This window comes from Candidatus Methylomirabilota bacterium (genome assembly GCA_003104975.1).
Taxonomy (GTDB): domain Bacteria; phylum Methylomirabilota; class Methylomirabilia; order Methylomirabilales; family Methylomirabilaceae; genus Methylomirabilis.
This window is the reverse complement of record PQAM01000008.1, coordinates 461,372-559,416: the sequence shown is the minus strand read 5'-3', so window position 1 is coordinate 559,416 and position 98,045 is coordinate 461,372. Positions and strand designations below refer to the sequence as shown.

At 60.5% G+C, this 98,045-nt stretch carries 100 protein-coding genes and 3 pseudogenes (1 of these 103 cut by a window edge); 30 read left to right on the top strand and 73 right to left on the bottom strand.

Annotation, left to right across the window (positions count from 1 at the left end; genetic code table 11):
* Positions 1 to 927 (top strand): hypothetical protein (locus C3F12_06345; GenBank protein ID PWB47577.1); only part of this gene is annotated, 927 nt, incomplete at its 5' end.
* Here C3F12_06345 and C3F12_06340 read toward each other — a convergent pair.
* Positions 886 to 2,328 carry an RNA helicase gene (locus C3F12_06340; GenBank protein PWB47576.1) on the bottom strand — a complete coding sequence of 481 codons (1,443 nt, stop codon included), beginning with the start codon at positions 2,326 to 2,328 and terminating at the stop codon, positions 886 to 888. The genes C3F12_06345 and C3F12_06340 overlap by 42 nt on opposite strands.
* 256 nt (positions 2,329 to 2,584) lie before the next feature.
* Between C3F12_06340 and C3F12_06335 the strand changes: the two genes are divergently transcribed.
* Positions 2,585 to 3,034 (top strand): D-tyrosyl-tRNA(Tyr) deacylase, encoded by a 450-nt coding sequence (locus tag C3F12_06335; GenBank protein PWB47575.1) that lies wholly within the window; start codon positions 2,585 to 2,587, stop codon positions 3,032 to 3,034.
* Positions 3,035 to 3,050: 16 nt separating this feature from the next.
* Here the strand turns inward: C3F12_06335 and C3F12_06330 are convergent, their stop codons facing one another.
* Positions 3,051 to 3,479, bottom strand: a complete 429-nt coding sequence (locus tag C3F12_06330) for a hypothetical protein (protein ID PWB47574.1) — start codon at positions 3,477 to 3,479, stop codon at positions 3,051 to 3,053.
* A gap of 45 nt (positions 3,480 to 3,524) precedes the next feature.
* Here C3F12_06330 and C3F12_06325 point away from each other — a divergent pair, with 45 nt between their 5' ends.
* Complete coding sequence (locus C3F12_06325) at positions 3,525 to 4,457, top strand: aminopeptidase (GenBank protein ID PWB47573.1); 933 nt, start codon at positions 3,525 to 3,527, stop codon at positions 4,455 to 4,457.
* Positions 4,458 to 4,469: 12 nt separating this feature from the next.
* Here C3F12_06325 and C3F12_06320 read toward each other — a convergent pair whose 3' ends face one another.
* The 9 genes from C3F12_06320 to C3F12_06280 all read right to left on the bottom strand — a co-directional run bounded on the left by C3F12_06320 (position 4,470) and on the right by C3F12_06280 (position 15,883).
* Entirely contained in the window at positions 4,470 to 5,186 is a 717-nt protein-coding gene (locus C3F12_06320) for a DNA-binding response regulator (GenBank protein ID PWB47572.1), read from the bottom strand.
* 16 nt (positions 5,187 to 5,202) lie between these two features.
* Entirely contained in the window at positions 5,203 to 7,896 is a 2,694-nt protein-coding gene (locus C3F12_06315; GenBank protein PWB47571.1) for a two-component system sensor histidine kinase KdbD, read from the bottom strand.
* Between the two features lie 31 nt (positions 7,897 to 7,927).
* Positions 7,928 to 8,497, bottom strand: a complete 570-nt coding sequence (locus C3F12_06310; protein PWB47570.1) for a potassium-transporting ATPase subunit C — start codon at positions 8,495 to 8,497, stop codon at positions 7,928 to 7,930.
* A gap of 19 nt (positions 8,498 to 8,516) precedes the next feature.
* Complete coding sequence (kdpB, locus tag C3F12_06305) at positions 8,517 to 10,592, bottom strand: K(+)-transporting ATPase subunit B (protein ID PWB47569.1); 2,076 nt, start codon at positions 10,590 to 10,592, stop codon at positions 8,517 to 8,519.
* 17 nt (positions 10,593 to 10,609) lie between these two features.
* Positions 10,610 to 12,412 carry a potassium-transporting ATPase subunit KdpA gene (locus C3F12_06300; protein PWB47568.1) on the bottom strand — a complete coding sequence of 601 codons (1,803 nt, stop codon included), beginning with the start codon at positions 12,410 to 12,412 and terminating at the stop codon, positions 10,610 to 10,612.
* A complete protein-coding gene (gene kdpF, locus C3F12_06295; GenBank protein ID PWB47567.1) occupies positions 12,409 to 12,501 on the bottom strand; it encodes a K(+)-transporting ATPase subunit F in 93 nt (30 codons plus the stop codon). The genes C3F12_06300 and kdpF overlap by 4 nt, the downstream gene beginning before the upstream one ends.
* Before the next feature lie 119 nt (positions 12,502 to 12,620).
* Positions 12,621 to 14,564, bottom strand: a complete 1,944-nt coding sequence (locus C3F12_06290) for a permease (protein ID PWB47566.1) — start codon at positions 14,562 to 14,564, stop codon at positions 12,621 to 12,623.
* Positions 14,565 to 15,212: 648 nt separating this feature from the next.
* Positions 15,213 to 15,395 carry a hypothetical protein gene (locus C3F12_06285; protein ID PWB47565.1) on the bottom strand — a complete coding sequence of 61 codons (183 nt, stop codon included), beginning with the start codon at positions 15,393 to 15,395 and terminating at the stop codon, positions 15,213 to 15,215.
* Positions 15,392 to 15,883 (bottom strand): DNA-binding protein, encoded by a 492-nt coding sequence (locus tag C3F12_06280; GenBank protein ID PWB47564.1) that lies wholly within the window; start codon positions 15,881 to 15,883, stop codon positions 15,392 to 15,394. Before C3F12_06280 ends, C3F12_06285 begins: the two co-directional genes overlap by 4 nt.
* A 135-nt stretch (positions 15,884 to 16,018) precedes the next feature.
* Between C3F12_06280 and C3F12_06275 the strand changes: the two genes are divergently transcribed.
* Positions 16,019 to 17,284, top strand: coding sequence for a selenium-binding protein (locus tag C3F12_06275; protein ID PWB47563.1), 1,266 nt, complete (start codon positions 16,019 to 16,021; stop codon positions 17,282 to 17,284).
* A gap of 2 nt (positions 17,285 to 17,286) precedes the next feature.
* The gene (locus C3F12_06270; GenBank protein ID PWB47562.1) at positions 17,287 to 18,159 is read left to right on the top strand and encodes a hypothetical protein; all 873 of its coding nucleotides are present in this window, start codon (positions 17,287 to 17,289) and stop codon (positions 18,157 to 18,159) included.
* A gap of 14 nt (positions 18,160 to 18,173) precedes the next feature.
* Here C3F12_06270 and C3F12_06265 read toward each other — a convergent pair whose 3' ends face one another.
* Positions 18,174 to 18,767, bottom strand: a complete 594-nt coding sequence (locus C3F12_06265; GenBank protein ID PWB47561.1) for an iron-sulfur cluster assembly accessory protein — start codon at positions 18,765 to 18,767, stop codon at positions 18,174 to 18,176.
* A gap of 319 nt (positions 18,768 to 19,086) precedes the next feature.
* Here C3F12_06265 and C3F12_06260 point away from each other — a divergent pair, with 319 nt between their 5' ends.
* The 12 genes from C3F12_06260 to C3F12_06205 all read left to right on the top strand — a co-directional run bounded on the left by C3F12_06260 (position 19,087) and on the right by C3F12_06205 (position 27,167).
* Positions 19,087 to 19,689, top strand: a complete 603-nt coding sequence (locus tag C3F12_06260; protein ID PWB47560.1) for a superoxide dismutase — start codon at positions 19,087 to 19,089, stop codon at positions 19,687 to 19,689.
* Positions 19,690 to 19,704: 15 nt separating this feature from the next.
* Positions 19,705 to 19,908, top strand: a complete 204-nt coding sequence (gene iscX, locus C3F12_06255; GenBank protein PWB47559.1) for a Fe-S assembly protein IscX — start codon at positions 19,705 to 19,707, stop codon at positions 19,906 to 19,908.
* 25 nt (positions 19,909 to 19,933) lie between these two features.
* Positions 19,934 to 22,168 carry an ATP-dependent RecD-like DNA helicase gene (locus C3F12_06250; GenBank protein ID PWB47558.1) on the top strand — a complete coding sequence of 745 codons (2,235 nt, stop codon included), beginning with the start codon at positions 19,934 to 19,936 and terminating at the stop codon, positions 22,166 to 22,168.
* The gene (locus C3F12_06245; GenBank protein PWB47557.1) at positions 22,165 to 22,557 is read left to right on the top strand and encodes a hypothetical protein; all 393 of its coding nucleotides are present in this window, start codon (positions 22,165 to 22,167) and stop codon (positions 22,555 to 22,557) included. Before C3F12_06250 ends, C3F12_06245 begins: the two co-directional genes overlap by 4 nt.
* A 16-nt stretch (positions 22,558 to 22,573) precedes the next feature.
* Positions 22,574 to 22,984, top strand: a complete 411-nt coding sequence (locus tag C3F12_06240) for a hypothetical protein (protein ID PWB47556.1) — start codon at positions 22,574 to 22,576, stop codon at positions 22,982 to 22,984.
* A gap of 244 nt (positions 22,985 to 23,228) precedes the next feature.
* On the top strand, positions 23,229 to 23,312 hold the full coding sequence (locus C3F12_06235) for a hypothetical protein (GenBank protein ID PWB47620.1): 84 nt from the start codon (positions 23,229 to 23,231) through the stop codon (positions 23,310 to 23,312).
* 354 nt (positions 23,313 to 23,666) lie between these two features.
* Positions 23,667 to 24,323: a hypothetical protein gene (locus C3F12_06230; GenBank protein ID PWB47555.1), complete on the top strand. Its 657-nt coding sequence runs from the start codon at positions 23,667 to 23,669 to the stop codon at positions 24,321 to 24,323.
* 78 nt (positions 24,324 to 24,401) lie between these two features.
* Entirely contained in the window at positions 24,402 to 24,686 is a 285-nt protein-coding gene (locus C3F12_06225; protein PWB47554.1) for a hypothetical protein, read from the top strand.
* Positions 24,687 to 25,059: 373 nt separating this feature from the next.
* Complete coding sequence (locus C3F12_06220; protein PWB47553.1) at positions 25,060 to 26,349, top strand: hypothetical protein; 1,290 nt, start codon at positions 25,060 to 25,062, stop codon at positions 26,347 to 26,349.
* 178 nt (positions 26,350 to 26,527) lie between these two features.
* Positions 26,528 to 26,782 carry a hypothetical protein gene (locus C3F12_06215; protein ID PWB47619.1) on the top strand — a complete coding sequence of 85 codons (255 nt, stop codon included), beginning with the start codon at positions 26,528 to 26,530 and terminating at the stop codon, positions 26,780 to 26,782.
* A 4-nt stretch (positions 26,783 to 26,786) separates the two neighbouring features.
* Positions 26,787 to 27,053, top strand: coding sequence for a hypothetical protein (locus tag C3F12_06210; protein PWB47552.1), 267 nt, complete (start codon positions 26,787 to 26,789; stop codon positions 27,051 to 27,053).
* A 3-nt stretch (positions 27,054 to 27,056) separates the two neighbouring features.
* Positions 27,057 to 27,167, top strand: a complete 111-nt coding sequence (locus C3F12_06205) for a hypothetical protein (protein ID PWB47618.1) — start codon at positions 27,057 to 27,059, stop codon at positions 27,165 to 27,167.
* A 77-nt stretch (positions 27,168 to 27,244) separates the two neighbouring features.
* Here C3F12_06205 and C3F12_06200 read toward each other — a convergent pair whose 3' ends face one another.
* Together C3F12_06200 and C3F12_06195 are read right to left on the bottom strand one after the other, a co-directional pair.
* Positions 27,245 to 28,273, bottom strand: coding sequence for a hypothetical protein (locus tag C3F12_06200; GenBank protein PWB47551.1), 1,029 nt, complete (start codon positions 28,271 to 28,273; stop codon positions 27,245 to 27,247).
* Complete coding sequence (locus C3F12_06195) at positions 28,257 to 30,455, bottom strand: DNA methylase (GenBank protein ID PWB47617.1); 2,199 nt, start codon at positions 30,453 to 30,455, stop codon at positions 28,257 to 28,259. The genes C3F12_06200 and C3F12_06195 overlap by 17 nt, the downstream gene beginning before the upstream one ends.
* 380 nt (positions 30,456 to 30,835) lie before the next feature.
* Between C3F12_06195 and C3F12_06190 the strand changes: the two genes are divergently transcribed.
* The 3 genes from C3F12_06190 to C3F12_06180 are packed head-to-tail and all read left to right on the top strand — an operon-like array spanning position 30,836 to position 31,475.
* Positions 30,836 to 31,090: a hypothetical protein gene (locus tag C3F12_06190; GenBank protein PWB47550.1), complete on the top strand. Its 255-nt coding sequence runs from the start codon at positions 30,836 to 30,838 to the stop codon at positions 31,088 to 31,090.
* A 4-nt stretch (positions 31,091 to 31,094) separates the two neighbouring features.
* Positions 31,095 to 31,361, top strand: coding sequence for a hypothetical protein (locus tag C3F12_06185; protein ID PWB47549.1), 267 nt, complete (start codon positions 31,095 to 31,097; stop codon positions 31,359 to 31,361).
* Positions 31,362 to 31,391: 30 nt separating this feature from the next.
* Entirely contained in the window at positions 31,392 to 31,475 is an 84-nt protein-coding gene (locus tag C3F12_06180) for a hypothetical protein (protein ID PWB47616.1), read from the top strand.
* Between the two features lie 44 nt (positions 31,476 to 31,519).
* Here the strand turns inward: C3F12_06180 and C3F12_06175 are convergent, their stop codons facing one another.
* From C3F12_06175 to C3F12_06165, 3 genes are all read right to left on the bottom strand, one after another.
* Positions 31,520 to 31,915, bottom strand: coding sequence for a putative toxin-antitoxin system toxin component, PIN family (locus C3F12_06175; protein PWB47548.1), 396 nt, complete (start codon positions 31,913 to 31,915; stop codon positions 31,520 to 31,522).
* A gap of 7 nt (positions 31,916 to 31,922) precedes the next feature.
* Entirely contained in the window at positions 31,923 to 32,111 is a 189-nt protein-coding gene (locus tag C3F12_06170; GenBank protein PWB47547.1) for a hypothetical protein, read from the bottom strand.
* A gap of 465 nt (positions 32,112 to 32,576) precedes the next feature.
* Positions 32,577 to 32,807, bottom strand: a complete 231-nt coding sequence (locus C3F12_06165) for an AbrB family transcriptional regulator (GenBank protein ID PWB47546.1) — start codon at positions 32,805 to 32,807, stop codon at positions 32,577 to 32,579.
* 135 nt (positions 32,808 to 32,942) lie between these two features.
* Here C3F12_06165 and C3F12_06160 point away from each other — a divergent pair, with 135 nt between their 5' ends.
* The 4 genes from C3F12_06160 to C3F12_06145 all read left to right on the top strand — a co-directional run bounded on the left by C3F12_06160 (position 32,943) and on the right by C3F12_06145 (position 36,211).
* Entirely contained in the window at positions 32,943 to 34,871 is a 1,929-nt protein-coding gene (locus C3F12_06160) for an aconitate hydratase (protein ID PWB47545.1), read from the top strand.
* A gap of 287 nt (positions 34,872 to 35,158) precedes the next feature.
* Positions 35,159 to 35,365 (top strand): hypothetical protein, encoded by a 207-nt coding sequence (locus C3F12_06155; GenBank protein PWB47544.1) that lies wholly within the window; start codon positions 35,159 to 35,161, stop codon positions 35,363 to 35,365.
* A gap of 34 nt (positions 35,366 to 35,399) precedes the next feature.
* Complete coding sequence (locus C3F12_06150) at positions 35,400 to 35,669, top strand: hypothetical protein (GenBank protein PWB47543.1); 270 nt, start codon at positions 35,400 to 35,402, stop codon at positions 35,667 to 35,669.
* A gap of 224 nt (positions 35,670 to 35,893) precedes the next feature.
* Positions 35,894 to 36,211 carry a hypothetical protein gene (locus C3F12_06145; GenBank protein ID PWB47542.1) on the top strand — a complete coding sequence of 106 codons (318 nt, stop codon included), beginning with the start codon at positions 35,894 to 35,896 and terminating at the stop codon, positions 36,209 to 36,211.
* 4 nt (positions 36,212 to 36,215) lie between these two features.
* On the opposite strand, the gene C3F12_06140 is transcribed toward C3F12_06145, so the two are convergent.
* From C3F12_06140 to C3F12_06115, 6 genes are all read right to left on the bottom strand, one after another.
* The gene (locus tag C3F12_06140; protein PWB47541.1) at positions 36,216 to 37,124 is read right to left on the bottom strand and encodes a hypothetical protein; all 909 of its coding nucleotides are present in this window, start codon (positions 37,122 to 37,124) and stop codon (positions 36,216 to 36,218) included.
* 42 nt (positions 37,125 to 37,166) lie between these two features.
* A complete protein-coding gene (locus C3F12_06135; protein ID PWB47540.1) occupies positions 37,167 to 38,048 on the bottom strand; it encodes a peroxidase in 882 nt (293 codons plus the stop codon).
* Positions 38,049 to 38,096: 48 nt separating this feature from the next.
* Entirely contained in the window at positions 38,097 to 38,549 is a 453-nt protein-coding gene (locus tag C3F12_06130) for an osmotically inducible protein OsmC (protein ID PWB47539.1), read from the bottom strand.
* A 12-nt stretch (positions 38,550 to 38,561) separates the two neighbouring features.
* Positions 38,562 to 39,734, bottom strand: a complete 1,173-nt coding sequence (gene higA / locus C3F12_06125; GenBank protein ID PWB47538.1) for an addiction module antidote protein, HigA family — start codon at positions 39,732 to 39,734, stop codon at positions 38,562 to 38,564.
* Between the two features lie 12 nt (positions 39,735 to 39,746).
* Complete coding sequence (locus tag C3F12_06120; GenBank protein ID PWB47537.1) at positions 39,747 to 40,043, bottom strand: plasmid maintenance system killer protein; 297 nt, start codon at positions 40,041 to 40,043, stop codon at positions 39,747 to 39,749.
* A gap of 232 nt (positions 40,044 to 40,275) precedes the next feature.
* Positions 40,276 to 40,515, bottom strand: coding sequence for a MarR family transcriptional regulator (locus C3F12_06115; protein ID PWB47536.1), 240 nt, complete (start codon positions 40,513 to 40,515; stop codon positions 40,276 to 40,278).
* 496 nt (positions 40,516 to 41,011) lie between these two features.
* Here C3F12_06115 and C3F12_06110 point away from each other — a divergent pair, with 496 nt between their 5' ends.
* Positions 41,012 to 41,176 (top strand): zinc ribbon domain-containing protein, encoded by a 165-nt coding sequence (locus C3F12_06110; protein PWB47535.1) that lies wholly within the window; start codon positions 41,012 to 41,014, stop codon positions 41,174 to 41,176.
* A gap of 61 nt (positions 41,177 to 41,237) precedes the next feature.
* On the opposite strand, the gene C3F12_06105 is transcribed toward C3F12_06110, so the two are convergent.
* From C3F12_06105 to xseA, 27 genes and pseudogenes are all read right to left on the bottom strand, one after another.
* Complete coding sequence (locus C3F12_06105) at positions 41,238 to 41,966, bottom strand: hypothetical protein (GenBank protein ID PWB47534.1); 729 nt, start codon at positions 41,964 to 41,966, stop codon at positions 41,238 to 41,240.
* Entirely contained in the window at positions 41,966 to 42,826 is an 861-nt protein-coding gene (locus tag C3F12_06100) for a hypothetical protein (GenBank protein PWB47533.1), read from the bottom strand. Before C3F12_06100 ends, C3F12_06105 begins: the two co-directional genes overlap by 1 nt.
* Positions 42,823 to 43,461 carry a hypothetical protein gene (locus tag C3F12_06095; protein PWB47532.1) on the bottom strand — a complete coding sequence of 213 codons (639 nt, stop codon included), beginning with the start codon at positions 43,459 to 43,461 and terminating at the stop codon, positions 42,823 to 42,825. Before C3F12_06095 ends, C3F12_06100 begins: the two co-directional genes overlap by 4 nt.
* A gap of 115 nt (positions 43,462 to 43,576) precedes the next feature.
* Positions 43,577 to 44,716: pseudogene (locus tag C3F12_06090) on the bottom strand (hypothetical protein).
* A gap of 234 nt (positions 44,717 to 44,950) precedes the next feature.
* The gene (locus tag C3F12_06085; GenBank protein ID PWB47531.1) at positions 44,951 to 46,090 is read right to left on the bottom strand and encodes a hypothetical protein; all 1,140 of its coding nucleotides are present in this window, start codon (positions 46,088 to 46,090) and stop codon (positions 44,951 to 44,953) included.
* 92 nt (positions 46,091 to 46,182) lie between these two features.
* Positions 46,183 to 47,976 carry a methylaspartate mutase gene (locus C3F12_06080; GenBank protein ID PWB47530.1) on the bottom strand — a complete coding sequence of 598 codons (1,794 nt, stop codon included), beginning with the start codon at positions 47,974 to 47,976 and terminating at the stop codon, positions 46,183 to 46,185.
* Positions 47,966 to 48,298 (bottom strand): hypothetical protein, encoded by a 333-nt coding sequence (locus tag C3F12_06075; protein PWB47529.1) that lies wholly within the window; start codon positions 48,296 to 48,298, stop codon positions 47,966 to 47,968. Before C3F12_06075 ends, C3F12_06080 begins: the two co-directional genes overlap by 11 nt.
* 90 nt (positions 48,299 to 48,388) lie before the next feature.
* Positions 48,389 to 48,715 (bottom strand): annotated as a pseudogene (locus tag C3F12_06070) (preprotein translocase subunit SecG).
* 91 nt (positions 48,716 to 48,806) lie between these two features.
* Positions 48,807 to 49,565: a triose-phosphate isomerase gene (locus C3F12_06065; GenBank protein ID PWB47528.1), complete on the bottom strand. Its 759-nt coding sequence runs from the start codon at positions 49,563 to 49,565 to the stop codon at positions 48,807 to 48,809.
* Between the two features lie 67 nt (positions 49,566 to 49,632).
* Positions 49,633 to 50,850, bottom strand: a complete 1,218-nt coding sequence (gene pgk, locus C3F12_06060; protein PWB47615.1) for a phosphoglycerate kinase — start codon at positions 50,848 to 50,850, stop codon at positions 49,633 to 49,635.
* 343 nt (positions 50,851 to 51,193) lie between these two features.
* The gene (gene gap / locus C3F12_06055) at positions 51,194 to 52,195 is read right to left on the bottom strand and encodes a type I glyceraldehyde-3-phosphate dehydrogenase (GenBank protein PWB47527.1); all 1,002 of its coding nucleotides are present in this window, start codon (positions 52,193 to 52,195) and stop codon (positions 51,194 to 51,196) included.
* A gap of 245 nt (positions 52,196 to 52,440) precedes the next feature.
* A complete protein-coding gene (locus tag C3F12_06050) occupies positions 52,441 to 52,722 on the bottom strand; it encodes a hypothetical protein (GenBank protein ID PWB47526.1) in 282 nt (93 codons plus the stop codon).
* Positions 52,723 to 52,960: 238 nt separating this feature from the next.
* A complete protein-coding gene (locus C3F12_06045) occupies positions 52,961 to 53,458 on the bottom strand; it encodes a hypothetical protein (protein PWB47525.1) in 498 nt (165 codons plus the stop codon).
* Between the two features lie 236 nt (positions 53,459 to 53,694).
* Positions 53,695 to 54,216, bottom strand: a complete 522-nt coding sequence (locus tag C3F12_06040; protein ID PWB47524.1) for a hypothetical protein — start codon at positions 54,214 to 54,216, stop codon at positions 53,695 to 53,697.
* Between the two features lie 67 nt (positions 54,217 to 54,283).
* The gene (gene rsfS, locus C3F12_06035; GenBank protein PWB47523.1) at positions 54,284 to 54,673 is read right to left on the bottom strand and encodes a ribosome silencing factor; all 390 of its coding nucleotides are present in this window, start codon (positions 54,671 to 54,673) and stop codon (positions 54,284 to 54,286) included.
* Between the two features lie 19 nt (positions 54,674 to 54,692).
* Positions 54,693 to 55,397 (bottom strand): nicotinic acid mononucleotide adenylyltransferase, encoded by a 705-nt coding sequence (locus tag C3F12_06030; GenBank protein PWB47522.1) that lies wholly within the window; start codon positions 55,395 to 55,397, stop codon positions 54,693 to 54,695.
* Positions 55,398 to 55,446: 49 nt separating this feature from the next.
* A complete protein-coding gene (locus C3F12_06025; GenBank protein PWB47521.1) occupies positions 55,447 to 56,697 on the bottom strand; it encodes a glutamate-5-semialdehyde dehydrogenase in 1,251 nt (416 codons plus the stop codon).
* A 143-nt stretch (positions 56,698 to 56,840) separates the two neighbouring features.
* Positions 56,841 to 57,992, bottom strand: coding sequence for a glutamate 5-kinase (gene proB, locus C3F12_06020; GenBank protein ID PWB47520.1), 1,152 nt, complete (start codon positions 57,990 to 57,992; stop codon positions 56,841 to 56,843).
* Positions 57,989 to 59,080, bottom strand: coding sequence for a GTPase ObgE (locus C3F12_06015; protein PWB47519.1), 1,092 nt, complete (start codon positions 59,078 to 59,080; stop codon positions 57,989 to 57,991). The genes proB and C3F12_06015 overlap by 4 nt, the downstream gene beginning before the upstream one ends.
* 89 nt (positions 59,081 to 59,169) lie before the next feature.
* The gene (locus C3F12_06010; GenBank protein PWB47518.1) at positions 59,170 to 59,424 is read right to left on the bottom strand and encodes a 50S ribosomal protein L27; all 255 of its coding nucleotides are present in this window, start codon (positions 59,422 to 59,424) and stop codon (positions 59,170 to 59,172) included.
* An 80-nt stretch (positions 59,425 to 59,504) separates the two neighbouring features.
* On the bottom strand, positions 59,505 to 59,816 hold the full coding sequence (rplU, locus tag C3F12_06005; GenBank protein ID PWB47517.1) for a 50S ribosomal protein L21: 312 nt from the start codon (positions 59,814 to 59,816) through the stop codon (positions 59,505 to 59,507).
* Between the two features lie 114 nt (positions 59,817 to 59,930).
* Positions 59,931 to 61,646: a DNA repair protein RecN gene (gene recN / locus C3F12_06000; GenBank protein ID PWB47516.1), complete on the bottom strand. Its 1,716-nt coding sequence runs from the start codon at positions 61,644 to 61,646 to the stop codon at positions 59,931 to 59,933.
* Between the two features lie 3 nt (positions 61,647 to 61,649).
* Positions 61,650 to 62,504 carry an NAD(+) kinase gene (locus tag C3F12_05995; protein PWB47515.1) on the bottom strand — a complete coding sequence of 285 codons (855 nt, stop codon included), beginning with the start codon at positions 62,502 to 62,504 and terminating at the stop codon, positions 61,650 to 61,652.
* Positions 62,505 to 62,776: 272 nt separating this feature from the next.
* Positions 62,777 to 63,556: pseudogene (locus C3F12_05990) on the bottom strand (TlyA family rRNA (cytidine-2'-O)-methyltransferase).
* A 6-nt stretch (positions 63,557 to 63,562) separates the two neighbouring features.
* Complete coding sequence (locus C3F12_05985; protein ID PWB47514.1) at positions 63,563 to 64,576, bottom strand: polyprenyl synthetase; 1,014 nt, start codon at positions 64,574 to 64,576, stop codon at positions 63,563 to 63,565.
* 10 nt (positions 64,577 to 64,586) lie between these two features.
* On the bottom strand, positions 64,587 to 64,862 hold the full coding sequence (locus tag C3F12_05980) for an exodeoxyribonuclease VII small subunit (GenBank protein PWB47513.1): 276 nt from the start codon (positions 64,860 to 64,862) through the stop codon (positions 64,587 to 64,589).
* An 18-nt stretch (positions 64,863 to 64,880) separates the two neighbouring features.
* Positions 64,881 to 66,116 (bottom strand): exodeoxyribonuclease VII large subunit, encoded by a 1,236-nt coding sequence (gene xseA, locus C3F12_05975; GenBank protein PWB47512.1) that lies wholly within the window; start codon positions 66,114 to 66,116, stop codon positions 64,881 to 64,883.
* Between the two features lie 296 nt (positions 66,117 to 66,412).
* Between xseA and C3F12_05970 the strand changes: the two genes are divergently transcribed.
* Both C3F12_05970 and C3F12_05965 read left to right on the top strand, forming a co-directional pair.
* The gene (locus C3F12_05970) at positions 66,413 to 66,646 is read left to right on the top strand and encodes a hypothetical protein (protein ID PWB47511.1); all 234 of its coding nucleotides are present in this window, start codon (positions 66,413 to 66,415) and stop codon (positions 66,644 to 66,646) included.
* Positions 66,643 to 66,990, top strand: a complete 348-nt coding sequence (locus tag C3F12_05965) for a PemK family transcriptional regulator (protein PWB47510.1) — start codon at positions 66,643 to 66,645, stop codon at positions 66,988 to 66,990. The genes C3F12_05970 and C3F12_05965 overlap by 4 nt, the downstream gene beginning before the upstream one ends.
* Here the strand turns inward: C3F12_05965 and C3F12_05960 are convergent.
* Both C3F12_05960 and C3F12_05955 read right to left on the bottom strand, forming a co-directional pair.
* Positions 66,971 to 69,394 carry a DNA internalization-related competence protein ComEC/Rec2 gene (locus tag C3F12_05960; GenBank protein ID PWB47509.1) on the bottom strand — a complete coding sequence of 808 codons (2,424 nt, stop codon included), beginning with the start codon at positions 69,392 to 69,394 and terminating at the stop codon, positions 66,971 to 66,973. The two genes, C3F12_05965 and C3F12_05960, sit on opposite strands and share 20 nt — an antisense overlap.
* A 142-nt stretch (positions 69,395 to 69,536) precedes the next feature.
* A complete protein-coding gene (locus C3F12_05955) occupies positions 69,537 to 70,502 on the bottom strand; it encodes a CPBP family intramembrane metalloprotease domain-containing protein (protein PWB47508.1) in 966 nt (321 codons plus the stop codon).
* Between the two features lie 116 nt (positions 70,503 to 70,618).
* Between C3F12_05955 and C3F12_05950 the strand changes: the two genes are divergently transcribed.
* Complete coding sequence (locus C3F12_05950; protein ID PWB47507.1) at positions 70,619 to 71,893, top strand: hypothetical protein; 1,275 nt, start codon at positions 70,619 to 70,621, stop codon at positions 71,891 to 71,893.
* Positions 71,894 to 71,931: 38 nt separating this feature from the next.
* Positions 71,932 to 73,005, top strand: a complete 1,074-nt coding sequence (lptG, locus tag C3F12_05945) for an LPS export ABC transporter permease LptG (GenBank protein ID PWB47506.1) — start codon at positions 71,932 to 71,934, stop codon at positions 73,003 to 73,005.
* A 636-nt stretch (positions 73,006 to 73,641) separates the two neighbouring features.
* Here lptG and C3F12_05940 read toward each other — a convergent pair.
* Together C3F12_05940 and C3F12_05935 are read right to left on the bottom strand one after the other, a co-directional pair.
* Entirely contained in the window at positions 73,642 to 74,406 is a 765-nt protein-coding gene (locus tag C3F12_05940) for a hypothetical protein (GenBank protein ID PWB47505.1), read from the bottom strand.
* Between the two features lie 538 nt (positions 74,407 to 74,944).
* Complete coding sequence (locus C3F12_05935) at positions 74,945 to 75,169, bottom strand: hypothetical protein (protein PWB47504.1); 225 nt, start codon at positions 75,167 to 75,169, stop codon at positions 74,945 to 74,947.
* On the opposite strand from C3F12_05935, the gene C3F12_05930 reads away from it, so the two are divergent.
* Positions 75,169 to 75,570 (top strand): type II toxin-antitoxin system PemK/MazF family toxin, encoded by a 402-nt coding sequence (locus C3F12_05930; GenBank protein ID PWB47503.1) that lies wholly within the window; start codon positions 75,169 to 75,171, stop codon positions 75,568 to 75,570. The genes C3F12_05935 and C3F12_05930 overlap by 1 nt on opposite strands.
* Before the next feature lie 156 nt (positions 75,571 to 75,726).
* Here the strand turns inward: C3F12_05930 and C3F12_05925 are convergent, their stop codons facing one another.
* The 19 genes from C3F12_05925 to rfbD form a co-directional block, all read right to left on the bottom strand.
* Positions 75,727 to 76,983 (bottom strand): adenosylhomocysteinase, encoded by a 1,257-nt coding sequence (locus C3F12_05925; GenBank protein ID PWB47502.1) that lies wholly within the window; start codon positions 76,981 to 76,983, stop codon positions 75,727 to 75,729.
* Between the two features lie 123 nt (positions 76,984 to 77,106).
* Positions 77,107 to 78,264, bottom strand: coding sequence for a methionine adenosyltransferase (locus tag C3F12_05920; GenBank protein ID PWB47501.1), 1,158 nt, complete (start codon positions 78,262 to 78,264; stop codon positions 77,107 to 77,109).
* 82 nt (positions 78,265 to 78,346) lie between these two features.
* Positions 78,347 to 78,943, bottom strand: a complete 597-nt coding sequence (locus C3F12_05915) for a phenylphosphate carboxylase subunit delta (protein PWB47500.1) — start codon at positions 78,941 to 78,943, stop codon at positions 78,347 to 78,349.
* A 14-nt stretch (positions 78,944 to 78,957) separates the two neighbouring features.
* Positions 78,958 to 80,610 (bottom strand): hypothetical protein, encoded by a 1,653-nt coding sequence (locus C3F12_05910; GenBank protein PWB47499.1) that lies wholly within the window; start codon positions 80,608 to 80,610, stop codon positions 78,958 to 78,960.
* A 177-nt stretch (positions 80,611 to 80,787) separates the two neighbouring features.
* Complete coding sequence (locus C3F12_05905; GenBank protein ID PWB47498.1) at positions 80,788 to 81,747, bottom strand: D-arabinose 5-phosphate isomerase; 960 nt, start codon at positions 81,745 to 81,747, stop codon at positions 80,788 to 80,790.
* Complete coding sequence (locus C3F12_05900) at positions 81,744 to 82,826, bottom strand: hypothetical protein (protein PWB47497.1); 1,083 nt, start codon at positions 82,824 to 82,826, stop codon at positions 81,744 to 81,746. The genes C3F12_05905 and C3F12_05900 overlap by 4 nt, the downstream gene beginning before the upstream one ends.
* Before the next feature lie 22 nt (positions 82,827 to 82,848).
* Positions 82,849 to 84,063, bottom strand: coding sequence for a hypothetical protein (locus C3F12_05895; protein ID PWB47496.1), 1,215 nt, complete (start codon positions 84,061 to 84,063; stop codon positions 82,849 to 82,851).
* Positions 84,060 to 85,208 carry a hypothetical protein gene (locus tag C3F12_05890; protein ID PWB47495.1) on the bottom strand — a complete coding sequence of 383 codons (1,149 nt, stop codon included), beginning with the start codon at positions 85,206 to 85,208 and terminating at the stop codon, positions 84,060 to 84,062. The genes C3F12_05895 and C3F12_05890 overlap by 4 nt, the downstream gene beginning before the upstream one ends.
* Before the next feature lie 64 nt (positions 85,209 to 85,272).
* Positions 85,273 to 86,310: a hypothetical protein gene (locus C3F12_05885; GenBank protein PWB47494.1), complete on the bottom strand. Its 1,038-nt coding sequence runs from the start codon at positions 86,308 to 86,310 to the stop codon at positions 85,273 to 85,275.
* Positions 86,311 to 86,317: 7 nt separating this feature from the next.
* The gene (locus C3F12_05880) at positions 86,318 to 88,144 is read right to left on the bottom strand and encodes a hypothetical protein (GenBank protein ID PWB47493.1); all 1,827 of its coding nucleotides are present in this window, start codon (positions 88,142 to 88,144) and stop codon (positions 86,318 to 86,320) included.
* Positions 88,145 to 88,269: 125 nt separating this feature from the next.
* Positions 88,270 to 89,118, bottom strand: coding sequence for a 3-deoxy-8-phosphooctulonate synthase (locus C3F12_05875; protein PWB47492.1), 849 nt, complete (start codon positions 89,116 to 89,118; stop codon positions 88,270 to 88,272).
* A complete protein-coding gene (locus C3F12_05870) occupies positions 89,115 to 89,513 on the bottom strand; it encodes a four helix bundle protein (protein PWB47614.1) in 399 nt (132 codons plus the stop codon). The genes C3F12_05875 and C3F12_05870 overlap by 4 nt, the downstream gene beginning before the upstream one ends.
* 38 nt (positions 89,514 to 89,551) lie before the next feature.
* Positions 89,552 to 91,159 (bottom strand): CTP synthetase, encoded by a 1,608-nt coding sequence (pyrG, locus tag C3F12_05865; protein PWB47491.1) that lies wholly within the window; start codon positions 91,157 to 91,159, stop codon positions 89,552 to 89,554.
* A gap of 80 nt (positions 91,160 to 91,239) precedes the next feature.
* Positions 91,240 to 92,151, bottom strand: coding sequence for a D-glycero-beta-D-manno-heptose-7-phosphate kinase (rfaE1, locus tag C3F12_05860; GenBank protein ID PWB47613.1), 912 nt, complete (start codon positions 92,149 to 92,151; stop codon positions 91,240 to 91,242).
* A 214-nt stretch (positions 92,152 to 92,365) separates the two neighbouring features.
* Complete coding sequence (locus tag C3F12_05855; GenBank protein PWB47490.1) at positions 92,366 to 93,319, bottom strand: UDP-glucose 4-epimerase; 954 nt, start codon at positions 93,317 to 93,319, stop codon at positions 92,366 to 92,368.
* A gap of 137 nt (positions 93,320 to 93,456) precedes the next feature.
* The gene (locus C3F12_05850; GenBank protein PWB47489.1) at positions 93,457 to 94,860 is read right to left on the bottom strand and encodes an undecaprenyl-phosphate glucose phosphotransferase; all 1,404 of its coding nucleotides are present in this window, start codon (positions 94,858 to 94,860) and stop codon (positions 93,457 to 93,459) included.
* A complete protein-coding gene (locus tag C3F12_05845) occupies positions 94,854 to 95,969 on the bottom strand; it encodes a glycosyltransferase family 4 protein (GenBank protein ID PWB47612.1) in 1,116 nt (371 codons plus the stop codon). Before C3F12_05845 ends, C3F12_05850 begins: the two co-directional genes overlap by 7 nt.
* A gap of 55 nt (positions 95,970 to 96,024) precedes the next feature.
* Positions 96,025 to 97,020: a hypothetical protein gene (locus C3F12_05840; GenBank protein PWB47488.1), complete on the bottom strand. Its 996-nt coding sequence runs from the start codon at positions 97,018 to 97,020 to the stop codon at positions 96,025 to 96,027.
* A 155-nt stretch (positions 97,021 to 97,175) separates the two neighbouring features.
* Positions 97,176 to 98,045: the 3' portion of a dTDP-4-dehydrorhamnose reductase gene (gene rfbD / locus C3F12_05835; GenBank protein ID PWB47487.1), read on the bottom strand. Its footprint extends 18 nt past the window's final position; only the last 870 of its 888 coding nucleotides appear in the window; its start codon lies beyond the right edge, outside the window — the gene reads right to left on this strand; it ends in the stop codon at positions 97,176 to 97,178.

Genomic DNA, 98,045 nt, shown 5'->3' with positions numbered 1-98,045 from the left:
CCGGACAACCCCTTCGTCGGCGCGATCCCTGGGCGGGATGAGATCTATGCGCTGGGCCTGCGCAACCCGTGGCGGTTTGCCTTCGACCGGGCGACGGGCGAGCTCTATGTGGGGGATGTGGGGCAGGGCGCGTTCGAAGAGGTCGATCTGGTGACGCTTGGTGGCAACTACGGCTGGCGGGTGTTTGAGGGGACCCACTGCACGACTAACGATCCGGCCCGCTGCGGTGAGGGCGGCTTCGTGCCGCCGATCGCCGAGTATGCGCACGTCGGCGCGCGCTGCTCGATCACCGGCGGCTACGTCTACCGGGGGCATGCCTCGACGCTGCCGGTGGGGAGCTATCTGTTCGGCGACTTCTGCAGCGGGGAGCTGCTGCTGCTCAGCGGGGGGGTGCAGACCGTCCTGCTCGATACCCCCCTGCTGATCTCATCCTTCGGCGAGGACGAAGCCGGCGAGTTGTATGTGGTGGATCTGACGGGGACCGTGTACCGCATGGTCAATCCGGCGGCGCCGGTGCTGACCATCGACCTGAATCAGGAGACCTTCCACGCGGGAGAAACGTTGGTGATGTCGGTGCGGCTGCAGAACGGTGGACCGGCGTTCTCGACGGACGCCTATGTCGGCGCGGTGCTGCCCGACGGCACGACGGTGTTTTTCCTGACGAATTTGGACCCACCGGTGGGCGTCATCTCTTCACTCTCAGGCGACGCCAGTACGTTCCCGCCGCTTCTAGCGAGCGTGCTCGTTCCCACCGGTCTCCTCTTTGAAGACGACCGTTTTGTTGCATTCCCGTTCTCGGGAACCGAGGCCCCGGGCCAGTACACGGCATTCGCCGCGTTAGCCAGGCTCGGCGCCCTCGCTGACGGTCGCCTCGACCCAGGGGACTTATGGGTTCTGGTCAGTCACCCTTTTTCCGTATCCCCCTGACCGACGGACATAGTCGGTCTTCCCGTTCGAGCGCGCTGCAGCCGGTCGGCGGAAGGATTGCCCCGCAACCGGTTTTCCGGCCCAGCGGCTTGGGTGAACTGGACGGTTGGGTGTGGGATGCTGTCGTACGGTCCCGTTTCCTGCAAGACCCGCGAGGGTCCCTTGTGCCGCGCGGCGCGCGGCGTTCGCCTTCGCCCGAACCCGCTCCTCCGCTTTGCGCGTGCGGATGGCGGCAATACGCTCAACGATGGGGATCTCAAAGCGCTCAGCGGGTGCGGTTGCGTAATTAAAACCCTGAACCTTCTGACGCGGCAGACGTGTACCGATGCTGCGCTCGATGGCGCGGAGATCGGCCTCTTCGTTCGGCGAGACCAAGGTGTAGGCATCGCCCGTGGCTTCCTTGCGTCCGGTACGTCCGACTCGGTGGATATAGTCTTCCGGCAGAGACGGGACGTCGAAATTTACGACAAGTCCCAGCGCCTCGACATCGATGCCGCGCGCGGCGATATCGGTCGCCACCAGGACACGACACCGTCCCCTCTTGAAGCCGGACAGGGCCTCAGTCCGCTGCGCCTGACTGCGGTTCCCATGAATCCTGGCGCAGGTGACGCCGTGCTTTTCCAGAAATCCGGCAAGCCGATCGGCCCGGTGCTTGGTGCGGGTAAAGGCCAGGACATGCTTGGATGCGCTGGTCTTCACCAGTTCCAGAAAGAGGGTAGACTTCAGTTCCTGTGGGACGGGGTAGGCCACATGGGTGATTCCCGACGCCGGCGCCGCCTTCCGCTCGATATTCAGACAGACCGGATTGTGCAACATGTCGCCCGCAAGTTCCAGAATGGGCGGCGGCAACGTCGCCGAAAAGAGCAGCGTTTGCCGTTGCTTGGGGACGCGCTGCAGGATGCGACGGATGTCGGGCAGGAAGCCCATGTCGAGCATACGATCCGCCTCATCAAGCACGAGGTGCTCGATACCGCTCAGACGCGCATACGGGTATTGAAGGTGATCGAGCAGCCGGCCGGGGGTAGCGATCAGAACGTCCACACCTCTGCGGAATGCGCCCTCCTGGGGCGTCATAGATACGCCTCCGTACACTGCGGCGCCCTTCAGGGGGGTGTGCGCGGCAAGATCGTGGAGGTGGTCCGAGATCTGCGCCGCGAGCTCCCGCGTGGGCGCCAGAACGAGCGCCCTTGTGGTTCCCTTGGGCTTCTCTATGAGGCGGTGGAGGATGGGCAGCAGGAACGCAGCGGTTTTACCGCTCCCGGTCACGGCGGTAGCCATGACGTCCCGGCCATCCAGAAGGGGCGGAATAGCGAGACGCTGGATCGGTGTCGGGTGTTCAAACCCCATATTGTGAGTGGCCTTCAGCAGGTTCGCGTTGAGCTTTAATGACGAAAACGACATAATTCTCCTTGTGCTGTGTACTGTCTTTGGGTGCGCCTGTTCCGTAATGGACAACGCGCCCTGGTGCTGTGTGTCCGGTCGGCATACGTAAGGTGACGGTGGGATCGCCGGAAGAGAAGTCGCCGTGCGGAAGTGAGGGTTCCAGCTCGACAATACATCGGGGCCGCGTCGAGGCCTCGATCAATCTCGTGACTGCAATATTTATGCACTATAACATGCTTCGTGTAACGCGACAAGGAGAAAGCGCGGAGGTACTGTGCGGGCGGTCGTACAACGGGTGAGCGAGGCGACAGTCGCCGTGGCGGGGCAGACGATCGCGGCCATCGGCCACGGGCTGCTGGTGCTGGTCGGGGTCGGTAAGGACGACATGGAGGCCGACGCGAACTATATTGTCGCCAAGATCGCGGAACTCCGGATCTTTGAAGATGAGGCTGGAAAGATGAACCGCTCGGTGAGAGACGCGGGCGGCTCGGTACTGGCGGTAAGTCAGTTCACGCTATACGGCGACGGCCGGAAAGGCCGACGGCCTTCCTTTGACCAGGCGATGCAGCCGGAGGCCGCTCGACGGCTGATCGAATATCTGTGCGAAAGCCTGCGAACGCGCGGACTATCGGTCAAGACGGGCGAATTCGGCGCCCTGATGGAGGTCTCCGCAACCAACCATGGCCCGGTCACGATTCTGCTGGACAGCCACAAGCTTTTCTAATGCAGCCGTACCCTCTTTACCGCCGGGCACCAGAGGGGTTACCTACAAAGTAGACCGGCTCCTCGCCTGCGACGATCGCCGGCGTAATCGTCCAGGTCCCTCGACAGGCGGTATCGGCCACCCTTCCGGCCTGTTCGGACCCTGCAACCGCCAAGGTTACGCCGCTTGCCAGCCCGCCCAGAATACAGAAGGCCGCCTTGAACGGGAAATACACCATTGTTCCTACGGCGCTCCCGACCCCTGTACCAACCTGCCTGAGTGTACTGTGTGATCTGCTCGATTCTGATGCGGCCCAGCTTGGGATGCTGTATCCGATCAGAAGCAGTGCAATAGCCAATACCGCGATCTGTCTCATCTCGGTCCTCCCATCGACAGTTGTCTCGACATCTTCTTCCGTATGAAATAAGATATCAATAGGGAACAGTAACGATGCGCCCAGCTCCATCAGAAACAAGACCGGAGCGATCTGACTTCACCAAACAATACTACCATGTCGCATACACCAAAGCCAGCCCTTGGGACCGTCAGTATTGCCCAACAGGTCTCACCTGAGCGCCTCCGGGCCCACGTCGAGCACCTCGCCGGTGACATCGGCGAGCGTAATGTCTTTCATCCGGGGGCGCTGCGTGCCGCCGCCGAGTACATCCAGGAGGAGTGGCACAGCCAAGGCTATCAGGTTATCCCATACCGGTACACCGTATCCGGCGGCGAGTGCGCCAACCTGGAGGTCAACCGACCGGGCTGCGTGCGGCCCTACGAGATCCTGCTGATCGGCGCCCACTACGACTCGGTACGGGGGAGTCCGGGCGCCGACGATAACGGCAGCGGGGTCGCTGCTATGTTGGAGTTGTCCAGACTGTTCGCCGAGTTGACGCCGGCGATCACCGTGCGCTTCGTCGCCTTCGTCAATGAGGAGCCGCCGTTCTTCCTGACACGGCGGCAAGGAAGCGTCGTCTATGCCAAGGCGGTACGGGCGCGCGGCGATGCAATTCGGGCGATGGTCTCGGTGGAGGCCATCGGGTACTACCGGAATGAGCGCGGCAGCCAGCACTACCCGCCCCTGTTCCAGTTCTTCTATCCCCGCCAGGGCAACTTTATCACCTTCGTCTCCGACTTTCGCTCGCGCGCCCTGATGCGCCGCGCGGTGCAGGCGTTCCGTCACGCCTCCGACTTTCCGCTCGAACACATTGCAACGACCCGCTTTGTCCCTGGGGTTGCCTGGAGTGATCACTGGGCTTTCTGGCGGCGGGGCTACCGTGCCATCATGGTCACCGACACGGCCCTGTACCGCAATCCCTACTACCATACCCGCCACGATACCCCAGACACGCTGACGTATCCGGCGTTTACCCGCGTAACGGAGGGGCTCGCAGAGACTTTTGCAACGCTGGCTGTTGGCGGTCTGGATAACGACCAGACGTAGCCGCCTTTTCGGCTAGTCCGATGCGAACCGATAGCCCACACCGGGCTCGGTCAGCAGATAGCGCGGTCGCGCGGGGTCGGCCTCGAGCTTGCGCCGAAGCTGGGCAACGTAGACCCGCAGGTAGTGCGGTTGCTCGGTCTGATGCGGACCCCAGACCTCCTTCAGCAACTGCTGTTGGGTGACCACCTTCCCCGCATAGCGAATAAGCGTCGTCAGCAGTCGATACTCGATCGGGGTCAGGTGGATCTCCCGCCCCTCGACCGTCACCCGTCTCAGCCCAAGGTCCACCTGCAGCTTTCCTGCGGCGAAGTGGGACTCGGCCGCCTCATTCGGATTGCGCGCCGCGTGTCGCAGGACCACCCGGATGCGGGCCAGCAGTTCGCCGACCCCGAACGGCTTGCTCACATAGTCGTCGGCGCCCGCATCCAAGGCCGCGATCTTGTCGCGTTCCTGCCCCCGCGCCGAGAGCACAACAATCGGCACGGCACTCCACTCCCGCAGCCGTCGGATGACCTCGAGGCCGTCGATGTCGGGCAGGCCAAGGTCGAGGATGACAACGTCAGGCTGACGCACGGCCACCTGCGCCAGGCCCTCCTCGCCGGTGGTCGCCTCAAACAGCCGATACCCCTGGCTTTCCAGGCTGGCACGGAGGAAGCGTCGAATCGGCCGTTCGTCCTCGATGAGGACAACAGCTGGGCCGCCCTCATCGGGCGTCTCTACCGCCGACATCGCACCTTCCGGCAGATCAGTCATCAAAATCTCCCAACTTCGGAGGCGTGCCAGTCTGGGGGATGGTGAAGCGGAACGCCACGCCGCCCTCCGGACGATTCTCGGCCCAGATGCGGCCGCCGTGCGCCTCCACGATCCCCCGGCAGATAGCCAGTCCGAGCCCGGCCCCGCGCGAAGCGAGCCCCGGCCCACGATAGAATTTGTCGAACACCCGCTCTTCGTCTCCAGGCGGAAGCCCCGGACCGCGGTCCGTCACCTCGACGGTGACCGCTTCCGGCTCGGCCCATGCCGCGATCTCCAGGCGACCGTCATCGGGCGTGTGCTTGATGGCGTTGTCCAGTAGATTGATCAGGACCTGTTCCACCAGGATATCGTCGATCGGGACGAGGGGGAGGTCGGGCGGCAGTCGCGTAAACACCGGCCTGTCGCCCAACGACTTCGCCAGGCGGCCCAGTGCGACCCCGACGATGTCTTCCAGCGAATGCCACTCTTTTTTGGCCTGCAACGTTCCGGAATCGAGCCGCGTCATATCGAGCAGGTTGCTCACCAGGCGGTTCAGGCGCTCGGCCTCCTCAGAGAGCGTCTCCAGTAGCTCGTTCCGGGTCGCCGCATCGAGCCTCGTCTCACCTTCCAGCAGGCTGCTGGCCGCCCCGGTGATGGAGGCCAGCGGCGTCCTGAGATCGTGGGAGACCGAGCTTAGGAGCGAGCTGCGCAGCCGCTCTGCCTCCGCCCGTATCTGGGCCTCCTGCGCAGCCTCGGCCAGCCGGGTACGCTCCAGCGCCAAGGCGGTCTGATTGGTGAAGGTCTCAAGCTGGTGCAACTGCTCGGGCGCCTGCAGCGAATCGGGCTCCGACGGCCGCAGCCCCAGCACGCCAAGCGCCCCCTGCGACGCCATCAACGGGAGGTAGAGCGCCTTGGCTCCCGGCAGCGTTGATGTGCCCTGCCCGGCCATCTGCCCATGCTCGTATACCCACTGGGCCACCCCCAGCTCTGAGCTGGTTATCTCGAACTGGCCGGAAAGCGCCGTTTGAAGGCTGAGGTGACCGTCCGCCTCGGGTAGCAGCACAGCCACGTAGCCGCCAAAGGTCTCAGCGATATGCCGGCCTGCCGCCCGTAACAGATTGTCCACGCCTCGCGTGCCGGCCAGCTCCCGACTCAGCGCGTACAGCGCCGCGGTCCGTCGTTCCCGCTGGCGCGCCAGCTCTGCGTGCGCACGGATGCGTACCGTCAGCCCGCTGATAACCAACGCCACCACCAGCATGACCGCAAAGGTGACGAGGTATTGGGCATCGGCCACCACAAAGGTGAGGTGGGGAGGTACGAAGAAGAAATCGAAGGCCGCGACACTCAGGACCGACGCGAGGGCCGAGGGACCGGGTCCGGAGCGAGCGGCGACAGCGGTGACCCCGAGCAGATACACCATGATGAGATTGGAGGAGTCAAAGTATGGAAACATCGCCCACGCCACAGCAGTGCAGAGCGCGACCACCGCAGCGGCGCGCCCGTGGGCGGGCCAATCGGGCTCGCGGGCAGGGCTTCTCCGGGCCACTGGCTTCTGAGGGACCGCCTCCCGGCTGATGACGTAGATGTCGATGTCGCCGCTGCCGCGTATGAGGGCGTCCACGATGGAGCCCGCCGTGATCCGCCTCCACAACGAGCGGGTCGGCTTGCCCAGGATAATCTTGGTAACATTGCGCTGCTTGGCGTAGCGCAGGACCTCCTCGCTCTCATTGGCCTGCAACCCGCTTAAGGTGACCGCCTCGGCCCCCAGCGTCTCCGCCAGCCGAAGCGTTTCGCCGACGCGCCTGCGGTCCGCCTCGTTCAGCCGCGCATGCGCGGGGGTCTCGACGTAGACCGCGATCCATTCCGCTCGCAGCGCCGCCGCCATCCGTTTGGCGGCCCGGACCGTTTGGGCGGCATGGGGACTCGGGCTGACCAGAACCATCAGGCGCTCCGTAACGGGCCAGGTCGTCGGGATGGCCTGGTCGCGCATATACGCGCGCATCTCCGCATCGACACGGTCGGCCGTACGCCGCAGCGCCAGCTCTCGGAGGGCGATCAGATTGCCTTTTCGGAAGAAATGTGCGATCGCCTCCTTTGCCAGCTCCGGGACGTAGACCTTACCCTCCTTGAGACGCTGCAGCAGGTCGTCGGGGGGCAGGTCGATCAGTTCGATCTCATCGGCCGCGTCAAGGACAGAATCGGGGACCGTTTCACGCACCGGCACCCCGGTGATCTTGGTCACGACGTCGTTGAGGCTCTCGAGGTGCTGAACGTTGAGGGTGGTATAGACATGGATGCCGGCCTCCAGCAGTTCCATGACGTCCTGCCAGCGCCGGGTGTGCCGCGCTCCTGGCGCGTTGGTGTGCGCCAGCTCATCGACCAGGATCAGTGTGGGGCGGCGGGCGAGCGCGCCATCCAGGTCGAACTCGGCGAGGGTGGCACCGCGATACTCAAGGCGGCGAGGCGGGAGCATTTTGAGCCCCTCGATGAGCGCCTCGGTCTCAGGCCGACCGTGGGTCTCCGCCCAGCCGACCACGACGTCGACGCCCTCGGCGCGCGCCTCGTGCGCGGCCTCCAGCATCGCGTAGGTCTTGCCGACACCCGCGACCGCGCCCAGGAAGACCTTCAGTTTGCCGCGCCTTTCGCGCGCCTCTTCCGCCTTCACGCGCGCCAGCAGCGTCTCAGGGTCAGGTCGATGTTCGGGCATGACAATGACCACTCACAGGTTATCGGTGCTATCACATAGCATCCAATGCGAGATTTAATTGTAGCACGTTGACTCGCGGCTCGCCCAGGACGCCCAGCAGTCGAGGCTCGATCTGCGCCTCAACCAAGCGCCGTACGGCCGCCTCGTCGAGCCCGCGTGCCCGCGCCACGCGCCGTACCTGGTAGAACGCCGCAGCCGGGCTGATGTGCGGGTCGAGGCCGCTCGCAGACGCTGTCACCAGGTCGACGGGGACGGGGGCCGGGTTATCCGGGTCGGCCGCCCCCAGCGCCTCGATGCGCCTCTTCACGGCCTCGCGCAATGCCTCGTTGGTCGGCCCGAGATTCGAGCCTGATGAGGAGGCGGCATTGTACGGAAACGGTGCGGTGGCCGAGGGCCGTCCCCACAAATACCTGGGGTCGTCGAAGGACTGGCCAATGAGGGCAGAGCCGACAGCCTTATCGTCCTCCACGATCAGGCTGCCATTCGCCTGGCTTGAAAAGAGTCCTTGGGCAATCCCGGTCACGAGGAGCGGATAGGCAACCCCTGTCAGGATCGTAAAGAGCATGAGCACCACGAGCGCCGGTCGAAGTTGAGTCAGCATACTTATATCTCCCCTGTCCTCACGACCCCAGCCCGAGGGCCGTAAGGATCAGGTCAATCAGTTTGATGCCGGGAAACGGCACAATGACGCCCCCCACTCCATAGATCCAGAGGTGGCGCCGCAACAGCGCCGCCGCCCCGATCGGCCGGTAGCGTACCCCGCGAAGCGCCAGCGGGATCAGTGCAATGATAATCAGTGCGTTGAAGATGACGGCCGAGAGGATCGCGCTGGCTGGCGTAGCAAGCCGCATAATGTTCAGCGCGCCCAGGGCAGGGTAGGTGGTAGCGAAGGCTGCCGGGATGATGGCGAAGTATTTAGCGACATCATTGGCAATACTGAAGGTCGTCAGCGCCTCCCGCGTCATCAGCATCTGCTTGCCCGTCGCCACTACCTCCAGGAGCTTAGTCGGGTTGGAGTCGAGGTCCACCATGTTCCCGGCCTCTTTGGCCGCCTGCGTCCCGGTATTCATCGCGACGGCCACATCCGCCTGGGCCAGCGCCGGGGCGTCGTTGGTCCCGTCGCCCGTCATTGCCACCAGTCGGCCCAGCGCCTGCAGGTCACGGATCAGCGTGAGCTTCGCCTCTGGCGTCGCCTCCGCGAGGAACTCGTCCACCCCCGCCTCCGCCGCGATGGCGGCCGCCGTCAATGGGTTGTCGCCGGTAATCATAATCGTCTTAATCCCCATCCCCCTCAGTTCCAGAAACCGCTCCTTAATGCCCCCCTTGACGATATCTTTGAGCTGCACGACGCCCAGCACGCGCGCGCCGTCGGTCACCACCAGAGGCGTCCCGCCCTGCTTGGCGATCAGGTCCACCTTGGCGCGGACGTCGCCAGGGAATTTTCCCCCAAGACCTCGCACATAGACCTCGATGGCGTCGACGGCGCCCTTGCGGATCTCTCGGCCGTTGAGATTCACCCCGCTCATTCGCGTCTGGGCCGTGAACGGGATGAAGGTGGCGCCGAGGGCGGCAACGTCGCGCTCTCGGATCCCGTACTTCTCTTTGGCCAGGACGACGATGGAGCGGCCCTCCGGCGTCTCATCCGAAAGCGAGGCGAGCTGGGCGGCATCCGCCAGGATCCGCTCGCCTACGCCTTCCGCCGGCAATAGTGCGGCGGCCTGACGGTTGCCGAGGGTAATGGTGCCGGTCTTGTCCAGCAGCAGGACATCCACGTCGCCCGCCGCCTCCACCGCCCGGCCCGACATGGCAATGACGTTCGCCTGGATCATCCGGTCCATCCCGGCAATCCCGATGGCGGAGAGCAGCCCGCCGATGGTGGTCGGGATCAGGCAGACCAGTAGTGCCACCAGGACCGTTACCGTTACGGGACTCCCCTGCCCGGCCGCCTGGACGCTGAAGAGCGAGAACGGTAACAGCGTCGCCGTCGCCAGCAGGAAGATAATCGTCAGGGCGGCCAGGAGAATGTCCAGGGCGATCTCGTTGGGGGTCTTCTGGCGTTTGGCCCCCTCTACCAGCGCGATTATCCGGTCCAGGAAGGCCTCGCCGGGGTTCACCGCGATCCGCACGATCAGCCAGTCGGACAGGATCTGGGTCCCGCCCATCACCGCGCTGCGATCGCCTCCGCTCTCGCGGATGACCGGCGCGCTTTCGCCCGTAATAGCGGCCTCGTTCACCGAGGCGATCCCTTCGATCACCTCGCCGTCGGCCGGAATGGTATCGCCCGCCTCCACCAGGACCACGTCGTCCTTCCGAAGCGCCGTGGCCGGCACCGCCTCGTACTCGGCGCCCCGCTCGGGACGCGCCAGGCGCTTGGCCTGAACGTCACGCCGCGCCTTCCGCAGCGAGGCCGCCTGCGCCTTGCCCCGCCCCTCCGCCATCGCCTCGGCGAAGTTGGCAAAGAGCACCGTGAACCAGAGCCAGAGCGAGACCGTCAGAATAAATCCGGTCGGCGCCTCGCCAGAACCCAACAGCGCCTGAATGAACAGCAGCGTCGTCAGGATGGAACCCACATACACGACGAACATCACCGGGTTGCGCACCTGGCGTCGCAGGCTGAGCTTGCGGAAGGCGTCTATCACCGCCTGACGCACGATGGCGGAATCGAGCAGCGGACGGCCTTGACGTCGAGTAGCCATATCGACCTCTCCAATTCCTACGAGCGCATCATGAGATGCTCAACAATCGGTCCCAGCGCCAGCGCAGGGATGAAGGTGAGCGCCCCCACGATGACCACAACACCGATCAGCAACACCACAAAGAGGGGCGTGTGGGTTGGGAGCGTTCCGGCCCCCGGCGGGACTAACTTCTTAGCGGCCAGCGATCCCGCGATAGCCAGGGTCGGGATGGCCAACCAGTATCGGGCGAAGAACATCGCAATCCCAAGCGAGGTATTGTAAAAGGGGGTGTTGGCGTTGAGACCGGCGAAGGCGCTACCGTTGTTGTTGCCCGCCGACGAGAAGGCATACAGGATCTCACTGAAGCCGTGGGGTCCGGGATTGAGAATCTCGGCCCTGCCGCTGCCGGTGACGACCGCGACCGCGGTGCCGAGCAGCACGATGGCGGGCGGGATCAGGATGATCAGCGAGGCCATCTTCATCTCGTAGGCCTCGATCTTCTTCCCCAGATATTCGGGGGTGCGCCCCACCATGAGCCCCGCCACAAAGACGGCGATGATGGCGAAGACCAGCATCCCGTACAGCCCCGAGCCGACGCCGCCGTAAATCACTTCCCCAAGCTGGATCAGCCACATCGGCACGAGGCCGCCCAGCGGCGTGAAGGAGTCGTGCATGGCGTTTACTGAGCCGTTGGAGGCCGAGGTTGTGGCCGTCGTCCAGAGGGCGGAGCCGACAATCCCGAAGCGGACCTCCTTCCCTTCCATGTTGCCGCCGGCCTGAAGTTCGCTTGCCGTCTGATCGATCTCCAGCCTGCTGAGTATGGGGTTGCCGCCCTGCTCCGAGACGACGCAGAGGGCGAGGAGTCCGACGAACATGATGGTCATAGCGCTGAACACTGCCCACCCCTGTCGCGTATCCTGGACCATGACCCCGAAGGTGTGACAGAGGGCCGCGGGGATCAGGAGGATGGCCAGCAGTTCGAGAAAGTTCGAGAGCGGCGTAGAGTTCTCAAAGGGGTGGGCTGAGTTGGCGTTAAAGAAGCCGCCGCCGTTGGTCCCGAGTTGCTTGATAGCGACCTGCGAGGCGGATGGGCCGAGCGCGATCACCTGCTCGGTCAACGTCGACGTCTTTGTCTTCGGCTGACCTTTCTCATCGAGGACCGGCTTGCCGTCTGGGTCGGCGACAGGCTGCTCATAGCTGGTCGGCTGGACAATACCAACCTTGGCATACGATCCGAACGTCTGTACGACCCCCTGCGACACGAGCGCCAGGGCAAGGACGAGGGAGAGCGGCAGAAGGATGTAGAGCGTGCTGCGAGTCAGGTCCACCCAGAAGTTGCCGATGGTTTGAGCTGAGCGGCGCGCCAGACCGCGGATAAAGGCCACGAGGACCGCCATCCCCGTCGCGGCCGACACGAAGTTCTGGACCGTAAGCCCCAGCATCTGGGTCAGATAGCTCATCGTCGTCTCACCGCCGTAGCCCTGCCAGTTAGTGTTGGTAGCAAAACTGACGGCAGTGTTGAAGGCCGAGTCGGGCGACACCGGCCCGAACGACTGCGGGTTGAGCGGCAGTAGACCCTGCAGGCGCTGGAGGATGTAGACTGCCAGTAACCCCACAAGGTTAAACAGCATCATCGCCCATGCGTAGCTCTGCCAGTGCATCTCATCGTCGGGACGGACGCCGGAGAGACGGTAGATCCATCGCTCCAGCGGTCCCAGGAGCCGATCGAGGCCGAACGACCGGCCCTCATAGACCCTGGCCATATAGACGCCCAGCGGCTTCGCGAGGGCGAGCAGGACCACAAGGTACAGGCCCACCTGCAGATAGCCGTTTGCGGTCACGAGAAGACCTCCGGTTTGAGCAGCGCGACCACCAGGTAGATCAAGAGGCCCAAGGCCACGATCCCGCCCAACCAATAGAGTGATGTCATCTGTTCCTCCTACAGACGCTCACACAGCTTGATGAGCGCCCACGACAGCCCGAACAGGCCGACCGTCAATCCCAGGTACACCAGATCCAGCACGTCTCACTCCTTGGTCATCAGCCTGCTCAATCCACCTGGTAGGGGACATCGGTGATCACAATCCCGCGTTTAAAGAGCAGGGCCATTCGCAGCCACAAGGCCGTCTGGCTGTGGACCAGGTTCTGCCACCGGCGACGGGGCACAAACTGCGGCACGACGATCGTAATGGTCTCGTTCGGTTGACGGCTTCTGGCGATCGCCTCGATATAGCCCAGCAACGGCTCCAGCAAGAGCCGATAGGGCGACTCCAGGACGACCAGACGGACCCCCTCTCCCCAGATCTCCCACTTTCGGCGCACCCGCTCGGCCTCAACCGGATCCATAGAGATGTAGACCGCCGTGATATCGTCGGAGAGGCATCGCGCGTAGCGAAGCGCGATCACCGTCCCCCGATGGACGCCGCTGACCGGCATGATCACACGGTGTCGCGCAATGCGCGGGGCCGCGCCGTACTCCTCAAGCGACAGGTGCCCGGCCAGGTCCCGATAGTGACGGTGGATAATAAAGAACATCGCCGTAAGAAGCGGGATCAGCAGGATCACGATCCACGCCCCCTCCCGGAACTTGGTCGCCGCAAAGATCAGCATTACTACCGCCGAGCAGAACGCGCCAAATCCGTTGATCGCCATCTTCATGGCCCAACGGCGTTCATGGCGAAGCGTCGAGCCCTGCTCCTGCACCTCCTGTCCGGGCGCGAGGCGGCCGGCCTTCCACCAGCGGCGCGCCATCCCGGCCTGCGAAAGCGTAAAGGAGAGGAAGACACCGATGGCATAGAGCGGGATCAGTGCGGTCACGCTCGCCTGAAACAGTACGATGAGGAGTGAGGCGATCAGCGCAAGCGCCACGATGCCCCGCGAGTAGACCAACCGACTCCCCCGAAATGTCAACTGACGGGGCAGGAAGCCGTCCCCTGCAATAAGGGCGCTGAGCCTGGGGAAATCGGCAAACGAGGTGTTGGCCGCCATGATGAGGATGAGCGTCGTAGCCGCAATCGTGGCGAGATACAGCAGGCCACGCCCCCCGTGAGTGGTGCGCGCCAGTTGCGAGATAACGGTTTCGGCCTCCGACGGGATGGCGCCGATCTGCCGCGCCAGAAAGGAGATGCTGAGAAAGAGTGTGCCCAGGATCGCTGCCATCCAGATCAAGGTGATCCCGGCATTCCGGCTGCGTGGCTCCTTGAACGCCTGGACGCCGTTGGAGATCGCCTCTACACCCGTGACGGCTGTGGTGCCGTTCGAAAAGGCATGAAGGAGTAAGAAGAGCGTGGCCGATTGCATGGAAGGCACGATGTCGAGCGGGGGAGGGTTGTCCACCGCACCCAGGCTCCCCATCAGGAACTGTGCCAGACCGCTTCCCACCGTCAGGAACAGCATGATGACAAAGAAGTAGGTGGGACCGGCGAAGACCAGGCCGGATTCTCTTACGCCGCGCAGGTTGATCAGCATCATGAACAGCACCAGCCCGACGGACAATATCACCCGGTAAGGGAAGAGGGCCGGGTAGGCCGAGGTGATCTGGGCGACGCCCGACGCGATCGAGACGGAGACCGTCAGGATATAGTCGGTGAGCAGCGCCGCGCCGGCGGTCTGAGCCGGAAGCTCGCCGAGATTGTCACGGGCAACGATGTACGCGCCGCCGCCGCCCGGGTAGGCATGGATCGTCTGCCGATACGAGACAGTAAGAATGACCAGGAGCGCGATGATGCAGAGCGCGATCGGAACGGTATAGACGAAGGCCGCGGTCCCGGCCGCGGCCAGGACGAATAGGATCTCGTCGGTCGCGTATGCGACAGATGACAGGTTGTCGGAGGCAAATACCGCCAGCCCGACGGCCTTGCCGATAGTCTGGTGCGGCGCATCGGCACTCGCCAGCGGGCGGCCGATCAGCCTGGTGCGCCACGAACGCGGCGGCTCGTACTCCGCGACCTGTTGAAATATCCCGGATTCCGTCTCTTTTTTGACACCAGGCATCGGCTCCCCGCCTCCTCGATAACCGCTCCCGTTCGAGCGCCACAGCGTCACCCGTAACCCTTTCCGCTACTCATACCGTAGTGCCGCTGTGAAAGCCGGGTCAAATCAAAATACTGTCAAAAATGGCGTCCGGAGCGTCAAGAAAGTATCAAAGCGGCTGGTCGGCAGTCGGCGGTTTGACGCCGATCAAGAGGCGGGAAAAACTGGCTTGTCGCCTATCGCAGAGCTCGTCGGTCAGCTTTCTGACCAACTCGACTCCCAGGCGAGAATGGATCGGATTTTCTCTGGGCACTGTTCGCCCTCATCGAGTACCCACCTAACCTTTGTTGCGGATCTACCATAGACACATTCTTGCAATTGTTTGATGTTGTCAAACAATGTCCAGATGTAATGTAACAACCTGAGCCAACGAGATCAGTTCGGAGAAGCAGCGAAATTCCGCAGCCCCGGAGTTCCTATGACCGGTATCGGTGCGCGCAGGCAGGGGGAAACCGCGGGATAAGCTCCGCACACACCAAGGATGATCGCCTCTACAGGATCTCCCATTTTACATCGAGCTAAAACGGGACCTCGGTAGTTTCGGTAAACGGAGTGGTCAACTCTCTGACAGTGGTGGAGTGGTGAGGAGGCAGCAAGGTCCGGTCGTGCTCATCTGATTGGTCGGGTTGCTACGTATAGGGTGCTCGCCTTTTTTCCAAGCACACTGAATGGTGTAAAATCGTTGTGGCGAGTTCGCTTCTCTGGCGGAAACAGCACGCGCGCCCACTCAGGCGAAATCTCCTCACCCGCCTGAAGGAGACGGATCAACTCCTGCCTCTGTTCCGGCGTCATGTCTTAACCTTCCCGCTGGCTCGGCTTGCGCCAAACGTTCGTCGGCGTTTATTTTTATTATAGGGAGCAAGGCTTTCCCGCACATGGAAGCCAATTCGTTTCTCGGGTGGCTCAGGTACCGATGGTTGGCTGAGAAGAGACATGATCTGCTGGATGATGTCAGTAATGGCCCGTTCATGCAGGTCCAGCCGTTCGGTCAGCGTTTTCTCCAAGGCCGCCAGCTTCCGGGCCAAGTCTTTTTGAGTCGCAAGCATGGCCCGCATCTTGACGAACGCTCGCACGACGAACACACTCATTTGGACAGCCCGCTCGCTGCGCAGAATATTCGCGGCCATGACCGCACCGTGCTCAGTGAAAGCATAAGGTGGCGTCCGTCGACCTCCACGGCCGAGTTTTGATATCGCACTTTGCGATGTCAAGGCGCCGAACTCGTCACCGGTCAATCTGAACATGAAATCATCGGGAAAGCGCCTGCGGTTCCGCTTCACCGCTTCATTGAATCCGGATCAGGCTTCTGGTTTAAGGACGCGCTTTCTGGTAGCATGTCAGTTGAAGACTGTTTTGACATCGGATCTGAACTCACCTGCGTAACGGCCACGCGCGGCAATACTCGGAGGAGCGACATGAGAAACACACGCGTCGTCCAGCACTCTTGCTTGATCGGAATGATATGGCTCGTAGTCATCGTATTGACGGCTGGAACAGTTTTTGCCGATGAGACCTGCCAGTCGCCTTTCCTGCCAAAGGTGACCGGGCAGGAGGACTATGTCTATGTCTGGACGCTGGGGATCGAGGGGGTAGGCGACGGCAACGACAGCCTCGTCACCGTTGACGTCAATCCGAAGTCGAAGCGCTACGGACAGATCATCCATCGGGCGCCGGTCCCGGGACGGCACGAGGCGCACCACGCCGGCTTTACCGACGATCGGCGGCATCTGTGGGCCGGCGGGCTGGACGACAGCTACATCTTTATCTTCGATGTCGCGTCCGACCCGGCCAAACCTAAGCTGATTAAGACGATTAAGAGCTTCGTCAAGGATACGGGTGGCCTGGTCGGCCCCCACACCTTCTACGCCCTGCCTGGACGGATGCTGATCACCGCGCTCTCCAACACAACGGATGGCTCAGGCCGGACAGGGCTGGCGGAATATACCAACGATGGGCGCTTCATCCGGACGATCTGGATGCCGAAGGAGGCGCCGTACGGATATGACGTACGGGTCAACATCAATCTGAACCGTATGCTGACCTCCGCCTTCACCGGCAAAAAGAATTTCATGCGGCCACTCGGCGAACTGGTCAAGGATACCGAGGCGATGAAGGCATTTGGCGATACGGTGGTCGTGTGGGACTTCCACGCGCGCAAGCCGCTACAGGTCCTGCAGGTCCCCGGTGCGCCGCTGGAGCTGCGCTGGGCGCTCCAGCCGAATCACTACTACGCCTTTACGGCGACGGCGCTTGCCCACCAGCTCGTGCTCATCCACCAACAGGATGACCGGACCTGGGCTGCCAGGTCCGTCACCGACCTCGGCGATACCCTTCCGGTCGATATCAGTATCGCACCGGACGACAGCAAGCTCTATGTCGCATCGTTCATGGACGGGATGTTGCGGGTGTATGACATCGCCAACCCCTTCGAGCCGAAGCTCGTTGAGCAGGTAAAGGTAGGCGAGATGGCGAATATGGTCTCCGAGTCGTGGGACGGCACGCGCCTCTATGTCACTAACTCGCTCCTCTCGAAGTGGGACAAACCGGGCGACTACTGGATGAAGGCCTACGCCTGGGAGAATGGAAAGCTGACACACAAGTTCACGACCGACTTCAACTCGGTAGGACGGGCGCACCTGATGAACTTTGGGAGCAAGGCGCTACGCGCCCGGCCGGAGTAACCATGCGTTGCCCAGAAAGTCCTCCTGGGTCATTGCTCCGAACGTCCCCCGTCCACGTCATTGCGAGGCGAAGCCGAAGCAATCTCACAGTCGTTCAAGACCACTACGGTGAGATTGCCGCGCTCCCTTCGGTCGCTCGCAATGACGATAAGTGTCGCATGGGGTACTGGTTGATAGCGTGCGGCATCTGGGTTGGGGTGGCCTTCCTTGCGCTGGATCTCCGGACAGCCGAAGCCCATCAGATCCCAGAATTGGAGGAGACCTATATCCAGGGCGTCTTCTCGCCTCAATTCACCCCGCCGCCCGCCGGGACCTACGACCTGCCGGTCATCGCGCGCGTTTCGCCGGTCGTCCTGATCGATGCCGCCGGACACCGAGTCAACACCGCATCCCTTATGCGCGACAAGGTAGCCGTCGTCAGCTTTATCTATACCGCTTGCCCGGACCGGCTCGGCTGTCCCCTGGCCGGTATGGCACTTCGAGAGCTCCAGGCGCAACTGCGCCGCGAGGGTCTTCAGAACCAAGCCGTCCTGTTGTCCATCAGCCTGGACCCTGCACGCGATACGCCGAAGCAACTTGCCAAATACGGACGCGTCTTCGGGGCGGAGTCGTCATTCTGGCATCTGCTGACGGCCCCGTCACAGCGGGTTCTTAAGACGGTACTGAACAGCTACGGGCAGGATCGAGCGAGGATCTACGACGAGGAGCGGCGCTTTACCGGCCGATACCGTCACGTCCTGAAGGTATTTCTGGTAGATCAGGAGGGGCAGATTCGCAATATCTACAGTACGGGCTCGCTGGTTCCCCAGGTGATGGTGAACGACATCAGGACGGTGCTGGCCGAGAAGAATGCCAACCAGCGGGAGGCACAGTAGCCGACGCGGGCAGATCAGGCCAGCGACGCGCCGCCGCTCTGGGTTGCCCGGTAGTAGGGATTGGCGCCGCTTGCATGGTCGGTGGTATCGAGGACCTGGCGGATCTCGGGAACCGCTTCCTGGATCGCCGTGGCCACCCCTTGCTTCAGTGTCATGTCGGCCATCCCGCAGCCGTGGCATCCGCCCCCGAAAGCGATGTAGGCGATGCCGTCCTTGACTTCCAGCAGCGTCACGTGTCCGCCGTGCGCGGCCACCCCCGGATTGATTCGGGTATCGATCACCCGCTGGACCGCCGCGGCGACAGGATCCTTCCACCCGGAGTTGGGATTATCGATCTTGAAGCCGCTCTGATAGACCCCCTCGATAAAGTCCACAGTGGCGCCCTGAAGCTTGGGCGCGCTCTCGGCGTCGACGTAGACCTTGAAGCTGCCGGCATCGATCACGGTGTCGTCGGTGCCTTTGTCCTTGTTGGCCATAAATCCGAGCCCATAGCGAAAGCTTCCCGGACCTCCCCCGGTCACCATCACACGTACCCCGATATCCGACTGGCTTTCCGCCTTCATCAGCTCAAGGATCTTCTTCTTTGCCGATTCGGTGATCGTAAGCATCTGCGTCCTTCCTGTTGGGCCTGATGTCCGACCTGTGCGACTATTGCGCTACGCTACCATGAGAATAGTTCTATGGTAGACCCAAAAGTCCCGCCGCGTCAACCCGAAGCATCCATTCATCCCATCATCCCATGTAGCCTCGCCTCGATGGCGACTTGACTTGCGCCTCTTTTGTTTTTTCCGCTTTTGCGATACTATATCGGCCTTAGCGCGGTGCAGTCCGGCCTGGATCGGATCCGGTCTTGAATGACAGGTTATTTTCAGGAAGGCGTGTCGTCACTTCACCTATCATATCGGTTCGTCAAAGGAGGGGTAGTCAATGGCGTACGAGGCACGAAATTACGAGCAACTGCTGGGGATAGACGGTATGAGCGATACACTCATGAAGAATCATTTTACGCTCTATCAGGGGTATGTTGCGAATACCAATAAGCTGGCCGATGCGTTGAGCCAGATGCTCAAAGACGGTAAGGCCGGCACGCCGGAATATGCAGAGCTGAAGCGGCGGTTCGGCTGGGAATTCAACGGAATGCGCTTGCATGAGTACTATTTCGGGAATATGGTGAAGGGTGGGAAGGGTCCTGATTCTGGCTCGGAGTTGTACCGGGGGCTCGCGGCCGAGTTCGGGTCGTACGACAACTGGCAGAAGGACTTCAAGGCAACGGGAACGATGCGGGGGATCGGCTGGGTCGTCCTGTACCTGGACCCGGTTGCCGATCGTCTGTGTAATGCCTGGATCGGCGAGCACGACACCGGTCATCTGGCCGGGGGCGTCCCGCTGCTGATTATGGACGTATTTGAACACGCCTTTATGATCGACTACGGACTGAAGCGGGCCGATTACATCGAGACCTTTTTCAAGGGGATCGACTGGTCGGCCGTCGCACAGCGCTACGCCAATGCGCCGAAGGCGGCCTTGTAAAAGCGGACGGGAACAATGAGCCTGTATTGGGACGATACGTATGAGATTGCCGAGGCGCTGATCCAGGCGCACCCTGAGCAGGATCCCCTGGAGGTCCCGTTCACAACGCTGCAAAAGTGGATCACCGATCTCGCCGATTTCGACGACGACCCCAACCACGTCTCCGAGGCCAAATTAGAGGCGATTCAGATGGCCTGGTACGAGGAGGTGACCGGCTAACCTCTCATGTCGGAGTGACGCCGTCATGCCTGCGCGGTCTTACGACACGCTCCAGGGGACGTTGGAGCGGATCACCTATGTCAATGAAGAGAACCACTATGTGGTGGCCAGGCTCCAGGTGTCGGGGCGCCGCGACCTGGCCACCATTGTGGGTAACCTGCCAACCGTCACACCGGGCGAGACCCTCAAGCTGACCGGCGAGTGGGTCCAGCACACCAAATACGGCGAACAGTTCAAGGTCGAGGCGTTCGAAACCATCACCCCTGCGACCCTCGCCGGCATCGAGAAATACTTGGGTTCCGGCCTCATCAAAGGGATCGGCCCGGTCTTCGCCAGAAGGTTAGTGGAGGCGTTCGGCACCGATACCCTGCGGATCATCGAGGAGGAGCCTGCCCGCCTGCTTGCGGTAGATGGGATCGGCGAGGTCCGATTGCAGCGAATCCGGGCTGCCTGGGAAGAGCAGAAAGAGATCCGGGAGGTGATGATCTTCCTGCAGGGCCATGGCGTCTCCTCCGCCTACGCCGCCAAGATCTTCAAGGCCTACGGCAAATCCTCCATTGCTATCGTCCAGGAAAACCCCTACCGGCTGGCCAAGGACATCTATGGGATCGGCTTCAAGACCGCCGACCGCATCGCCCAGGCGATCGGGATCGAGAAGCAGTCGCCCCTTCGGGTAGAGGCCGGCGTCATCCATGTCCTGAATGAGCTGGCCGATGAGGGGCATGTCTACTACCCGCGTGACGGCCTCACAAAGGCGAGCGCCGGGATCCTGGAGGTCGACGAGGAGCTGGTGACGCAGGCGGTGGACCGGCTTCGACGCGACGAGCGGGTCATCTGCGAACCGGCGCCGCAGGGAACGGCGGTCTATCTCGCCCCGCTGCATGCCGCGGAGGACGGGGTCGCTCGGCGCCTGCTTACGCTGGCGGAAGGCGGCGCGCCCCCTCCCGACATCGACATTGAACGCGCCATCCTCTGGGTCGAGCAAAGCAACCGCCTGCACCTGGCGGCGCAACAGCAAGAGGCGATCCGTCAGGCGCTCCAGCAAAAGCTGCTGGTCATCACCGGCGGTCCCGGCACCGGCAAGACCACCATCCTGCGATGCATCCTGCAGATCCCGGACAAGAAGCATCGTCGGATGCTCCTCTGCTCGCCTACGGGGCGGGCGGCCAAGCGGATGAGCGAGGCCACGGGTCGAGAGGCCAAGACCATCCACCGACTCCTGGAGTTCAGCCCAAAGGACGGCCGGTTCAAGCGAGACCAGCACCGGCCGCTGGAGGCCGATCTGGTGATCGTCGATGAGGCCTCGATGATCGACGTGGTGCTGATGAATTCGCTCCTGAAGGCCATCCCGTCGGCCGCTGGCCTGATCCTGGTGGGCGACGTCGACCAACTCCCATCGGTGGGGCCCGGTGCTGTCCTCCGAGATATTATGGCGTCGGGCCTCGTACCGGTGATCCGGCTGTCTGAGATCTTCCGGCAGGCCCGAGAGAGCCAGATTGTGGTCAATGCCCACCGGATCAATGGGGGCGAGATGCCGTCGTGCGCCGACTGGGAGGCGCGAGAACGCAGCGACTGTTACCTGCTGGTCAAACAGGAACCCCAGGAGGTCCAGACGGCCATCCTGGAGCTGGCCTCGCGCGGCCTGTCGGGACGGCATCGCGTAGACCCGATGGAGGAGCTACAGATCCTCACCCCGATGCAAAAAGGCCCGATCGGCGCCATGGCTTTGAATCAAGCGCTGCAGGCGCTCCTGAACCCGTCCGGGCCGGAACTGCTGCGCGCCGGCCGCCTCTATCGCCGCGGGGATCGGGTGATGCAGATCAGGAACAACTACGACAAGGACGTCTACAACGGCGACATCGGCCGGATCGTGAACCTCGATCACGAGGACCGCGAGGTAACTGTGCGGTTTGACGACCGCCAGGTGAGCTATGATTTTAACGAGCTGGATGAGTTGGTGCTCGCCTACGCCGTCACGGTCCACAAGAGCCAGGGCAGCGAGTATCCGGCGGTGATCATTCCGGTGCACACCACCCACTACGTCATGCTGCAGCGCAATCTCCTGTACACCGCCATCACGCGCGGCAAGCGTCTGGTCGTCCTGGTCGGCACCAAAAAGGCGCTCGCCATCGCCGTCAAAAATCAGAAGATCCAGCAGCGCTACACCGGCCTCGTGGCTCGACTGCAAAGGGGCCTGTCGGCGTCTCACCTTCAGACGAATGACCAGGAACCCGCACTATCGTTTCAGCTTTCCGAGTGAGGTTGTTGGTGAACGCGAATAATCAGACAGAAGCCGGCACAGAAACCAGGAGCGCGCAGATCCTGGCGCTGCTGACCGAACGGCGCGAGCAGCTTGCCGCGCGGATCCGCCAGGCGCTCCATGAACGCCGGGAGGAGTCGCAGATGCGGGATGCGCCGGGCTCGCACGGCTGGGCGGCCGCGCCGGAGGGCAACATCAGCCTGGCCATGGTGGCTCAGCAGCAGCAGCTTTTAGCCCAGATCGACGCGGCGATCCAGCGCCACAAGGCCGGGACCTACGGCCGCTGCGGCGGCTGCGGCGAGGAGATTCCGCTCCCCCGCCTGCAGGCGCTCCCCTTCGCCCAGCGCTGCGCCCCCTGCCAGGAGGAGTGGGAGACCGACAAGCAATGAGGCCGAGGTGCATCTAATGAAACGGCTTTACCGACTGAGTCCGGAGGAGCGCATCCAGATCCGTGATCAGCTCGCCGCCGCACTCTCCCAGTATCCCGGCGTGCTCTTCGCCTATGTCTACGGCTCATTTGTCGACTCTGAAGCATTTCACAACGTGGACATTGGCGTCTATCTCTCCGGCAGCACCATCAATACGGATGTCGCCGCCAATCTTTCGCAACGCCTGAGCGGCAAGATCAAGCTGCCGGTCGATGTGCGCATCCTGAATCCGGCGCCGATCTCCTTCCGCTTCCACGTTCTGCGGGGCGAGTGCCTGTTCTGTCGCAACGACGACCTCCGCACCGACCTCATGGAGGACACCATGCGGCGCTATTTCGACATCGCCCCCCTGCTTCACCATGCCGCAAAAGAGGCCTTCGGCACATGACCCTGAATCCCGATCTCATTCGTGCACAGTGCTCTGAGAATCAGGCACGAGTGCATGACGTCATCCAGCGAAATCTGGACGACCTGACAAGCTTTGCCTCGGCGATGGTCCAGCTCATCTGAACATCGGCCGTGGAGATTTCTTGACACGCTGATAGATGCTGGCTCGCCTTGGCTATCGGGCAAGCGTACACGTCCAGCCCGCCAAGGTATGACCGAGCCGATGGCTCGGATGCGGTGAGGATATCCCGCTGCCCCGTCTGCAGGCGCTCCCCTTCGCCCAGCGCTGCGCCCCCCGCCAAGAGGAGTGGGAGGCCGACAAACGATGACGTGAGGACGTCTTCGATGAAACGATTGTACCAACTGAGTCCGGAAGAGCGAGAATCGCATCAAGAAACTCAAATACACCTTCGGGGTCGACGGGTCCTGCTTGAGGCCCTTCTCTAAGACCGAGGCTGCGTTCTTCGCATATCTCCAGAATCAGCCCCAGATTTCTACTGACTGCAATGCACTCAACGATGGGCGCCAACGTCTGATGTCGCCTGCTCCATTCAGGCTCAGATGAACATAGTGTGAGATGAATCCATCGCGCCTATTAACCTCGATTATGTCGATTAAACCCCTTGACAGTAAAGTAATAATCACTATACTTATACTATACTGATAAACTCAAGGGAGCCAAAATGGACCTGCAGACAGAACTGAAGCATATTGAATCCCTTTTGCTCGATCGGATTTCCGCTGCCGTCTCGAATCGTGACGTTGCCGCAGTTGCTGCGCTTAGCAGCCTTGCCAAGGAATGCGAGGCCCTCGAAGGGGAATTTACCACACTCAATCGTCGTATCGAGGCGGTTAAGAGCACCCTCAATGATCCATTATCTACGTCAACGATCTCTCACAAACCGATCTATTCTATCCAAACTCATACCACCTCACGCAAGGCGGCTGCCGCAACGGCGCGCGACGAATGGGTAGCGGGACTTCGAACGCATGGCGTCTCGTTACGTGGGCGCGGCAAGCGGTATCAGACGGCGCGGGGACGGTCCGTAGCAGTGGCGTTCGCGAATGAACTTTCTATTTCAGAAAACCGGTGGTTTCTTGGTCTTCGTGATGAGTCAGGAGAAGTCGCAGTGCTTTTATGCAAGTCTCTCAAGGGGAAGCTCTATGATATTGTGCTGCCTGTTTGGCATTTGCGCGAGGTATGGCGTGTCCTCAGCAGGAGCCACGGCGAGGTGAAATTCAACGTCAAAAAGGATGCGGACCGATTCTTACTACTCGTTACTGGGGACGAGCCGTTGGATGTTACAAAGTACGTAGGCAACTATGAACCACTTCGCTAATACAGTCTAAACCATGGCGTGCGGCGTACTGCTGGCAGCATCTGACGCCTAGCATCCGACAACGATCAGGAGGCGAGAATGGTAAAAGTCAAGACAGTCGAGAAACAGATCTGGGACCTGGAGGGATTCGACGTGGCAATCCTCCGGGAGGATGGGCGGGATATTCGGGGCGACCGAAATGGTCTGCCCGCATATCCGTTCGAGCGTTGCGCGAAGAATGACATGACGGTTGCAGCTTGGAAGGAACAGCGGTTCCTACCCAACTACTCCGGCTTCCACGTTGCAGTCTACGATGGGGATGGACAGGAGGTGCACGGAGGGACTAAACTCGGGACCTTGCGCGATACTTACCTCGAAGAGTAGGAACAATGAGGAGGGCTGTCGGAGGCCTGAATGCCCGAGGCGTTATGGCTTTTCCACGCCTCCCAGAACGTTCTCGAAGAGGTCGTGAAAGCCAGTGCGAGGGCCGATCGCCATCTCCGCTGGGTGAGTATAGGGAACGCCAGGAACTCTTGGACGCAGGATAGGGGATTATTTCAAAACGGTAACGGTTGGAATCGCGATCACTCACGGGTCGTACCACAATTCACGGTGCTGCAGACGGTGCCTCAGAGATACTGGCGCAAGAACAGGCGAAACAATTTGGGGCGGCGATTCAGGATTCATCCAAGGTAGTGCTGGATTTCAACCAGTGACTTTTACCATATAGTAAGAAGACCGACTGCGGAGGGATTCCATGACCGCACAAATCGCCATCATGAACAAAAGCGCGATCGCTCTTGCAACGGACAGTGCGGTCACGCTGGGCGCCGCTAAGGCCGGTGGCGCCGCTAAGGTCTACCAGACCGTTGAGAAGCTCTTCAGCCTCCCCAAGGACCATTCGGTGGGAATCATGATTTCGGGTAATGCCGAGTTTATGGGAGTCCCGTGGGAAACGATCATTAAGGTTTATCGGGGTAATCTAGGTCAACAGTCCTTTGCCAGGCTGGAGGATTACGCTACCCATTTTATCCGCTTTCTCGAAGATCAGAATCCGCTGTTCACGGAGGCTCAGGAGGAGGCGCATGTACGCAGGGCGGCACAAACAATCTTCGTTGAGCATATTCGGACAGAAGTCGACGGCCTGATGGAATCAGCCTCGGAATCCGGTATAAAGTTGAACAAGCGTATGATCAGCGACATTGTAGATCGAGCGATCCTCCCTAATTACCAGCGGTGGAAGGCGGCCCCACCGTTGCAAGGCGTGCCACCGGACCACGGACAAAGCGTTGCTGAACGCCACGCCGCGATCTTCGACGAGGCCATAGAAGACATCTTCGAGGACCTGCCGCTCAGTCGTGTGTCCCGTGAACGACTTCAGAAAATCACCTCGTATATGTTTTCTAAGGAAAGCTTTCACCCTGACTTAACATCCGGTGTCGTTGTGGCGGGATTTGGGGAAATCGAGCCATTTCCATCGCTTTTGGAGTTTCAGGTCGAGGCTACCGTCAACAAACGTCTCAAGTACGCGCAAAATGCACGGTTGCAGATCTCATTTGAGACTGATGGGTGTATACGGCCATTTGCACAGGATGAGATGGTGGCCCTGTTTATGAACGGCGTCGATCCTGACTACCAGAAGGAACTAGAAATCCGCCACAAAGAGTTGCTGGCGAACTACCGGCGACGACTGCTTGCCACGGTCAAACCGCTTCGGGGGCACGGGACCCGGACCTTGGGGAAGCAGTGGGAGCGTATCGGCAATGAGCTGCTGAACCAACTGAATGAGCGGCTCGAGGAATATCGTGCCACGTGCTACGCCCCCGTCATGCATGCCGTTGCGGCGTTGCCGAAACACGACTTAGCCGTCATGGCGGAGGCCACGGTTAGCCTGACATCGTTCAAACGGCGGTTCTCGCTGGACATGGAGACGGTCGGAGGTCCCATCGACGTAGCCGTCATCTCCAAAGGAGACGGGTTCGTCTGGGTCAAACGTAAGCAGTATGCCAGCCAAGAGCTCAACCCGCACCTGTGTGGCGGCCTGTAAGGGTACATCCAGAATGGGAATGGGATATCATCGACGCCGGCGTACGCAGCATTGGTACGGGTTAGACAGGGCGGCCCAAAATTCCTAGACGAGAGCTGTTCGATCAGCCTAGAATAACCTGAACAGATATCGAGAATTTTCAACGGTGCCGGCGGAGTTTGACTTCCAGGCGGCTCTCATGGCGGTAGACGAACGGAAACGGAGATCGAACGAGCGGAAGTTTGGCGCCTGGAAAGAGCTTTCAGACGGTGGACGCCGTTACTGGTACGAAGTGGCAGGCCGTCAAGGCTGGACCGCTCGATATTTCAAAGAAGTTGACGCCGAAGAAAATACGACGCGTCTCTGGCAAGAGATTTACAATGAGCGAGGCGTGCTTGTCGAGCAACATATCAAGTATCCTGTGGATGCCGGCCATGAACGGGTAGAGGAATAAGAAGATGCTGATTACCAGGGACACAGTAGCGGAGCAGCTTGCGGCGTACCTTGAGGGAAAAAAGGCGCTGGTGGAGATCGTATCATGGGCGCATGATGCCTTCAACGAAGGCGAGTTCGACGCGGCAGACCTTGAGGTCATTCGCGATGTGGTCGCTCGGCTCGGCCTCGCGGATGTGACGGCCTTTGGTCTGACCTGGGAGGACGCCGTCGAGATGCTGGGTCGCCTCGGCTATCGGGCAAGCGTACATGTCCAGCCCGCTAAGGTGTAGCCGATCCGATGGCTCTGTTGTGGCGAGGAGATATCGCTGCCACGCTTGCAGGCGCTCCCCTTCGCCCAGCGTTGCGCCCCCTGCCAGGACGAGTGGGAGGCAGACAAACGATGAGGTGGGAGCGCATCCGATGAAACAGCTTGGTTGCCGCCGCACAGCTCAGATCTCCGAGCCGCTACCCGACGCTCCTTTCATCTCGTTCTAAATTCTCTGAGTCGCGTGTGAGGCACCAGCGCATCCAGTGTCTTGAGGGTAAAAACCTTTCCTCGCGTGGCGAGCAGTAGCTTTCGCATATCTTCCCGCCGAACACCGAAGCCGCGTCCGGCAATGCAGGCAATAACCTCGTATTTCGGTGAGTCCTTTGGCCGTCCAGCCATACTCAGCGACCCAAGATGCTGAACTCGCGTGACCTTATCGCGAGCCGTACCATCGTCCTCGGTGATCTTTGCCTCAATGATAACCTGTGGGTTGAATTCATCGGGTACGATGAAGTCAGGAGTCTGATCAAAGCCGGGGATCTTCTCAGCCCGTTTGGTCTTCCGATAGCTGATGCCTGCCGCTGACAGAATGTTCTCGATTGCCGCTTCAAGGATGTCGCCCACGAGTTCAGATACGGAATCTCGGTGTCCGGCGAAAGGTCGCCCGAGAAATCGTTCGTAGAGCAGCATGGCGTATGGTACCCCTATGCCTGCCAAGTGACGGATCGCAGATCCGCCTTCCCGCGTATCGGCCTTGTCTAAACGGTGAATCTTATCCGCGTTGGTTTCGGGGACTGGAGCGTTGAGCAGTTCGCAAACCGTGTTTATGAGCGCTTCCAATCTTTGGGTGGTCTCGGCACTGAATCGGATCGGGGATAATGGCGACATACGAACCTTTCGATCGAGCGCACGAGCGAAGCCTTGCGTCACCTCGACACCGGTTTGCTGCGTCGCCACATAGGCCCATTCCGGTGGGGTAAAGCCGAGGATGGTGCGGAGAACGATCAGCGCGAGTGGCGTCCGTTTGACGGCGGACAGCACCACTTCGCCCGTGAGGTTGTTGAATCCTCCTGTCGCCTGCTTCAGCGCTTCGTAAGCCTGTTCGAAGAGCGGATAGTCAACGAACCCATCACCTTTCGGGAGTACCAGAAACTCTGACTCAAGGCATGAGAAGATAGCCGGGACAAAAGCGTCCGGGTCGGCCTCGATCTCCTGATACGAAGCCTCAAAAGGATATTTCATCGGTGGTGGGCCCGTAGGTCGCTTCAGTCTCACGAATCATCGCGCTTGTCCGTCCCGCCAACCGGGTCAGGTCCTTGGGCAGGTATTTTTCGATACGCAAGGCGCCCCCCAGAGATTCAACAGCACTGGCAACCCGGCGCATCTTGCCCTCGACTGGATTATCCTTGACCCAACCGCTTCGGAGATGCCAAATGGCCAGCCGGATCAGGTGACCATGAGCAATGCACCGACCATCTCCATGCGTCGGCTTTAGCCCACCTACCCGAAGCTGTTCCAAATCCTCTTTTACCAGACCAGCTACCCCCTGGATGGTTGAGACGATTATCCGACGCGGCACACGACCTGTCGAACGGCACACAAATACGGTATCAATGATGGAAGATCCAGTGCCATTAATGTGGATCGACGCGCTCATTTCGGCAGGACAAGGAAGCGAGGCTGAGCATACAAGCCCTGCATCGAGGATGGCAACTGCCAACGGGTAATAGGCTTCGATGGTATTGTGGTGGTACGTGAAGACGAGAGGCGCGCCAGGCTTGAGGGCTTCTGCCATCGCGGAGAACACGGATGACATGCCTTCTGTGAAATGGACTGTGCCTCGTTCCATCGTGACGTTGCCGGTCAGTTCATCGTCACTTCGGGTTGTCTGATGCTCAAACGCCTTCTCCTCTGCCCCCACTAGCCGACGCAGCCACACGTAGCAAAAGTCCATCAACTCAGCGTATTGGACATTGGCGAAGTAAGGGGGATCAGTGAATACGGCGTCAAACGACGCGGGAGGATATTTCACCTGCGTTGAGCTGCCACAACATAACATGACTTGACGGACGCGGTGCCCTGGACGCTCATCCCCGATCCATTCCTCCCGCATCGGAATCTGAATCTTGCGCCCACCTTCATACGCGACCTCGAACGGTTTCTCACAGTACTGTTTGGCCCTGTCGAATTTTTCAACGATGTTGGACCATCCGCCACTTCCGATATTCAGCCCCGTCTTCTCGTTCATAATTCCAAGTAGGTTCGACTCGCATTCCACCAAGCCTACCGGAAATCCATGGACGGAGAAGATGTCTAAGGATTTCAAGGCATAGGTATCATAACGGCATAGCATGTTTTGATACCGGAGTAAGTCCGAGAGATTTGTCGCGAGGGCATGCCTCATCCGGTCATCAGGTTGCTTGGCAATCGCGCGACAGATCAGTTCAAGTCCGAGCAACTGCCGTTCATTAAACATTTCCCGGTAATGTCTGTAGCCCCAGCGATGAAGCCGATCGGTTTCGTCTCCGGACGGTATCTCGTCGTCGGGGACATAGATCGCTCGCATCCTCCGCCAACCCGCTGCGGCTTCGGCGTACGTCGTCAAGTCTTTGGAATCGGGCTTCTTGAAAAATCGCCCGTGGTGGCGTGGCCTGCAGCGTGCACAGTGGTATTCAATAGCAACCATCCGATGCTTCGGAGGGCCTGTCTTAGCTTGAGGGTACAAATTTAACTTGCCGCAATCAGGGCACTGGCAGCGGTTACGACTCGCCGGTCCTTCGAGAGTCAAAGTGTTCTTACACTGCCGGCAATCACCAAGAGCATGTTTGTCGTTCACCTCATTGAAGTCACCACACGCAGAGCAGATCACGACATTCTTTGGGTGCCGGCGGTTTTCCGCCAGGAGGAAGCCAGGGAATAGGTCAAATTCTTTGCCGCACCCTGAACAAGGATGTGTCTTGACCCACAGAAAGTACTTCACATGCGCTTCGGGCATATTGCAGATCGAACACCTTGTTCGGTAAAGATGGCCGACCTTTCTTTCGAGCCAACGGGCCAATTTAGAGGCAGCCGCCCGATAGGCGTCTAAATCGAGATGCTCGATTTCTTGCCGGACAATCCAGTACGCCATCGGGTTGATGTCGTAGCCAATAACATCACATCCGATACGGTTCGCTTCCAGGAGGGGCGTGCCACCCCCCATGAAAGGGTCGGCAATCCGGACTCCCGCTAGGTCATGCGATCGGAAAAACGTTTCCTGCACCGATCCTTCGACGAACTCTGACAAAAGAAGCGCCCGGAACAATGTCCCAGGCCGTCGAGCAAACCACTTGTGTACGGCAATGATCGGCCTATAGTTTTGCTGGATCTGCTTCTCCCGTAAGGCCAACTCCGCCACAAATGGCACATCGAATTGGCGCTCGATCCCTTTACCAAGAGTCGTTGGGTTAGTCGTGGATCTAACGGGAAGCTTATTTCTTTCTATCTGCATCTGTCTGATCATAGTTTCGTGGGGTGCAGTTCCTTTGGTGTTGTAGGGAAACATAAGTTAATGGGGACAAGCTATTCTAAAGGGTTCCATTTGTCAATGAGAGTGAGTTGATAAAGTGAGGGCGGAAGGAATTTTGCTGGGTGTCGCAGTTTTTGTGCCCATACGTACGCCGCCGGTGCGCGCCGCATTGATTCTGGTTGGACAGGGCGATCCAAAATTCCTAGACGAGAGCTGTTCGATCAGTCTAGAATAACCCGAGTAGATATGAGGAATCTTCAATCGCACCAGCAGAGTTTGACTTCCGGGCGGCTCTCATGGCGCTAGACGAACGGAAACGGAGATCGAATGAGCAGAAGTTTGGCGCCTGGAAAGAGCTCCCAGACGGTGGACGCCGCTACTGGTACGAAGTGGTAGGCCGTCAAGGCTGGACCGCTCGATATTTCAAAGAAGTTGACGCCGAAGAAAATACGACGCGTTTCTGGCAAGAGATTTATAATGAGCGAGGCGTGCTTGTCGAGCAACATGTCAAGTACCCTGTGGATGCCGGCCATGAGCGGTTAGAGGGATAGGAAGATGCTGATTACCAAGGACACAGTGGCAGAGCAACTTGCAGCCTACCTCGAGGGAAAAAAGAGGCTGGGGCAGGTCGTATCCTGGGCCCATGATGCCTTCAATGAAGGCGAGTTCGACGAGGCAGATATCGAGGTCATTCGCGATGTGGTCGCCAGGCTCGGCCTTGCAGATGTGACGGCATTTGGTCTAACCTGGGAGGACGCTGTCGAGATGCTGGGTCGCCTTGGCTATCGGGCAAGCGTACACGTCCAACCCGCTAAGGTGTAACCGAGCCGATGGCTCGGCTGCGGCGAGGAGATCCTGCTACCTCGCCTGCAGGCCCTCCCTTTCGCCCAACACTGCGCCCCCTGCCAGGGGGAGTGGGAAGCGGACACGCAATAAGGCGGAGACGTACCTGATAACACGGCTCCACCAATGTGCGGGTCTCAATTCTCGATGAATTCCTGCGGCGTCATTGGCCGAAGCGCGAAAGGCAAGTCGGCGATGTCGAGCAGGTCCTTGTCCCCGGTAATCAATAGCGTGGCCAGTGCGGCATGACAACATTCAAGGATCATGTCATCTTCGGGGTCTCGGCAGAGCGAGAATCTTTCCGTGGGATAGACGATCTTGGCATGGGATACAACGGCAGCAATGCCCGCAATGAGCGCTTGCATCTGCGGGTGAGTGATCTTCCTCTGCTCTTCGAGCTTGACCGGCGTCTCCCGATATTCTTGAAGAAGTGCCGGCGAGACGTAAATATCTGCTGTTCTGAACGCCTTTCTTACCGCCTTAGCAGGAGCACCGCCGAAGGCGAAGGCCGAGATAAGGACGGCAGTATCGATGACGACCCTATCTCTTCTTTTCGTAAGCCTTTCTCCTTACCGACCTTACGGCGTTGTCAATGTCCTTCATCGTCAGCTTGGTGTTCTTGAATGCTTCCTCTGCAATCTTGAAGGCCGCATCAAGCCTATCTTCAGGAGATAGGACAGCAAGGATAAAGTCATCGGGATTGATCTTTTTAGTTCCGCTCACAGCCATAACCGACACCTCCTTCTACATTGAGGTGCATTGTATCCCAAATAAGTTCTAAAGTCAGCCGCGATTCACGAAAAGCAGCGCATGGCAGCGACCCTGCGGCCACCCGCGGTCGCGCCTGCAGGCCCTACCCTTCGCCCAGCGCTGCGCCCCCTGTCAAGAGGAGTGGGAGCAGGGACGCAGCTAGTACTTAGTTGCGAAAGTTAGCGCGTACAAATCGTCACACCGGCGAAAGCCGGTATCCAGTCAAATCAATGGATTCCCGCTTAAGGACTGCGGGAATGACGTTGCGGGTATTATTGCAAGTAACACTAATGGCCGTAAGGAGGTACAGATTCGCTGACGCGGGCTCGGCTAAGACCAGAAAGTGGACCGCTTAAGAATCGCACAACGAACCGCCCAAAAACACGCACTTGCCCTATGACTTAGTCGGGTCGAGGAGGAGGACGTTGGTATCGACCACTGTGATCACTGTGGGTCGGCCGGACCACGCAGGGTCCGCATCAGATCATCCGTTGACCGGTCTAACTTGAGGATCCCGTAGACACTCGAAACCGGATCCTCCAAACTCACCTTCACGGCTGTGAGACGCCCCTTTTCCTCCCACAATTCCAGTACCTGGCCCGGCCGGATGCCCAAGCGGTCCCGCAGCGGTTTCGGGATGGTTACCTGCCCTTTTTCCGACACAATAGTTTTCATACGTTTAAGGTAGGAATTCTTACACGATATGTCAAGCAACTCATATACATCCGGGACAAGTCGTCGCCATTCCTGACCCTTTTTACGTTGACGAGGTTGTCGCTTTTCACTAGGATACTTTTGAGAGGATGAACGATGAGGCAAAATCTTGTCCAGAAGATTTTTGAGGCCCACCGGATCGCCGGGGAGCTGATTCCGGGCACAGAGGTCGCGATCCGGATCGACCAGACCCTGACGCAGGATGCGACCGGGACGATGGCCTATCTGCAGTTCGAGGCGATGGGCATCCCGAGGGTCAAGACGAAGCTGTCGGTCAGCTATGTCGACCACAACATGCTACAGACCGGCTTCGAGAACGCCGACGACCATCGATTCCTGCAGAGCGTCGCCGCAAGATACGGCATTTACTTTTCGCGGCCAGGGAACGGCATCTGCCACCAGGTCCACCTGGAGCGGTTCAGCGCGCCGGGTCAGACCCTGCTCGGTTCCGACAGCCATACCCCGACCTGCGGCGGCGTCGGGATGATCGCCATCGGAGCGGGCGGTCTGGACGTCGCTGTGGCCATGGGGGGCGGCCCCTTCTACCTCCCGATGCCGAAGGTAACGCTGGTCAGACTGAACGGTCGGTTAGGCCCCTGGGTCGCGGCTAAGGACATCATCCTGGAGGTGTTGCGGCGGCTCACCGTGAAAGGGGGCGTAGGGAAGATCCTGGAGTACGGCGGGGAGGGTGTCGCCGACCTGACCGTGCCGGAGCGGGCTACCATCACCAACATGGGGGCCGAGCTGGGCGCAACAACCTCTATCTTTCCCAGTGACGAGCAGACCCGCCGCTATCTTGCGGCGCAGGGTCGTGAAGGTAGCTGGGTACCCGCAGCTCCCGATCCCGATGCCGTCTACGATGAGATACTGGAGATCGACCTGGATCGGCTGGAGCCGATGGTTGCCCGGCCGTCGAGCCCCGACGAAGTCTGCCCGGTCTCGGAGGTTGAGGGAACCAAGATCTCGCAGGTCTGCGTGGGAAGCTGCACCAACTCCTCGTTCCGCGACCTGATGACCGTCGCGACAATGCTGAAGGGCAAAACCGTCCACCCGGACATCAGCTTTACGGTCACGCCCGGCTCCAAACAGGTCTACACCATGATCGCTGCCAATGGGGCCCTGGCCGATCTGATCGCGGCGGGTGGGCGGATCCTGGAATCGGCCTGCGGCCCGTGCATCGGGATGGGCCAGACGCCGGCCAGCGGGACCGCGTCGCTGCGAAGCTTCAACCGGAACTTCGAGGGCAGGAGCGGCGCGCCAAACGACAAGGTCTATCTGTCCAGCCCGGAGGTCTGCGCGGCCTCCGCCCTGGCCGGCGAAATCGTTCACCCGCGACGCATCGGTCAGCCGGTGTCGATCAGCCTGCCGGAGCAGTTTATCCTTGATGACAACCTGATCGTCCCGCCCTCGCCCTACCCGGAACAGGTCGAGATTATACGGGGCCCCAACATCAAACCGGTCCCCATCCGAGGTGAACTGCCGTCCACCATCGAGGGGGAGGTCCTCCTGAAGATGGGCGACAACATCACCACCGATCATATCCTGCCGGCCGGCTCCAAGATCCTGCCGCTCCGCAGCAACATCCCGGCCATCTCAGAGTATGCCTTCAGTCGGGTCGATCCGGAGTTTGCCACGCGGGCCAAAGAGAAGGACGGCGGCTTTGTGGTCGGCGGCAGCAACTACGGCCAAGGCTCCAGCCGGGAGCACGCCGCCCTGGCGCCGATGTACCTTGGCCTAAAAGGGGCCATCGTCAAGTCGTTCGCCCGCATACACCGGGCCAATCTGATCAACTTCGGAATCCTGCCGCTGATCTTTGCGGACGACAGCGCGTATGACGCAGTCGATCAAGGGAATGCCCTGCGGATCGAGCAGCTCACGCAGCAGATCCGAGGCGGACAGCAGATTATCGTGAAGAATGTCACCAAGGGGACCGACGTTGTGGTGAGGCACGATCTCACCCCTCGGGAGATAGAGATCGTCCTCGCCGGCGGGATGCTCAACTACACCATCAAGACAACAGCCTAGGAGTACAACATGGAAAATCTGCTGTGGCAGATCGGCGGACTCATACTCGTTGGACTGCTCACGTACTTCATTGTCTTCCGTAAGGGAGGACCTGGTTGAAAACACTAGACGCCCGCGGCGCGGGCGCACACCCCAATAGGGGCTGTACATTTGTCTTGACAAAGAATCGCAGGATATTTAGCCTGAAGCAATACAGTGACAGGCGACGTGTCAGTGCTGGATGCCGGCCACCGAGGACCAAAGCACGAAGTTGGATGGTCGTCATCTGATTTGAAAGGATGCGGACTATGAAGATACGGAAGATGATCGCAGCTATGGGGCTACTGGTATTTGCTCTGACGACGGTGGCTTGCAGTACGGTTAAAGGCGCTGCAGTTGGCGCGGGAGCCGGGGCCGCAATCGGCGCCGGCACGGGTTATGGGGCCGGCAAGGGCGCGCTCATCGGTACTGGCGTAGGCGCGGCTGCAGGCGCCGTTTACGACATAACGAAGTAGAATAGAGAATCGAGGCTTAATCATGAAGACCCGAATGCGCCTTATGGCAGGATTAGCTCTTGGGGTCGTGATGTGGGGCGGTACCGCGCTGGGGGAGGGCCCATCGACCGACTGCGACAAGCGAGTTAAGAAGGAGAAAGTGGAAGGCCAGGTAGTGAAGGTTGACCTGGAACAGGGCAGATTAACCGTGCGTGAAACCGATGGAACGACTCATGAGTTCCAGGCGTCAAGGGAAACACTTCAGGATTACAAAGCCGGGGATCATATTAAGGCGAAGCTTCGACCTGCGCAGAACTGTCCCTGATCGACGCTGAAAACGCCGGGTAGCCGATCAGATCGGCAAAGCGATCCTAACGTTTTATTCAAATCCCCCGACCTGACAGGGTTGGGGGATTTTGGTTGACAGGCACCATCGTCTTACATACAATCCGTTGACTGGAATCCTGCCACCGGGAGTTCCGCGGTTGCCCTCATCGTTCAGGTCACCTGGAATCCCTTTACGTATTCATTGTTTATTTGGAGGAGTAGATGTTTGCAAGAAAGGTCTGCGTCAAACTTCGCCCTGGAAGCTCCGTCGCATTTTCCCGAACATTGCAGAGCGAGATCCTCCCGATCCTGAGATCCCAGGAAGGGTTTTGTGATGCCCTCTCGTTCGTCTCGGGCGAACGGAATGAGGCGATCGCCATCAGCCTCTGGGACGGAGCCGACAGCGCGGAGGCGTATCATCGCGAGACCTATCCCCAGGTGCTGCAAGCGCTCGAGGGGGTCATCGACGGCGAGCCGCAGATCCACGCCTTCGCGGTTTCCAACTCGACCATCCACAAGATCCCGAATCTACCTTGGTAGGCGTTCAGGCAGTAATCGCCTTGACGGCGTCGGTGATCGCGGGAAACGCCTTGGCCAACTCCGCCCGCACTGTCGCGGTGGGCGGCAGTCCGATCTGACGCGCCATCATCAGGGCATTCGCCGGGGCTTGGCCGCGCACGTGGTTATTGAAGAAGATCACGATCTTGCTCTCGCCGGCCGCGGCAATCTCTCGAACCTTCTCTGCAAACGGCTGTAGTTCCGCTTCCGAGTACAGGTAGTCGTAGCGCTCTTCAGCAATCTCATGCTGCCGCCACTTTTCACGGTTCCGACCGTGAAAGCGTAGGTAGAGCAACCGCTGTGGCTCCAGTTCCAGCCTGATCGTCTCCTTGAACTGCGGCATGTCGATGTACGCCCAGCTCGCATCAAATGCAGCCAGCAGCGCCTTGGTCTCCTCGCTACGCTCGTCCCACGAGGCGTGACGCAGTTCAACCGCCATGGGATAGTCTCGAAACTGTCGCAGAAGGCTCGAAAGCGTATCCTGATGCTGAGGCGTGCAGGCAAACCATTCGGAGAACTGGATCAGCAGGCAAGCGAGCTTGCACTCCTCGGCAATCGGATGGATCCCCCGCTTAAAGTCGTCGTAGTCCGCCTGCGAGACCTCCGGCTCGGCGCCGGTCGCCTTCTTGAACATACCCGGATGGGTGAACTTCTGCCAGACCTTGATCGCGAACTCGAAATCCTTCGGTGTGATCGCCACCCACGCCCTCGCCGTCTCGGGATCGAGCAACCGATAAAAGGTCGAGTTGACCTCTACGGCGTTGAAGACCTGGCTGTACAGTTCCAGCTCATTCTTAGACTTCGCCGGATAAAAAATTCCGTTCCAGCGCCCAGGTCCTCGTGGATACGACCAGCCCGAGGTGCCGATCCGTACGTGCTCGCCGATATTCTTCATTGCCCCTTCAGGCCGGATGCCGTAAGGCTTTTCCGGGACGCCTTATACGCTAAGCAGCCGCAGGTCCAATCGCCCCTCGTACATGCCCGGGCACCAGAAAAATGCGCCGGATATCGGACGGGTGAACGAGAACAAGGCGTCCACGATCCCGTCCTCCGCGCCGACCATCCGCCGCAGGAGGGCGTCGAAGGGGTCGAAGGATGCGCCGAAGGCCACAAAGACCAACCCCGCGCGGCAGCCGTCGGTCCACGGCATCGAGCGCCTTAAGACGAACGCCTCTGGATCGAAGCTCTCCTGCGCCGTTCGTTTGATGTGCGCGGACGGCGGCGCGTCTCCGATCTCCTCGTTGTCACTCCGTCGGCGTCCGATCGTGTGATCCTGCTCCTGGATGGACTTGGCTTCAAAGCGATCGAGATCATGAACCCATTGCTGGACTGCGACACACGTCGACCCATTCAGTCCTTCGTCCTGTCCCTGGACAAAGGCAACCTCCGACGCGCGCTCGCCTTTCGGGTTCTCCGTGCCGTCTTCATAGCCGGTTAGATCGCGACCTTCCCCATAGGTGAAGGCATCAATGACCTGCTCCAGGCGAAATGCGGGCGCCAGCACCTCATGAATGCGCCTGGTTCGGTGCACCAATTCACCCCTGTCGTCTCCCCTCAGCCAACACCACAACGCATAGGGCGTCGAAGGCACCTCATACCCGCTGCCTGCATAACTTGGCGCGGTACAAAGACCGGGTATCGTCGCTCCGAGCGTGCGCACGAGCGACTGACCAAGACCGACCACGGTCTGTCGACCGTCCGCGATGTTGCTGAGCAATCGCAAACTCCTTCGAGCCTCGTCCTCATCGGTCAGAGAAAAGGTGAGATACCTGGCGACCGGAGGGGTCGGTTCCAGGATTCCGGATTGGACATTATCCATGGCAACCTCCGTCTGTAGGGGTCAATGCGTAGCTGCAGTCGCTTTTCGTCAATCGACCGGCTCGACCGTCACGGTCGTCAGTACTGAATTGGCGATGATGCAGCCGTCATGCGCCTGCTCGTGGAGCCTGACGACATCGTCGTGCGAGGGGGTCATCGTACCACCAAACTGGACAAGCGGGCGAAGAATAACCCTTGTCACGGCCAGTTTGCCGCTCGCGTTCTTCTCTAGAAACCCCGTCGCGTGATCCTCGTACGCATCGACGACCAGCCGCTTGCGTGATGCAATCGCCAGAAAGGTCAGCATGTGGCAGCCGGAGATCGCCGCAACCAACGCCTCTTCAGGATCGACACAGTCCGTATCGCCATGATAAGTGGGGGCCGCAGAAGCGCGCACCTGCACGCCACCGTCGAACGACCAGGCGTGATCGCGGTTATACGCCTCGTAATCGAAACTGGCGGATGTCCGCCGCCACGTCACGGTTGCGCTATGCTCTGACATGCTGCTCTCCTTCTATCCAACAGCCAGCGGAACGACCTGCCCCCACCCATCAGTCAGTGCTGCATGTACCAGGAATTGACGAACGTGCGCCAACATCTCTCGGTGATGCCGCCAATCGATAATATGTCGATGTTGCAACTGGCCGACCACGATACCAGGATGAATGTTCAGTCTCCCCGCAAAACCCCGAATCGCCTCTTTGGAGTAGAGCGGCCCCACACGCGCAATCCAGTTATTTAACTCTGCTGTGGGGACCAATGTGTCGGCCGCAAAGTCATTGACTTTCCTTTCGGCCGCGGGTCTCTGCTCCAAAGATGGAGCAGTCTCGCCGAAGATATCAACGTCAAAAGGGTGATGTGCTTTTTTCAGGCCATGCTTTTCTCGCAAGTGACCGAGTTCGTGAAATAAGGTGTGCCAAAAGTAATCTATTCGATCATAGCGTAGCGACAACACAATCACCGGGGCTCTCGGATCTAGGTCCAACCAAAAACATGCGCCATCGATCTTCGTAGAAGGTAGGTGCTCAATGAGCACGAGCCGGATTCCTGCCTCCGCGAGCATCTTGGGAACATGTCGAACGTCTTCTGGAGTATGGAGAAGCGTTTTCAACTCCTCAATTACACCCGGAAGACTGGACTCGCTGAATTGCGCAGCCGTCAACGCCCGAGCAATATGTCTTGCGCGAGCTAACCATGCCCAGTGCGCCAAGGTCAGTTCTGGCGCCGAGGTTCTGGCCGCAAAGGGCCAAATTTTTGGTTCGTCCGTGATATTCTTGATCCCGTAGAAATTCAGCACACGCTGTTCAAGAACATCTATGTTTTCCGTTCGCTCAATCCAGTGACGTCGGAGCAGCTCTCGGATTGGTACCTTCTCATAGAGACGGGCACGTCTTGACACGTCTTGGCCGCGTGTTTGGGTTTTCCCCACTTGCCATAACTGATAGGCGCTTTCAAGATTGAGAAAAAACTGAGGATCAACACCGAAGGCGTCTCCGAGGCCCTTGGCTGTTTCAGGAGTGATGGTTCTCTTGCCGAGAATGATGTCGCTGACGAGCTTTAGGGGTCGCCCAAGAATTTCCGCCAGATCCGTTTGAGTCCATCCACGCGCCTCTAGTTCCTCTCGAATCAGTTCGCCGGGAGGAAACACTTCAGCAGGTACCCTATATGTTGTCATCTTTTCAGCCATCGCCCTCTCCCGTTAGTGGTAATCCTCGATTCCAACCACTACGGCAACTTTATTTGGCGAAGTCCCCTCAAACTCCAGAATCAAACGCCACTGATCATTCAGTCGCATGGAATGCTGATATTGTCGGTCGCCTTTCAACTTCTCGAACCGCATGGATCGCAATTGGTAGAATACCCTTTCATCGGGGGCGGCTCGAATCTCCTGCATTCTCTGACGGAACTTCCTGACGATTGCCCCGGAGAAGCCGCCGTCAAATTTTGGGTCGGTTTCGAGTCGATCAAGTTGCTTGTCGCGGAATCGTATTTCCACTTCGGTAGTGTAGTGTGTCTAACGCTTCGTTACATTCATTCAAAAGCCCTCATTCCCGCGAAAGCGGGCATCCAGCGTCGAAAACCTGAATCCCGAGGTCAAGCCTGGAATGACAATATGTAAAGAGACTTATGGAACACTATTCTAAAATAGGAGACTTTTAGTATGATGTCAAGAGCTATTTAGTCACTTAGTGACTGAATGATAAATTACTAACACCGATCACTGCCTGTCATTCCAAGTCCGGCAATTTGTCACGTGGAACCAGGAGACGTATTGAACGTCTCTGCCCTAGTACCCGAGCGATGTATCCTCGCTTCTCCAGTGTCACGACCATCTGATGCACTGAAGGGGGTGTAACTCGGAAGTACCGCTGCATATCAGCCTCGGCGGGCGGCTGCCTGTTTACCTTGGTGTAGTAGTAAATGAAGGCGAGAAACGGTCCATGCCGTGGCGTGAAGTCGCTGGTCACTCACAATTCTCCCTTGAATGCGCGGTCGAGGATGGCGGGAGCAGCGCGTCGAGTTCAGTGGCAGTAATGGCTTCGGTCAGCATACGGGGTCACTCATCGCGCATCGCTCTCACGTCGAAGCAAACAGTTGCAAGCCGAGGGGCGGCCACCACTATACCCGATGAGGCCCGGCGCTTCAAGGTCACATGATCGGAGGATCGATGACGGTATTCGTACCCTCCAGTATCCTGTTTCTGAAGTTCGATGCATATTTGCGGCCGTCATTCCGGCCAAGCCCGCATCGCGGGCGTGAGCCGGAATCCAGGAACTACCGAGGGTTCTGGATTTCCGCTCCCCGCTTAAAGCCTGCGGGGACAAGCTTCGCGGGAATGACGACATGCGGAGTGCCGCCTTCTTCACCGGACTTCTGACTCAGGACACTGGTTGACAATTGCCGGGTCGATACCTACGTTGGCTGTGAAGAGATGGCGGAATTCTCTTGGAGAGGAGGAGGGCCATGCCAGTCTATGAATTCCAGTGCCAGGACTGCGGAAAGGAGTTCTCGCTGACCCTGACCTTTAAGGAACGGGAGGCGGGTGGACTACAGTGTCCCGGCTGCAACAGCACACACCTTGAGCCATTGATGGCCGGATTCTTTGCCAAGACGGCTCGCAAGAGCTAGGCCGAGACTACCGGTACCCCGTCACATTAGGCCCTACGGGTCTGGCGACCCTACCGTACACCTACTCAGGTGGGGGCTCGGTGCGCGTGCGGCTGCGCTCCCACATGAAGAGGCCGAAGGCGATTGCGCCGAACAGCACCAATGAGGCATAGCCGTATTCGCGTGAGCCGAAGAGGATCAGGTCGTCGAACCGGCCGATGAGGAGCGACATGCGCGCCATGACGGTATAGCCGAAGCCCGCGCCGAAGTTGATCATGAGGAAATAGATGCCGATCCTTGCGATGCCATGGATCGGACCTTTGTGTTCAATGGAAAAAAAGAAATAAACCAGAACGCTGACGACGCCGATCAGGATCAACAATGCATTAAACTGGGGCATGCCGAAAAGGGACTGGCCGGCGTTACCCAGAAGCGGCTTCAGGGTCCCCTGCACCTGTTGCAGGATGTTGGAGGAGATGATGCGGGGGATGGCGACGCCGGAACCGAATCCGACGATAACGGCAAATGAGATCCGGCTGAGCCAGCTTACCTTCGGGATGAAGCGGGTCAAGACCAGAAGCCCCAGGACGGCGGCGATCAGGAACCACCATTTGCCTTCCTGCGTAACCGGTGTATAGAGGCTTTTAACCATCACGTCGTAGTAGATCCGAACGATGGTGTACCCCATCGAGATGCCCACGTAGAGGTGCTCCCCGAACCGGAAGAAGGGATTGTCCTTGTACAGGAAGCTGAACATGCAGAGGGTGAGACCGGCCGCCACCCAGACGCCGATCAGAACGGACGTGGGCATCAGCGGTCTCCCCTGGGGGTACCCGCTGGGGGCCGGAGTCCCGCACGGGGCGCGAAGAAATAGAAGAGATTGCACAGCAGAATGAGGCCGATGATGATAAAATGCGTGGCCGATTGCGCATCCATTCCGGCCACCGCCTTCCCATTCAGCCCGACCAACGTTTCGTACTCGGCCGCCCCGCGCAACCCGCCGATCAGACCGTTGATCTGCCCGGTATCGAGGAAGGGGTAGAGGCCAGGCGCAATGACGGCCGTCACGCCGCCGCCCAGCTCGAAGCCGTACTTTTCCTTGCCGTACACGTACCAGCTTTCGACGCCGGGCGTCCCGGCGGCCAGGCTCACCACGTAGTCAACCTGTCTGAGCGAATTAATCCCCCGCATCACTGGAAGGTCCGCCGTTCGCTCGCCATAGTGGTCGGTCGGAAAGGTGGCCGCCAGGTCCTGACCCATATTGATGATGACGTTGGTCCCGCCCGGCGAGTAGCCGAGGAAGGTGTAGTCGATGCCTCGTTGCTTCCCGTGCTCGCCGGCGATCCCGCTCACCGCCTTTTCGGCCATCCCCGTCCCGGTCACCCAGAGCGTCATCCCGATAACCCGCAGATCCCGTCTGAAGGCGTGATTGAGCAACGCCACCGCCATCGGATAGAGCTCCGGCTTGGAGGCCGGGTCGAAGTCCAGCGACAGCAGGAAGACCGATCGCGGTGGAAGCGATTCGATGTGATCGTAGATCCGCTGAACCTCCGGCGAGATTCGTATCGGAAAGCCGATCGGACGCAGGAGCGGGATCAGCGTTGCCAGCGCGATCAGGACGAAGATCACCCGGCGGTCCATCCGCAGCAGTTTGGCGGCCAGATCCCTCAATCCCGGCCTCCCAGATACGACCGTTCGATCCCGAAGATAATCTTGATCGAGGTCGCGATCCCGCCCAGGCTGATCCCGATAATGATCCCCCGTCTGGCCGCCGTGTTGAGGACGTTCAGGAGCCAGCCGGCTATCGGCCCCGCGGCGGGAATCAGATACTCGCCCAACGGCACCCGACCGAACATCATCACCACCGCTGCCACCAGCAACACGGCCGCCTCTTTGCTTCTGGCCCGAAAGGCGCGGAATGCGGCCGAGGCGACAAAAAAACCAAGCATCGAAAACATCGTCCCCTGCAGCGCCAGCAGGGCATAGCTATAGATCCAGCCGAAACCGGTCCCCTCCTCCTGTCCCCTCGACCATATCCCCACAACGACCGTCATCACCATCGAGAGATAGACCACCAGGCTGTAGCCCCACCCTGCCACCCGTGTCCGGATCTTGGCGTAATGGACGTGGCAGAGGCTGGCGATCCCAAGGATCATGGCAAACCCCAGGATGATCCGAAGCCAGACCGAGACCTCGGTCAGCGCCGCCTCCGAGACGGGGTGAGGGATGTAATACTGGAGGGCGCCCGCCACACCGAACAGGAAGGTCAGAATCAGCGGAAACGTCCGCCGCAGGAACAGAATCATCAAAGCCTCTCAAAGACAGGGTATGGGGTATAGGGTTTGGGGTTTCGGGTGCACCTCACATACTCTATGCCCTCGTCTTTTCCCCTATCCCCTATCCCCTATCCCCTATGCGCTGTTACTTAAAGTCCCGGAACAGTTGCAGGAGCGGGACGAACGCCTGGGTCCCGACAAGCCCGCCAATGGTCGCCAGAACGGTCCCGATCACCATCGAAAGCAGGAGCAGCGCCTTCCCGATATCCTGTCCCCGCAGGGTCCCTACCAGGACCGGCTCACGCGACAGGTAGGCGCTCGCGGCGTACAGCTCCTCACCGATCAGGGTGTAGTCGCAGGTCGTAATGAAGAAGGGCAGTTGCAGGTCGGCGTCGGTTCCGGCGATCTGGATCGCGCCGGTCCCGGCCCCGGTCTCGGCCAGCAGGAGCGCCTCGGCATAGTAAAATCCCATGAAAAAGTTGGCTGCAGGCCGGTCCCGGAGCATGATCCCGTTGACCGCGGCGGTGTAGCTGAACTGATCGTTGGTGATGAAGAAGTTGGAGTCATCACGATAGGCATCAGGCCGGCCGACCTCCAGATACGACTCCTTGACGATCTCCTGGCAGATGGCCATGACAATCGGGTCACGGTGCGGCACCTGGAGCTGGGTGTCGTAGGCGGCCGTCTTCTTTGCCACCTGTCCAAGGATGACGGTCGCCGCAATCGTGGAAAGACTCGACATTTCGTCGGAGCCGGTCAGGTAGAGGATCGGCCGTCCCATCTCGGTCGCCCGACCGATCGCCTCCTCCACCGCGTCCAGGCCGGGAATCCGACGGAGAAAGATCGCGGGATGTCGCTTGGCCTGGGCGATCGCAAACAGGACAATGACAGAAAACAGGAGCATCAACAGAAAGTTGTTCGCCTTGTCCAGGTTAAAGAGATTCGGCGCCGGGACGGCCGATTGCACCGGCCCCTCAATCGTCTGGATCCCGTCGGTCACCGCGACCTTAAAGAAGTAGGGTCGGTCGTTCTCCAGGCGACGATCCGGCGTCGATTTCACTTGGTAGAAGTGATACGCCTTGCTTCGATCCCAGCTCCACCATGGACGATCCACATCGCTCTTATGGTGGGTGTCGGCTGGAAACTCGGTCAGTCGCACAAACGGCCCTTTGGCCTGTTCGGCCAAATATACCTGATAGCGAACGGCCGGTCCGTCGAAGGGAGCGGCCCGCCACGACAGCCCGATGCTGCCGCCGCCGTCGCGGGGCATGTCGAAGGCCTCGAACGAAGCGAGAGATTCAGTGGACAGTGGTAAGTGTTGAGTGGTGGGATCGGCGGCGAAGGCCTCCGGTTCAAGACAACCGAACCATAACGGCGCAAAAATGGAAAGCCAAATGGCCAGGAAGGCCAGAATGGCTCTCGTTAACAGCACTGGACTTCTGAGTCGCACGTTCCGAGTTCTCGATTCCCGATTCGATCTCGTTTTACTGACTCACTTGACACTCAACACTGGCTTCCCTTACGTCTCCAGCAGTTCAACGTTGGCGCGGGGGACGATGATGCGCCGGCCATCGTCAAGCTCTGCCTCCAGGACACGGACCTGACTTTCTGTAGCCAGTAGTCGGAGGTCAGCCGGAAGCGCGGATACGCGGCAAATCCGGCCGAAGTATGGCTCCCGAATAATTCGGATCTGATCGCCGACCCGCAGCCCGCCTTCGGCCCCGGTCTCTCCCGCCTCCCGCCTCCCGCCTCCCGCCTCCTCCTCTCCGAGCGGAACAATCACCTCCGGTCTGATGACGCCGGCCCGGATCTGCGTCGCCCCAGAGCAGCAGGCGCGTCGCCCCGCCTTGGAGGCCAGAAGATCGAAGGTGCGCTTGGCCATGGCGATCCGTCCGAATCCTTCAGTAATGATCAGCGTAGGCCCGACCTGTTCAGTTCCAGTGATGGCGACCCCCAGGTCCCGTCCGCCAAGGAGCAGCTTCAGGTCGAGGTCGTGGATGCCGCCGACAACAACAGCGGCCACCCCCACCTGCTTCGCCCTGGCAAAGGCGTCACGACCGATCAGCGAGCCGCCTACGAGGATCGTCCCCCGGTGGGCGTCGGTAATCCGATCCGACGTCAGTTCGTCTTCCCGATCGCCGACAGCCACGGCGATGGTGCCCACCGCCTCGCCGCCGATACCGAAAATCCCCTGCACCAGACTGCATGCCGTCTCGACTGTCGCCCCCTCCCCGGAAAAGGTCTCAACCACATGGCCGTCGAGATAGGCGGTCAGTGCCAGAGGTTTCGGCGGCTCCCTGAGGAAGACCTGTCCGGTGACCTCGGATACTGTCTCGATGGTTCCGGTGATCGGGGACGGAACCTGGGTCTTCATCCATTTGATAAAGGGCCGGTTTTCGGCCAGCGGCTCGCCGGATTGGACCGTCTCACCCTCCCGTTTCAACATGTAGCGCCGGATCTCTTGCGGGACGATCCCCAGCGAGTTCACGACATTGACCGCGTGGACCTTACCCGGTAGTTCGGTCTGCGCAATCACCGTGGTTGCGGTGACGGCCTGTCCCTCACGAACCAACACCCGTCCCGCGATCGGCAGGACCCGCCGTTTTCGGATGACGGTCTGAGGCGCCAGGCGTAAGCCCGGTGTGTATGAGTGAGCCATCGCTTACAGGGTTTAGGGTATAGGGTGTAGGGTAAAGGATATTCGAATAGCGTTCTCTAAACCCCAAACCCAATACCCCATACCCCGTTCTCCTATGCGGGATAGAGATTAACGGCCTGGGCCCAGGTGCGCAGTTGGGCGGCCCGATCTGACGCCTCATCGGCCAGAAAGAGCGGTCGTCCTCTCGCATCCAGAATCAACCCGACAACGCCGCCCTTCGCCCGCAGGGTCACCGGTCGCCCTTTGCCGGCACCCAGATCAACGCCCTTTGCCGGCTCCGCCTGGAGGTCGGCCTCGACTCCTGGCGGAAGCTCCAGTCGAAGCAGTTCCCCGAAGCGTAGTGTCCCTTCTGCCTGCCGACCGTCTGCGGACCGTACCGTGTACGAGAAACATGGCTCACCGCGCTTCGCCTTTCCATCGGCCGCCAGGCAACTTCCGAGCGGAACCAGGCAGTCTTTCAGGAAGACCTCGGTGGCAGCCCGCTCATTGACCTGGGACAGCACGCCGAGGTGCGGCATCATGAAGATGCTGTCCACCGCCAGTTGCGTCAGTCCCAGCGGCTGGTAAGCATCGACCATCATCATCATCGCCTGGGCGCGGCGCGGCGCATGCGAGAGGATCCCGCCGCTTCCGATAATCAGGTCGATCCTGTACAGGTCGATGAGGCTTTTGCCGCCCTCCGCCTGTTCGAAGGCATCGGCGATGGTACGCTCTTGCTGCACACCCTTCAGGCTGACGGCCAGCGCCTTGTGCTGGTCGAAGGCCAGGCGGAGCGCCTCTCGCGCGATCGCCTGCTCGAGGGCCAGATCCGCCGGCGTCTGAGGAATCGTGGTGGGACGGATCATCTTGTTCTTGATCCGATTCCGCAGCTCCTGCTCGGCAATCGGTTCAACCAGCCAGCGCTCGATCTTCTCGATACCGGCCTCGGCCAGGACGTTGCTGACGCTATAGCTCATCCCCAGATTGGCGCTGACGGTCCGGGTGAATTGTCCGTCTACCACCGAGAACACATCGGTCGTCGCGCCGCCGATATCGACGCCCAGCAGGTTCAACCCCTGCGCCTTTGCCGCCTGTTCCATAATGAGGCCGACGGCGGCCGGAGTCGGCATGATCGGCGCGCCGGTCCATCCCATGAGCTTGCCATACCCCGGGGCCTGCGCCATGACATGCTCAAGAAACAGGTCGTGGATCGTATGGCGGGCCGGCCCGAGATTCTCCCGTTCAAGGATCGGTCGAATGTTGTCGGTCATAACAAGGGCGGCTCGATCGCCCAAGATCTCCTGAACCCGACCCCGCGCATCCTTATTCCCGGCAAAGATGACCGGCAGCTTGAAGCTCCCACCGAGCCGCGGCCTGGGATCGGCCGCCCGGATGTACTCCGCCAGTTCGACGACGTGAGAAACGGTTCCGCCGTCGGTTCCCCCGGACAGTAAGATCATATCGGGCCGCAGGACCCGGATTCGCTCAATTTTTTCGTGCGCCGCCCGGCCGTCGTTACTGGCCAGCACGTCCATCACAATGGCGCCTGCGCCCAGGGCACACCGCTGCGCGCTCTCAGCGGTCATGGCCATGACCACGCCCGCCACCATCATCTGAAGGCCGCCGCCGGCGCTGCTGGTGGAAACATAGATATCGACGCCCCGCCCCTTCTCGGCCGGCGTCAGGATCGTCTCGCCGTCCAGAATCGTCCGCCCGGACAGCTCCTCCACCTCCTGGATGGCGTTCAGCACCCCACGGGTGACATCGTCGAACGGGGCCTCAACGGTGGTCGGGGCCTCTCCGCGAAAGGTCTGGCGGTACTCCTCCCCGACCCGTTCGATCAGGATCGCCTTAGTGGTGGTGCTCCCGCAGTCGGTGGCCAGGATCGCCGTCATCTCACGACCCACGATGCGCCTCCTCCTCCATGAGTCGAAGTCTGTCGACAAAGAGCGCCGGTGTCTCGCGCCGCTCCAGCAGGCGCGCGAGTCGTTCGATATCATCGGGAGAGGCCACTACACCCATGATCGGCGTCAGGGCATGAACCAGTTGACCGGCCAGGAAACCGAGGGGAATAAGGGACTCGACGAGGAATATGGCAGGGGTTGTCAGACCGCGATCGGCCAGCAGACGGGCGAAACGATCCAACAGTCCGAGATCTTCCGCTTCAAGCGGACTCTCTTGCCCGCTCAGTGCGAACGCGTGGGCGAGGGCGCTGCGCAAGCGGGACATGAGTGCGTGTTACTTCGCGGCTGGCGGGACTTGTCCTGGCGGCGTCTGTGCAGTCGGACCGGTCTGCGTTCCGCCCTGAACAGGCAGGGACGGCGACGGCGCAGCGGCCGGAGGAGATGCAGGAGCCGGCGCTGGGGCCGGAGCGGTCTGCTTGAGTCGCTCCTCCGTGATAACCGAGGAACTCCCTCTGCGCTCGGCAATGATCGTGAGTACAAGGGATGAGACCATAAACAACACCGCTGCTGCCAGCGTCAGCTTACTCAAAAAGGTCGCAGCCCCGCGCCCGCCGAAAAGGGTCTGGCTGGAGCCGCCACCAAAGGCGGCGCCGATATCGGCGCCCTTGCCGCTCTGAAGGAGCACAATCACAATCAGGACCACTGCAATCAGCAGATGTATGACAGAAAGCGCGATAACCATTACAACCTCCTTAAAAGACAGGGTTTAGGGTCTAGGGGTTAGGGTCAAAGCGTCCCTTCCGAACCCTATACCCTTCCCACCCTATACCCTTTTATCTTACGGCGGCGTTGGCGATCGCTGCAAACGAATCCGCCTGCAGGCTGGCCCCGCCGATCAGTGCGCCGTCGATCTCAGATCGCTGCAACAGCTCCTTGGCATTATCCGGTTTGACGCTCCCGCCGTACAGGATACGGATACCACCCGCACTCTCGGCGTCAACCAGCATGGCGATCGTCTTCCGTATATGCGCGTGCATCTCCTCGGCCTGGTCCGGGGTGGCCGTCTTGCCCGTACCGATGGCCCAGACCGGCTCATAGGCAAGGATCAGCCCCTGTACCTGCTCCGGTGACAGACCGGACAGCGCCCCTTTGAGTTGCATCTCCACCACGGCGTCGGCGCGTCCCGCCTCCCGTTCAGTAAGGGTCTCCCCGATACAGATAATCGGGGTCAGACCGCTCGTCAGTGCCGCGCGGCCCTTCTTATTGACACGCTCATCGGTCTCTCCGAAATACTGTCGCCGTTCGGAGTGGCCGATGATCACATAGCGGCACCCGATATCGAGGAGCATGTCGGCCGACACCTCGCCGGTATAGGCCCCCTCTTTGGCCCAATGCAGGTCCTGCGCACCAAGACCGATCCTCGTGCCGGCAATCACCGGACCGACGGCGGTCAGCGCCGTAAATGGGGGGCACACAACGAGTTCAGGCCCATCGAGTGATGACAGGGCCTTCACGATACCCTCCGCCAAACCGACGGCCTCGGACGGCGTCTTATACATCTTCCAGTTACCGGCAATGACTGGGATTCGCATGGTCAGAACCCAGGGGTTGGGGGTTGGGGGTTGGAAAAAACACACGTCCCTATCATGTCGCTGACCCCTAACCCCTATCCCCCATTCCCTGTCCTTTGTCCGTGAGCACGGCGATACCCGGCAGCTCTTTGCCTTCCAAGAACTCCAGGGATGCGCCCCCACCCGTTGAGATGTGGGTCATCTGCTCGGCGACTCCGGCCTGGACGACGGCGGCGGCGGTATCGCCGCCCCCGATCACCGAATGCGCGCCGGAGGTCGCCACCGCCTTGGCCAGGGCGAAGGTCCCTGCCTGAAACGGCGCCATCTCGAAGACGCCCATCGGCCCATTCCACAGGATCGTCTTGGCCCGTTCGATCTCTCGCACAAAACGTCCGACTGTCGCGGGACCGATATCGAGCCCCATAAACCCGGTCGGGATCGCCCCATCGACGTTCCTGGTCGATGCGTTGGCGTCGATTCGCTCAGCAATGACGTGGTCGCTTGGCAGATGGATGGCCACATTCGCGCGGCCGGCCTGCACCATCGTCTCCTGCGCGACCTTCAGTCCGGCGTCCTCCACCCGAGAACTGCCCACCTCGTGCCCTTGCGCCTTCAGAAAGGTGTAGGCCATGCCGCCGCCGATCAGGAACCCATCCACCTTCGGCAGCAGATTGGCTAGGACGCCGATCTTGTCCGAGACCTTCGCGCCACCAAGGATGGCGATGAAGGGGCGTTGAGGGTGGTCCAGCAGCGCACCGAGCTGTTTGAGCTCTGTCTGCATCAGAAACCCGCACGCCGACTGCTTGACGAATCGCGTCACGCCGGCGGTGGAGGCGTGGGCGCGATGGGCCGTACCAAAGGCGTCGTTGACGTACAGATCACACAACTCCGCCAATGCCCTGGAGAACGCTTCGTCGTTCTTTTCCTCCTCCGGATGAAAGCGGCAGTTCTCCAGCATCAAGACGTCTCCGGGCTCCATCCGGTCGGTCCTTGTCTTCACCTGCGATCCCACGCAGTCCTCGGCCATTTCGACCGGCCTCCCCAGCAGTGCCGCCAATCGTCCCACTACCGGCCCGAGGCTATACTTCGGGTTCGGTCCGCCCTTCGGCCGGCCAAGGTGGGAGATGAGCAAGAGCTTTGCACCGTGCTGGATTGCGTAGTTGATCGTCGGAAGGGCCGCGCGGATCCGCGTGTCGTCGGTGATCGTCCCGTGTTCGTCAATCGGGACGTTGAAATCGACACGAATCAGGAGCCGTTTGCCTTGTAATTGAAGATCATCGATGCATAATTTAGCCATATCACTCACGGTGCGAGAGGAGAACCGCAATTTACTGTCGCAACACGCATCGGTCTAGTGCTTCATTGCGAAAGTTAGCGCACATACGCCGTCATACCCGCGAAAGCAGGTATCCAGTAAAAGCAATGGATTCCCGCTTAAAGACTGCGGGAATGACGTCCGAGTATTAATCCAATCAAGTACTAGCTACACGTCATTGCGAGCGACCGGAGGGAGCGCGGCAATCTCATCGTTTTTCAAGATACGAAGAACGGTGAGATTGCTTCGGTCGCTACGCTCCCTCGCAATGACCAACACGGGAGACTTCCGGAACGATGACGCTTTACCAAATGACGCAGTCGTACGGGAGCTGTCACCGACTAGCGATAAACTTGATCAGGTCGCGAACCCGACAGGAATAGCCCCACTCGTTGTCGTACCAGGACAGGACCTTGACGAGGGTGCCGTCGACAACCGACGTCGACAGGCTGTCGACGATCGACGAGAGCGGGTTGCCGTTGAAATCGGACGAGACCAGCGGCTCCTCACAATAGCCGAGAATCCCCTTCAACTCCCCTTCGGCGGCCTTCCGAAGGGCCGCATTCACCTCTGCGACGGTCACCACCCGCTCCGTCTCTGCCACAAGATCGACCAGCGAGACGTTCGGCGTCGGGACGCGGATAGCAAGTCCGTGCATCTTGCCCTGCAGCGCGGGGAGGACCAGGCCCACCGCCTTGGCCGCCCCGGTGCTGGTCGGGATCTGGGAGAGGGCTGCCGCCCTTGCTCGGCGGAGATCGGAATGCGGCAGATCAAGGATCTGCTGATCATTGGTATAGGAATGGATGGTGGTGACGAGGCTGTGGCGGATTCCGAACTGCTCCATCACCACCTTGGCGATCGGCGCAAGGCAGTTGGTGGTGCAGGACGCATTGCTGATGACCGCGTGCTTCGCCGGATCATACATCGCCTCATTGACACCCAGCACGATCGTAATATCCGGGTCCTTGGCGGGGGCCGAAATGATCACCTTCTTCGCCCCGGCCTGCAGATGCTTGCTTGCACCGGCCTTATCGGTAAAGCGTCCGGTCGACTCAACGACCACCTGTATGCCAAGATCTTTCCAGGGCAGCGCTGCGGGGTCCCGCTGGGCAAAGACCTTGATCTCACGACCGTCGACGACGATCGCGCTCTCCTTCGCCTGAACCTCCACATCGAGCGCCCCATGGACCGAATCGTACTTCAACAGGTGTGCGAGGGTCTTCGCATCCGTGATGTCGTTGACCGCTACAAACTCCAGCTCGGGATCTGCCAATGCCGCCCGAAACGCGTTTCGACCGATGCGACCGAATCCGTTGATCGCAGCCTTAATCGCCATTCCTCTCCTCTCCTCCTCTCCTTCTTAAGGTGTTACAACGACGATAGTTATTCCGATGGACCCATGAAAGCGCACAAAACTCCCCCTTCAAGGCAAATCAGCCCCTTTTTATAGCGCCCCTGCGCCTAAATGTCAATCCCTTACGGGCACCTCTTGGAATTTTTTACCGGCTTCTCTCCCGCTGCTTCAGTCCATCGAGTGATCGGTCGATTCGTATGAGCGATCCGGCCGGACTCACGCCTGAATCAATAGCCACCACCACGACGCGTGGGTTGCTTGAGGCCGATGGGATGTGTAGCATCTTGACACTTGGCGTATTGTTGCGGATCGTTCTTGACGTTCTCACAGGGATCCTGTGACGCAGGCGCGGTAGTCGACTTCGTCCCTTTCGCCTGACTTTTCCCACTACCCGCAACGCGCTCAGACGTGTTGCTCTTCGAACCCTTCACAGTCGTCTCAGCCCCTAAGATCGAGGCCCCCATCACAAGCAGACTCACCAGAACGCCGGCACTGAACAGTCGTTTCATGTGGCATACCCTCCTTCCTAACATGCATACGCCGCAATGTTCGTGTGTTCGATTCAAAAGCTGAAGCGCGGATGGTGTCTTACCGGACCCTCACGGCCACACCACCTCCCCTCTCGCTGATGAGCGCCAACGTCTATCCCCACTCACGAGGTCAATTTATTGTAGTTCCAACTTTTGGCCTCTGGCAAGTCCTATCGTACGTACAAGCAGATAAAAACCGGTGTAAACGCGTATACGATCATTCGACCCGCGCAAGGGTATAGACCCCGACCTTGGCGGCGCCGGCCACAAGAAGGGTTTTGGCGCACTCGCCCGCGGTGGCGCCTGTCGTCAGGACATCGTCAATCAGCAGGAGCCTTCTGTCCTTGACGCGTTCCGGCCGCGTGACGGTAAACGCGCCCTTGACGTTATCCTCCCGTTCGCGCCGACCCCCGTTTTGGGTGTCCGTCGCTCGGACCCGGCGCAGTATCCGGCGACCAACGCGAAGGCCGAATCCGCGCCCAACCTCCCCTGCCAACAGGGCAGCCTGGTTATACCCCCGCGCGCGCTCCCGCCCGCGATGGAGCGGAACCGGAATCAGCAGGTCAAACTCATGGGGATTGAACAGGCGTCCGGCCGCCTCGACCATCAGACGACCCAGATGACGGGCCAGCGTACGACGACCGCCGTATTTGAGCAGAAGGATGGCCTCGCGCATCGTTCCGTCGGCCTGATACAACGCGGCGGCTCTCGCCATGGCGAACGGCGGCAACCGTTCTCGGCACGATCCGCACAGATGGTCAGGGCTGGCTTCGAGACTCCTGGGAGAGGCAAACGGCCTGCCGCAGCGTGGGCAGAACGGTTCGGCTACGGGTTGAATGGTTGACCAGCAGTCGCCGCAGATGAGGGATCTGCGGGCGGCATCCAGGGGTTGGTGACAGACTCGGCAGGGGGAGGGAAAGACGAGATGAAGAAAGGCCGCCAGCAGCTCCTTCAGCTCCGTTCTTCTTCCTCCTGGCAGGCAATGCAGAAGCGGGCAAAGGGCAGTGCCTCGAGCCGCTTCTCACTGATCGGCTCACTACACCGTTCACACTGGCCGTATGTCTTCTGCCGCATCTTCTCCAGGGCAGCGTCCACCTGCTTCAACTGTTGGCGCTCGGTATCGCTGATGGAGAGCAGAAACTCTTTGGTATAGGCCGTCGTCGCTTGATCGGCGATATCCTGCGTACCATCACTGCCGCCCTCGAGATTATTTGCGCGCTTCTCTCGTACGGTATTAATCAACGCCCGTCGCTTCTCTAATAGCTTTTCCTTCAACCGTTCCAGAACTGCTGCTCGCAACGGCATCCCCATCACCTCCCACCCCAGTGATAAGAAAGGCGCTACACTATCAGCCGTCAATCTCAGATCGGCTTCATGCAGCGCTGTAGGTCTTCGACCCATCGCAGCGTTCATGCAAAAGCTGAGAGCTGACTGCTGATGACTGAACGCTGATAAAAAAGAAGCGGGGCTCACCCATCCTCCGCTTCACAGGTCTCCGTCTCGTTGGAATCGTGTACCGTCGCGGGAGCGACCATACGCCTTACACTAACTCCCGCTTCGGCGCATCGGCCCACAACCCCTCGAGATCATAGTACAGCCGCATCTCTTCGTCGAAAATATGGATGATTACATCGCTGTAGTCAAGAAGAATCCAACGGGCTTCCAGGTCGCCCTCCCGATGGGACATTCGAACGTGAGCTTCCCGAAGCCGCTCCTCGATCCGTTCGGCAACGGCCCGGACCTGACGGACCGAGGGGACGCCGACGATGAGAAAATGGTCGGTAAAGGAACAGAGACCTCGAAGGTCAAGGTGTACCAGAGAGGTCGGTTTGACGTCGGACGCCGCCGTAACGGCCAACTGCAGCAGGGCGTCGGCATCGATCATTCCGCGCGTGTCCGTCAACATGGCGGGTTGTTCGGGTGTACTCATATCGAAACCTCGCGTCGGCCTATGCGCCTTTTCGTCCGGGTTGATACAGACGATTCTTTCCGATGTAGGCAGCAACCGTGTCGGGCACCAGATGTCGGATGCTCCTCCCCTCCTTCACAAGCTGCCGGATCTCGCTGGAGGAGATATCCAACGACACCACCTCAACCAACAGGACCAGACGGGGTTCACCGTGTCCCGCGACGGTCTCTCGCGTAATCTCGGAGACCTTCATGTACTTGAATCGCGGGTTACCCAGCAGTTGCCACTGCCCGGGCGTCATGGCGCGCTCGACCTCGTCCAGCCGCCAGCCTGGACGAGCGGTCACGATGACCTGCGCCAGCGACAACAGCTCCCGCGCCTCTTTCCATGTGGTGATATCGAGAAACGCGTCGACCCCCATGATGAAGTAGATCGCGGTCTCATCGCCGTACAGCTTGCGGAACTCCCGGAGCGTCTCGACCGAGTAGGATCGTCCGGGGCGGCTCAACTCAATCGGCGAGACGCTGAAGTAGGGCGTATAGACGGTGGCCAGCGAGACCATCTCGTATCGGTGCAGGGCCGAGGCCTCGAACTCCTCTTCCTTGTGGGGAGGCCTGGCAGCCGGGACAAAGATGATCTTGTCCAGCTCGAAGGCCCAGTAGATCTCCTCGGCGGCCCGCAGGTGACCGAGATGGATCGGATCGAACGTCCCCCCCATGACACCGATATGCATCACCAATACCATGCAGGCGTGAGGCGTGAGGCGTGAGGCGTGAGGGTCTGCGCTGCGTACATCATTTGGTTGAATCCCGCACCTGGCCGTCGCCGAAGACAATAAACTTCTCGCAGGTCAATCCGGTCAGGCCGACCGGCCCACGGGCGTGGAGTTTCTGGGTACTGATGCCCATCTCCGCTCCCATTCCGAATTCGCCGCCGTCTGTAAAGCGGGTGGAGGCGTTGACGAATACGGCCCCGGCATCCACCTCGCGCAGGAAACGCATGGCCCGGCCGTGGTCTGCGGTCACGATCGCCTCGGCCAGACCGGAGCCGTGCGTAGCAATGTGCGCGACCGCCTCCTCGAACGAACCGACGACCTTGACGGACAGAATCAGGTCAAGATACTCGGTATCCCAGTCCGCCTCGACAGCAGCCCCGATACCCTGGACGAAGGCCTGTGTTCGGGGGCAGCCCCGGACCTCAACCCCCACCTCCTGCAGCCGCCCGATGATCCGCGGCAAGAAGGCGCCGGCTACCCGCTCATGGACCAGCAGGCTCTCCATCGCGTTGCAGACGCCCGGTCGCTCGACCTTGGCGTTGAAGGCGATCGCCTCGGCCATCACCAGATCGGCCCCCTCGTCGATGTAGGTGTGACAGAGCCCTTTGTCGTGGGCCAGGATCGGAATCGCCGAGGTCCGCTGTACCGTCCGGATCAACTCCTCGCCTCCTCGGGGAATAATCAGGTCGACAAGTCCCGCGAGTTGGAGCAGATGGCTGACCGCCTCCCGATCAATCGAATCGATGAACGCGACACAACCCTTGGGAAGGCCGTGTGCCGCCGCGGCATCAGCCAGCAGATTGCTGATCACCCGGTTGCTGCGGATGGCCTCCCGACCCCCCTTCAGCATGACCGCATTGCCCGATTTCAGGCAAAGAGCCGCCGCATCGGCGGTTACCCCCGGCCTCGCCTCGTAGATCACGCCGATCACGCCGAGCGGTACCCGCATCCGGCCTACCAGCAGACCGTTGGGACGACGCCACATCCCGGTAATCTCTCCGACAGGATCGGGAAGCGCCGCCACCTGTCGCACGCCCGCCGCCATCTTCTCAATCCGTCTTTCGTCAAGCGCCAGCCGGTCCAGTAACGCAGACGGATGACGAGCCGACCGGGCCTCTGCCAGGTCGATGGCGTTTGCCGCGAGGATCGTGTCTCGACCATCCCACAACGAATCGGCCATGGCCCCCAGCGCCCGATTCTTCACTTCGGGCACCGCCATGGCAAGCTCTCGAACCGCAAGCCGGGCGGCCTCTGCAAGCCCCCGCACCATCTGTGCCGTCACGTTTTCCCTCACCGTCGAAGCCTGCGGTATTCAGTGTTAAGTGCGAAGTGTTAAGTGTTCAGTGATAAGTGTGAAGTGTTAAGCGTTAGATCTCTGGCCACTCACTCAACACTTACCACTAGCCACTGCTCTTACTCGAGTATCACCAGGTTGTCCCGATGTACCACTTCATCGAACGGCTTCACGCCAAGCGCGTCCTCGATCCGGTCGCTCCTGATGCCCTTGATTCGACGCGCCTGTTCGGCATCATAGTTCGTCACGCCCCTCGCGAATTCCACGCCGTCGGTATCGCAGAGACTGACCACGTCGCCCCCTTCGAAGTCGCCGTCGACCGAGATGATTCCGGAGGGGAGCAGGCTTTTGCCGTTACGGATAAGCGCTTCCCTGGCCCCGGCATCCACCGTGATCCGTCCGCGATGTATTGTCGCAAATGCAAGCCAGCGCTTTCGGCTCCGCATCCTGGACGCAGACGCATGAAAGACGGTGCCGACCGCCTCGCCGCAGATGATCCGTTCCAGGTTTCCCTCCACCAGACCGTTGGCAATAATGGTGGGAACGCCGACAGCCGCGGCCGCGCGCGCCGCTTTCACCTTGGCGGCCATCCCGCCCGTACCAAGCCCGGTTCCCGACTCGTCGGCCCAGAAGTGGAGCCCCGTGGATCGTCGAGGGACCTCGTGGACGAGTTGGGCGTGAGGATCCTTCCTCGGATCGGCCGTGTACAGTCCGTCCAGATCGGTCAGAATGATCAACAGGTCCGCGCCAAGCAGCGTCGCCACCAACGCCGACAGCCGGTCATTGTCCCCGAACTTGATCTCTTCTACGGCCACTGTGTCGTTTTCGTTGATGATCGGAAGGACCCCCAGGTGCAGCAGCGTAAACAGTGTATTGCGCGCATTGAGGTACCGGTGCCGAGACCGAAAATCATCCTGGGTGAGAAGGAGTTGCCCTAGTTTCTGACCATGCGGCGCAAACGCCTCCTCATAACAACGCATCAGCAGGCTCTGACCGACTGCGGCAGCCGCCTGTTTCAACGGGATACTCCCCGGCCGCTCGGTCAGACCAAGCCGATCCATCCCGGCCAGTATGGCGCCGGAGGAGACCAGGACCACCTGGTGTCCCCCTTTCTGGAGCCAGACCAGTTCCTGACAGATCCGCTGCAGCGTCGGCCGGTGCAGGGCGATGTCGCCCTTCGAGAGGACGGCCGAGCCTACCTTCACCACCAGCCGCTTGACCTCTCGCATGACGCGTCGAGCGTCAGTTGATGATTCTGTTCCTCGACTCATAGGATGTTCAACGGCCTTGTCGTATCATCTTTCGAGTGCCGAATTGCGAGTTCTGGATGTCCAGCTTCACGCTGGTCACCTGCCACTCGCCACTTGTCACTGCCCTTGAGCTGATCCGCCAGGAACTGAATAAATGGTTGTACCCCCTCACCCGTCATGGCCGAAAGCGGAAACAGCGGAAGACCCCGCTCTGCGCACAGTGCATGCAGCACAGCGAGGTGGCGATTGTGGGGAAGATCGATTTTGTTGGCAGCAATGATACGAGGGCGCTTCAGTAGTTCGGGATCGAACGCGCGCATCTCTTCTTCAACAACGGCCAGCGCGTGCCGAGGATCGTCCGCCGCATCGGAAACATCAATGAGATGCGCCAGGACGCAGGTACGTTCAATATGACGCAGGAACCGGATCCCGAGACCCGCGCCGGACGACGCGCCTTCGATCAGACCGGGGATATCGGCCACCACGAAGGCGCCAATGGGATCGATCTCGACAGTTCCAAGGTGCGGGGTCAGTGTCGTGAAAGGGTAGTCGGCGACCCTTGAATGGGCAGCCGAGATGCAGCACAACAGGGCCGATTTGCCGGCATTGGGGAGACCGATCAGGCCGACGTCAGCCAGCAGTTTTAAGGTAAGATGGAGCCGCCGTCGCTGTCCGGGTTGTCCGGGCTGGGCGTACCGGGGGGCTTGCCGCACCGAGGTGGCAAAGCGGGCATTGCCGCGACCGCCCTTTCCGCCTCCGGCAACCAACACCCGTTGTTCGTCTTCAACCAAATCGCCCAGCAGCTCTCCGGTCTCGTCATCGACGACTACCGTGCCAAGCGGGACCGCAATGATCAGGTCTGCGCCCCGTCGGCCATGCATAGTCTTTCCGCGTCCATGCACGCCCCCCTGGGCCCGGTAATGCCGGTGATACGTCTGGTCGTTCAGAGTCCGATATGAACGGCTGGCGACAACGTAGATGCTCCCGCCGTCGCCGCCGTCGCCGCCGTCGGGTCCGCCTCGAGGGACATGCGCCTCGCGCCGGAAACTGACACAACCCCGGCCGCCGTCGCCTGCCTCAACCTGTATACGGGCCTCATCGACGAACATCACGATATCAGGGTTTAAGGTTTAAGGTCTAGGGTTTAGGGTGCAAGCGGCATCACACCCTCTCTACCCTATCCCCTATACCCTCTCCGTTAACCACCGATGACGCTGAGGAAACGGCCTTGCCCCCCGCGGTGCTCCACCGTGACGACACCGGGCACCTTGGCAAACAGCGTATCGTCTGAGCCGATCCCGACATTCTTGCCCGGCTTGAAGCGGGTCCCACGCTGGCGGATCAGGATACTCCCCGCCGAAACCACCTGCCCCGCCGCAGCCTTCATGCCCAGCCGCTGGCCTGCGCTATCCCGGCCGTTCCGGGAGCTTCCCATTCCTTTTTTATGTGCCATTCTTCACCTCCAAATACAGGATACAGGGGATGGGGGCTAGGGGTTAGCAAAGGCTTCTTCTTTGCCCCAGCCCCCAACCCCTAACCCCTAATTTCTGTGACTCGTAACGTCGTCTGCGCCTGGCGGTGGCCCTGCGTCCGTCGATAGCGCTTTCGCCGTTTGAACTTGAAGATCGTCACCTTGGGCCCACGTCCCTGCCGGACGATCTCACTCACCACCGCAGCGCCCTGTACGTAAGGGGTACCGATCTTCACCTGGTCGCCATCGGCCACCATCAGGACGTTCGGCAGCTCGACCTGCGTCCCGGCCTCACCCTCAATCTTTTCGAGAGTGACCAGCGCGCCAGGACTAACACGGCGCTGCTTGCCTCCAGACTCGATAATTGCGTACACGATCTACTCCTCCTCACTCGACACCCTTAAACAGGGACGGGAGGCCGCCGGCCTCCCTCGCTTAGCTGGGGACACTTTTCCGTAAATTATTATAAACGGCCTGCGCCCCTTCTGTCAAGCAGAAGCGCCCGTTGCCCGGGCGGTCTTCCACTGTCGGGCAATCTCCAGGATTTCCCGGGCGTGATTCAGTGGGGTATCCGAGCGCTCCTGGGCGCCGAGCATCCGGGCAATCTCGCGAATCCGGTCTTCACCCTTCAGCATCCGAACGGTGATATCGGTCCGAGCGCCCCCGACACGCTTGACAATAGCAAAATGACGGTCCGCCAAGGCTGCGATCTGTGGTAGATGCGTGATTGAGAGGACCTGCCGCTCTTTTGCAATCGCCCAAAGCTTCTGACCTACCACCGCAGCCATACTGCCGCCGATCCCCACGTCCACCTCGTCAAAGACCAGTGTTGAAATTCGATCGGACACCGCAAGGATCGCTTTAACAGCCAGCATCACGCGAGACAGCTCGCCGCCGGAGGCGATGCGGCCCAGCGGCTTCAGCTCTTCACCCGGATTCGGGGCGATCAGGAATTCCACGTCGTCAGCTCCATGGGCCTCCATACCGGAATCTCCGGACTCGCCATGGGATGTGACTCGAACGGCAAATGCCGCCTTCTCCATCTTCAGAGCTTGTAGCTCCTCCTGGATCGCTGCGGCCAGCCGCACGGCCGCCGCCTTGCGGCGCGTGGTCAGGTCAGCCGCCCGCTGCGTGATCGTCTCTTCCAGTGCCGACAGTTCCTGCTCAACCTGCCGGCTGCGCTCCTCTGAACCCGTCAGGCGTTCCAACTCCGCTTCGGCTGAGGTCGCATATGCGACGATCTCGGCGATCGAGCCGCCGTATTTCCGCTTCAGTTTACCGATCTCGTGCAGGCGTCCCTCCACCTGTTCCAGACGCTCCGGGTCGAATGCGACGCCCTCCCGATAGTCTCTGAGCTGGGCCGCCGCATCCTCAACCGATGCGATGGCGGCCTCACAGGCATCGATCACCCCTTGCAGCCTGGGATCGATGCGCTGCGCATCCTTCAATTTCGAAATAACCGCGGCCAGGCGCCCCGCCACCGATCCCTGCTCGCCATACAGACCCTCGTATCCCAGATGCGCCGCCGCGTGCAGCCGTTCGGCGTGCGTGAGGATCGTCCGCTCCTGGATCAGATCCTCTTCCTCCCCCTCGGTAAGTCGCGCGGCCGCGATCTCTGTTTGCTGATACTGGAGCTGATCAAGGCGTTGCGCCTTCTCCCGCTCACCCGCGCGCAGCGCCGCCAACTCCACCCTCATGGTCTGCTGCCTGCCGTAGAGTTCACGGAAGGCCGCCACATCATCCGTCAGACCGGCATAGGCATCGAGGAGCAGCCGCTGGCGGGAAGGCTGGGTCAGCGCGATCCCCTGATGCTGGCCATGGACGTCGACCAGCAGTTCGCCAAGATTTCGGAGCGACGCCGACGACGACAGTCGGCCGTTCAGGTAGGCCTTGCTCTTCCCCCCCCGCAGCAGGACGCGTCGGATGAGCAGGCACTCGTCCGACGAATGCTCGATGCCGCTGTCGGCGAGCAGTCCATACGCCTCCTCGTCGCAGTCATCGAATGCGGCTTCTACTATCGTCCCGTCGGCCCCTGTGCGGATCTGCTCTGCCTCGCCCCTCATCCCCAGCGCCAGCCCCAAGGCGTCAATGATAATCGACTTTCCTGCGCCGGTCTCGCCGGTCAGGACATTCAAGCCCGGGCCGAACTCTACCCGGAGGTCGTCGATCAGGGCGAAATTCGTAATGTGGAGCTCACGAAGCACGGTCTACCGTTCGCCCCAATGCAGCTTGGCACGAAGGATCTGAAAGTAGTCTTTTCCGGGCGCCTTGAGCAGCGTGATGGTGTGATCCGAACGCATAACCTTGATCACGTCGCGATGGCGAAGGGTAAACCCGACCTGACCGTCCATGGTCAGACAGGTATTCTCGTCCGTCGAGTTCTGGACGATCTCGATCTTCGCGGTATCCGGGATCACGATGGGACGGAGGGTCAGGGTATGAGGACAGATGGGGGCCATGACGAGCGCACGAAGGGTCGGGTAGACGATCGGTCCGCCGGCCGCCAGACAGTAGGCGGTCGAACCGGTCGGGGTGGAGAGGATGAGGCCGTCGGCGCGGAAGGTGGTGACATATTGTCCGTCGATGTAGGTTTCCAATTCGATCATGCGGGCCAGCACACCCTTATTGATGACGGCGTCATTCAGCGCAACATACTCGGCGATCCGCTCCCCCTGCCGATAGACTGTTGCGGTCAACAGGATCCGCTGGGTCACCTCATAGGTTCCCTGTAACACGGCCTCCAGGGTGGAGTAGATCTCCTCCAGCGTCACCTCGGTCAAGAACCCAAGGCCGCCCAGGTTGACGCCCAGGATCGGCACGTCACGCGTCCCGACCAGCCGCGCCACCGACAGAAAGGTTCCATCGCCTCCCAGGACCAGCAGGAGATCGACCAGCCGGGGCAGATCAGGCTTCGGCTGAGCGCCGCCGATTCCGGCCAGTTTCGCGGTCTCTTCATCCGGAACGGCCTCCACACCCCTGGCCGCTAGCCACGGCAACAACTCCTGAAGAATGGTCCTGGCCTCCGGCTTGTGGAGCTTGGCGATGATGCCGATCCGTTTCATCGGTCTCCCCTTCGATTAAACTCAGGACAGGCCCCTACGGTCTGTGAAGAATCTGACCCAAGGGCCTGTTCGGCGGCTTCTTCCGGCGTCAGACCTCCTCCGAGCCCGCTCGATGCGCCCCCCTCACCCTTGCCCTCTCCCCCAAATGGGGGCGAGGGGTTAATAATGAAGAACTCCTCTCCCCGGGTACCCTCTGGGTGCGGAGAAGATGGAGGTGAGGGGGCTCGGACTGGCATCTCCATGGGTACACCACTGGCGCATGAGGTCTTGCGCAAATAAATGAAAAACTCGCGGTTGCCTTTAGGGCCCAGCAGACAGGAGGGGGCGGCGCCACAAATCCGCAACCCCAATTCAACGGCTCGCCGACCGACCTTCGTGATCACCAGCCGATGTGCCTGCCGATCACGAACCACGCCCCCTTTGCCGACGTGCCCCTTCCCGACCTCGAACTGCGGTTTGATCAGCGCCAGGATGTCACCGGAATCGGTTAGCAGCGATGGGAGAATCGGGAGGATTGAGGTCAAAGAGATAAATGACAGATCTACGGTGGCAAGGTCCGGCCGATCCGGGAAATCGGTCGGCAGCAGCGTGAGGGCGTGGGTCCGTTCCATGACAGTGACTCGCGGATCGGCTCTGAGTTTGACATCGAGCTGCCCGCGCCCCACATCAACGGCGTAGACGTGAGCCGCGCCATGTTGAAGCAGACAGTCGGTAAACCCGCCGGTTGACGCGCCGAGATCAAGACAGACACGCCCGGTGACGGGTACGGCGAACCGCTCCAGCGCACCGCGCAGCTTGACACCCCCGCGTCCGACATAGGGGTGCTCCGGAACCATCAGGTCGATCTGCGCGTCGGAGGCTACCATCGTCCCAGCCTTGTCTGCCGGTTGGCCGTTCACCAGGACCACCCCAGCCAGGATCAGCGCCTTGGCCCGTTCGCGGCTCGCAACCAGTCCTTGCATCTGCATCGCGAGATCCAGTCGAATCCGACCGATCTTTTTTACGATCGGGCCGTCGGCATCCGAGGGCAGGCGCCGGCTTAACGCGGCCATCCGTCATCACCTCTGCCGCATCACGACAAAATCGGCAATGGCGCCGAGTACCATCCCGCGGTCGCCGAAGAGGGCAAGGCTCTCTTTCGCCTCCGACACCAGGCGATGGGCCCATCGCCGCGACTCCTCGATCCCAAGCAGGGCCGGAAAGGTGGCCTTGTTCTTTCGGAGATCGCTTCCGGCCTGCTTCCCCAGGGCCTCCAGGCTTCCCTCCAGATCCAGGATGTCGTCTACGATCTGAAAGGCCAGTCCGATCCGCTCGCCGTATCGGGTCAGGGCGTCCAGTTGATCCGGCCCGGCTGACCCGAGAATGCCGCCGACCCGGAGGCAACCGCGGATCAGGGCGCCGGTCTTGTGCGTATGCAGATACTGCAGCGTCGCTAAATCGACCTCCCGGTCCTCATTCAGCATATCGACAACCTGACCGCCGACCATCCCCTTGGTGCCGGCGGCCTGGGCAATCTCGTGGATCACCCTGAGGCAGGCCTCCGAATCAACACCCGATGCGCCACCGGCGAACCCATACGCATGCGCGTCCGCACTTCGCACCCCCTCCCTAACCCTCCCCCCTCGGAGGGGGAGGGGGCGGGTGGAGGGGACGCTGGGATCCTCGTGAACCGACGCCGGTGCCGTCGACAAGAGAATGAACGCCTGCGTCAGCAGCGCATCCCCGGCCAGGATAGCCATCGCCTCGCCGTACACCTTGTGACAGGTCGGACGCCCGCGGCGAAAATCGTCATCGTCCATGGCGGGCAGATCGTCGTGAATCAGGGAATAGGTATGAATCATCTCGATGGCGGCCGCTGCGCCCAGTGCCTGTTCCCCCTGTCCGCCCGCCGCTTCCGCTGCCGCCAGAATCAGGATCGGTCGCAGCCGTTTGCCCCCGGCAAAGACGCTGTAACGGACTGCTTCGTGGATCTCCTTCGGAGGATCGCCCGCCCCCGGCAGATACCGATCCAGCGCCTCGTCGACGAGGAGTCGTCGCGCCTCTAAATACTGTTCCAATTCATCCGGGGTCACAATCGCTTCCTCACAGATCCTCCTCGTCCTCTTCCTCCCCTTCGATGGGGCTCAGTATTGGAAACGGCCGCTCTTCCGGTCCGCCGGAGGCCGACTCGACGCTGCGCGTCAAGATATTAACCCGCCGTTCGGCCTCGCTTAACCGCGCAGAGCACAGCTTGGTCAACCGCACCCCCTCCTCAAACACCGAGAGGGCCTCTTCAAGCGGCAGGTCGCCGCGTTCGAGGCGCGAGACAACCGCCTCGAGCTGCTTGAGCGCCTCTTCGAATGGAATCTCGTCCACCATATTCGTTCCACCAATACGTCAGGATGTGGGGGTGTGGGGTGTGGGGGCCAGAACCTCGCGGACATTGCACCGTAACCGACCATGGTGCAGACGTACCTCAACAAGGTCGCCCGCACCGACCGCCGAACTATCCTTCACAATCGCCCGGTCGGGCAGACGAAGACAGATACTGTAGCCTCGACTCAGGATGGCCAACGGGCTCAGCGAGTCGAGCTTGCCGGCAGCAGCCTTCAGTTCACCCTGACGCATCGTCAACCGCCGATCGGTCCAGCCGATAAGACCCTTCATCAGCTCCGTCAGGCGGCGTCGCTGCATCCGGACCCGCTCAACCGGATTGAGCAGCCGGAGATGCCGGTCCAGCCCGTTCATCCGTACCCTCAGCCCGTGCAGCCTCGACCGGATGACGCCGGTCATCCGTGCGTGCAGATCGTCAAGCCGCTGCGCGAGCTCGTCCCGCTTGGCAATGACCAACTCGGCGGCGGCCGACGGCGTAGGCGCCCGGAGGTCGGCCACGAAATCGGCGATGGTATAATCGACCTCATGGCCGACGGCTGAGATAACCGGAACCGTGGAGGCCGCGATCGCCCTCGCCACCGCCTCCTCATTGAAGGCCTGCAGATCCTCGATGGAGCCGCCCCCTCTGGCGAGGATCAGGACGTCCAGTCCGCCGCGTCGATTCAACTCGTCAAGCGCCTCGACAATCTGAAGCGCTGCCTGATCGCCCTGGACCGCCACCGGATAGATCAGGACGTCGACGCCGGCGAACCTCCGCTGCAACACATGGAGGATATCGCGAATGGCGGCCCCGGTCGGCGAGGTGACGACCCCGATCCGTCCGGGCAACATGGGAATCGGCCGTTTCCGCGCGTCGTCAAACAGCCCCTCAACCCGCAGCCTCTCCTTGAGCTGTTCAAAGGCCAGTTGCAGCGCCCCCAGGCCCTTCGGCTCCATATACTCCGCGACAATCTGATAGTCACCGCGACGCTCATAGACACCGATTGCGCCGTACACCAGAACCGACAGCCCATCCTTCGGCTGAAACTTGAGTTGCCGATTCTGCATCCGGAACATCACTCCCCGGATCTGGCCTCGCTCATCCTTCAGGCTGAAGTACATGTGTCCGGACGAGTGCTGGTGAAAATTGGATAGCTCCCCCTCGACCCAGATCCCGGAGAACGAGTCCTCAAGGATGGCGCGAATCTCGGCGGTCAGATCGCTGACGGTGTAGATTCTTGGCGGCTGCAGGACGGCCATGCGGCTCTCTTAACATACGCCCATCCGGTTGTCAAACGCTTTCCCCGCAGCAAATAGCCCACACCCCGACAATTCCGTAGGGGCGCAATTTATTGCGCCCACCACCCGGCGCGGGCGCGATCGCATACGTCCAGCAATCCGCCCCATCCATAGGGCGTGATGAATCACGCCCCTACATTGGGCGCGCCAGCCGTGCATGGGGTATCGTTGGGAAATCGTCGATTCGGGATTGACAGAAGCCTCATGAAGCAGTATGTGTTGGATGGCTAATCGGTAGGAATTAATGGAGGTTCACAATGGCATCCAAGACAAAGATCACCGTGAGTCTCGATGAAGGTTTACTCAAGGAACTGGAGGGGATCAGCCGGCAGAGTCGAACGCCCCGAAGTCGACTCATTGAGGAAGCACTTCGGTTCTGGCAACGCAGCCGCCTGGAACAAGAGCTTAAGGAAGGCTACCAGCATATGGCAGCAGAAGATCGCGCCGCCGCTGAGCAGAATCTCACGGCCGGCCGGGAGACTATGCAATGACCCTGCCATCTCCTCGACGCGGAGAAGTGTGGATGGTAAACTTCAACCCCGGACGCGGAAGCGAACAGCTCGGAATACGCCCCGCTCTCATCATCCAGAATGATGTGGGGAATCAATATGCCTCCACAACGATCGTGGCGGCAATAACGTCAAGTATCAAGATCTACCCCGTTACCGTTCTCTTGAAAAAGGGGGAGGCTGGGCTGAAGCAAGCGTCGATGATCAATCTGGCGCAGATCCTCACCATCGACAAATCCCGCCTTCAACGACGGCTTGGCGCTCTCCGGCCGGAGACGGTAACGCGGGTCAACGCCGCCGTCCGGATCAGTCTTGACGTACCGTAGCCTGTCGAAAGGTCGTTACATCGATCGTGTTTCCGTCAGTGGTCACGGTGATGGCACCGTCGAGATCGGTCCTGTACAGACGAGTGCCGCTCGTACGGTACCGGTCTAACGTCTCTTGATGCGGATGCCGGAAGCGGTTCCGGTAGCCGGCGGAGACGACTGCAACCTTCGGATGGACCCGGGCGAGAAACGGCTCGCTACTGCTGGTTCTGCCGCCATGGTGCGGCACCTTCAGCACCTGCGCCTCCAGATCCGCTTCCCGTTGAACCAGCAGCCGTTCCGCCTCCTGTTCGATGTCACCGGGCAATAAGAACGTCACGGTACCGTATTTCACCGCCAGGACCAGCGAGTTGCTGTTGACATCGGAGAAACGGCCGCGGGGAGAACCGTCGACCATCGGATACGGCGGGTGCAGGACCGCGATCTGCACCGGCGCAAACTCGGAGGTCCGATACCCATCGTGCAGGATCTTGTGGGGAATCCGCTTATCGCGCAGCACCTCTTCGAACCACAGATAGGTCGGTATGGCAGTCCGCTGGCCGCTGTCCCAGACCTGGCCGACCGTGAACCGACGGAGGACACCCTGCAGGCCGTTCAGGTGATCCGGATGCGGATGCGACAGCACCACGACATCCAGGTGGCCGATCCAGCGTGAACGCAGGAACGGCACGACCACCTGCTCCCCGATATCAAACCGATCATCGAACAGACCGCCACCGTCGATCAGGATGGTTCGCCGTCCGGGGAGCTCCAGAACAATGCCGTCACCTTGTCCGACGTCGAGCACAGTCATCCGCAATTGGCCGCTCTGAAAGATAGGCAGCAGGCGAACAGCAACCAGGATGACACAGGCCAGGGCGGCCGCGCACGCGGTCCATCGAAGCCAACGGCGTTCCTCCGCCGCGATGAGCGCTCCCAAGGTCACGTAGTAACAGATGGTCATTGGGATAGATGGAGGAAACACCTGAACCGACGCAAACGGCAGTCGAGCGAACCATTGGGCAAGGTACACCAGCAGATCAATCAGCCATCCCGTGAGTGCCGCAAACCATCCGAGAGCATGGGGAATGACGGTAGCCGAGACGGCAAACAGCATCCCGACCCCCGTCAACAGGCCGCTCAAGGGCACAATCGGGAGATTCGCCACGATCCCGATCGGTGAGAGTCGATGGAAGGTCGAGGCGAGGATCGGGGCGGTTCCGAGGAACGCGGCAATGGACAGCCATACGGATGTCGCAATCCATCGCGACGGTACCGGCAGCGAAGCCGACGGTAGCCGGTCGACCGCCACCAGGATTGCCCCGGTGGCAACGAAGGTCAGTTGAAATCCGACGTCGAACAGATACAGCGGCTGCCAGAGCAGGAGTCCGAGGGCTGAGAGTGCGAGGGTATTGAGCGAATCGGCCTCACGATCAAGGACCAGTGCCAGGAGGTACACATCGGCCATAACCGCCGCCCTGACTACCGACGCGCTCCCGCCGGCGAGGACCGCATAAAAGGTGATGAGCCCCATCGACAGCAACGCACTCAGGCGCAGCGGAATACGGACAGCCTTCAACAGCACAAACAGCACGGCGGCGAGCAGGCTGACATTCAGGCCGGAAATGGCCAGGATATGATACGTGCCGGACCCTACAAACGCCTCGTGGATCTGTTTCGGAATGCCGGATCGTTCGCCGAGTGTCATGGCGATCAGTAAGGATGCCTGCTCGGGTGGCAACAGCCCCTTCACCGCATCAATCAGCCGGGTGCGGAGCGCATAGGCGAGGGTCAGCGGCCCGCTCCCCTCGTCTGTTCCGCGGCGTTCGATGGGTGCGGCATCGCCCGCCCACCCTTCAAGGGTTACGCCCCGGCTTGTCAGGTAGAGCGGATGGTCGAACCCGCCCGGATTGAGGTAGCCGCGCGGGCGGCGAAGCTTGAACGGCCCGCGAATCCGTTCACCATAGGCAGACTCGACCTCGGCGCCAAGAAGGGTGACACGCGCCCGCCCCACAACCTCAATCGGTCGCCCCTCCAGCCATACGGTTCGCAGGTCGAGCAGAAACCGAGTCCGCCTGCCTTCGTCCTCGAGGCCTCCGGTTGCGACGGCCGCCGCATCGTTTGACGAGGCCACCACCCCTTCGATCAGCAGCGGCCGTTCCAGAACCTCTTCAGGCAAACGATCAATATGATGCGGGGGAAGGAGGTAGGGCTCGACTCCGAGGCGGCCGGCGCCGAGGGACAAGAACAGGAGCACAAGCGATGCGACGGCCGTATAACGTCGCTGAGAGACGGCGCCCAGCAGGGTAACACCTGCCGCAGCCAGGCCGGCGAGAAACCAGACGATCACCGGAAGCTGCACGAGGCGCGCAGCCACGATACCCAGGAGAAACGCGACGGCCGGCGGCACAAGCGGGCGACGCATGGCCTACCGGGGAGCCGTAACGACCCAGGTATTGAGCCTGAAGGCTGAAGCCTGAAGGCTGTCAATCATCACGCAGTATTTGTCCCTACAAATCTTCAGCCTTCGGTCTATCCACCTGACTATTGCGGGAGAGCCGGTGGATTTATTTGCCGCCCCTCAGAAAGAGGACCCACATCACATCAACCATGGCATGGACCGTGGCCGATGCCATTACGGAATTGGTCTTCAAGAACACAAACCCATAGCCCAGACCGGCAATCGTCGCAACCCCGGCGTACGGCCAGTTCGGAACGTCCATCCCCAATGCCCGTTTGTTCACGTGCGCGAGCCCGAAGATGACCGACGCCACAATGAGCGCACCGACCGGTTGCAGACGCTGCCGAAGCAGATTTTGAATCGCATCACGAAACAGGATCTCTTCGATGACCCCGATGCTGAAAAAGATCATTGGAACCGCGACGATGACCGCCACCGGTATCGCGACCGTCAGAGGCGCGCCGAGCGGATTCGCCCTCACTATCTTGGCGATCCCCACGGTGGTGAGCCCGGTAGCAAGCGTCAGCGTTAACAGTGTGACCCCCAAGGCTCCGAAGGTGGCCGCCGTCGGATACAGGTCGGCCTTCTTCAGCGAAAGGTCGCACTTCAGATCGAATCGTCTCCACCCTGAAAGGACAATCAACGCATAAATGATGCCGGCGTACACGCCCAACGGCAGCGCGGAGGGCCGGGCACTACCGAACTGGACGCGAAGCCAGTTGATATTGACGATCTTCAACTCAATCAGCAACCAGATCCACAACACAACGGCAAAATTGATGATCAGATCCGTACCGGTGCACCCTTCATCCGATTTGGGTCCGGTCAGGGCAAGCAGCAACGTCGGCATACCGAAATAGACCGCCAGGCGCACGAAGGGATCGAGGCCCCACTGATCGACCGCGACAGCCATGATGCTGTAATACGCGAGCAGCAGAGATGGGAGGCACCAGATGCGGAGCGGCCTGTCCGTAAGCCACGCGCCGACGCGTATTCGAATCGATTTTTTCATCATCGCGACAAATGTTACCGCCAGCAAGACAATGCCGATGATGATTACCGCGATCCCCATTCGCTACCCTCCAATATCACAGTGATGTCTTGTACGTGCAGTTATAATAACCCCGGTCAGGCCGCATCACGCGAATTATATTTACTTGGCCGGCTCTCTTCACTACAATTTGTAAGATGCAACCGCCGCACCGCATGCCGCGCACGCCGCACTCCACCCCTGGTTTCGATGGGACAGCCGGGTTCACCGGACGGTTGCGCCCCTTCTGCCTCATCGACCGGCACCTGTTGCGGGAGATGGTCGTCTCTTTCATGCTTGGGCTGGCAACCTTTACCTTTGTCCTGTTGATGGATCAGATGATGCGCCTCATGGATCTGATCATCAATAAAGGGGCGCCCGTTGGCGTTGTCCTTCGTCTCGTCCTCTACGTCCTCCCATTTTCCCTGACGGTCACGGTCCCGATGTCGGTGTTGTTGGCTGTCTTGGCCACCTATGGACGCCTCTCGTCAGAAGGGGAGACGATTGTCCTCAAAACCAGCGGCCTCAGTTTATACCGCCTGATGGCGCCCGGGGTTCTCTTCGGTGTCGCGGCGACACTGGCTACGCTGTGGATCAGCACGCTGGTGCAGCCGAGCAGCACACGGGCCTTCAAAACGTTGACGCATCAGCTTTCCCATACGCACATACTTACGGCGCTGGAGGAGGGGATCTTCAATACCGGGTACCCGGGACTGGCCATCTATGTCGATCGCTCGGACAAACAGAACGGGACGTTTCACGGTATCCTGGTCATCGATCAGCGCAATCAGGCCGAACAGCATTTGATCATTGCGCAGGAGGGCAAATTGCTCGGCAAAAACGACGATGTAGAGGCGTCGACCGGACTGCAACTATCAAAGGGGACGCTCCAGATCGCCTCTCGCGACGATCTCTCTCGATACCGAAATCTTGATTTTGCAACCTATGATCTTCAGATCCTCAGCGGCAACTCCATCGCCGGGACGGTCGCGCGGGTCAGGCAGAGCAAGGAGCTCAACCTTTCAGAGTTGCGTACAGAAATTGCGCGGCTGACCAAGGACGGGGGAAAGGTGTGGCCGCTGCAGGTCGAACTACACAAGAAGTTTGCACTCCCGATTGCCTGCCTTATCCTCAGCCTGATCGGCGCCCCGCTCGCCATTCGCCTCAAGAAGGCCAGCCGCGGTGTCAGTCTCGCCCTGAGCGTTGCCTTCGCCGTGTTTTACTATATCCTCCTCGCGACCGGCGAAAGCCTCGGGTCACGCGGGCGAATCCAGCCCGCCATCGGCATATGGTTTCCAAACCTCACCTTGGGCGTGATCGCCGTCAGCCTGGTGTTGGCGGAGGGTCGGGAGTTGGTGCTGCCGGCCAGGCTGCAATCGATCGTAAAAACAGTTTTCAGCTTTAAGTGGTCAGTTTTTGGCAATAACCGGTGAGTTGAGCGTCGATAGCTGACGGCGAGGCGATAGCTGCCATGCGTATCCTGGATCGTTACCTTGCGAAGGAGTTTCTGACCATCTTCGTCTTCTCGCTAGCGGTTTTTCTTGCCCTCTCCGCCATTGTGGATCTGTTCGACCGTCTATCCCGTTTCCTTGACGTATCCGGGACGGTCATCATCGAATATTACCTCCACAGGCTACCCTGGTTCGGCTTCCAGGTCATGCCGATAGCGGTGCTGCTCGCCGCCCTGTTCAGTCTTGGACGAATGGCTCGAAACAATGAACTGCTCGCGATGAAGATGGGTCATCTTAGCGCCTTCCGGATCGTGGTTCCGCTCCTGGTCCTCGGTTTTGTGGTAAGCGTGACGGCTCTGATGCTTGGCGAATCGATCATCCCTCGAATGAACGAGCGTGCACTGGATGCGTATCGCGTCAAGGTCCAGAAGGTCTCCCCCTTCCAGCGGACCAAGCACAACGACATCTGGTACCGGGCCAAGGATAACCGGTTTCTGCACATCTCGCTGCTGGAGCCCGTCTCGGGTACCGTCCGAGGGCTGACCCTGTTCGAACTGACCCCGGATTTCCGACTGGCAAGACGGATCGACGCCAGGGAGGCGAGATGGCAGGACGGCCAATGGCAGCTACGAGACGGCGGAATCTCCCGGACCAGACCGGATGGACGGTTTCAGGTCGATCCGTTCACCTCCCTTACGCTGTATCTCGAAGAGAAGCCGACAGATCTCGCCCAGGTGGTACGCGAGGCCGAGGAGATGACCTCCGGGGAGCTTCGGGAGTACATCGAACGGCTGGCCAAGACCGGCGTCAACTCCATACGGTACCAGGTCGACCTGGCGGCCAAGGGCGCTGCGGCCTTTACCAATTTTGTGATGGCGCTGATCGGGATCGCCTTCGCACTGCATACCGGTAAGCGCGGCGTCATGGCCTGGACGGGCGCCTGCGTGGTGGTCGCCGTCGCGTACTCGATCCTGAATTCGTTCAGCGTCTCGTTAGGACGCGGCGACGTCCTGCCGCCGCTGGCTGCAGCCTGGCTTCCCAACCTCCTCTTTACCGCCGCCGGCCTCGGCTCCATCCTGACGACGAAGAGCTGAATAGGAAGGGCCGGGAAGGATCTCCTCCCCGGCCCTCGTCGTCTCGTCGTCGCGCTTACTCAGCGCACCAACACTGACCTCAAATACTCACCGCTCAACACTTCACACTAGTGTCACGTGTCTGAAATTCGTTGCATATTTCCAGACGTCATTCCGGCCAAGCCCGCATCGCGGGCGCGAGCCGGAATCCAGGAAATACCGGGAGTTCCGGATTCCCGCTCCCCGCTTCAAGCCTGCGGGGACAAGCTTCGCGGGAATACCGCATGCGCCGCCGGGGCGTCCAAGGGGATGACAGTGTGTTGCGAGACCATCCCGTCACTGGCTGGTCATTGCGAGCAACCAACGGGAGCGCGGCACTCTCACCGTAGTTGCCCCGAACGACTGTGAGATTGCTTCGGCTGCGCCTCGCAATGACGCGGGAGACTTTCTGGGCAATGACGATACATAGACCGCCGACCTCTTCATCGAACGTCTGACTCAGGGCACTAGTGCTCGATTAGGAAAGTTAGCGTATGAAATCCGTCATACCCGCGAAAGCGGGTATCCAGTCAAATCAATGGATTCCCGCTTAAAGACTGCGGGAATGACGCCACGGGTATTAATCCAATCAGGTACTAGTCGCTGCATCTATACACCTCACGCCTCCCGGTCGTGGTCCTTGCGCCGCTTGCGGCCGAACCAGCCCAGACCGGCCAGGCCGGAGCCGAGCAGCAGGAGCGTCGCCGGCTCAGGGACCGGGGTAGCATCGATGTTGAGATTGACACCGACGAACTCGCCGGACGTACCGACCGTGTCAAACCGAAGCGCGACCGTGTTGCCCTGTGGTATCAGAAGGTTACTGAGAGAAAACACGTCTCGACTATTCCGGTTCGTGTCAGATAGTGATGAATTGCCGATGGACGTGGCTACCCCGTTGACGAACAGGCTGAAGCCGGCGTTTCGCTCATTATGCCGTGCGAGCCACACGTCGCCGGTGATATCGATCTCTGCATTGAAGGGGCTGGTCCACATCAACCAGCTCGGCGCCCTATCGGGTAGCCCACTCCCGCTGTCCCAGGTGTGGGTGATTACATCCCCTGAAACGAAGTCAGACGTGGTATTGACGCTCTTGAACCACGACACGATGTGCCCGGACCCCGTTGCTGCCGCTGCCCATGCCGGCTGCGGTGTTGCGAATGTAGACCAGTTGTCCTGATGGGTGGTGATAGCTCCGGCCCCATCACGATAAGACCATGGGCCGTTTGGGTTACTGCTGTCACTCCAGTCGGCCGCAAGATTATATGTGACGGCCTCGGCTTTGGACAAAGGACCTGATAGAGCTGCCAACGCGACGGCGGCGGACAGCATCGACGCGACGATCGCACGTTTCCCTCGGACCATCATTGCATCTCCCCCTTCCATCCTGGGCAGTGTTAAGTGTTCAGTCCCTACCCTCAGCCTTCTCCCCTGTCTTGCGGCGCTTCCAGCCGATCCAGCCTCGGTTCTCTCACGACTGTGCTCCAAGCAAAAATCGCGCCGACAGACAATGCTAAAGAACACTATTTGCGCTATATCACATAACTATTTAATTGTAAGGGATATTTTCGCTCAATTCCCTTTAGCGCTGGACGTAGTATGGTGTGAGTGTGGGTCATTCATCTCAGGCAATCGTAAAGATGTCTGACACGCGCAGTGAGAATGAACAGGGACTACCTTATGGGATATTCAATAGAATTAGCGGGTTAGCAACGATCTGGCCGGAAATTGATCGTTGTTAAGTATGCCGACGCCTTTACGAAATACTTTACGCTTTGCCCTTCTCATTGCCGGGCGAACATACGGATAGTACGGCATTATCATCACTTTTTCAGCGTACCAAGGTTTTCCTCTTGACCGTCCACTTAGGCTATTATATCATCTTATCGATAATAAGCATTGTTGGAGGTATAATATGCGTACCCTAACCGCACACGCTTCTAAGTCTAAGGTCACCGTCACGATCAGTGCCGATGTCGTCCGCCAACTGGATGCCATCCTGAGCGCTCCCGATGCCGGCTCTCGCAGTCAACTGGTCGAAGAGGCTTTGCGCCAGTGGCTGCGTGATCACACGCGACGAGAACTCGAAGATCGGGTCGAACAGTATTACCGGTCCCTGTCCGAAGACGAGCGCACAGAAGATCGGCAATGGTCCCAAATAGCCGCGGAGTCGGCTCAGGACCTGTGGGATCAATAGCTTCGATGGCATTTCCTCGACGCGGGGAGGTCTATCTGGTCAGACTGCCAGGGCATCCGTCCGATCCGAAGGCGCGGCCCGCCCTCATTGTCTCGATGGACCCGCGCAACCGTCTCGCCAACGACGTCATTGTCGTCCCGCTCTCGACAACGCACCGTCCGGCGCCCACCCATGTGGACATCCCTGCCGGAGAGGGAGGTCTCCAAGAAACCTCCATGGCCAAGTGTGAACAGGTCACCACGCTGGATAAGGCGCTTCTCCTACGCGGTCCGTTCGCCGGCACGATCAGCCCGTCACTCATGCGGGAGATCGAACAGGCCATTCAAATCGCCATTGGCATTGTGCCGCGATAGCGGAGGATGTTCGAGATAAGAAAAGGACCAGAGAGGCGGCTCCTCCCTGGCCCTTGTTGTCTTCCAGCAACTGAACACTAAACACTCACAACTGAAAACTGTATGTAATCGCCTCCCGTTTCACGCCTAACGCCTTACCCCTCACGCCTTCCGCCTTTACGTCCCCATGTTCCACGATTCGAGGTACTGGCGCTGCTCGGGGGTGAGGGTATCGATCCGAACGTCCATCGAGGCCAGCTTCAACGCTGCGATCTGCAGATCGATCTCTTTCGGGACGCCGTAGACCCGCTTTTCAAGCTGTCCCTGCCGTTTCACCACATACTCGGCTGAGAGCGCCTGATTCGCAAAGCTCATATCCATAACGCTGGCCGGATGCCCCTCGGCCGCCGCCAGATTGATCAGACGCCCTTCGCCAAGGACGATAATCCGTCGCCCATCGGGCATCGCATACTCCTCGACGAAATCCCGGATCGGCCGCCGCTCTTTGGCGACCCGCTCCAGCGCCTCCAGATCGATCTCCACATTAAAGTGGCCGGAATTGCAGACGACAGCACCGTCCTTCATAAGCTGGAAGTGCTCCTCACGGATCACGTGCAGGTTACCGGTCAGCGTGACGAAGATGTCGCCGGTTTTGGCCGCCTCGTCAAGCGGCACCACCGAGAAGCCGTCCATCACCGCCTCCAGGGCCTTCAGCGGATCGACCTCGGTGACGACCACATTGGCGCCCATCCCGCGCGCCCGCATCGCCACACCCCTCCCGCACCAGCCGTAGCCGCAGACAACAAGGCGCCGTCCGGCCAGCAGCAGGTTGGTCGCCCGCAGGATGCCGTCGATAGTGCTCTGGCCCGTTCCATACCGGTTGTCAAAGAGGTGCTTCGTGTCGGCATCGTTGACGGCGATGATCGGGTAGGCCAGGACGCCGTCGCGCTCCATGCTCCGGAGCCGGATCACCCCCGTCGTCGTCTCTTCCGTCCCGGCGATCACATCCGGAAGCAGGTCCTTGCGATCGGCATGCAGGACCGAGATCGTATCCGCCCCGTCGTCCATGGTGACCTGCGGCCGGTGCGCAATCGCGCCGGCAATGTGCTGGTAATACGTATTCCGGTCCTCCCCCTTGATGGCAAAGACCGGGATGTCGAAGTGGCGCACCAACGCGGCCGCCACGTCGTCCTGCGTGCTCAGAGGGTTCGAGGCGCAGATCCGTACATCCGCCCCGCCGGCCTTGAGCGCGCGGGCCAAGTTCGCCGTCTCGGACGTGACGTGCAGGCACGCCGACACCCGTATACCGCGCAGCGGCTGCTCTTTGGCGAACCGCTCCTCAATCATCCGGAGGACCGACATCGACCCTCGCGCCCATTCAATCCGCAGGAGCCCCTTATCCGCAAATCCTAAATCTTTGACGTCGTAGTCCACGGCACCTCCTCCGATAAGGGCACAGGGTCTAGGGTATGGGGTCTAGGGTTTGGAACACAACCACGGATCCTCTACCCTACACCCTCTGTTTATAACCCTACCCCCACCCCCTGCACCCAGTAACTATGCCCCTAACCGGCCGGCCTCTTGTCTGAGCGCCTCGGCCTTGTCGGTCCGTTCCCAGGTGAACTCGGGCTCTGTGCGGCCGAAGTGACCATAGACCGCGGTCTGCTTGTAGATCGGGCGTCGGAGATCGAGCGCCTTGATCATCCCGGCCGGCGTCAGCTCGAAGTGGGTGCGGACCATCCTCATCATCTCCTCATCCGGAATGGTCCCGGTCCCCTTCGTATCCACCAGCACGGAGACCGGATCGGCGACACCGATGGCGTAGGCCAGTTGGACCTCGCATTTTCTGGCCAAGCCCGCCGCCACGAAGTTCTTCGCAATATACCTGGCGTTATACGATGCGGATCGGTCCACCTTCGTCGGATCCTTCCCGGAAAAGGCGCCGCCCCCGTGACTCCCGACCCCGCCGTAGGTATCTGCGATGAGTTTCCGGCCGGTCAGCCCCGTGTCGCCGTGCGGCCCGCCGGTCACGAAGCGGCCGGTCGGATTGATGTGGTATTGGATCCGCTCCGGATCGACCAGGTCGGTGGGGAGGACCGGAAGGATCACCTGTTCTACGATATCTTCCCTGATCTGCTTGAGCGACACATCCGGGCTGTGCTGAGCGGAGATCACCACCGTATCGATTCGACTCGGTCTGCCGTTCAGGTATTCGACCGTCACCTGCGATTTGCCGTCAGGCCGAAGATAGTCCAGGATCTCGGTGCGCCGGACCTCGGCCAATCGCCGGACCAACTTGTGGGCCAGCATAATCGGCATCGGCATCAGCTCGGGGGTCTCGTCGCTGGCGTAGCCGAACATGAGCCCCTGGTCCCCGGCCCCCTGGATATCCACCCCCAACGCAATGTCGGCCGACTGCTCCTGAATGGAGGTGATCACGGCGCAGGTTTCATAATCAAAGCCGTATTTGGCCCTCGTATAGCCGACGTCCCTGATGGTTTCGCGGACGACCCTCGGGATATCGACATAACACTTGGTGCTGATCTCACCGGCCACGAAGGCCAAGCCGGTCGTCACCAGGGTTTCGCACGCAACGCGGCCGTAGGGATCCTGGGCAAAGATGGCGTCAAGGACGGCGTCAGAGATCTGGTCGGCGATTTTGTCGGGGTGACCCTCCGTCACCGATTCCGACGTAAAGAGATACGACTTGGGCATCAATCGATCCTCCTCCTCTTCAATGCGTCTGCTCTATTGCTTCGACGGCAAGGCGACTGCACACCACCCCACCCTAGACGCGTCACTGTAACATACCCCTGTCGCTTGTCAAGAAAAAGCCGTCGCCCGGCCGCTCCCTCTCGGCCGTCGCCCACCGCCCTTCAATGAACTCCTCCCATCGACCCTGCGCCTTCAGGATCAGATCGATCACCTCCCGGACCGCACCGCGACCCCCCGCCTGCGTGGTGACGTACGCGACCCGCGCTTTGACCTCCGGGTCGGCATCGGCCGGCGCCGCGGAAAGACCGACCCGACCGAGCACCGGCAGATCGTTCACATCGTCACCGACATAGGCCACCGCGTTATCGGTCAGACCGTAGCGCTGAACGAGCGTCTCGTACACATCGAGCTTGTTCATGGCCCCCTGGTGAACCTCGGTGATCCCCAACTCCTGCGCGCGCTGAATCACCGCCCCGGACACCCGTCCGGTCAGAATCGCCGTCAGTAACCCGACCTCCCGCGCCATGCGAAACCCGAAGCCGTCCCGAACGAAGAAGGCCTGACTCTGTACCCCGTCGGCGTTGTAATAGATCCGGCCATCGGTCAGGACGCCGTCTACGTCCATGATCAGCAGACGTATGGCCTTCGCCTTTGCTTCCAGTTGAGGGTCAATCGACATACGCATCCTTTCTGCTACAGTCGCACACGGTTCTTGACCAGAACAAAGTCTCGTTGGCGGTATGAATGGCCCGCAAGCACCATGAGCGGGAGGTTGCCTCGGCGTTCAAGCTCCTCAAGACCGCTCTTGCTCAGCAGACCGAAGATCGGCTGCTCAGCCTGAAAGGCCGCATAGATCTCATCCGGACTCCCGAGTTGCGGGACCGGCGACGGTCGATCCAGGTAATACAGAATGTCCTCGCCCAGCGACCGGCCCGGATGATAGATCACCAGCGGGGAATCACCGACAACCGCACGGACCTGCTGGGCAATCGTCTTGGCCGATTCATATCTGGCAAGCGCCGGATAAAAGGACTGCACAAGACCGATGGTCATCGCAACGGCAACCGTCATGACGCTGAAAAAGATCGCCTGCGGCCGATGTCTGCACGCGGTGTACAGGAGGGCCGCGCATCCGATACCTGAAAGTGTCAGAAGGGGAACCGGCCAGAAATCTACGGGCAGAAGAAATCGCATTTGAATCAGCCGGGGACCGATCCACAAGCCGAGCACGCCCACCAGGCCCAGAAGAAGGGCGGCGGCTCTCAGCAGCCGGCCTTCCGTCTGCGACAGCGTATCGGCATGCCGAAAGAGGTGATCCCAATACCGGGCCGTCAATAGGGTGAAGGGCGGGACCAGATACACGAGAAATCGCTCGGCCTTGCCGGCAGGCAGGCTCAGGAGTACGAAAAATCCGATGAACCAGACGCGGAGCAGCAGGTCCGCTTCATCGAGCGGACGGGCGCGCGATCTCCACAGATACAGGACGACACAGGGCAGGAACAGGCTCCAGGGGAAAAAACCGGTAAAGATCATCCCAAGGTAGAAAAACTGAGAATTCGGCGCATGGACAATACGGTTCAGATTCTCATCGACAAAGAAATGTCGGTTGAACGTATCGCCCAGACTCAGATAGTAGGGTACCGTTACAAGCAGAAAGATCGCCAGGCCGATCAATAGCTGGGGGATCTCCGCAAAGATCTTGAATCGTCGCGTGATGACGACGAAGGCTAAGGCGGCGACTCCAGGCAGTATGATCCCCACAAGTCCCTTCAACATCACGGCCACCGCCATCGCCACGAAGGCTGCACAGAAATAGCCGAGTCGACGCCCGCCGCGTCGGTAGGCCAGGTAGCAGAGAAAAAACCCAAGATTCATCCAAAAGGCCATCTCGACGTCGAATCGGGCCTGATGGGCATGCCAGACGGCGGATAGCGTGGAGGTGGTGATGAGCGCGGCGATAGCCGCAACCCGTCGGCCAAACAGCGACCGTCCGCCCACATACGCGAGGAGAACCATGGCGATACCGAAGGTCGCCGACGGAAATCGAACAGCGAACTCGGTCGGCCCCCATACCACGAGCGACAGCGCCATGAGCCAGAAATGCAATGGCGGTTTGTTATAATAGGGACGCCCTTCATAGATAAGCTGAAGCCAGTCTCCGGTTCTAACCATTCGTCGCGCGATGGCCGCATACATCCCCTCGTCGCCCCTGAGCGGCGTCCCGAGATGCCAGTAGTACACAAACAGGGCCCACGCAAGCAGCAGGCTCAGGACCAGCCACTCTTTTTCCAGCAGACGCGACAGACGCACCCAACCCCCAACACCCAACCCCCAACACCCTGTCATATTACCCCAGTGCGCCGCGAAAGGTGTGGCGGCGGGTGATGACGCGTCGTCGACGGCAGGCGAAGCATGGACAGCGCAGCCTGCCGGCGCCGATTCGAGCCGTACACGGATGTACGGCGAGATTAAGCGGAGTCACCTGCCGGCCACACCATGAACCATATAGGTCACACGCTCTTCTCATGCCACCCCGGCGCGCAAAAGGTCGTGCAGATGAAGCGCCCCCTCCGGCTTCCCCGCAGAATCGACAATCAGTAACGAGGTGATGGCGTACCGCTCCATGACCTCCAATGCCGCGGCCGCCAAGGCGTCCTGATCGATGGTCTTAGGGTTCGGCGTCATACACGCCTTAACCGAACGCAGCAGCAGATCGACCCCTTTCTGGAGCGCCCGTCGAAGGTCGCCGTCGGTGATGATCCCGATGAGTACCCCGGCCTCGTCCACCACGGCGGTCATCCCAAGCCGCTTCCGCGAAATCTCGACAAGCGCGTCGCGCATCAGCGCATCCTGCCTGATGATGGGAACGTGCTCGCCGCTATGCATCAGGTCCCGCACGCGCCATAGCAGTCGCCGTCCCAGGCTGCCGGCCGGATGCAGGAGGGCAAAGTCCGCCTCGGTAAAACCGCGCTGTTCGAGCAGCGCCACCGCGATGGCATCCCCCATCGCCAGCGCTGCCGTGGTGCTGGCAGTGGGCGCCAACTGAAGCGCGCAGGCCTCGTGCGCCACGCCGACGTCGATGACGACATCGCTCTGTCTGGCGAGGGTGGATGCGGGATCGCCTACCAGCGCGATCAGCGCGAGACCAAGCCGTTTGATGGCAGGAAGCAAGCCGACCAGCTCGTCCGTTTCACCGCTGTTTGAAATCGCCAACACAACATCGCCGCGAACCAGCATCCCCAGATCGCCATGCCCCCCTTCGGCGGGGTGGAGAAAAAATGCCGGCGTGCCGGTGCTGGCCAGGGTCGAGGCAATCTTCTGGGCCACCGAGCCGGACTTACCCATGCCGGTCAAGACGACCCGGCCCCGACAGTCACGGAGAATCTCAACGGCCCGATCAAACCGTTCATCCAGCCTCGGGATCAGGGCCAAAATCGCCTCAGCCTCGATCTGCAGGACCCGCCGCCCACGATCGGCAATCATGATCTCTCCTTGCACGTCGGTGCCTGTTCACCGTCGCACCGATACGGTTGTGCGAGCATCCGCTCGACCGCCGGAATCACCTCGTCAAGCGTGATCAGACGCATACAGTTCTGCTCCCCCCGTTGACACCCGCCCGGAAAGCAGGGTCGACAATCGATCCCCCTGTAGAAGACGGCGTGACCCTGACCGGCCGGTCCCCAGACCCTCGGGTCGGACGGCCCAAACAGCCCGATGACGGGCGTCCCCATCGCCGCCGCGATATGCATCGGTCCGCTGTCGTTCCCGACAAAGAGGGCGGCGCGGCGCAGCAGCGCGGCCAGCTCCAGCACCGTCAGACGTCCGACCAGCGACCGGCAGCCGGTTTCGACATGTTCACCAATGACCTTCGCCACTGCCTGCTCTTGATCGCCGCCCAGCAGCGCCACCTTGAGTCCCAACTTCCCCTGGATATAGTCGATCACCGCCGCAAACCGATCGGCCGGCCAACTCTTGAACCACCACCGAGCGCCCGGATGCAGCGCTACGAAGGGTTCAGTGGGCGCGATCCGGACGGCGGTAAGGGCGGCTGTCGCCGCCGTCTCATCGACAGCCCGGACCTTGAGTACGGGAGGCGACGGCGCTGCCGGAATCCCCACCGCCTCAAGGGCCATCAGGTGCTGGCGAACCATCGGGATCGGCTGCTGCCGCACCGGAACCAGGTGGGTGTACAGTCGGCCTCGCCACCGATCGCGCCGATTGAAGCCGACCCTGACGGCGGCTCCGGTCAGCCGACTCAGGATCGCCGCCCGGTCCCCATCCGTCAGATCCACGACAAGATCAAACCGGCGCCGACGCAAACCCGCAACGAATCGAAGCTGGCACAGCGGCGATCCGCTCCGCTCGACAATCAGCACCTCATTCAGATCCGGATTCTCCGCGATCACGGCCTCGGTACCCGGGTTGATCAGCATCGAGAGCCGGACCTCAGGGCATGCCGCCCTGAGCGCCGCCAGCACCGGCGTACTTAACAGCACATCCCCAAGATACCGAAGCTTGATGACCAGCACCCGCTTCGGCGTCCAACCGCTGACCATCGTCATCCGGCTCCTGTCCCGATCGGCGTTACGATCGATCCTCGCCGACCGATGGTGTCCCCTTCGCGGCCGCCAGCGCCAGCGCCATGAATGCGCAGAGCGCAATCGCGACCTCCCCGCGAAGGGTCGTATTGACCGTCCCGGCCGTTACGAGGGTAATGAGACTGCCGATCGCGGCATGCCGCAGGGCCATGTTGAGCCCCTCCCGTGACGGCCTCAACCTGATCGCTTCATACAGATAACTGGCTAACACCGCCAGAAGGGCCAGAAACCCCAGGAGACCCCGCTCCGCCAATACGGTAAAAAACAGGCTATGGGCGTGGTCAAGGGGGGGCAGATCGTACCGCTCACGATCGAGGTGTTTGAAATTCCGCGGGCCGATGCCGAGGATCGGACGGTCCTTCAGACTGAGGATCGAGCCGCGCCACATGCGCAATCGCTCTAATGCGCTGTCATCCTGGTCAAGGTGAGCCAGCATGGTGATCTGCCTGGTCCAGAGCCTCCCCGTCGCCTGAAGGCCGACCAGGATCATCGTTACGAGCAGGGCGACGGCGACGATCGGTTTCCATTGCCTGAGCGAAATCGACAGGAACAGCAGGCAGGCCGCAAAGGCGATCCATCCCCCTCTCGAATAGGTCAGGAAGAGCGCCAGCGCCGTCGCGCCGGCGACGGTCCAGACCAGCATCTTGACTCGAGCGGACCATTCCATCAGCAGCAACAGGCTGATCAACAGGGCCAGCATCATCGCCAGGTAGGTCGCAGTATGGTTCGGATAGCCGAGCGATCTGATCTCTAACCGAACGTGGTTGCCGCTCAGGTTGTCGAAGAGGCCCCAGGCGACGCCGATCGCGGTGGACACCACAAAGAGCAGGAGACACAGGCGGATCTTCGGGAGGGTCTGCACATCGTTGACCATCATCACGAACAGCGACAGCGGACGGAGGACATCCCATACCCCACGGAGCCCCTCCCGTTGATCGACGGCCAACGCGGCGCTGAGCAGCGATGCCGCGAGATACAGGCACAGAACGCATCCGAACGAGGTCATGCGTATCGAGCAATCGCGGGCGACGACCCGTTTGACGATCCATCCCGTCAGGGCCACGGCATATCCGACATTCTTGAGCGCCTCGGACAGCGGCAGGAACAGAATCATGAGGCTCAGGCCGAGCATAAACACCAGATCGGGATAGTTGGCCCGCCCGGCGATCGCCTCGTCGCGTGTCATCGTCCTGACCGTCATGACTTCTCGTCCAGGATCGCGCGATACACCTGCATCGTCTCCCGGGCATACCGATCGACGGGAAACTGGACGGCCAACTCGCGCGCCGCCCACCCCAGCCTGCGCCGGTTGTCCGCATCGAACAGTCCCTGGATCTTGCCGCCGAGTTCCGACGCGTCCGTCGGGCTGCCGACCAGCAGTCCGCTCCGCCCGTCTTCGAGCACCTCCGACGCACCATTCTGAAAAGTGGTAAGGATCGGCAGGCCGGCCGCTGCCGCCTCGAGCGTCACATTTGCGAAGGAATCGTAGAGGGTCGGCAGGATGAAGGCGTCGGCCGCCGCATACAGCTCCTCTATCTGTGTCCAGGCGCCGACAAAGCTGATCCGCTCATGCAGGTCGAGGGCCTGAGCCTGCGCCAGGTAGGGCCGAGGATTCCCCTTTCCGGCCACAATAAGCCTGATGGGGATCCGTGGGTGTCCGGAGAGCGCCCGGGCGATTCCATTCAAGCAAAAGCCCAGCCCCTTCCGTTCGAAGCCCGATCCGACAAACAGCAGGACCAGGTCATCCGGCGCGAGACCGAGGGCGGCGCGTGTGGGCTCACGCAACCGTTCCCTGTTGCGCGGGTGAAAGCGTTCCAGATCAACCCCATTATAGACGACAACAATGCGATCCTCCGGGTAGTCATAGTGGCGGGCGATCTCGCGCTTGGTCTTCCAGGAATTCGCAATGACCCGTCTGGAACAGTCCGATGAAAAGATCCGCCGCTGCATGGCGAGGATGGCGCGGTGGCGGGGGCTGACCGCATCCAGAGGCCGACGGCTCGGAAATGCCCGGTGGCGGCTCAACAACCACTCCTCATGGCAACCGTCCCCCGCACGATAGAGATCGTGATAGAGGGTCCGCTCAAAACTGTGGACAATGTCAAACGACTCCTTCTTCAACAGAGAGGCGGCGTAGAACGCGAAGCTGAGAACCTTGAAGAGCGATGCCCCTCGCATGACCGGTACCCGATGGAAGACGATCCCATCCAGACCGATCTCTGCGATATCGTGGGCGAACAGATGGACCTCGTGACCTCGCCTGCCCAGCTCACGCGCCAGATACGCGACGGACTGCTCCGCACCGCCCCCGATCTGACAACTGTGCCTGACCAACGCGACTCTCATCCGACCTCATCACGCTCCTCGACCACTCCCACCGCACCGGTACAGACGCTCGATGCGAGGACGGTCACCATTCTACTTCCCGATTCAACCGGTGTCGCTCCCAGAGTTTGGCGTACGCGGCGAACGTGGAGCCGGCATGAAGACCGGCCATCGTCAACCCCCGGCGGCCCTCCAGGATGTCTCCCCGCCGCAGACAGGCCTGAAGAAAGGTGAAGAGAGGACGCACCAGAAGGTCGAGAGGACCCGTGCGTCTCCCCTCTTGTTCCAGCGCCGCCTCCGCGATGGTCGAATCACGATCCATTCTACGCAGATATTCGCTGATCGGGTTAACGAGATGATTATTCAACGGTGCATCGTGTCCTAACGCTCGCATCTTTGTATATTTGACGAAATTAAAATAGGCGGCGCCCAGGGCCGCGATCAATCCCTGCATCCCGTCGAGGAAGCCCCGTTTCAGCAGATAGACCTGCACGAACTTGACCAGCGGCCGCAGCATCAGCTCTGCGCGGCCGACTGGTCCGGATCGGCGGGTTCTCGCCCGTTCCTCTACCGAGGTCCCGGTATACGCATCCTGTTTCCGGATATACTGCGAGACATCCCGATAGGTGAGGTGAATGAGATCGCCGTCGAGAGAGCCGACGGCCCCGTTCGGCATGACCAGGCAGGCATGAGGATTGATACCTCCGAATCGCCCTTTACGCCGGTCAAACAGCCGAAGGACGCGATCGGGGTACCATCCCCCGTGCCGCATCCACCGCCCCAGGAAGTAGTTCCGGCGGGCCATCCGGTACCCGTCATAACGGGGCGCGCACAGCTCCCGCTCGATAGCCCGGCGAAGCTCTTCGGGTACCCGTTCATCGGCATCGATATTCAGAATCCAATCATACGTGGCCAGTGAAACGGCGAAATTCTTCTGCTCGATAAACCCGACCCACGGGTTGATGACGACCTTGTCGGTGTAGCCTCGACAGATCTCCAGGGTACGATCGGAACTGCCGGAGTCTACGACTACGATCTCCTTCGCCCACGCCACGCTCTCCAGGCACGCCCGGATCGTGTGTTCCTCGTTGTGGGTGATGATCGTCGCGGTGAGTTCGGCCATCGTGGTCTCACGTCCCGGCGAGCTGCGTCGTGTAGAGCCGGCGATAGACCCCGCCGTGCGCCATCAGCTCCGAGTGCGTTCCCTGCTCGACACAGGATCCGCCGTCCAGCACCAGGATCCTGTCGGCTCGAATGACGGTGGACAGCCGATGCGCAATCACAAAGGTCGTCCGGTCCCGCATCAGCCGGTCCAGCGCCTCCTGGACCAGCCGCTCCGACTCGGCATCGAGGGCCGACGTCGCCTCGTCCAGGATCAGGATGGGCGGGTTCTTCAGAACCGCCCTCGCAATGGCGATCCGCTGTTTCTCGCCCCCGGACAGCCGCACCCCCCGCTCGCCGATCCTGGTCTCATATCGCGCCGGGAGGGCCTCAATAAACTCCTCCGCATTGGCGATCCGGGCCGCCTCGACAACGAGGTCGGCCGCCACGTCGCGTTGTCCATAGGCGATATTGTTGAAGATGGTGTCGTCAAACAGAATCGTCTCCTGGGTGACGATCCCCATCTGTGCGCGCAACGACGACAGCGCGGCCTGTCGGATATCGATCCCATCGATGGCGATGAGACCTGCGGTCGGGTCGTAGAAGCGCGGGATCAGGTTGACCAACGTGCTCTTGCCGGCTCCACTGGAGCCTACAATCGCGACGATCTCCCCCAGCTTGGCCGAAAGACTGATACCGCGCAGCACACTCCGGTCCGGTCCATAGGCAAAGGACACGTTCTCGAACCGAATCCCCTCCTGCATCCGACCGAGTGCGGCGGCGTCGGCGCGCTCGGTCACATCAGAGCGGAGGTCCATGATCTCGAAGACCCGCGCGGCGCCGGCCATACCGCGCTGGATGTTGTTGTTGATCTGGCTGATCCGCTTCACCGGTTGATAGAGGGACGCCAGCGCGCCAAGGAACGCCATAAACGCCCCGGGGGTCAAACTGTTGGAGAAGACGAGATAGCCTCCGACCCAGATCGCGATCACGATGCCGACGGAGCCGAGGACCTCAAGGACGGGCGAGGTCAGCGCATCAACCTTGGCAATCCGCATGCCGGCCCTGAAAAGCTGCTCGCTGGCATGCCGATACCGGTCTCGCTCATACTCTTCCATGCCGAAGGCCTTCACAATCCTGACGCCGGCAATCGTTTCCTGCAGGATGGTGTTGAGCTCGGCGCGCCCCTCCTGGACTATGGTTCCCCGGCGCCGAATCTTTGAACCGAACTTCACGATCGGCAGAAGCGCTATCGGCAACACGAGCAACGACAGCAGCGCGAGTTGCCACTTGATCAGAAACAGTAAGACGACCAGCCCGATGATGTTGAACGGCTCCCTGAGGGCATTGCGGAACAGCTCGGTTGAGGCGTCGCCGAGCCGTTCGACATCCGAGTTGAGGCGCGACATGATCTCGCCCGTCGAGCGCCGGGTAAAAAAATCGAGGGAGAGCGTGTGCAGATGCGCGTACAGCGCGTTTCGGATATCCCGCTCGATCCCCTCGGCCACGTACCGCAGTTGCAGTTGTTGGATGTAGATCAGCGTGCCTTTCGCCAGAAAGACGAAGAAGAGGGCCCCGCCGATGAAGGTCAGAATACTGATCCGATGCGCCTGCAACAACGCCTGGAAACGGACCAGATGCTCGCCAAGCAGGACCCTGACCGGATCCGGAAGGCTGATCCCCGATCCCGCTCCTTCCGCGGCGAAGAGACCGTCGAAGATCGGCTGGAGCGAACCGATGGAGACCGCATTGAGGACGGCGATGAGGATCAGACAGACGACGGCAAGAATCACCCGTGGCCGGTAGGGGGCGGCGCACCGGAGCACGCGCAGGAACTGTTGCAGAGGCGTTTGCATTATTTTCACACTACGTGGGTTTGGGGTTTGGGGTTTGGGGTTTGGGGTGTAGGGTTTGAAAAAGAAAAGAGGGTGGAAATCCAGGAGACAGTCGGCGAAACTTCTTTCCCTATACCCTAAACCCTCTACCCCAGACCCTCCTTACTGTTCACGTATGGCGCTACCGCCTGCTGAACCTCCAGCAACTGCTTCAGCAGTCCCGAAAGCGCATTCAGTCGGAGCATGGCGGGACCGTCGCTCGGCGCCTGAGCAGGGTCGGGATGGACCTCCATGAAGAGCCCATCGATCCCTGCCGCGACGGCCGCCCTGGCCAGGTACGGGATGAAGTCCGCCTGCCCTCCCGAGGCATCGCCTGCGCCGCCCGGCAGTTGCACGCTATGCGTCACATCAAACAGGACCGGATAGCCGAAACTGCGCAGGATCGGAAGCGCACGGATGTCCACCACCAGGTTGTTATAGCCGAAGCTACTGCCCCGCTCCGTCAGGACGATCGCCTCCGAGCCGGCGGACCGGAGTTTGTCGATGATATTGCCGGCCTCCCAGGGCGAGAGAAACTGTCCCTTCTTGACATTGACCGGCCTGCCGGATTGTGCCGCAGCCACAAGCAGGTCGGTCTGTCGACACAAGAAGGCCGGGATCTGCAGCATGTCCAGCACCTGCGCCGCCGCCGATACCTGACGGACCTCGTGGACATCGGAGAGTACGGGTACGTCCAGCTTCGCCTTCACCCGCTCCAGGATGCGTAATCCCTCGTCCAGGCCGGGACCACGAAACGAGCGGACCGACGACCGATTGGCCTTATCGTAGGAGGATTTGAGGATAAAGGGAACCCCGCACGCCTCACAGATCGCCTTGATCGCCTCGCCGACCCGGAGCAGGTGATCCTCGCTTTCGATCACGCACGGGCCGGCCGCCAGCATAAGAGGATGACCGCCGCCCAGCGTGAGGTCTCCAATCCGCACTTCTCTTGTCATTTCGGAGGGTTTGGGGTTTGGGGTTTGGGGTTTGGGGAACGAGGGGATTTCAGGGCTTTGATCAGATTGCCCAGCCCTTTTGAAACCTCTTCAGATAGTTTTGACACTCTTTGAAAGTCTTCAATATCGAGGAACCCTAAGTCCCCTGAGAGAAGCAATTGTGTTTCCAACTCCCCCGCGGAACCACTGGCGATCGACAGGAACTGCAGGTACTCTTTTCGAGACTGACGCTTGTATCCCTCTGCAATGTTTGACGGGATTGATACACTCGCTCGCTTCATCTGGGAAGCCAATCCGTATTGTTCTGAAGAGGGAAATGCGCAGGTGATCCGGTACACTTCAAGCGCCAGGCGATACGCATTTTGCCAGACCGTCAACTCCTTAAAGCTGTTCAGCACTGCGACCCTAAGCCCTATACCCCATACCCTAAGCCCTATACCCCGTTTTCCTGCCGTTGTAATGAGGCCTTGATGAACTCACGGAACAGCGGATGGGGTCGCTTGGGGCCTGATTGAAACTCCGGGTGGAATTGGCCGCCGACAAACCATGGGTGATCCGGAAGCTCGATCATCTCTACAAGCATGTTGTCCGGAGAAAAACCGCTCAGCCGCATGCCGTGGCGCTCCAGGATCTCCCGATAGTCGTTGTTGACCTCATAGCGATGGCGGTGGCGTTCGCTGATCTCAGTGAGCCCATAGGCCTGGTGGGCTATGGACGGCACAACGATACGACACGGGTACGCCCCCAGCCGCATGGTGCCTCCCAGGCTGGTCAGGCCCCGCTGCTCAGGCATGAGATCAATGACCGGATAAGCTGAGTTCGGATCAAACTCGCGGCTGTTGGCGCCCTGCAGGCCGCACACGTGCCGGGCGAACTCGATGACCGCGCACTGCATCCCGAGGCAGATACCGAAGAAGGGAATACGCTCCTCGCGGGCAAAGGCGATGGCCGCAATCTTCCCCTCAACCCCCCGACTTCCAAAGCCTCCAGGAACCAGGATGCCGGCCGCATCGTGCAGGTGCTCTTTTACTCCGTCACGCGCCACCGTCTCGGCATCGACCGCTTTGATATGGACCCGGCAGTCGTTGGCAATGCCGCCGTGCACGATGGCCTCGGTCAGGCTCTTGTACGAGTCCTTGAGCTCGAGGTATTTCCCGACCACCGCAATCGTCACATCGGTCGTCGATGCCTTCACCCTTCGAACGATGGTCTCCCAGGCGCTCAGATCGGCCTCAGCCTGCGGCAGGCCGAGCATCTCGGCGATAATGGCATCCAACCCTTCACTGCGCAGGACCAACGGGACCTCATAGATGCTGCTCACATCCTTTGCGGTGATGACCGCCTTTTCCGAAACGTTGCAGAACAGCGCCACCTTGGCCTTGAGGTCCTTGGGGAGCATTCGATCCGTCCGGCACAGCAGGATATCCGGCTGGATCCCGATCTGCAGCAGCTCCTTCACGCTGTGCTGGGTCGGCTTCGACTTCAGTTCGCCGGCCGGCGCAATATATGGCACCAGGGTCAGGTGGATATACAGGACATTCTCGCGCCCGACGTCGCTCCTGAACTGTCGTATTGCCTCGAGGAATGGGAGGCTCTCGATATCGCCGACCGTTCCGCCGACCTCAACGATCACGACATCCACGCCTGCAGCAACCCGGTGGATCGCGCGCTTGATTTCATCGGTGATATGCGGGATGACCTGGACCGTAGCGCCCAGGTAGTCGCCGCGCCGCTCCTTCGTGATGACTGAATGATAGATCTGACCCGCAGTCACATTGTTCCACCTGGCCATCACATGGTCGGTAAACCGCTCGTAATGGCCCAGGTCGAGATCGGTCTCGGCGCCGTCATCGGTCACAAACACCTCCCCATGCTGGAAGGGATTCATGGTCCCGGGATCGACGTTGATGTAGGGATCGCACTTGAGGATGGTGACCTTTACGCCGCGGCTTTCCAACAAACACCCGATAGAGGCGGAGGCCAATCCCTTGCCGAGCGATGACAGAACGCCACCGGTCACAAAGATGAACTTTGTCGCCATCAATGTCCTCTAAGAACTGAGGGTGTGGGGTATGGGGTATGGGGTTCGCACAGGTCTTCTTGTACCCTACACCCTAAACCCTATACCCTGTTTTTAAGTGCTTCAAGTAACTCCTCGCAGTTGACGGTTGCGGTCCCCGCCCTCCCGACGACGATGCCGGCAGCATGGTTGGCAATCACGGCCGCCTCTCGCAGCGAGGCGCCGCTGGCCATCGCCATGGCCAGCGCGGCCAGGACGGTATCGCCCGCCCCTGTCACATCGTAGACCTCTTTCGCAACCGCCGGGATGTGTGTGACCCGCCCATCCTCGAAGAGCGACATCCCGGCCTCTCCGCGTGTGACCAATATGGCCCGGGCCTCCAGTTTTCTGAGCAGCTCTTTCGCGGCAACGGCGAGCAGATCCGCCTGGCCCCATACGGGAAGACGGGCAAACGCCAGGGCCTCATGATGGTTCGGGGTGATCACGGTCGCCCCCTTGTAGAGCGGAAAGTGATGCACCTTCGGATCGACGACCACAATCTTCCGGCACTGTCGAGCCAGCGAGAGGATCTGTCGGGCGATCCGCTTGCCGATCACACCCTTGGCGTAATCGGAGATGAGTACGGCGTCCGCATCGGCCAGCCGAGTCCCAACCGACTGAAGCACCCGATCCGCCGCGTCCTTCGAGAGGTCCGACATACTCTCGCGGTCAAATCGGACAATCTGCTGGCTCCCTGCAACCACCCGGGTCTTGATGGTGGTCGGACGGGCGCGGTCTATCACCACCCCGTCGCTCTTGATCCCGGCGGCCTCAATCTGATGGATCAGACGTTCCCCGGGCAGATCGCTGCCGACGACCCCCACCAGCATCGCCCGCCCGCCCAGGGACTGGATGTTGGCCGCGACGTTGCCGGCTCCCCCCAGACGAACACTTTCATCCCTTACCTCCACCACGGGAACCGGCGCCTCCGGGGAAAGCCGTGACACGCTCCCCCAGATATACTCGTCCACCATAATGTCACCCAGAACGAGAAGCCGTTTCCGGGGAAATTGGGCTAGAATCCGTCGATAGCGAATGGCGGCACTCCTATGGGCATGAAAATCTACGCCCCGCACCCCTGTTACCCTTGACTCCGGTCTGTACACCCTCGGAGGGGGAGGGGACGGGTGGGGGGGACTTTCTGAGCATGCCTATCAAGCGTCAGATTAGTCGAAATCGCGCGGAAATTCAATGACTTTCTCCCTTCCCACGCTGCGCCCCATCGCTCCGATAAAACGCGACCGTACGAGCGATACCCTCCTCAAGAGGAACGGTCGGTTCCCAGCGCAACTCTGCCCTTGCCAAGGAGGCGTCCAGACAGATCCGGTCGATCTCGCCGGGCCGTTTGGAGGCGAGAATCGGCTCCAACGTGGCGCCTACCGCCCGTCGAACCGATTCAAAGATCTGCCGGTCGCTCACCTCGCGCCCCAGGCCGAGATTGTAGCTTCGGCCTGAGGCCTGCTTGTTCGCCATCGCCAAAAGATTCGCCGCCACAATGTCATCAACGTACACATAATCCCTTGTCTTGGTGCCGTCACCGAAAATCGTCGGACGCTCGCCGGCGAGCATCTGCCGGCTGAAGATCGCCACAACACCGGCCTCTCCCTTAGGATTCTGTCGAGGACCGTACACGTTGGCATATCGCAAGATCGCGTAGTTCAAACCGGACTCGTCAAAGAGGCGCAGGTACTGCTCCACAGCATATTTACTCACCCCGTACACAGACATGGGCCGGATCAGGTGGAGCTCGTCGACCGGCAGGTGCTGTGGTTCGCCGTAGACCGCACCCCCCGACGAGATGTTGATGAACCTTCTCACCTCGTAGGCAAGAGAAAGCTCGATCAGATTGAGCGAGCCGATGACATTGACAGAGGCATCGAACGACGGTTCAATCATTGACCGGCGCAGGTCAGCCTGGGCCGCATGATGGTTGACCATCTCCGGGCGCTCGACACGAAAAACATCCTCGAGGGCTCGACGGTCACGGATATCGACCTGGTAAAAGCGCGCCGACGGATGAACCTGCTGTCGTTTGCCCATCGACAGGTCGTCCACCACCGCAACGTCATGCCCTTCCCTCACCAGCGCATCAACAACATGCGACCCAATGAATCCCGCTCCACCTGTGACCAGTACACGCATGAGACCTCCCTCTAAAGACAGGGTACGGGGGTTGGGGTATGGGGTTTGGGGTTGGTAACAATTTTTTTTACCCTAACCCCTATACCCTGAACCCTGTTGTCAGACCCTATACCCTACCCCCTACACCCTGATTTTCATCACATGGCATTCTTGTGAATGAACCCCTTCCAAAAGCTCAACCAGAGGATCCTCAGATCGAACACCAATGACCAGTTCTCGATGTAAAACAGGTCGCACTCGATCCGTTTTTCGATAGAGGTATCGCCCCTCCACCCATTGACCTGCGCCCATCCGGTGATCCCGGCCTTGACCTTGTGTCGAAGCATATATCGTGGAATCCGTTTCCGAAACTCCTCTATAAAGACCGGCCGCTCCGGTCGGGGACCGACCAGGCTCATTTCCCCCTTCAGCACATTCACCAGTTGCGGCAGTTCATCTAATGAGGTCCGACGTAACAGCGCGCCGATCGCCGTTCGACGTCCATCGTCGCGCGCGGCCCATACCGGGCCGGTCTCCTCCTCAGCGTCGTCTCGCATGGATCGGAACTTCAGCATCTGAAAGGTCCTGCCGTCCAGCCCCATGCGCTCCTGGCGATACAGCACCGGGCCCGGCGAGGTGAGCCTGATCACTGCGGCGAGCAGGAGCAGCAGCGGTCCGGTAATCAGGAGGGCAATGCTCGACAACATCACATCCAGTACCCGTTTGCCGACCAGGTTCCATCCGTAATGGGGCGAGTCTTGCAAACTGATCAGGGGCAGGCCGTCGAACTCCTCGACCCCGCCACGCAGGGTCACATACTGATGGAGATCCGGTACCACGTTGACGGCGGCCGTTCCGTTCTCCAGAGTACGAAGGATTGCCTCCATTCGCCCATAGGTCTCCAGGGGGATGGCAATAAATACCCTATCGATGGACAGCGCCTCCGCCAGCTCCCCTGCCTGCTCGTAGGCGCCGAGCGCACGTAATCCGTCCATCTGTTGGCCGATCATTCCCGCATCCCCGACCAGGAATCCCTTCATACGCAGTCCCAGTTCCGGGCGGGCGCGGATCCGGTCTGCGATTTCCTGCGCCAACGCCCCCTCGCCGACAATCAGGACATGGCGAAGGTTGTAGCCCCGGCGTCGTGTAAAGCGAAGCGCCTCGCGAAAGCTGCCTCTGACAAGGCTGACCGATACGATGCTGACGATCCAGAAACAGACGATCACTATCCGCGAAAACTCAAACTGCTTCAGAAAGAAGGTGGCCGCAATGAGGACCAGCACCGCGATGGTGCACGCCTTCGCAATATCCCTGACCTCAGCCAGTCGCGAGGAGATCCGCTTGGGTCGGTACAGCCCGAAGGCCTTAAAGGCAACACCCCAGACGATGATGATGAGGCCGAGCAGCAGGAGGTACGGACGGATGTCGGGAACCTCGTGGTAGACCTGCACCGGGCCCCAATAGAAGCGGAAATAGTATGAGCCGAGCCAACTGGCGCTGATCACCAGGAGATCGGCGAGCAGCATGAGACTTTCGATAAATTCACTATGGCGTTTCAGCATGGCCGACGGCAGCCCCCCTTACGCCTCCATTCGTCGAAACGCTCATCAATATAACCGGCGATCCGCTTTTCAAACACCGACCGGTCGAAGGTGAGGGCGTACGTACGAAGCGCCCCCGGATCAAATCGATCGGATGAGCGCTCAAAAAGCTCGACAGCCCGAATCAGCGCCTCCACGTTCTGCTCATCAAAGAAAATACCGGTAGGGGTGAGGGGTGAGGGGTGAGGGGTGAGGGGGATGACGGTTTCCGTTGCGCCGCCTTTCCCATAGGCGATCACCGGCCGTCCGGAGGCCATGGCCTCGACGGGGAGGATGCCGAAGTCCTCCTCACCGGGAAAGATCAGTGCGCGGCAACGACTGAGCAGATCGGCCACCTCGCGGTCCGACCGCCATCCCACGAACTCGATAGTAGAACCGGCAATACGCCGCAAGCGCGTTTCCTCCTGGCCTTCACCCACGATCACCAGGCGCCGACGCAGCCGGTTACATGCCTCAATCGCCAGATCAATCCGCTTGTACGGGGCGAAGGCCCCGGCTACCAGATAGTAGTCGTCCGTTCGCTCGGCAATGTGAAAGCGTACGGTCTCGACCGGAGGATAGATCACAACAGCCTCTCGGCCGTAATGGCGGCGGATCCGATCCGCGACATGATGAGAGATAGCGATGAAGTGATCGACCCGCCCATTGACCGCCGTATCCCACCGACGCAAGCGATCGCTGACGGCACAGAGCATACGCCGCGATACGGGACCCATCCGGCCAGCGGCCGTATAGGCATCCTGCATATCCCAGATATACCGCATCGGGGTATACACATACGCGATATGAAGCGCCTGCGGCGGCGGTTTGACCCCTTTGGCCACACAGTGGCTGCTCGAAAGAATCAGATCGTACCCGTCAAGCTTGAATCGCTCGATGGCCCACGGGAAGAGGGGCAGGTAGTACCGATAGCAGGAGGCGGCAAAGGGAAGCCTCTGGATCGCCGACGTTCGAATCTGCCGTTCCTCGATGGCCTTCGATACGCTTCCCTCTCTATGCAACAGGGTGAAGAGATCGGCTCTCGGGAAGAGACCGCAGAACGCCTCCAGGCACCGCTCGCCGCCACGCATGCCGGTCAGCCAATCGTGAACCAGCGCAACCTTTGCCTCAGTCAACATCACAGAGCTACACGAACCAGCGACCCATTCGGTCTACCGACGCGCGGCGCCGCGCCATGATAATACCGCGCTTATAACGGGCCCTGGGCCAGTAGCGCCTCAGATCCAACGCCGACCTCCACAGCGTCGGCTCTGCGAGGGTCACGTAGGCCATGGCACATGCCCCCAGCCAGAGGATCGGAAGGTAATCCCTGCGCAACAGGGCCGGGAGCTCGTTCTTGATCATCATCAGGGCATGATTCTTGAAAGAATGGTATTTCCGGATCCAGGGGACGCGCCGTCGATTGTCGCCGCGCTTCCACCCTCTCAGGTGGTGAGCGGTTGCCGCCGGATGGTAGAGCGCGGTCCAGCCGAGCAGTTGGGCCCGCCAGCAGATATCGACGTCCTCCTTATAGGCGAAGAAGTCCTCATCAAAGCACTCCCCGTCGGTCCGGACATCCTCGAGCATCGACCTGCGGTAGAGGACCGCCGCCCCACAGACACTGAAGATCTCCTCGGGTCGATCATACCGGCCATCGTCCCGTTCGCCGTGGCCACGATCGATGATCCGTCGTGTGCGGAAGATCAGGTGACCCGTCGTATCGAGCAGCGTCTGTGATGGGTCATCACATCGTTCATCGACCCCCTGAGCATCGCCCAACAAGAGCTTGCCGCCCGCAGCGCCGGCGCCGGGATTCGACTGCATCGCCAGGACCAACTCCTCCAGATGCCGCGGGTCGAGTACGACGTCGGGGTTGAGCAGCAGGATGTCCTCACCCCCGTTTGCCTCCCGGATGATGCGATTGGCCCCACCGCTGTACCCCAGGTTGTCCCGTATCGCGAGGATCCGTACCTCCGGGTAGGCCCTGCCGACACGGTGAATCTCATCGACGTGACTCTGGTTGTCGAGCAGGATGATGTGTTCAGGCGGGAGCGTCTGCCGCTTGATGCTGTCCAGACAGGTAGGCAGGTGACGGTAATCGCCGTAGTTGATGATCCCCACGACAACCCGAGGATCGATCACAACCTCTTCCCCCTTATCTTAAATAGCCTTTCCAAATCTCAACCTTACCCTACGCGATCCATCAAGCCGGTTATGGTCGGCTCGCGTGTCGCCCGCATGAGCCAGCAGCCGTCGACAACCGGCGATAGATACTGTAATACTCACATACGTACGTGTCAAACCCCAGAGACATCCGGGTCGGTCCCACGGGGTTGTGCCCGCTCGGTCAGGTAGTCGGCGAGGGCATCGCGCCAGGGGCGCAGATCGTCGAGACCGAGCGACCGCAGATTCGCATTGTCCAGAACGGAGTAGGCAGGGCGAGCGGCAGGGGCCCCGAAGGCGGCAGCCGTCGTTTCCTGCAAGTGGGCACGTAGACCGCTCATCTCGAAGATCGCCGACGCAAACTGGTGCCAGGAACATTCACCATTATTACTGATGTGGTACAGACCATACGCGCCGGTCTCAACCAATTGCCGAACCTTGCGCGCCAGCTCCTTCGCACTTGTGGGGGTTACGATCTGATCGCCCACCACCCGGATCTCGCGCCCCTCCGCGGCTAGTCGGAGCATCGTTTCAACGAAATTGCCCGTCTTGTTATAGCGGCCCGCCAAGCCGTAGAGCCCGCAGGTTCGGATGACGAAGTGCTGCGACAGCACAGCCTTGACGAAGTACTCGCCGGCCAGCTTCGAGGTGGCGTAGACGCTCAGCGGTCCCGGCGGATCGTCCTCCCGGTAAGGGGTCCGCTGCCGTCCGTCAAACACATAGTCGGTGCTGAAATGCACCAGGACTGCCCCGATCGCTTTGGCGGCAATGGCCAGATCCCTGACCGCCAAAGCGTTCACGGCGAAGGCGCGCTCGGGAAAGCGTTCGCACTCATCGACCCGATGATAGGCCACGGTGTTCAGGATCAGACCGGGCCGATATTCTCGCAATGCATCCCGCACCTGAGTCCGGTCGGTCAGTTCGAAATCGACATGGTTGAGAGTAACCAAGTCCTGATCGCTGAAGATCTGCCGAAGTTCTTGCCCCAACTGCCCCTCGGCCCC

Bases quoted from the DNA above. Each gene is read 5' to 3' on its own strand.
- C3F12_06340 (PWB47576.1), bottom strand. From the start codon at position 2,328: ATGTCGTTTTCGTCATTAAAGCTCAACGCGAACCTGCTGAAGGCCACT.
- C3F12_06330 (PWB47574.1), bottom strand. From the start codon at position 3,479: ATGGAGCTGGGCGCATCGTTACTGTTCCCTATTGATATCTTATTTCAT.
- C3F12_06325 (PWB47573.1), top strand. From the start codon at position 3,525: ATGTCGCATACACCAAAGCCAGCCCTTGGGACCGTCAGTATTGCCCAA.
- C3F12_06320 (PWB47572.1), bottom strand. From the start codon at position 5,186: ATGTCGGCGGTAGAGACGCCCGATGAGGGCGGCCCAGCTGTTGTCCTC.
- C3F12_06315 (PWB47571.1), bottom strand. From the start codon at position 7,896: ATGCCCGAACATCGACCTGACCCTGAGACGCTGCTGGCGCGCGTGAAG.
- C3F12_06310 (PWB47570.1), bottom strand. From the start codon at position 8,497: ATGCTGACTCAACTTCGACCGGCGCTCGTGGTGCTCATGCTCTTTACG.
- kdpB (PWB47569.1), bottom strand. From the start codon at position 10,592: ATGGCTACTCGACGTCAAGGCCGTCCGCTGCTCGATTCCGCCATCGTG.
- kdpF (PWB47567.1), bottom strand. From the start codon at position 12,501: ATGACATCACTCTATTGGTTGGGCGGGATCGTGGCCTTGGGCCTCTTG.
- C3F12_06290 (PWB47566.1), bottom strand. From the start codon at position 14,564: ATGCCTGGTGTCAAAAAAGAGACGGAATCCGGGATATTTCAACAGGTC.
- C3F12_06285 (PWB47565.1), bottom strand. From the start codon at position 15,395: ATGACGCCGGAACAGAGGCAGGAGTTGATCCGTCTCCTTCAGGCGGGT.
- C3F12_06275 (PWB47563.1), top strand. From the start codon at position 16,019: ATGAGAAACACACGCGTCGTCCAGCACTCTTGCTTGATCGGAATGATA.
- C3F12_06270 (PWB47562.1), top strand. From the start codon at position 17,287: ATGCGTTGCCCAGAAAGTCCTCCTGGGTCATTGCTCCGAACGTCCCCC.
- C3F12_06265 (PWB47561.1), bottom strand. From the start codon at position 18,767: ATGCTTACGATCACCGAATCGGCAAAGAAGAAGATCCTTGAGCTGATG.
- C3F12_06260 (PWB47560.1), top strand. From the start codon at position 19,087: ATGGCGTACGAGGCACGAAATTACGAGCAACTGCTGGGGATAGACGGT.
- iscX (PWB47559.1), top strand. From the start codon at position 19,705: ATGAGCCTGTATTGGGACGATACGTATGAGATTGCCGAGGCGCTGATC.
- C3F12_06250 (PWB47558.1), top strand. From the start codon at position 19,934: ATGCCTGCGCGGTCTTACGACACGCTCCAGGGGACGTTGGAGCGGATC.
- C3F12_06240 (PWB47556.1), top strand. From the start codon at position 22,574: ATGAAACGGCTTTACCGACTGAGTCCGGAGGAGCGCATCCAGATCCGT.
- C3F12_06230 (PWB47555.1), top strand. From the start codon at position 23,667: ATGGACCTGCAGACAGAACTGAAGCATATTGAATCCCTTTTGCTCGAT.
- C3F12_06225 (PWB47554.1), top strand. From the start codon at position 24,402: ATGGTAAAAGTCAAGACAGTCGAGAAACAGATCTGGGACCTGGAGGGA.
- C3F12_06220 (PWB47553.1), top strand. From the start codon at position 25,060: ATGACCGCACAAATCGCCATCATGAACAAAAGCGCGATCGCTCTTGCA.
- C3F12_06215 (PWB47619.1), top strand. From the start codon at position 26,528: ATGGCGGTAGACGAACGGAAACGGAGATCGAACGAGCGGAAGTTTGGC.
- C3F12_06210 (PWB47552.1), top strand. From the start codon at position 26,787: ATGCTGATTACCAGGGACACAGTAGCGGAGCAGCTTGCGGCGTACCTT.
- C3F12_06200 (PWB47551.1), bottom strand. From the start codon at position 28,273: ATGAAATATCCTTTTGAGGCTTCGTATCAGGAGATCGAGGCCGACCCG.
- C3F12_06190 (PWB47550.1), top strand. From the start codon at position 30,836: ATGGCGCTAGACGAACGGAAACGGAGATCGAATGAGCAGAAGTTTGGC.
- C3F12_06185 (PWB47549.1), top strand. From the start codon at position 31,095: ATGCTGATTACCAAGGACACAGTGGCAGAGCAACTTGCAGCCTACCTC.
- C3F12_06170 (PWB47547.1), bottom strand. From the start codon at position 32,111: ATGGCTGTGAGCGGAACTAAAAAGATCAATCCCGATGACTTTATCCTT.
- C3F12_06165 (PWB47546.1), bottom strand. From the start codon at position 32,807: ATGAAAACTATTGTGTCGGAAAAAGGGCAGGTAACCATCCCGAAACCG.
- C3F12_06160 (PWB47545.1), top strand. From the start codon at position 32,943: ATGAGGCAAAATCTTGTCCAGAAGATTTTTGAGGCCCACCGGATCGCC.
- C3F12_06155 (PWB47544.1), top strand. From the start codon at position 35,159: ATGAAGATACGGAAGATGATCGCAGCTATGGGGCTACTGGTATTTGCT.
- C3F12_06150 (PWB47543.1), top strand. From the start codon at position 35,400: ATGCGCCTTATGGCAGGATTAGCTCTTGGGGTCGTGATGTGGGGCGGT.
- C3F12_06145 (PWB47542.1), top strand. From the start codon at position 35,894: ATGTTTGCAAGAAAGGTCTGCGTCAAACTTCGCCCTGGAAGCTCCGTC.
- C3F12_06140 (PWB47541.1), bottom strand. From the start codon at position 37,124: ATGAAGAATATCGGCGAGCACGTACGGATCGGCACCTCGGGCTGGTCG.
- C3F12_06135 (PWB47540.1), bottom strand. From the start codon at position 38,048: ATGGATAATGTCCAATCCGGAATCCTGGAACCGACCCCTCCGGTCGCC.
- C3F12_06130 (PWB47539.1), bottom strand. From the start codon at position 38,549: ATGTCAGAGCATAGCGCAACCGTGACGTGGCGGCGGACATCCGCCAGT.
- higA (PWB47538.1), bottom strand. From the start codon at position 39,734: ATGGCTGAAAAGATGACAACATATAGGGTACCTGCTGAAGTGTTTCCT.
- C3F12_06110 (PWB47535.1), top strand. From the start codon at position 41,012: ATGCCAGTCTATGAATTCCAGTGCCAGGACTGCGGAAAGGAGTTCTCG.
- C3F12_06105 (PWB47534.1), bottom strand. From the start codon at position 41,966: ATGCCCACGTCCGTTCTGATCGGCGTCTGGGTGGCGGCCGGTCTCACC.
- C3F12_06095 (PWB47532.1), bottom strand. From the start codon at position 43,461: ATGATTCTGTTCCTGCGGCGGACGTTTCCGCTGATTCTGACCTTCCTG.
- C3F12_06085 (PWB47531.1), bottom strand. From the start codon at position 46,090: ATGGCTCACTCATACACACCGGGCTTACGCCTGGCGCCTCAGACCGTC.
- C3F12_06075 (PWB47529.1), bottom strand. From the start codon at position 48,298: ATGTCCCGCTTGCGCAGCGCCCTCGCCCACGCGTTCGCACTGAGCGGG.
- C3F12_06065 (PWB47528.1), bottom strand. From the start codon at position 49,565: ATGCGAATCCCAGTCATTGCCGGTAACTGGAAGATGTATAAGACGCCG.
- gap (PWB47527.1), bottom strand. From the start codon at position 52,195: ATGGCGATTAAGGCTGCGATCAACGGATTCGGTCGCATCGGTCGAAAC.
- C3F12_06050 (PWB47526.1), bottom strand. From the start codon at position 52,722: ATGAAACGACTGTTCAGTGCCGGCGTTCTGGTGAGTCTGCTTGTGATG.
- C3F12_06045 (PWB47525.1), bottom strand. From the start codon at position 53,458: ATGGCGAGAGCCGCCGCGTTGTATCAGGCCGACGGAACGATGCGCGAG.
- rsfS (PWB47523.1), bottom strand. From the start codon at position 54,673: ATGAGTACACCCGAACAACCCGCCATGTTGACGGACACGCGCGGAATG.
- C3F12_06030 (PWB47522.1), bottom strand. From the start codon at position 55,397: ATGGTATTGGTGATGCATATCGGTGTCATGGGGGGGACGTTCGATCCG.
- C3F12_06025 (PWB47521.1), bottom strand. From the start codon at position 56,697: ATGGTGCGGGGGCTTGCAGAGGCCGCCCGGCTTGCGGTTCGAGAGCTT.
- proB (PWB47520.1), bottom strand. From the start codon at position 57,992: ATGAGTCGAGGAACAGAATCATCAACTGACGCTCGACGCGTCATGCGA.
- C3F12_06015 (PWB47519.1), bottom strand. From the start codon at position 59,080: ATGTTCGTCGATGAGGCCCGTATACAGGTTGAGGCAGGCGACGGCGGC.
- C3F12_06010 (PWB47518.1), bottom strand. From the start codon at position 59,424: ATGGCACATAAAAAAGGAATGGGAAGCTCCCGGAACGGCCGGGATAGC.
- C3F12_05995 (PWB47515.1), bottom strand. From the start codon at position 62,504: ATGAAACGGATCGGCATCATCGCCAAGCTCCACAAGCCGGAGGCCAGG.
- C3F12_05980 (PWB47513.1), bottom strand. From the start codon at position 64,862: ATGGTGGACGAGATTCCATTCGAAGAGGCGCTCAAGCAGCTCGAGGCG.
- xseA (PWB47512.1), bottom strand. From the start codon at position 66,116: ATGGCCGTCCTGCAGCCGCCAAGAATCTACACCGTCAGCGATCTGACC.
- C3F12_05970 (PWB47511.1), top strand. From the start codon at position 66,413: ATGGCATCCAAGACAAAGATCACCGTGAGTCTCGATGAAGGTTTACTC.
- C3F12_05965 (PWB47510.1), top strand. From the start codon at position 66,643: ATGACCCTGCCATCTCCTCGACGCGGAGAAGTGTGGATGGTAAACTTC.
- C3F12_05960 (PWB47509.1), bottom strand. From the start codon at position 69,394: ATGCGTCGCCCGCTTGTGCCGCCGGCCGTCGCGTTTCTCCTGGGTATC.
- C3F12_05955 (PWB47508.1), bottom strand. From the start codon at position 70,502: ATGGGGATCGCGGTAATCATCATCGGCATTGTCTTGCTGGCGGTAACA.
- C3F12_05950 (PWB47507.1), top strand. From the start codon at position 70,619: ATGCAACCGCCGCACCGCATGCCGCGCACGCCGCACTCCACCCCTGGT.
- lptG (PWB47506.1), top strand. From the start codon at position 71,932: ATGCGTATCCTGGATCGTTACCTTGCGAAGGAGTTTCTGACCATCTTC.
- C3F12_05940 (PWB47505.1), bottom strand. From the start codon at position 74,406: ATGGAAGGGGGAGATGCAATGATGGTCCGAGGGAAACGTGCGATCGTC.
- C3F12_05930 (PWB47503.1), top strand. From the start codon at position 75,169: ATGGTCCCAAATAGCCGCGGAGTCGGCTCAGGACCTGTGGGATCAATA.
- C3F12_05920 (PWB47501.1), bottom strand. From the start codon at position 78,264: ATGCCCAAGTCGTATCTCTTTACGTCGGAATCGGTGACGGAGGGTCAC.
- C3F12_05915 (PWB47500.1), bottom strand. From the start codon at position 78,943: ATGTCGATTGACCCTCAACTGGAAGCAAAGGCGAAGGCCATACGTCTG.
- C3F12_05910 (PWB47499.1), bottom strand. From the start codon at position 80,610: ATGACAGGGTGTTGGGGGTTGGGTGTTGGGGGTTGGGTGCGTCTGTCG.
- C3F12_05905 (PWB47498.1), bottom strand. From the start codon at position 81,747: ATGATTGCCGATCGTGGGCGGCGGGTCCTGCAGATCGAGGCTGAGGCG.
- C3F12_05900 (PWB47497.1), bottom strand. From the start codon at position 82,826: ATGACGATGGTCAGCGGTTGGACGCCGAAGCGGGTGCTGGTCATCAAG.
- C3F12_05895 (PWB47496.1), bottom strand. From the start codon at position 84,063: ATGACGGTCAGGACGATGACACGCGACGAGGCGATCGCCGGGCGGGCC.
- C3F12_05890 (PWB47495.1), bottom strand. From the start codon at position 85,208: ATGAGAGTCGCGTTGGTCAGGCACAGTTGTCAGATCGGGGGCGGTGCG.
- C3F12_05885 (PWB47494.1), bottom strand. From the start codon at position 86,310: ATGGCCGAACTCACCGCGACGATCATCACCCACAACGAGGAACACACG.
- C3F12_05880 (PWB47493.1), bottom strand. From the start codon at position 88,144: ATGCAAACGCCTCTGCAACAGTTCCTGCGCGTGCTCCGGTGCGCCGCC.
- C3F12_05875 (PWB47492.1), bottom strand. From the start codon at position 89,118: ATGACAAGAGAAGTGCGGATTGGAGACCTCACGCTGGGCGGCGGTCAT.
- pyrG (PWB47491.1), bottom strand. From the start codon at position 91,159: ATGGCGACAAAGTTCATCTTTGTGACCGGTGGCGTTCTGTCATCGCTC.
- rfaE1 (PWB47613.1), bottom strand. From the start codon at position 92,151: ATGGTGGACGAGTATATCTGGGGGAGCGTGTCACGGCTTTCCCCGGAG.
- C3F12_05855 (PWB47490.1), bottom strand. From the start codon at position 93,319: ATGCGTGTACTGGTCACAGGTGGAGCGGGATTCATTGGGTCGCATGTT.
- C3F12_05850 (PWB47489.1), bottom strand. From the start codon at position 94,860: ATGCTGAAACGCCATAGTGAATTTATCGAAAGTCTCATGCTGCTCGCC.
- C3F12_05845 (PWB47612.1), bottom strand. From the start codon at position 95,969: ATGCGTGGCGGCGAGCGGTGCCTGGAGGCGTTCTGCGGTCTCTTCCCG.